This is a genomic window from Pseudomonas putida, from assembly GCA_041879295.1.
GTDB lineage: Bacteria > Pseudomonadota > Gammaproteobacteria > Pseudomonadales > Pseudomonadaceae > Aquipseudomonas > Aquipseudomonas putida_Y.
The window spans coordinates 5,279,732-5,395,074 of record CP047152.1; the positions used below are offsets into that span (position 1 = coordinate 5,279,732).

Sequence of the window (115,343 nt, forward strand, 5' to 3'; positions counted from 1 at the left end):
GGTGAGTTTTACCGAGCAGGTAAGTGGCTCACTTAGCCCGGCATTTTCCGATGAAGGTGCGCCGCGCCTGGATGTGCCGCTGATCCAGCAAGGCGAAGCCCGGCAGCGGTTGATCAGTGCGCGCAGTGCGGCCGAGTTCGAACTGCAGGCCAATGGCGCCGACGGCTATGAGTCGCCCTGTGCGCTCAGCCTGGCGCCGGGCAATCTGGCCAGTGCGCAGATCCTTGAGCGGCTGGGCACCGGCCTGTACATCAGCAACCTGTGGTACCTGAACTACTCGGACCTGCCAGCGGCGCGCATGACCGGGCTGACCCGCTTCGCCACCTTCTGGGTAGAAGACGGGCAGATCCAGGGGCCGGTGAGTACCATGCGCTTCGATGACAGCCTGTACAGCTTGCTGGGCAGCCAGCTTGAGGACCTGACCCAGGAGCGCGAGATGATCCTGTCCACAAGTACTTATGGGCAGCGCAGTACTGGGTCGAGTCATTTGCCCGGGGCGCTGGTCAAAGGCCTGACCCTGACATTGTAATAGGCATTGATGGCCCTATCGCGGGCAAGCCCGCTCCTACAGGGGGCGCCAAACCCTTGCAGAAGCGGGTACCCGCGAAGAGGCTGGCACTGACAAACGAGGAAGTCATGCCCGAACGCACCCCGCTGGACCCCGTCACCGCCCGCTGGATCCCTTGGGTGGTGGCCATCGCTTTTTTCATGCAGTCCCTGGACGGCACCATCCTCAACACTGCGCTGCCAGCCATGGCCCGCTCGTTGGCCGAAGACCCATTGCGCATGCAGGGTGTGATCATTGCCTACATGCTCACCGTGGCCCTGCTGATCCCTGCCTCCGGCTGGATCGCCGACCGTTTCGGCACCAAGCGCATCTTCTTCAGTGCCATCTTGCTTTTCAGCTTTGGTTCGCTGCTGTGCGCCGTAGCCAACAGCCTTGGTTTCCTGATCTTCGCCCGCGTAGTGCAGGGCCTGGGCGGTGCACTGATGCTGCCGGTCGGGCGGCTGGTGGTGCTGCGCGCCTACCCCCGCAGCGAGCTGGTGCGGATCATGAGCTTCATCACCATCCCCGGCCTGCTCGGGCCATTGCTGGGTCCAACGGTCGGTGGCTGGCTGGTGGAAATCCTCAGCTGGCACTGGATCTTTCTGCTCAACCTGCCAGTCGGCCTGCTTGGCTGCATTGCCGTGTGGAAGTTCATCCCGGACTTGCGCGGCGCCGAGCGCACCACCTTCGACGGCCCTGGTTTCCTGCTGTTTGGCGCAGCGATGGTACTGATCACCATTGCAATGGAAGGCCTGGGCGAGCTGCACCTGCCGCACTTGCGGGTAATGTTGCTGCTGTTCGCCGGCATGGCCTGCCTGGCCGCGTACTGGCTGCGAGCCGGGCGCGACCCGGAGCCGCTGTTCTCGCCCAGCCTGTTCCGCGTGCGCACCTTCGCCATCGGCATCCTCGGCAACCTGTTCGCCCGCTTGGGCAGCGGCGCTCTGCCCTTCCTGGTGCCGTTGCTGCTGCAGGTCGCGCTGGGCTACTCGCCCGCCCAGGCAGGCATGAGCATGATCCCGCTGGCGGTGGCGGCCATGCTGGCCAAGTCCATTGCCCGACCGCTGATCGAACGGTTCGGATATCGCATCATTCTGACCGGTAATACCTTGCTGCTGGGCATCCTGCTGGCAAGCCTGGGCCTGGTGGACGAGCAGACGCCCTATTGGCTGCTGTTGGTGCAACTTGGCCTTCTGGGTGCCGTGAACTCCATGCAGTTCACGGCGATGAACACAGTGACGCTCATCGATCTCGACGATGCCAGCGCCAGCAGCGGTAACAGCCTGCTGTCGGTGGTCGCGCAACTGTCGCTGAGCCTGGGCGTGGCTTGCGCCGGCGCACTGTTGGGCGGTTTTACTGCGGCAGGCAGCGCCGAGGGCGTGGAAACCACCCTGGGCGCGTTCCAGCTGACCTTCGTCACCATCGGTGTAATGGCCATGCTGGCGGCGGCGATTTTCCTGCAACTGGCGCCGACGGACGGAAGGCGTGCCCGTCGTCCGGAACAACACATGGAGTCGTAGGGCGAATGGCCACGAGGCTGGTAGACTGTGCGGCATTTTTCGCTTCGCAACGCAGGCCCGCCTCGTGACCACCGAATCCACCGCCTTTGCTACCTTGCCGCTGTCCACTGCCATGCTGGCCAACCTGGACGCCCTCGGCTATGCCTCGATGACGCCTATCCAGGCCCAGAGCCTGCCTGTCATCCTCAAAGGCCAGGACCTGATCGCCCAGGCCAAGACCGGTAGCGGCAAGACCGCCGCCTTCGGCATCGGCCTGCTCAACCCGATCAACCCGCGCTACTTCGGCTGCCAGGCGTTGGTGCTCTGCCCTACCCGCGAGCTCGCCGACCAGGTGGCCAAGGAGCTGCGCCGCCTGGCCCGCGCCGAGGACAACATCAAGATCCTGACCCTGTGCGGCGGTGTTTCGCTTGGCCCACAGATCGCGTCGCTGGAGCACGGCGCACACATCATCGTCGGCACTCCAGGGCGCATCCAGCAGCACCTGGACAAAGGCACCCTTGTACTGGACGGGTTGAACACCCTGGTACTGGACGAAGCCGACCGCATGCTCGACATGGGCTTCTTCGACGCCATCGCCAGCATCATCGGCAAGACCCCGTCGCGCCGTCAGACCCTGCTGTTCTCTGCCACCTACCCGGCCGGCATCAAGCAACTGGCCGCCGACTTCATGCGCAACCCGCAGCAGGTCAAGGTCGAGAGCCTGCACGCCGACAACCAGATCGAGCAGCGTTTCATCGAGATTGACCCGCAACAACGTCTGGAAGCAGTCACCCGCGTGCTCGGCCACTACCGCCCGCAGTCGTGCGTAGCGTTCTGCTTCACCAAGCAGCAATGCGAGGACGTGGTTGCCCACCTGACCGCCAAGGGCATCGTCGCACAGGCCCTGCACGGCGACCTGGAGCAGCGCGACCGTGACCAGGTGCTGACCATGTTCGCCAACCGCAGCAGCTCGGTGCTGGTGGCTACCGACGTGGCCGCCCGCGGTCTGGACATCGATGGCCTGGACATGGTCATCAACGTGGAACTGGCACGTGATGCGGAAATCCACGTGCACCGCGTGGGCCGCACCGGCCGCGCCGGCGAGAAAGGCATTGCGGTCAGCCTGGTGGCACCGGCCGAAGGCCACCGCGCCCAGGCCATCGAAGCGCTGCAGAAGAGCCCGCTGCGCTGGGACCAGCTGGACAGCCTGAAAAACAAGGGCGGCGAGCCCCTGCTGCCAGTGATGACCACGCTGTGCATTGCCGCTGGCCGCAAGGACAAGCTGCGCCCTGGCGACATCCTGGGTGCCTTGACCGGTGATGCCGGCATCCCGGGCAAGCAGGTGGGCAAGATTGCCATCTTCGACTTTCAGGCGTTTGTGGCCGTGGAGCGGGCGCTGGCCAAGCAGGCCATGCAGCGGCTGAACAGCGGCAAGATCAAGGGCCGCGCCCTGAAAGTCCGCATTATCTAAATGCCAGGCAAATCCCCTGTAGAAGCGGTTTTACCCACGAATGCGGCAGTGAATGCACCATCGCATTCGCGGGTGAACCCGCTCCCACAGGGTTCAGCATTTCAACTCTGAAGGTTCATACAGTGCACTCCACCGACGTGATCATCCTTGGCGCCGGCGCCGCCGGCCTGATGTGCGCCCAGCACAGTGCCCGTCGCGGCCGCCGGGTGCTGCTGCTCGACCACGCCAACAAGCCAGGCAAGAAGATCCTCATGTCCGGCGGCGGGCGCTGCAACTTCACCAACATGTACACCGAGCCGGCCAACTTCCTTTCGCACAACGCACACTTCTGCAAGTCGGCGCTGGCTCGCTACACCCAATGGGACTTCATCGAACTGGTCTGCAAGCACGGCGTGGCCTACCACGAGAAGAAACTCGGGCAACTGTTCTGCGACAACAAGGCCAGCGACATCCTCGACATGCTGCTGGCCGAGTGTGACGAGGCCGGCGCCGAGATCCGCATGCACACCAGCATCGAACAGATCGAGAAGACCGAAAGCGGCTATCTGTTGCAGACCAGCAGCGGCCAGTTCGCCTGCCAGTCGCTGGTCATCGCCACCGGCGGCCTGTCGATCCCGACCCTGGGCGCCACCGGTTTCGGCTACCAGGTGGCCCGCCAGTTCGGCCACACCCTGCTGCCAACCCGCGCCGGGCTGGTGCCATTCACCATCACCGAGCCCCAACTCAAGGCGATGTGCACCGAATTGTCTGGCACCTCGCTGGACTGCACCGCCAGTTGCAACGGCACCAGTTTCCGCGAAAACCTGCTGTTCACGCACCGCGGCCTGAGCGGTCCGGCGATCTTGCAGATCTCGTCATTCTGGGAAGCCGGTGACACGGTCGAGATCAACCTGTTGCCCGACCGCGATGCGCTGACCTGGCTGCAACAGATGCAGGCCGAGCGCGCCAACGCCGAACTGAAGACCGTGCTGGGCGAGGTCTTCACTCGCAAGCTGGCCAACCTGCTGGCCGAGCAGTGGTTCGAGTCCAGACCGATGAAGCAGTACACCCCGGCAGAACTGGCACAAATCGCCGAAAAGCTGGCGAACTGGCAAGTTGTGCCGGCCGGCACCGAAGGCTACCGCACCGCCGAAGTGACCCTGGGCGGCGTGGATACCCGCGAGGTGTCGTCCAAGACCATGGAATCGCTGAAAAGCCCCGGTTTGTACTTCATCGGTGAAGTGCTGGATGTCACCGGCCACCTGGGCGGTTTCAACTTCCAGTGGGCCTGGGCATCAGCGAACGCCGCAGCGCAGTTCGTGTAGGGTAGAATCCTTTCAGCAGCACGGAACGCTTCTTGCTGGCCCGTGTTTGGAGCCGTTATTGGGGCCGCTTCGCGCCCCTTCGCGGGCACGCCCGCTCCCACAGGGTTCTTTGTAGAACGTGTGGGAGCGGGCGTGCCCGCGAAGGGGCGCGAAGCGGCCCCAATAACCGGCCCTGAAAGGTATTCTTCTGATCACCGCCTGGCAGGCCATCATGTCATCGAGCTCGTTCCGTCAGTCACTGCGTCGCCTGTGGGGCCAAGACAAGTTCAGCTACAGCATCCGGGTCACCATTGCCCTCACCGGCAGTCTGGCCCTGTGCTGGTACCAGAACGAGATGGCCCTGCTGATTCCACTGTTCCTCGGCATCATCGCCAGCGCCCTGGCCGAAACCGACGACAGCTGGCAGGGCCGCCTCAGCGCCCTGGCCGTTACCCTGGTTTGTTTCGCCATCGCTGCACTGGCGGTCGAGTTGCTGTTCCCTTACCCCTGGATCTTCGTCATTGCCCTGGCCCTGGCCGCCTTTGGCCTGACCATGCTCGGAGCGCTGGGCGAGCGCTACGGCGCCATCGCTTCGGCCACCTTGATCACTGCGGTCTACACCATGATCGGCGTGGACCAGCGCGGCGGCCAGGTCACCGACTTCTGGCACGAACCGCTGCTGCTGGTGGCAGGTGCGGCCTGGTACGGGCTGTTGTCGGTGCTGTGGCAGGCGCTGTTTTCCAACCAGCCGGTACAACAGAGCCTGGCCAAACTGTTCTTCGAGCTGGGCAGCTACCTCAAGCTCAAGGCCAGCCTGTTCGAACCGGTCCGCACGCTCGACGTCGAGGCCCGGCGCCTGGAACTGGCCCAGCAGAACGGCAAGGTGGTGGCAGCGCTGAACGCCGCCAAGGAAATCATCCTGCACCGGGTGGGCAACAGCCAACCAAACTCGAAGGTAAGCCGCTACCTCAAGCTGTACTTCCTGGCCCAGGACATCCACGAGCGTGTCAGTGCCTCGCACTACCCCTACAACGCTCTGACCGAGGCGTTTTTCCACAGTGACGTCATGTTCCGCTGCCAGCGCCTGCTGCGTAAGCAAGGCTCATCGTGCCAGGAGCTGGCCCGCTCGATCCGCCTGCGCCAACCGTTCGTGCTGGCCAGCGGTTATCCTGAAGCCCTCGAGGACCTCAACGCTTCGCTCGAACACCTGCGCATTCAGAGCAACCCGGCCTGGCGCAGCCTGCTGCGCTCGCTGCGGGCGCTGGCTGCCAACCTGGCAACGCTGGACCGCCTGCTCAGTGCCGCCAGCAACCCGGACAGCCTGGCCGATGCCAGCGACAGCAGCCTGCTCGACCGCTCGCCACGCTCGCTGAAGGACGTATGGACGCGCCTGCGGACCCAGCTCACACCGACCTCGCTGTTGTTCCGGCATGCCTTGCGCCTGCCGCTGGCGCTGTCGATCGGCTATGGCATGGTGCACCTGATTCACCCGACCCAGGGCTACTGGATCATCCTCACCACGCTGTTCGTGTGCCAGCCCAACTACGGGGCCACCCGGCGCAAGCTGGTGCAGCGAATCTTCGGCACTGCCGTTGGCCTGACAGTGGGCTGGGCCTTGTTCGATCTGTTCCCTAACCCGGTCATCCAGTCGTTGTTCGCCGTGGTTGCCGGGGTGGTGTTCTTCGTCAACCGCACGACCCGCTACACCCTGGCCACTGCCGCGATCACCCTGATGGTGCTGTTCTGCTTCAACCAGATCGGCGATGGCTACGGCCTGTTCCTGCCACGCCTGTTCGATACTCTGGTGGGCAGCCTGATTGCCATCCTCGCGGTATTCCTGTTCCTGCCTGACTGGCAGGGCCGACGGCTGAACAAGGCGCTGGCCAATACCCTGGCCTGCGCCAGCGTCTACCTGCGCCAGATCATGCAGCAGTATGCCCACGGCAAGCGCGACGACCTGGCCTATCGCCTGGCCCGGCGCAATGCCCACAACGCTGACGCGGCGCTGTCCACCACCTTGGCCAACATGCTGATGGAGCCGGGGCATTTCCGTAAGGAAGCCGACGTTGGCTTTCGCTTCCTGGTGCTGTCGCACACCCTGCTCAGCTACCTCTCGGGGTTAGGCGCGCACCGCGACACGGCGTTGCCGGCGGAGGTACAGGAGCAGTTGATCGAAGGCGCCGGGCAAAGCCTGGCCAACAGCCTGGACGAGATTGCCAACGGCTTGGCTGCACGGCTGCCGGTGGCGATTCACAGTGATACCGAAGAGGCGCTGGCCAATGCCCTGGAGCAGATGCCGGAAGATCTGGATGAGCATCAGCGGTTGGTGCAGACGCAGTTGGCATTGATATGCCGCCAGCTAGGGCCATTGCGGACCCTGGCGGCACACCTGATCAAAGAAGGTGCCCCGGCCTGATAGTTTTATTGCCTGTGCTGGCCGCTGCGCTCAAAAACCATACTGACGCAGCAGCCGGGCATAGCTGCCATCCGCCTTCATCGCCGCAATCGCCTGCTCAAAGCGCTGTACGATCCGCCTATGCTCCGGGTGCTTCAGGCTGACCAGAATATGCAGGGTGTTCTCCCCTAGCGGCGGCTCCACCAGCATCACTCCATCACGTACTTCCTGCGGCTCACGTTGCAGGTTGTAGCGGGCCACGTACTCGTCTTCCACCGCCAGGCTTACCCGCCCCGCCGCCAACATGCGTACCGCAGAAGAAAAGTTGCGCACCGGCACCTTGTGCAGACGGGGATCCCCGTCGAATTCCGGTGAATAGGCGTAATCGCGCACTACAGCAATGCTGTAGGGATAAAGGTCAGACTGCTGCTTGTAGCTAAACGTCTCGCCCTTGCGTTGCAGCAGCCGAATTCGATTACTGAGGTAGGCGTTGGAGAACTGCCCGATATTGGCGCGCGCATCGTTGTACCAGGCATTGATCAGCACGTCGTAGCGCCCTTCACCTACCCCCAGCAACGCACGCGCCCACGGCACCTCTTCATAGCCGCTGGCGTAGCCGGCACGGGCTAGCGCCGTAGTAACGATGGAGGTCGCAAGGCCGCCGCCCGGCATCTTGGCATCGGTGAACGGTGGCCAGTTGTCAGCCACCAGCCGTAGCTTGTCGCGACCCAGGGCGGGTGTTGCCAGCATCGTTGCCAGCAATCCCAGAACACAAAGCAGTGGCCGCATGCTCACGTCCTTTCGCATATGGAGGGCAACACTGGCAGTGAGATTACACAAAGCTGTTACCGAGGGCAGCGGCCAATAGTGTCATTTAGCCTCTATTTTGGCCGAAGCACATGCAGCATGCGATGATCCAGCCCCATCCAAGGAGTTCGTGCCAATGTCAATCGACTGGCTCTGCAAGCACCACACCGCCCTCGGCAAGGAGCAGCTCTATGCCATTTTGCAATTACGCACTGAGGTATTCGTGGTGGAGCAGCGCCACGCCTATCAGGAAGTCGATGGTCAGGACCTGACCGGCGATACCTTGCACCTTATGGCCTGGCAGGAAGACAAGCTGGTGGCCTACCTGCGCCTACTGGATCCGCAATCACAAGGAGGGGATGTGGTGATCGGACGCGTGGTGACATCACCGCAAGCGCGAGGTTTGAAGCTCGAGGAAAGCTTGCTGCTCAAAGGGCTGGAGGCGGCGGAGCACTGTTGGCCGGGAGTGCCGGTGTATCTGTCGGCTCAGGCGCATTTGCAGGATTTTTATGCCCGCCATGGGTTTGCGGTGGTGAGCGGGGAGTCTCTGGTGGACGGCATCGCGACTATCGGAATGCGAAAGGGTTGAGGCCGCCCCCACGGACCGCGCCAGCTTTTCAAATCAGGGGTAGCCCAGCACTTCGCGGATCTGCCGCAAGTGTTGGATGATCCACTGCTTGTCGATCGCCCCCCAGTCATGAATGCGGTAATGCCCGGCGTGGTTGCGTGCGCCTTCCTGCTGTTCGAACTCGCAGACGATGTCCAGGTCGGCCAGCGCGGCGATAGTGTCCTGGGCTGTGCGACGGGGCATGCCGGTGGCCTCCATCAGGGCGGGCACGCTGGTCGCGGTCTGGCTGTCGATCAGCCAGGCCACGTACAGGCGGCGGTAGAAGCTGCTCTTGGTCTTGCTTACTTCCATGCTGCATGTTCCTTAGAGGTTGCCCGGCAGCTCCCGGTAGGTCAGGTAGACGCGCAGGTCGAATTCCAGTTGGTGATAGTCCGGCTCCATGTGCTGGCAGAGCTGGTAGAACGCCTTGTTGTGATCTCGCTCGCGCAGATGCGCCAACTCGTGCACCACGATCATGCGCAAGAACTGTGGCGCGGCCTCCTTGAACAGCGAGGCAATGCGGATTTCCTTCTTCGCCTTGAGCTTGCCGCCCTGCACCCGCGATACCGCCGTGTTCAAGCCCAGGGCCCGATGCGTCAGGTCGAGGCGGCTGTCGAACAGCACCTTGTCCAGGTTTGGCGCACTTCGCAGGTACTGTTGGCGTAGATCCTGGGCATAGCCATACAGCGCCTTGTCGCTTTGCACGTCATGGCGGTCAGGGTAACGGCGCTGCAGGTATTCACCCAGGCGGTCGCTGTCGATCATCTGCCGCACCTGCGCCTGCAGGTGCGGGGGATAGGCTTGCAAGTAACGTAATACGGTCATGGCGCTGTATTCGGCGTAACGAATGCCGATTCTAGCCAATCACGGCCCTGGCCAGGAGAAAATTGCCGGGAAGCCGCTAGCGTCAGCTGCAGTCATCGGATAAGCCACCAGGAAGCCCTGAACGTATTCGCAGCCATTGGCCTTGAGCCAGGCTGCCTGTGCCGGGGTCTCCACGCCCTCGGCGATCACCGTGATACGGTAGTCGGCACACAGGCCGATCACGCTGCGAACCAAAGCAGCATCTACCGCCGAATCGGGCAGCCGTGCCACCAGATGACGGTCGAGTTTGAGGGTATCGATAGGCAGATCGCGCAGCATGCGCAACGAACAGTCCCCCGCACCGAAGTCATCCAGAGCCACCCTCACGCCCAGGTCACGCAAGCGGTGTATCTGCTTGACGGCCGCATCGATGTTATACATAAGCGAGGTTTCCGCCACTTCCACTTCCAACTGCGTCGGGACAAGCTGGTAAAGCTGGATGACCCGTTGCAGCTCTTCGACCAACCCAGGCATGACGAACTGCGCGCGGCTCAGGCTGATGCCGAGCACAAGGTCCGCCGGAAACCGGTCATACCAGGCCTGCCGCTGTGCGGCCCCCTGGCGGTAGATCCAGCTGGCCAGGCGGTTGATCAGGCGCGCTTCTTCCAGCAATGGGATGAACAGCCCCGGCGGTACATCGCCAACGCTGGGGTGCTGCCAGCGCAGCAAGGCCTCGAAACCACGCAGGCGACCATCGTGGAAAGCTACCTGTGGCTGGTACACCAAGGTAAAGTCCTGCTGCTCGATGGCCATACGCACGCTGTCCTCGAGCATCAGCCGCGAGCGCGCCCGTCCATTGAGTTCCTGGTCGTAGAAGCGGTATTGCTGACGCCCAGCCTGCTTGGCTGCGTACATCGCTGTATCGGCCGAACGCAGCAGGCCTTCGACATTGGCGCCGCAGTCAGGGTAGGTGGCAATACCGATGCTGACCCCAAGGCACACATCGAGCCCGTCTACCTCATGGCTGATGGAAACACGCTCGAGCAACCGTTCGGCATAACGCCCGGCCTGCTCCGGGTAGGGCAAGCTGTCGAACAGTGCAGTGAACTCGTCGCCGCCCATGCGCGCCAGCAAGGCCTCGCTGCCCAGGCAGTCCTTGAGCTGCTCGGCCACCCAGCGTAACACCCGGTCGCCAGCGTCGTGGCCGAGCGAGTCGTTGATGCGCTTGAAGCCATCCAGGTCCATGTACATCAGCGCCTGCGCCTTGCCCGAGCGCTCGTTGCGCAACAGAGCACCTTCAGCAGCCTGGTAGAAACCACGGCGGTTGAGCAGGCCGGTGAGCGGGTCAGTAATGGCCTGATATTCCAGTTGCTGGTGCAAGTCATGCACCACCGACATATCCAGCACGGTCACCACCATGGCCTGCTGGTCGGCCGGCAACGGCGCACAGGACAGCGCCACTGGCACAGCTTCCCCCCCATGGATACGCAGTTGGGCATCGTGTACGCGGAAGATCCGTCGCCCTTGGTAGGCCTTGTAGAAGTCCGAATCGCGCCACAGGCTGGCACTGCCCAACTGCACAACGTCGAGCAACTGGGTGCCCTGCAGTTGTTGCACCGGTGCCGCCAGCAAACGGGAAATGGCCGGATTGGCAAAACTGATGATGCCATGGGCATCAACCACCAGAATGCCTTCGGCGGCATTTTCCAGGATGGACGCATTGAATGCCCTGGCCGCCTCCAGCTCGCGACTCAGTTGCTGCAGCATGCGCCGGTTGCGCTGCTGGTCGAGCAAAGCCTGGACCTTGGGCTTGAGAATTTGCGGGTCGAACGGTTTGAACATGTAGTCCACGGCGCCGCTGGCATAGCCTTTGAGCACGGCCGCTTCGGACTGTTCGTTGGCGGTGAGGAAAATGATCGGAGTCAGTCGGGTACGCTGATTGCCGCGCATCAGCCGGGCGACTTCAAAGCCGTCCATTTCCGGCATCTGTACATCCATCAACACCAGGTCGACTTCGTACTCAAGCAACGCGCTCAAGGCTTCAATCCCAGAGCTAGCCGTCAATACTTGCCAATCCTGCCGGGCCAACAAGGCCCGCATGCTGATGAGGTTCTCGGGGTAGTCGTCTACTACCAGAAGAACTGAGCTGCCATCCAGTGGCTGTTGTTGAAGGTAAGCGCCATCCATGCTGCTTCTCTGTTATGTGACCGACTTCAAAATACGGTTGGATCCATTAGTACTCTAGACCTGAGGCTGCAACACGCAATGCAATCAGAACGCTATCAGTGGCTAAACTGTACGTTAGCCGACTAACGGTCGATCCGCCGACATTACGTGCAGGCTTTCATCGCCCATAAAAAACCCGCATCGCTGCGGGTTTTTCAGTGTTACCTGTCGATCAGTTGACCTTGGCGGCCAGCTCACCTTTCAGATAGCGCTGGTACATACCTTCCAGAGAGACCGGCTTGATCTTCGAGGCATTGCCAGCGGTGCCGAAAGCTTCGTAACGGGCGATGCACACGTCGCGCATGGCCTTGATGGTTTCACCGAAGAACTTGCGCGGGTCGAACTCGCTCGGGTTCTGCGCCATCAGACGGCGCATGGCACCGGTAGACGCCAGACGCAGGTCGGTATCGATGTTGACCTTGCGCACACCATGCTTGATGCCTTCAACGATTTCTTCGACCGGTACACCGTAGGTTTCTTTGATGTCGCCGCCGTACTGGTTGATGATCGCCAGCCACTCTTGCGGTACCGAGGACGAACCGTGCATCACCAGGTGGGTGTTGGGAATGCGCTTGTGGATTTCCTTGATGCGATCGATGGCCAGCACGTCACCGGTTGGTGGCTTGGTGAACTTGTAGGCACCGTGGCTGGTACCGATGGCGATCGCCAGGGCGTCGACCTGGGTCTTCTTGACGAAGTCGGCGGCTTCTTCCGGGTCGGTCAGCATCTGGCTGTGATCCAGCACGCCTTCGGCGCCGATCCCGTCCTCTTCACCGGCCATGCCGGTTTCCAGCGAACCCAGGCAGCCCAGCTCGCCTTCAACCGAAACGCCGCAGGCGTGAGCCATGGCAACGGTCTGCTGGGTAACGCGGACGTTGTATTCGTAGTCGGTCGGGGTCTTGCCGTCTTCACCCAGCGAGCCGTCCATCATCACCGAGCTGAAGCCCAGCTGGATCGAGCGCTGGCAGACGTCAGGGCTGGTACCGTGGTCCTGGTGCATGCACACCGGAATGTGCGGGAACTCTTCGATGGCAGCCAGGATCAGGTGGCGCAGAAACGGGGCACCGGCGTATTTGCGGGCACCGGCCGAGGCCTGGACGATCACCGGAGAGTCGGTCTTGTCGGCCGCTTCCATGATGGCGCGCATCTGCTCGAGGTTGTTGACGTTGAAAGCTGGAACGCCGTAGCCGAACTCGGCGGCGTGGTCCAGCATCTGGCGCATGCTAATGAGTGCCATTGTGTATCTCTCTCCCGACAAGCGTCGTTTGTTTCGTGCAAGCCTGCCGCAGGGGCGGTTGCTGTTCAAGTAGTGTGGGCCACCCTCGCGGCCCGGCCAGTCACGGTGCCTTGCAACCCCGCCCAATCAGATCGTTGGTTGCCACCCAGTACACCAGGCCTTCTTCGCCCTTGGTGTGGAAGGCCAGCATGCCATCGCTGTAAAGCGCACCCGAAGCACCCGGTTCAGCCTTGAGCCGATAGACCTGATCACCGCCGCCAAGGCGTACATCAACCTGGTCGCGTTGGGCATCGGCAAAGCGCCAAAGCACCTCAACCTGAGTGTCGCAGACCCAACGGGTCCAGTTGTCTGCCGGGGCGGGTTGCGCCGGCTGCAGCAGTGAGCATCCTGCCAGTGTCGCCAAGGCCGACACGGCCAAAAGCGCTTTCATTCAGTTTCCTCGATTTGAGGCTGCTGTGCAGCCCTTCTTCAAGACCACAAATCAACCTTCAGGTTGCCTATTACCCGATCAAGGGCAACCCGGCGCCTTGCGCTGGTGGTCTTCGTCGTACTTTTCCAGGCCTTCCGGGCCCACGCGCTTGCTGATGACCGGCACAGTCTCGGCCTGCCATTCGGACTGGTAGCAACCGCCCTTGTGCGATCGCGCCGGGTCGGCATCCGAGGCCGGGCTGCCAGCACAAGCGCTCAGCAGACCGGCCAGCATCATCACAGGCAATTGCTTGACCACCAGGCCACTCCCTTTGCCAAGCGCCGACGTCATCAGGCTTTGGCCCGCTCTTCCAGGATTGCGACAGCTGGCAGGACCTTGCCCTCGACGAACTCGAGGAAGGCGCCACCACCGGTAGAAATGTAGGAGATTTCCTTGCTGACGCCATATTTGTCGATGGCTGCCAGGGTGTCACCGCCACCGGCGATGGAGAACGCGGCGCTTTCAGCGATGGCCTTGGCCAGTACCTTGGTGCCGTTGCCGAACTGATCGAATTCGAATACGCCCACCGGACCGTTCCACAGAATGGTTTTCGACGACTTCAGCAGCTCGGCGAAGTTGGCCGCGGTTTGCGGGCCGATATCCAGGATCATGTCGTCGGCAGCTACGTCGGCAATGGCTTTGACGGTAGCTTCGGCGCTCTCGGCGAACTCTTTGGCAACCACCACGTCGACTGGCAGCGGTACGCTGACCTTGGCGGCAATGGCCTTGGCGGTGTCGACCAGGTCAGGCTCGTACAGCGACTTGCCGACCGGGTGGCCAGCAGCGGCCAGGAAGGTGTTGGCAATACCGCCGCCAACGATCAACTGGTCGCAAACACTGCTCAGGCTGTTCAGCACGTCCAGCTTGGTGGATACCTTGGAGCCGGCAACGATTGCCGCCATTGGCTTGGCCGGGGCCTTCAGGGCCTTGCCCAGGGCATCCAGTTCGGCTGCCAGCAGCGGGCCGGCAGCGGCAACCTTGGCGAACTTGGCGACGCCATGGGTCGAACCTTCGGCGCGGTGTGCGGTGCCGAAAGCGTCCATGACGAATACGTCGCACAGCGCAGCGTATTTCTGCGCCAGCTCGTCGGCGTTCTTTTTCTCGCCCTTGTTGAAGCGCACGTTCTCGAACAGCACCAGATCACCGGCCTGTACCGCGACACCGTCCAGGTAGTCGGCAACCAGCGGCACGTCACGACCCAGGGCCTTGCTCAGGTAATCGGCGACCGGCTTGAGGCTGTTCTCGGCAGAAAATTCGCCTTCGGTCGGGCGGCCCAGGTGTGAGCAGACCATTACCGCTGCGCCCTTCTCCAGGGCCAGCTTGATGGTCGGCAGCGCTGCCAGGATACGTGCGTCGCTGGCTACCACACCGTCCTTCACAGGCACGTTGAGGTCTTCGCGGATCAGTACGCGCTTACCTTGCAGATCGAGGTCGGTCATCTTCAACACGGTCATGAATGCAGTCCTTCAGGGCTGTTTGTTGCGGGTTGGGTGAACGACGTGCAAAAAGTGTTCGGCAACGTCGAGCATACGGTTGGCAAAACCCCATTCGTTGTCGAACCAGGCCAGCAGGTTTACCAGGCGGGGGCCGGAAACACGAGTCTGGCTGGCATCGACGATCGCAGAATGCGGGTCGTGGTTGAAATCACAGCTGGCGTGCGGCAACTCGGTGTAGGCCAGCAAGCCTTTAAGCGGGCCGTCCAGCGCGGCCTCGCGCAGCACTCGGTTGACTTCGGCCGCAGTGGTGTCGCGGGCGGTCTGCAGAGTGATGTCCAGGCACGAGACGTTGACGGTCGGTACACGTACCGCTTTGGCCTGGATTCGCCCGGCAAGTTCCGGAAGCAGGCGCTCGATGCCACGCGCCAGGCCAGTGGACACGGGAATCACCGACTGGAAGGCCGAACGCGTGCGGCGCAGGTCTTCGTGGTGATAGGCATCGATCACCGGCTGGTCGTTCATCGCCGAGTGGATGGTGGTGATCTGCACATATTCGATGCCGAACGCCTGGTCCAGCACACGCAGCAGCGGCACACCGCAATTGGTGGTGCACGAAGCGTTGGACACCAGGCGCTCGCTGCCGGTAAGGCAGGCCTGGTTGATGCCGTAGACCACCGTGGCGTCAACGTCGGCCTCACTGGCCATGGGCTGCGAGAACAGCACCCTTGGCGCACCGGCGTCGAGAAAACGCTGGCCATCGGCACGGGTGTTATAGGCACCGGAACACTCCAGCACCAGGTCGATGCCCAACGCAGCCCAGTCAATGCCTTCGGGGGTGGCACTGCGCATAACCTTCACGCAGTCGCCATTGATATGCAGACAGTCGCCGTCGACCTTGACCTCGCCGGGAAAACGCCCGTGGGTGGAGTCGAAGCGTGTCAGGTATTCCAGGCTGGCCTGATCGGCCAGATCGTTCAGCGCGACGATCTCGAAACCGGCCTTTGCCCCCCGCTCGAACAGCGCGCGCAGGACACAGCGGCCGATACGGCCATAACCGTTGAGTGCAACTTTGTAGGGACGCAGGTGGGGCATTCGGGGCTCACGAGACAGTTCGTTTGTCGTCAGCCTGCGGAATTTGCGGTGTGGCATTCGCGGGCAAGCCCGCTCCCACAGGGTTTCATGCAACCTCTGTGGGAGCGGGCTTGCCCGCGAATGAAGGCGACACCGCCCGCAGATCTTTAAATCAGTCTTCCAGCAGCTCTTCGGCTGTACCGAGGATGTTCTCCAGGGTGAAACCGAACTCTTCGAACAGTGCCGAAGCCGGCGCCGACTCACCGTAAGTGGTCATGCCGATGATACGACCTTCCAGGCCAACGTACTTGTACCAGAAGTCGGCGTGGGCAGCTTCGATGGCGATGCGCGCACCGACTTCCAGCGGCAGCACGGACTGCTTGTAGGCAGCGTCCTGGGCATCGAACACGCTGGTGCACGGCATGGAAACCACACGCACCTTGCGGCCTTGCTCGGTCAGCTTGTCGAAGGCCTGAACAGCCAGGCCCACTTCGGAACCGGTGGCGATCAGGATCAGCTCCGGCTCGCCGGTGCAGTCCTTGAGCACATAGCCACCACGGCTGATGTCGGCGATCTGCTGGGCATCACGCGCCTGGTGCTGCAGGTTCTGACGCGAGAAGATAAGCGCCGAAGGGCCATCCTTGCGCTCCAGGGCGTTTTTCCAGGACACGGCGGATTCCACTGCGTCGGCCGGGCGCCAGGTGTCCAGGTTCGGCGTGCTGCGCAGGCTGGTCAGCTGCTCGATTGGCTGGTGAGTCGGGCCGTCTTCGCCCAGACCGATGGAGTCGTGGGTGTACACGTGAATCACGCGCTGCTTCATCAGGGCCGACATGCGCACGGCGTTGCGGGCGTATTCCATGAACATCAGGAAGGTCGCGCCGTAAGGCACCAGGCCACCGTGCAGGGCAACGCCGTTCATGATGGCGGTCATGCCGAACTCGCGCACGCCGTAGAACACGTAGTTGCCGCTGGCATCATTGGCTTCGACGCCCTTGCAACCTTTCCACAGGGTCAGGTTGGAGCCGGCCAGGTCCGCCGAACCACCGAGGAACTCCGGCAGCAGCGGGCCAAAGGCGTTCAGGGCGTTCTGGCTGGCCTTGCGGCTGGCGATGGTTTCGCCTTTGGCAGCCACTTCGTTGATGTAGGCCTGGGCCTTCTCGCTGAAGTCGGCCGGCAGCTCGCCGCTGTCACGGCGCTTGAACTCGGCAGCCAGCTCCGGGTAGGCCTTGGCGTAGGCGTCGAAACGCTGGTTCCACTCGGCTTCGGCCTTGGCGCCAGCGGCCTTGGCATCCCACTCGGCATAAATGTCGGCAGGGATTTCGAACGGGCCGTAGTTCCAGTTCAGTTCTTTACGGGCCAAGGCGATTTCGTCGTTGCCCAGCGGTGCACCGTGGCAATCTTCCTTGCCCTGCTTGTTCGGCGAGCCGAAACCAATGATGGTCTTGCAGCAGATCAGGGTCGGGCGATCGCTCTTGCGGGCGGTCTCGATGGCCATCTTGATTTCTTCGGCATCGTGGCCGTCGACGTTGCGGATCACCTGCCAGTTGTAGGCTTCGAAGCGCGCCGGGGTGTTGTCGGTGAACCAGCCGTGCACTTCGCCGTCGATGGAGATGCCATTGTCATCGTAGAAGGCGATCAGCTTGTTCAGGCCCAGAGTGCCTGCCAGCGAGGCGACTTCATGGGAGATGCCTTCCATCATGCAGCCATCGCCGAGGAACACATAGGTGTTGTGGTCGACGATGGTGTGGCCGTCACGGTTGAACTGGGCAGCCAGCACTTTTTCGGCCAGGGCGAAGCCCACGGCGTTGGCGATCCCTTGGCCGAGCGGGCCGGTGGTGGTTTCCACGCCTGGGGTGTAGCCGTATTCCGGGTGGCCCGGGGTGCGGCTGTGCAGTTGGCGGAAGCCTTTGATGTCATCGATGGTGACGTCGTAACCGGTCAGGTGCAGCAGCGAGTAGATCAGCATCGAACCGTGGCCGTTGGACAGCACGAAGCGGTCACGGTCGGCGAAGCTCGGGTTGCTCGGGTTGTGCTTCAGGTAGTCGCGCCAAAGCACTTCGGCGATATCCGCCATGCCCATGGGGGCACCTGGGTGGCCGCTGTTGGCCTTTTGCACGGCATCCATGCTGAGGGCACGAATGGCGTTGGCACGTTCACGACGGCTGGGCATCGCTGATCTCCTAGGGGGCTTGAAGAGGTGGTGTCACGAAAAAGGCGGCCATTTTCGCCCACTGGAGGCGCTTGGGGCAAACATTTAAGCGCCAAGCGCAAGCTTTAAGCTGCAAGTGAAGAAGCAGAGCACGGTTCGGACCGCTCCAAAGCCTGTTGCTTGAAGCTTTCGGCCTGCAGCTCATCGCCAATATCAAAACTTTTTGATATTGGCCTTGCTCGGGCATCAATGCCTGTCTAGACTGCCGCCCCATGAATCTCCGTGCGCAATCGATCCCCGAGCAACGCGAAACATTGGCCGCCCTGTGCAAAGCCAGTGGCGATGCGTTGCGCCTGAACGTATTGCGCGCCCTGGCCAACGACTCGTTCGGCGTGCTGGAACTGGCGCAGATCTTCGACATCGGCCAGTCGGGCATGAGCCACCACCTTAAGGTGCTGGCGCAGGCCGACCTCGTGGCAACCCGCCGCGAAGGCAACGCCATCTTCTACCGCCGTGCCCTGCCCGATGGCCTGCGCCTGGGTGGCCGGCTGCATGCTGCGCTGCTCGAAGAAGTCGACGACCTGGCCCTGCCGTCCGATGTGCAGGCGCGCATCGCCCAGGTGCAACTGCGCCGGGCAGCCACCAGCCAGGACTTCTTCCTGCGTGTGGAAGAGAAGTTCCGTGCCCAGCAAGACCTGATCGCCGGCCTTCCGCAGTACCGCGAAAGCCTGCTGGCGCTGCTCGACAAACTGCATTTCGACCCGGCTGCCAGTGCGCTGGAAGTCGGGCCTGGCGACGGTGGTTTCCTGCCCGACCTGGCCCGGCGCTTCGCCCAGGTCACCGCCCTGGACAACAGCCCTACCATGCTCGAGCTTGCGCGGCAGGTGTGCCAACGCGAAGGGCTCGACAACGTGAACCTGCAGTTGGCCGATGCACTGGGTGCAACGGATGTGGCCGCCGACTGCGTTGTGCTGAACATGGTGCTGCACCATTTCAGCGACCCGGCCCTGGCTTTGCGCCAGCTGGCCAAACGGGTAAAGGCAGGCGGCAGCCTGCTGGTCACCGAACTGTGCAGCCATGACCAGGGGTGGGCGCGCGAAGCCTGCGGCGACCTCTGGCTGGGCTTCGAACAGGACGACCTGGCGCGCTGGGCCAACGATGCCGGGCTGGCCCATGCGGACAGCCTGTACGTGGGCCTGCGTAACGGTTTCCAGATCCAGGTCCGCCATTTCCAGCGGACGGCTGGCGACATACACCATCGGTAAATTTCAGGAACCTTCGAGATGAGCGAATACTCCCTTTTCACCTCCGAGTCCGTGTCCGAAGGGCATCCGGACAAGATCGCCGACCAGATTTCGGACGCTGTCCTTGATGCCATCATCGCCCAGGACAAATACGCCCGCGTAGCCTGCGAAACCCTGGTCAAGACCGGTGTCGCCATCATCGCCGGCGAAGTCACTACGTCGGCCTGGGTCGACCTGGAAGACCTGGTGCGCAAAGTCATCATCGACATCGGCTACAACAGTTCCGACGTTGGCTTCGACGGCGCCACCTGCGCCGTGATGAACATCATCGGCAAACAGTCGGTAGACATCGCCCAGGGCGTGGACCGCTCCAAGCCGGAAGACCAGGGCGCCGGTGACCAGGGCCTGATGTTCGGCTATGCCAGCAACGAAACCGAAGTCCTGATGCCTGCACCGATCTGCTTCTCGCACCGTCTGGTAGAACGCCAGGCCGAGGCGCGCAAGTCCGGCCTGCTGCCATGGCTGCGCCCGGATGCCAAGTCGCAGGTCACCTGCCGCTATGAGAACGGCAAAGTGGTCGGTATCGACGCCGTGGTGCTGTCGACCCAGCACAACCCGGAGGTTTCGCAGAAAGACCTGCAAGAAGCCGTGATGGAGCTGATCGTCAAGCACACCCTGCCAGCCGAACTGCTGCACAAAGGCACCCAGTACCACATCAACCCGACCGGCAACTTCATCATCGGTGGCCCGGTGGGTGACTGCGGCCTGACCGGCCGCAAGATCATCGTCGACTCCTACGGCGGCATGGCCCGCCACGGTGGTGGCGCGTTCTCCGGCAAGGACCCGTCCAAGGTCGACCGTTCCGCCGCCTACGCCGGCCGCTACGTGGCCAAGAACATCGTCGCCGCCGGCCTGGCCGAGCGTTGCGAGATCCAGGTGTCGTACGCCATTGGTGTGGCCCAGCCAACGTCCATCTCGATCAACACCTTCGGCACCGGCAAGGTCTCCGACGACAAGATCATCCAGCTGGTGCGCGAGTGCTTCGACCTGCGTCCGTACGCCATCACCACCATGCTCGACCTGCTGCACCCGATGTATCAGGAAACCGCTGCCTACGGCCACTTCGGCCGCACCCCGCAGCAGAAGACTGTCGGCGACGACACCTTCACCACCTTCACCTGGGAGCGCACCGACCGCGCCCAGTCGCTGCGTGACGCTGCCGGCCTGTAAGCTTCCTGCAGCGCCAGACAAAAGCCCCTGCCGAGTGACCGGCAGGGGCTTTTTTGTGCCTGTCACGGCATTTTCATCGCCTGTGAGATCGACCGCCGCCCACGCGGCGCTGGTTTCTTGCCCCAGCCCGGGATTGAAGACGAGCACCTGCGAAATATCACCTGACAACTGCACACACCAACCGCCCCGCTACCCGCCTACGCTAAGCGCTTCCACGCCATGCAAGGATGCCAGGCCATGCAGTATCTGCTGTTATTCGCACTGCTATTTGCGCTGAACGCCCCACCGACCAGGGCTGCCTCATGCCCACACTGGTCCCCGCAACAGGCCAAGGCCGAAGTTGCGCAACTGCGCGCCACGCTTGCCCGATGGGACGAGCACTACCATCGCCAAGGCATAGCCCTGGTGGCCGACGAACTGTACGACCAGAGCCGCGAGCGCCTGAATCACCTGCAGCAGTGCTTCGCAGTTGGCACCAGCCCCTCCCCCCTGGCCAGTGCTCGCGGCCCCGTCCCCCACCCCGTGCCGCATACCGGCGTTGACAAGCTGGCAGACCGCCAGGCCGTGGCGCGATGGATGGCCGGCAAGACCGGCGTGTGGGTACAGCCCAAGGTCGACGGTGTTGCGGTTTCCCTCACTTACCAGCAGGGCCGATTGGTACAGCTGACCAGCCGGGGGGACGGTGTACATGGCCATGACTGGAGCCGACACATTGCACAACTCGGTGCTGTCACTCGGCAGTTGCCTGAAGCGGTCGACCTGCACTTGCAAGGTGAGCTGTATCTGCGCCTGGACGAACATGTGCAAGCCAAGGCAGGCAGCGCCAACGCCCGGGGTACCGTGGCAGGGCTGCTCGCACGCAAGCAACTGACCGGTACGCAAGGCAACGCTATCGGCCTGTTCGTGTGGGGCTGGCCGCACGGCCCCGAGCAACAGGCCGATCGCCTCACCCAGCTGGCACAACTGGGGTTCCCGGACAGCCAGCGCTACAGCATCGCCATCGACACGCTGGAGGACGCAGCACACTGGCGTGAACACTGGTACCGCTCTGCTCTGCCCTTCGCCACCGACGGTGTGATCCTGCGCCAGGGCCACCGGCCGCCGGCCGAGCGCTGGCAGGCCAAGGCACCTTACTGGATCGCGGCCTGGAAGTACCCTTATGCACAAGCCTTGGCTGAAGTACGCGACGTGCGCTTTCGGGTCGGCCGCACTGGCAGGGTCACGCCCGTTCTGCAAGTGCAACCCGTTACCCTCGATGACCGGCGCATTACCCAAGTCAGCCTTGGGTCACTGGCGCGCTGGCAAAGCTTGGATATTCGGCCCGGCGATCAGGTCGCCATCAGCCTCGCCGGGCTGACCATTCCGCGGCTCGATCACGTCGTGCACCGCACTGTAGAGCGCCAACCGATAACCGCGCCAGCACCCGACCAGCATCACGCCCACAGCTGCTGGCAGGCCAGCGAGGGCTGTGATGAGCAGTTCATTGCCCGCCTCACCTGGCTTGGCGGCAAACAGGGCTTGGCCTTGCCGCGCACCGGGCCCGGCACATGGCGTCGGCTGGTCGAAGCGGGCCTGGTAACGTCCATGACCGATTGGCTGCAGCTCGATGCCGAGCGCCTGCAGCAGGCCCCCGGAATCAGCAGACTCACTGCAACACAGTTGCTGGGCAGTTTCGACCAAGCCCGCTCACGCCCGTTCGATCAGTGGTTGCGCGCCCTTGGCGTGCCCATTGGCAAGCATTTGCCACTGACTGGCAACTGGCAAGAGCTGGCTTCACGCAGTGCCGGGCAATGGCAAACCGTGCCCGGCATCGGCGCAAAACGCTCGCGCCAACTTGTGGAGTTCTTCACCGCCGCTGAGGTGCAAGCCATTGCCGCACAGCTGGCAGAAACCGGCATAGAAGGGTTCCTGCCCCCACCCCAGCGCATTGAGCAATGATTTTTTACCAAATAATGCGTAGGAAAAACCTGAGACTCAGGCAGAAAACTTCACCAAGGGTTTCTAAATGGGCAAAACCAAGGCAGGATTTCCACCAACTTTTGCTGCCCCGCCCCGTTCAAGAGGCTTTTCATGAAACGTATTTCGACTCTTTTCCTGCTCGCAACACTGGGTCTGGCTGCGGGCAGCGTGCAAGCTGCCCAGCCGGACCCGGGCCTGACCGGTTGCGCTGCCAAGCGTAGCGCTATCGAGAACCAGCTGAAAATTGCCCGTGACCACGGCAACAGCGACCAGGTTGCAGGGCTGGAAGAAGCCCTGCGCGGTGTGGACAACTGCACCGACGCCAGCCTGCGCAAAGAGCGTGAGCAGAAGGTGCTCGATGCGCGTCATGAAGTGGCGCAGCGGGAAAAGGACTTGAAGAAGGCCGAGAAAAAAGGCGACGCCGAGAAGATCAACAAGCGCAAGGACAAGCTGGCCGAGTCGCGTAAAGAGCTGCAGGAAGCAGTCGACGACCTCGACCGCTAAACAGACGCGGTGATTGTAGGAGCGGGCTTGCCCGCGAAGAGTGCGACGCGGGGCATGCACCGGCTTCGCCAATGTTCGCGGGCAAGCCCGCTCCTACAAGGGCCAATGTGGCCTGCACAGTCATTCAATGATTACGAAATTCGCTATGACAGGCCTTGCACGCAGCCTCGACCTTGTCCATCGGTGCCTTCAGTTGCGCAGCATCCAGTGGCTGATTGCGGGTGACATCAACCAGTTCGCCGGTGACGCCTTCAAGCTGCCGGGCCAGGTCATGGAACCGCGCCTGGCGCTCCCACACTTCGGCGCGGGCGGCACTGTCACCACCATCGCGCACCTGTGGAAAATGCTGCCACGGCTGATGCGACAGGCTGTCCAACTTCAGCGCACCGTCAGCAAACTTCACCCCGTCAAACGGCAACCGGCCACGCAGCATGCCGCCCAGATCTTCGCTGGTCTTGAGCATGTCCTTGAAGATCACCTTGCGTTTGCCCAGCGGCGAGTTCGGGTCAACCCGGTCACAACCAGTCAAAGCCCCTCCCAGGGCAAGTGCTGCCAGCAGAACAACGGTCAATCGCTTCAACATCACGCTCACTTCGGCCTACGCAAATGGGCGGCCAGTATCGCTGCCCCTGGGCCAAACACCAATAGCCACATAAAAGACAGGGGCGAACCTTCATGTTCGCTCATGACAGGAATGCACACATGAAATCTGCCCTGCGCCACCTGGCCTGGACACTGCCGGTGCTGGCTTTACTGGCCGGCTGCAACGGCGGCGAGAGCGCCAAGCCCGAGCCCCACGCTGTCGCCACCTATGCCCCGGCCACTTGGAAAGACTTGCCGGCCGTCAGCGATGAAGACCTGCTGGCCGGCTTTTATGCCTGGCGCAACGGCTGCGAAAAGCTCAAGCGCGACCCGGTGTGGGCAGCCACCTGCGAAGCGGCCGGCAGCGCCACAGCCAGCGCCGCCCAAGTGCGTACCTTCCTTGAGCAGAACCTGCAGGTGTACGGCCTGCGCTCTGCAGAGAACAATGCCAACGGCCTGATTACCGGCTACTACGAGCCGGTCTACCCGGGCAGCCTGAGCCCCTCGGCAACCAACCATGTGGCGGTTTACGGCATCCCTGATGACATGATCGTGGTCGACCTGGCCAGTGTGTACCCCGAACTGAAGGGCAAACGCCTGCGCGGCCGTCTTGACGGTCGAGTGCTCAAGCCCTACGACACGGCCGAAGTCATCAACCGTAACGGCGTCAAGGCACCGGTGCTGGCCTGGCTGACCGATCCGATGGACCTGCAATTCCTGCAGATCCAGGGTTCTGGCCGGGTGCAACTGGAAGACGGCCGTCAACTGCGCCTGGGCTACGCCGACCAGAACGGCCACCCCTACCGGCCGATCGGCCGCTGGCTGGTGGAACAGGGCCAACTGAAAAAAGAAGACGTGAGCATGGGCGCCATTCATGCCTGGGCCCAGGCCAACCCGCAGCGCGTACCAGAACTGCTGGCGAGCAACCCCAGCTACGTATTCTTCAGCACCCGCCCGGACAGCAACGAAGGCCCGCGCGGCTCGCTGAACGTGCCACTTACCGCCGGCTACAGCGTGGCCATCGACCGCAAGGTGATTCCATTGGGCAGCTTGTTGTGGCTGTCTACCACACGCCCGGACGGCTCCCCGGTGGTACGACCGGTTGGCGCGCAGGACACTGGCGGGGCGATTACCGGCGAAGTGCGTGCCGACCTGTTCTGGGGCACCGGGCCGGAAGCCGGCGAGCTGGCGGGGAACATGAAGCAGCAGGGGCAGATCTGGATGCTCTGGCCTAAAGGCCAGCCGCTACCTGAGGTACCTAAGGTACCTTGATCGGCGGTGGATTCTTCGCGGGCTTGCCCGCTCCCACAGGTACACCACAGCCCTTGAATACTGTGGTGTACCTGTGGGAGCGGGCAAGCCCGCGAAGAAGGCCACTCGGTTCAGATGGAAACTACGAAGAACGACACGATCAACGCCAAGCCGGCAAGCCACATCAGCGATCGCAAGGCAGCCCAGTCGGCCAGGTAGCAGATGATGTAAAGCAAGCGGCTGGTGATATACATCACCCCCAGTACGTCCTGGGTCACCTGCTCTGCATTGCCGACGATATCCGCCACAAGCACCGCCGCAGCAAATGCCGGAAACGCTTCGTAGCCATTCTGCTGCGCAGCATGGGCACGCCGTGGCAGGCCCGACAAGGTATCGAGGAAGGCTCGCGGATCGTGATTGTCCTTGAGGCCGAAGCGGCCACTGCTCGCCTTGGCGACCAAGGCACAAAGCGGGTTCAACAGCAACGCAATCAGGATGCACCACAGGGCAACAGTCATGGACAGGACTCCTTGTTCAGTCTTCAGGTCAAAGCTTCATTACCAACATGCCGGCCAACACCAGCCCGCAAGCTAGGAGTCTCGGCCCGCCAAAAGGTTCTTTGAGGTAGCGCATACCCAGCAGCACCACCAGGATCACGCTCAACTCCCGCAGTGCCGCCGCCTCGGCCACTGACCCCAGGTGCATGGCCCACAGCACCAGGGCATAGCTGAACAATACGCAGAACCCTACTGCCAACCCAAGGCGCCACTGGGTTCGCCAGAACAGAACGAATGGCGCCCGCCGCGCTACGCCCGCCAACAACGGAAATTGCCAGGCGCTGAGCAGGGTCAGCCACACCAGGTAATCCCACGGCTTGCCCCACAGGCGCACGGCCTGGCCGTCGAACCAGGTGTAGCAACCAATGCACAGGCCAATCAAGGCAACCACCGGCAACATCGACCAAGGCAGCCGGTCACCACCCCCGCCCTGCCACAACAGGCAGGCCATGCCACAGGGGATCAACAGGATACCGATGATCTGCTGCTGGCTCAGCGATTCCCCGGCAAAGGCCAGGGTCAGCCCCAGCACCACCAGCGGTGACAGCCCGCGCATCAGAGGATAGACCAGCCCCAGGTCGCCCACGCGGTAGGCCTGGATCAGCAGATAGCGGTACAACTGCTCAGCCAGTGCCGAGGCTACCAGCCAGGGCCAGACTTCAGCAGGCGGAACATCCACGAAGGGCACCGCCAGCACCGCGAAGGCCAGCGCTACCGTGTCCATGCTGGCAATTACCAGCAAGCGCTCGCCGCTGAATTTGATCAAGGTATTCCAGGTTGCATGCAGCAGGGCGGCAACCAGCACCAGAGATGTTGCCAACACGCCTTCTTGTCCTTATGGCTTTTCATGGCTGTGAATATATAGCGTTCAGGGGGGCTTTGTGGGAGCGGGCATGCCCGCGAAGAATGCAACTCGGTGTATGGCACCGGCTTTGCCGGTGTTCGCGGGCTCGCCCGCTCCCACAGGGTAACCAGTGCAGACTGTCACAGGAACGATTTGGACTAATTCGGTCAAACCCCGTGTCCCGAACCCCGTGCCAGGTCATCAAAGAACTGCCCGAGCCGTTCGGGTTGAGACTTGGAAGCCACTGTTACAGGATTCGGGATGCTTGAATTAGTTGCCGCGTTTATCTGCCTCACCACACTTCTGACCTATGTGAACTACCGTTTCATCGGCTTGCCCCCCGCTATCGGCGTGATGGTCACGGCGCTGCTGTTTTCCTTGTTGCTGCAGGGGCTGAGCCTTGTCGGCTTCCCTGGCCTGGAAGAACGCGTCGAAGGGCTGATGAACCAGATCGATTTCAACGACCTGCTCATGCACTGGATGCTGGCGTTCCTGCTGTTTGCCGGCGCCCTGCACGTCAACCTCAGTGATCTGCGCAGCTATCGCTGGCCCATTGGCCTGCTGGCTACCTTGGGCGTGCTGATCGCCACCGTGGTCATCGGCTACCTGTCGCATTGGGTGTTTGCCCTGTTCGGCTGGCAGGTGCCACTGATCTACTGCCTGTTGTTCGGTGCATTGATCTCACCGACCGACCCGATTGCCGTGCTCGGTGCGCTGCGTACTGCCAATGCGCCAAAACCGCTTAAAACCACCATCGTTGGCGAGTCACTGTTCAATGACGGCACGGCCGTCGTGGTATTCACCGTGTTGCTGGGCATCATCCGGCTGGGTGAAACACCGAGCATGACCGACACGGCAATCCTGTTCGCCCGCGAGGCCATTGGCGGTGTGGTGTTCGGTGGCCTGATCGGCTATGCCACCTACCGCATGATCAAGAGCGTCGAGCAGTACCAGGTGGAAGTCATGCTGACCCTGGCACTGGTAATCGGTGGCTCGGCGATGTGCTACGAGCTGCATGTGTCGGCGCCGATCGCCATGGTGGTGGCCGGCCTGATCATCGGCAACCTGGGGCGCAACCTGGCGATGAATGACATGACACGCCGTTACATGGACGGTTTTTGGGAGCTGATCGATGACATGCTCAATGCCCTGCTGTTCGCATTGATCGGTCTGGAGCTGTTGCTGCTGCCGTTCAACTGGATGCACCTGGCGGCTGGCGGCGTACTGGCACTGGCAGTGCTGCTGTCGCGCCTGCTGACCGTGGCCCCGGCGATCGTGCTGCTGCGGCGCTGGCGCCCGGTGCCCAAAGGCACGGTGCGGGTGCTGACCTGGGGAGGCCTGCGTGGCGGGGTGTCGGTGGCACTTGCGCTGTCGCTACCGCTGGGCGAGGAACGGGACCTGCTGCTGTCGATCACCTACATCGTGGTGTTGTCGTCGATTCTGGTGCAGGGGTTGAGCATTGGCCGGGTGGTGCGCAAGGTCAGCGCCCAGCCTTGAGAATGCCGGGGCCGCTTTGCGGCCCATTCGCGGGTAAACCCGCTCCTACAGGATCGCGTACCCCTGTAGGAGCGGGTTTACCCGCGAAGGGCCGGCAATGGCAACCAGGGTCTATTCGACTGCCGAATCCGGGAACTGGTCCTGCACATACTTGATCTCGGTGCGCCCATGGGCCGCCGGCTGGCCGTCTTCACCCAGGTTGACGAACACCATCTTGTCGACAGTCAGAATGCTCTTGCGGGTGATCTTGTTACGCACTTCGCACTTGAGGGTGATCGAGGTGCGGCCGAACGCGGTAGCGGTGATGCCCAGCTCGATGATATCGCCCTGACGCGAAGCACTGACGAAGTTGATTTCCGACATGTACTTGGTCACCACACGCTGGTTGCCCAGCTGGACGATGGCGTAGATCGCCGCCTCTTCATCGATCCAGCGCAGCAGGCTGCCACCGAACAGGGTGCCATTGGGGTTGAGGTCTTCGGGTTTAACCCACTTGCGGGTGTGAAAGTTCATCTGTACTCCTGACCTGCTTGGCTAACGTGTAGCAATGATGGCAGAGCGGCTGCCTTCGCTCCATTGAACATCGACTATCGTCGCGATTAATCGACGGAAAACCTTGGGCAAGCCGGCGGGGGCAGCTATAATCTGCGCCGTTTTACATGGTTGCCCACAGCGGTGCCATGCCCGCCACCTGTCCGAGGGGCGCTGCAGCAGGCTAGGCCTGTCAGGCTCGGATGGGGCGTTGCTCGCTCCCGCGAGCGCTTAACGCACAACGGCGCCCATTCGCACATTACGAATGGAGGCTCTCATGAGCGCTGCAAACATGCCTGCTGGTTTTACCGATTACAAAGTCGCCGACATCTCCCTGGCCGCCTGGGGCCGTCGCGAAACCATCATTGCCGAATCGGAAATGCCTGCGCTGATGGGCCTGCGTCGCAAGTACCTGGCCGAGCAACCGCTCAAGGGTGCGAAGATCCTGGGCTGCATCCACATGACCATCCAGACCGCCGTGCTGATCGAAACCCTGGTTGCCCTGGGTGCCGAAGTGCGCTGGTCGTCCTGCAACATCTTCTCGACTCAAGACCAGGCCGCTGCCTCGATCGCCGCCGCCGGTATCCCGGTGTTCGCCTGGAAAGGCGAAACCGAAGAAGAGTACGAGTGGTGCCTGGAGCAGACCATCCTGAAAGATGGCCAGCCATGGGACGCCAACATGATCCTCGACGACGGTGGTGACCTGACCGAACTGCTGCACAAGAAGTACCCGCAGGTACTGGACCGTGTGCACGGCGTAACCGAAGAGACCACCACCGGCGTCCACCGCCTGCTGGACATGCTGGCCAAGGGCGAGCTGAAAGTCCCGGCGATCAACGTCAACGACTCGGTCACCAAGAGCAAGAACGACAACAAGTACGGCTGCCGTCACAGCCTGAACGACGCCATCAAGCGTGGTACCGACCACCTGCTGTCGGGCAAGCAGGCCCTGGTGATCGGCTACGGTGACGTGGGCAAGGGCTCGGCCCAGTCCCTGCGTCAGGAAGGCATGATCGTCAAGGTCTCCGAAATTGACCCGATCTGCGCCATGCAGGCCTGCATGGACGGCTTCGAGCTGGTCTCGCCGTTCATCGACGGTATCAACGACGGCACCGAAGCCAGCATCGACAAGGCTCTGCTGGGCAAGATCGACCTGATCGTGACCACCACCGGTAACGTCAACGTCTGCGACGCCAACATGCTCAAGGCCCTGAAAAAGCGTGCCGTGGTCTGCAACATCGGCCACTTCGACAACGAGATCGACACCGCCTTCATGCGTAAGAACTGGGCCTGGGAAGAGGTCAAGCCGCAGGTTCACAAGATCCACCGTACCGGCGCTGGCAGCTTCGACCCGCAGAACGACGACTACCTGATCCTGCTGGCCGAAGGCCGCCTGGTCAACCTGGGCAACGCCACTGGCCACCCAAGCCGCATCATGGACGGTTCGTTCGCCAACCAGGTTCTGGCACAGATCTTCCTGTTCGAGCAGAAGTTCGCTGACCTGCCGGCAGAAAAGAAAGCCGAGCGCCTGACCGTTGAAGTGCTGCCGAAGAAACTCGACGAAGAAGTGGCCCTGGAAATGGTCCGCGGCTTCGGCGGCGTGGTCACCCAGCTGACCAAGCAGCAAGCCGACTACATCGGCGTGACCGTCGAAGGCCCGTTCAAGCCGCACGCCTACCGCTACTAAGCGGCAAGCCTTGAGCTGCACGCTGCAAGATGAGGCAGACAGTGCCATTGCCGCTTGCAGCTCAAGCACCAACGATGTTGAACGATGCCAAGCCAGGTCGGCCATCACCGATCTGGCTTTTACTTGCAGTTTGCCGCTTGAAGCTTGCTGCTTGAGGAACGCCTGATGTCACAAGAACGCCGTTACAGTTTCGAGTTCTTCCCGACCAAGACCGACGCCGGTCACGAAAAGCTGATGGGCGTCGCCCGCCAGCTGGCCACCTATAACCCAGACTTCTTCTCCTGCACCTACGGTGCCGGTGGTTCGACCCGCGACCGCACGCTCAATACCGTGCTGCAGCTGGAAAGCGAAGTGAAAATCCCTGCCGCGCCGCACCTGTCGTGCGTGGGCGACACCAAGGCAGAATTGCGCGCCCTGCTGGCCGAGTACAAGGCCGCCGGTATCAAACGCATCGTCGCTCTGCGTGGCGACCTGCCGTCGGGCATGGGCATGGCCAGTGGTGAACTGCGCTATGCCAGTGACCTGGTCGAGTTCATCCGCCAGGAAACCGCTGATCACTTCTATCTGGAAGTGGCTGCCTACCCGGAAATGCACCCGCAGGCGCGCAACTTCGAGGCCGATCTGGCCAACTTTGTGCACAAGGTCAAGGCCGGTGCCGACAGCGCCATTACCCAGTACTTCTTCAACGCCGACAGCTACTTCTACTTCGTCGAGCGGGCACAGAAGCTGGGTGTGGACATTCCGGTGGTGCCGGGCATCATGCCAATCACCAACTACAGCAAGCTGGCCCGCTTCTCCGATGCCTGTGGCGCCGAGATCCCGCGCTGGATCCGCAAGCAACTGGAAGCCTATGCCGACGACACCGCCAGCATCCAGGCCTTCGGCGAAGAAGTGATTACCCGCATGTGCGAACAGCTGTTGCAAGGCGGCGCGCCGGGCCTGCACTTCTATACCTTGAACCAGGCTGAACCGAGCCTGGCGATCTGGAACAACCTTAAGCTGCCGCGCTGAAATCTTTTGGCAAAGTCTGTTTAAGAAATGAATAAGGCTTTGGTCATAGACTAAAGCCTTATTCATTTTCGGGTTAAACAGGTCTCGCCTGCCATGCAGCACCACCAACCTTCGCGCCCACAGCTTGTATACCTGGCTTTTGGCCCGGCAACCTACCATCAGGAAGCCTGCTTCAGCATCGTCAGCGCCCTCGCCCAGTTGGGCAGCGCAGCCGGCGAGGCGATGGACATCCAGGTCTACACGGACACTGCAAAGCCCTACGCCAAGCTGCCCGTTACCGTACACCTGCTGGACGAGGCCACGCGCCAGGCATGGAACGCCCCGCACGGTTATCACTTTCGCAGCAAGCATGTGCTGTTGCGCCAGGTACTGCAGGAACACCCACTGGCAGTGCTGATCGATACAGACACCTTTTTCCGCACTTCGCCGCTGAATCTGTTCGCCCGTGTGGCGCCCAATCGCCTGCTGTGCAACGCCATCGGTGCGCGCTACGGCGCTGACCAGAAGTGCCTCTTGTACAAGAACCTGCTGGCCATTCTCGAGTCCAGGGGGCTGGCAGACTGTCAGATGCCGCTCGTCAATTCCGGCGTTATAGGCCTCACTGCCGAGGACTGCGGCACCCTCGACCGCTCCATCGCCATGATGGATGAGTTCTACCCCTTGGCTCGCGAGGCCTATACCCTTGAGGAGTTCTGCCTGGCCGTGGCGGCCTACCGCAACCTGGAGCTGGCCGAGTGTACCGATGTCATCCATCACTACTGGAGCCGCAAGGCGCAGTTCCGCGCCAAGATCCAGGCCTGGCTGCGCAAGCACGATCATGACCCACTCAGCCCCTCGGCCTTGGCCGATGTTGCGCAGGTCAACGACCAACTGCCGCGGCCACCAACCCTGCACCGCCTGGGTTACAAGGCGCTGAGCCTGACCCTGCCCAGCCACGAGCGCCAGTTCGCCCGCGAGTTGTTGTATGGCTGCTATCCCTACCCCAATGAGTTCGACCGCGCCTGCGCGTCCGCCTGGTGGGACAAGGCCCTGGAAAACCTCAACGACCGCCATGGCCACATGGAGCCCGAGCGGCTGCGTCAGTGCCTGCGCCATCCGGGGTTGCGGTTATCGCTGGGCGAGCGGCGCAAGGATATCGAGGCGCATCTGCTGCGAACCACTCAAGCCTGATGTGCCCGCAAAATTCATTGTCTTGCGCGGTTTTGTGGGAGCGGGCGTGCCCGCGAAGGGAGCGACCCGATAGTTGGCACCGGCTTTGCCGGTGTTCACGGGCACGCCCGCTCCCACATCGATCGTACATGCCTTTACCGTACACCGGCCGAGCGCGTAATCTCCGGCCATGCCACATATCGCCCGTCTGTTCTGGATCCTGCTGCTCGCCAGCCTGAGCCCGTTGGCTCTGGGCGAGCGACTGCGCCTGGTGACTGATGACTGGGCGCCCTACGTGTATCAGCATGAAGGCCAGCCACGCGGTATCGACTACGAGGTCACCACTCAGGTGTTCAAGCGCCTGGGGGTCGAGGTCGAGTTGCAGTTCCTGCCGTGGAAACGCTGTCTGGCAATGATCAAGCAAGGCTTGGCCGACGGCATCCTCGACATCTTCCAGATCGAGTCGCGCCAGCCTTACCTGGTCTATGCGCCCGAGCCCTTGTCGGAGGTCGAATTCGTCCTGTTCCAGGCTCAAGCACGCCGCCATGCCGTCACCCAGCTGAAAGACCTTTCCGGCCTTACCGTCGGCACATCGCCAGGCTATACCTATGGCGCCGCGTTCAGCGAGGCCTCTTACTTCAAGCGCGAAGCCGCACCTACCCTCGAAGCCAACTTTGGCAAGCTGATGCTGGGCCGTATCGACCTGGCGATCACCGACCGCAGGGTTGGGCACCACCTGCTTAACCAACTTGGCCTGCAGCGGCAAGTCGAGGAGTTGCCGCTGGTAATAAGCCATCAAACACAGTACCTGGGGTTAGTGCGCAAACCTGGCCGGGAAGCACTGGCACTGGCCTTTGCCGAAGAGCTGCAGCGGTTCAAGCAGGAGCCGGCCTATGCAGCGATCAGCAGCCGCTACACAAGCGACACCGGAAACATTCTCAACGCCGTTGAGCAGCAGGAAAGCAGCACAGCGCGATAGCTCTGTTATACTCGGGCCTTCCCGCCCGGCTCACGCCCGGACGCTCGGCCTCGCAACAGGCATCCCGATCGGCACCGACGCCTCTTCGCGTCCAGCCTCCGTTTCCCGGATGTGCAGTGAAAGCCCAGCTGGACCGGACGCGATCGCATCTCACCGATGCCCGTCGCGCCAGGCAGAACATCCCAACGGGCCCAGCCCACACGAGAACAGGATCGCCCATGTCCTTTGCTTCCCTCGGTCTCTCCGAGGCTCTTGTCCGCGCTATCGAGGCTGCGGGCTACACCCAGCCGACCCCCGTGCAACAGCGGGCAATTCCCGCCGTGTTGCAAGGCCGCGACCTGATGGTTGCCGCACAGACAGGGACGGGTAAAACCGGCGGCTTCGCCCTGCCGATTCTCGAGCGCCTGTTCCCGGCCGGCCATCCCGACAAATCGCAACGCCACGGCCCGCGCCAGCCTCGCGTTCTGGTCCTGACACCGACCCGCGAACTGGCAGCCCAGGTGCATGACAGTTTCAAGGTCTATGCCCGTGACCTGCCACTGGTCAGCGCCTGCATCTTTGGCGGCGTTGGCATGAACCCGCAGATTCAGGCCATTGCCAAAGGCGTTGATGTGCTGGTCGCCTGCCCAGGCCGCCTGCTCGACCTCGCCGGCCAAGGCAAGGTCGACCTGGCCCACGTGGAAATCCTGGTACTGGATGAAGCCGATCGCATGCTCGACATGGGCTTCATCCACGACGTCAAGAAGGTCCTCGCCCGCCTGCCGGCCAAGCGCCAGAACCTGCTCTTCTCGGCCACCTTCTCCAAGGACATCACCGACCTCGCCGACAAGCTCCTGCACAACCCGGAGCGCATTGAGGTCACCCCGCCGAACACCACCGTCGAGCGTATCGAGCAGCGGGTGTATCGCCTGCCAGCCAGCCACAAGCGTGCCCTGCTGGCGCACTTGATCACCCTGGGCGCCTGGGAACAGGTGCTGGTGTTCACCCGAACCAAGCATGGCGCCAACCGCCTGGCCGAGTACCTGGAAAAGCAAGGCCTGACCGCCGCCGCGATCCACGGCAACAAAAGCCAGAACGCCCGCACCAAGGCTTTGGCCGACTTCAAGGCCAACAGCGTGCGCGTACTGGTCGCCACCGACATTGCTGCCCGTGGCCTGGACATCGACCAGTTACCCCACGTTGTCAACTTCGAGCTGCCGAATGTCGAGGAAGACTACGTCCACCGCATTGGCCGTACCGGCCGTGCCGGTCGTTCGGGCGAAGCAATTTCCCTGGTCGCGCCAGATGAAGAGAAGCTGCTCAAGAGCATCGAACGGGTGACCAAGCAGCGCATCGCGGATGGCGACCTGATGGGCTTCGACGCCAGCCAGGTAGAAGCCGAGAAGCCCGAAGCACGCGAGCGCCCGCAGAACAACGGTCGCGGTGGCCGCAACCAGCAAGCCCGTGGCGAAGGTGGTAAAGACACCAACGGCGGCCGCAAGGACAAAGGCAAGGATAAAGGCAAAGCCAGGCAGCAAGCTGCGGCCAAGCCGGAAGACAAGGAAAGGAGCGGCGACAAGCAGCAGCAACCGCGCAAGCCGCGTGACAAGAAGCCACGCCAGCAGCAGGCCAGCAATAGCAGCGTGCCGAAGCCGCCGGCAGACCGCGACCCGGAAGAATTCCTGGACGACGAACTCGACAACTTCGGTAACCGCGCCGACTATGTCAGCCCGTACCAGGGCAAGAACCAGAGCCGCAACCGTCGCCCAGGTGGTGCTGGCCAAGGTCAGGGGCAAGGGAATGGCCAACGCAGCAACGCTGGCGGCCAGGGCCAAGCCCGCAATGGCGGCCAGCCACGCAGTGGTGGCGGTGCCGGCGGAGAAAAACGCCCGCCCCGCGCCAACAACGGTGGCGGTAGCCGTCGTGATGGCGGCGGTGGCCGTGGTCGCCCTGCGCGTGACGATGCTGCCCGGCAAGAGCCGGCCGTGCGCAACCCGCGTCAGCCGGAAAAACAGCCTGTGATCATTCGCAAGGAGTCCAAGCTGGACCGCTTCCCGACGCCTGAACAACTGGATGACCTGCCAAGCCGCCCACGCGGCGAGCGCCCGGCGCTGCTGACCCGCAAGGGCTGATAGAAATACCGAGGGGGCTGCTTCGCAGCCCTATCACGACATAAGGCCGCTCCTGTAGAGGATTTCTTGATCTCTGCAGGAGCGGCCTTATGTCGTGATAGGGCCGCAAAGCGGCCCCCTCGGTCTTCAGCTGGCAGAAATTACTTCTGCTTCACACCTTCAACACTGATATCCAGGTCCAGGGTCTGCGACGTAGCACCCGGGCCTTTGATGCCAAAATCGTTCAGGTTCAGCGTGGTGGTGGCATTGAAGCCAGCGCGCTCACCACCCCATGGGTCCTTGCCTTCACCGTTGAAGGTAGCCTTGAATGTCACCGGTTTGGTGACACCGTGCATGGTCAGGTCGCCAGTCACGTCAGCAGTCTTGTCGCCAGTCGACTTGACGCTGGTGGAGACGAACTTGGCGTCCGGGTACTTCTTCACATCGAGGAAGTCGGCGCTGGCGATGTGCTTGTCACGCTCGGCGTGGTTCGACCACAGGCTGGCGGTTTTCAAGTCGACACTAATCTTGCTGGCTTCAGGCTTGGCGCTGTCCCAGCTGAAGTTGCCGTCGAAATCCTTGAAGGTACCGTGGATGAAGCTGTAGCCCAGGTGGCTGATTTTCCAGTCAACGAACGCGTGCTGGCCTTCCTTGTCGATCTTGTACTCGGCAGCCATGGCCTGGCCAGCAGAGAGCAGAGCGGTACCGAGCGCCAGAGCGGCAAAAGTCTTTTTCAACATCCTGTTCCTTCCTGTGTAATTGAGGTTGAGAGTCAAGCTTTGCGGCCCAGCATGCGAGTCAGGGTCGCGTCACGGTCGATGAAATGGTGCTTGAGCGCGGCAAGGGCATGCAGCACGGCAAAAATCACCAGCCCCCAAGCCAGCCACAAATGAACCACACCCGCCACATCTGCCTGGTCGGGCAGGTCGCTGATCAATGCCGGCACTTCGAACAGGCCAAACACCGGAATGCCGACGCCGTCGGCAGTGGAAATCAGGTAACCGGCAACCATCACTGCAAACAGCCCAAAGTACAGGACAAGATGGCCCATCTTGGCCGCCAGGCGCGTGAGCGCACCATGATTGACCGGAGCCGGTGGTGGCGGGCTGATGAAACGCCATAGCATCCGCAGCAGCATCACCGCCAGCAGCACCAGGCCGATGCTCTTGTGCAGGTCCGGGCCGGCCTTGCGCCAAGGGCTGTAGTAATCGAGGCCGACCATCCACAGGCCCAGGCCGAACAGGCCGAAGACTGCCAGTGCCACGCCCCAGTGCAGGATGATGCTGACCACGCCGTAGCGAGAAGGTGAATTGCGCAGTTGCATGTTGCGTGTTTCCCCGTGAAAGCTGTGCACAGACTAACGCGAAACTTATCGAAGAAAAGCGGAAAAAATTGCTTCGGATTATCGAGTAATCCGATATTTATTCTGTTGGCTCACCATTAAGAAAACATTAACGATAGTCGGAGAGTGAGAGTTACAGTGCCGGCCCTCAGGCTGCCAACAGGCCGGCACTGTCGATCAATCAGCCAGCCTTGGCCTGGGTATTGGATGCAGCCTTCACCTCGGGCGTGTCCGCTCCACCAAACAAGCGCTTGAAGAAGCCAGGCTTGTCCTGCTTGGCTTCCTCGGACGGCTTCGGCTCAGCTTTGACCGGCGCCTTGTCAGCCTTGTCGCCCTTGTCGGACGAACCGCCGAACATATTGGAGAAGAACCCTCCTTTGCTCTCCTTGGCGGCCGCCGCACCTGCCGTCGCAGCAACCGGCGCAACCTTGGCCGGGTCGAACGACTTGCCGGCCAACAGGTCCTGAACCTGGCCGGCCGCACGCTGGCCACTGCGCAAGGCGCCTTCCAAGGTGCCGGGGTACAGGGCATCAGTGTGCTCACCGGCAAAGGTAATGCGTTGCACCGGGCGTTCCCAAAGGCGCCAGTATTTGCTGATCTGCCCCGGGCCGTAGGCCAGGTAGGCACCACCAGTGCCCACATCAGCACTGTATCGCTTGACCTCGTAACCGGTGAAAGCACCACGGGCCTGTGGGTAGAACGCATGCAGACGGATCAGCACCTGGTCGACCATCTGCTTGTCACCAAAGGCCTGCAGCAGGCGAGCGTTGTCGCCGGACAGGTTGATCACCACGTTGGCACCACCCTTGAGCGCCGGCTCGACCCACAGCATGCCGAGGCCGGCGTTACTGAAGATTTCGCCCGACATGCGTGCACGGCTTTCCCATACGGGTTTCTTGAACTTGAGCATGATCTGGTCGCGCCAACCGTAGTTGGTGCCCTTGAGCGCCGCCAGATGTTGGCTGTCCAGGCCAGGGGTCATCTGGATCCTGGCCAGCGCGCGCAAAGGCACGGCCATGACCAGATAATCTGCCTTGTAACCGACGCTGCCGACTTTTACCGTGACCCCATCCTTGTCCTGGACAATGGCGGTAACCGGCGATCTGGTCTTGATGGTTTTCAGCTGCTTGACGAAAGCCTGGGCCAGCACCGGGCTGCCACCGGGCAGCCGCGCGGCGCGCAGGTCGCGGTCGCTGACGCCGCGGTACACGCGGTTCTGCTGGGCGAAGTACAGCAGCGACAGGCGCGACGGCTCATCGTAACGGGTGCGGATCTGCTGATTGATCAACTGACGTGCGGTGGCCGGCAGTTGCAGCTTGTTCAGCCAGGTAGAGACGTTGATCTGGTCCAGGGCGAACAGCGTGCTGGTTGCCTGCGGGTTCAGCGGGTCATCAATCGAGCGGGCCAGGTCATCGAGGGTTTTCTCGTAACGCTTGAGCGCCTCGGCAGTGGCCGGTTGCTTGGTGGCCAGGTCGCTGGCACTGAAGTACTCACCGTCGATCAGGTAACCGGGGGTACGCACAAACTCCGGCGCCGGCAGTGTTTCAAGCTTGAAACGGTTGAGGTACTGGTTAAGCACCGGCTGTGCCTTGGCGTTGCCGATCCACTCGCTGGTGGCCAGGCCCGAACGCCCACCCATGCCCGCCTTGGCCTCCAGCAGGGTCACCTGCCAACCTTTGTTCTGCAGCTCGTAGGCTGCAGTCAGGCCTGCCAGGCCCCCCCCCACGACAATTGCCGTGGGCGTCTTGTCTTTTGCCAGCGCAGCGCCGCTGGACACACCAATCAATACCAACGCGCACAGACGCACCCAAGCAGCAGCCATGTCGGCGGACTCCGAGTCAGGGGTTACAGAAACGGGGAGAGGCAGGAATGCCCCAAGAAGATGCGTTAAGAATACGTCAGGTCCGACCACCCTGCCAGCGCAGTGACATCAAGTCCTTTTGGCAACTGACATTTTTGCCAGTAGCCATGTCACAGGGTGGTAGGCGAAGCTGGCGAAGATGGCCAAACGCCCGCCAGGGGGGGTGCGCATGATCTTCGAGGAGCGTTTCAACCAAGTGGAGCGGCAGCTTCTGTTACACAGGCAGACACTTCGCACAGCCTCAGGCCTGAGCTTCCACTCCAGCAGCACGTCCTGGATCGGCTTTCACGAAGCCTTCAAGGGCGAGGACGGTACCGAGCTGGTGATTGGTGAACACAGCGAAATTTCGATTGCGTTCGCTCAAGAGGTCGACTCCCTGCGGCTGGAATACTACGTAGTCAGCGACTTTCTAGGCGAAGACCTGCACATGTTGTTCGATGCCGAGAACATCGACTATGACCTGGTTGCGCCATCCCCTCGCATTTTCTACTGGCTCACCCTCGAAGGTAGCGGCTTCCGGGACTCTCGCCCGGGCCCGATAGCTACGCACCCCTACTACCAGGTGATTGACGGCCCCTTTCGGCGCCTGACCATCTCCACCTCGCACGCGGGCACCGTGCATATCCGCAAGCTGGAATGGACCGGCACCCACCGCCATTGAACGGCAGCGGTTGTCCTGCCCTGCGGCATTGCTTAGGCTTACGCGGTCGAATCACGCCGCAAAGCCAGGAGAAGTGCCCATGGGCCTCAATGATCAGTGGATGCAACGCGACCTCAAGGTCCTGTGGCACCCCTGTACCCAGATGAAAGACCACGAGCAGCTGCCGCTGATTCCGATCAAGCGCGGCGAAGGCGTGTGGCTGGAAGACTTCGAGGGCAAACGCTACCTGGATGCGGTGAGCAGCTGGTGGGTCAACGTGTTCGGCCATGCCAACCCGCGCATCAACCAACGCATCAAGGACCAGGTCGACCAGCTCGAACACGTGATCCTGGCCGGCTTCAGTCATCAGCCCGTGATCGAGCTGTCCGAGCGCCTGGTCGCCATGACCCCGGCCGGTCTCGACCGGGTGTTCTATGCCGACAATGGCTCGTCATGCATCGAAGTGGCGCTGAAGATGAGCTTCCACTACTGGCAGAACATCGGCAAACCGGACAAGAAGCGCTTCGTCACCCTGACCAACAGCTACCACGGCGAAACCATTGCCGCCATGTCGGTGGGTGATGTGCCGCTGTTCACCGAAACCTACAAGGCGTTGCTGCTCGACACTCTCAAGGTGCCCAGCCCTGACTGCTACCTGCGCCCCGAGGGCATGAGCTGGGAGGAGCACTCGCGCAACATGTTCCAGGCCATGGAGCAGACCCTGGCCGAACACCACACCTCGATCAGCGCCGTGATCGTCGAGCCGCTGATACAGGGTGCCGGTGGCATGCGCATGTACCACCCGGTGTACCTCAAGCTGTTGCGCGAGGCCTGCGACCGCTACGACGTGCACCTGATCCACGACGAGATCGCCGTGGGTTTTGGCCGCACCGGCACGATGTTCGCCTGCGAGCAAGCCGGCATCCGCCCGGATTTCCTGTGCCTGTCCAAGGCCCTGACCGGTGGCTACCTGCCGCTGGCCGCCTGCCTGACCACCGACAAGGTGTACCAGGCGTTCTACGACGATTACCCGACACTGCGCGCATTCCTGCACTCGCACAGCTACACCGGCAACCCGCTGGCTTGCGCTGCGGCGCTGGCGACCCTGGATATCTTCGAACAGGACAATGTGATCGAGGCCAACAAGGCCCTGGCCACGCGCATGGCCACAGCCACTGCACATTTGGCCGACCATGCTCATGTTGCCGAAATTCGCCAGACCGGCATGGCCCTGGCCATCGAAATGGTTCAGGACAAGGCAGGCAAGGTTGCCTATCCCTGGCAGCAGCGGCGTGGCCTGAAGGTGTTCGAGCACGCCCTGACCCGCGGCGCCCTGCTGCGACCGCTGGGCAGCGTGGTGTACTTCCTGCCGCCGTATGTGATCACCCCCGAGCAGATCGACTTCCTCGCTGAGGTGGCCAGCGAAGGCATCGACATCGCCACCCGCGACAGCATCAGTGTCGCAGTGCCGGCCAACTTCCACCCCGACTTCCGCGACCCGGGCTAGGCCTGGCAATTCGCCACATCACTTTTCCTGTGGGAGCGGGCGAGCCCGCGAACAAAGGCGAAGCCCTTGCCAGGCACCGCGGCGCCTGATTCGCGGGCACGCCCGCTCCCACAGGGATCTGTGTCTCTCTATTTACCGAGCAAACCCATGAGACTGTCCCGCTTCTTCATCGACGCCCCCCTGAGCCTTGGCGAGCACGACCTGCCCGAGGCCCAGGCCCACTACATTGGCCGCGTGCTGCGCATGGCTCCCGGCGACGCCGTGCAGCTGTTCGATGGCAGCGGCCAGGAATTCCGTGGTCAGTTGCTTGAGGTGGGCAAGAAAACTGTCCGCGTCAGCCTTGACCAGGCCTTTGCCGGCCAGGCCGATTCACCGCTGCATGTGCACCTGGGCCAGGGCCTTTCCCGTGGCGAGCGCATGGACTGGGCGATCCAGAAGGCCACCGAGCTTGGCGCCAATGAAATCACGCCGATCGTCAGCGAACGCTGCGAAGTGCGCCTGAAAGACGAACGCGCCGACAAGCGCCTGGCCCACTGGCGCCAAGTGGCGATCAGCGCCTGTGAACAATGCGGGCGTTCTACCTTGCCCGTCATCCACCCACCCGTGCCCCTGGCCGAATGGTTGAGCAGCACCAAGGCTGACCTGAAGCTGGTCCTGCACCCGGTGGCCGAGCCGCTCACCAGCCATGAAAAGCCCGCAACCCTGGCCTTCGTGATCGGCCCCGAAGGCGGCCTTAGCGAGGCCGAAGTGGAGCAGGCCAAAGCCGCCGGCTTCCACGCAGCCCGCCTTGGCCCACGCGTGCTGCGCACCGAGACCGCGCCAGTGGTGGCGCTGTCGGTGGCACAGCAGTTGTGGGGCGATTTTTAATTAGCGTACGTAGAGCGACACCGCCACGAAGTGCATCAGGCTGCCAGCGATCACGAACAGGTGCCAGATGCCATGCCAGTGGCGGAAGCGGCTGTCGAAGGCGAAGAAGATGATGCCGACGGTGTAGAACACGCCGCCGGCAGCCAGCCAGGCGAAGCCGGCAGTGCCCAGCGAATTCAGCAGTGGTTTGACGGCCACCAGCACGATCCAGCCCATTACCGCATAGATGATGATCGACAGGATCCGTGCCTCGGAGCGCGGCTTGATCTCTTGCAACATGCCGATGATCGCCAGCCCCCAGACCACGCCGAACAGGCTCCATCCCCAAGGGCCGCGCAGGCTGACCAGGCAAAACGGCGTGTAGCTGCCGGCAATCAGCAGATAGATCGACAGATGGTCGAGCTTGCGCATGATCACTTTCGCCCGCCCACGGGTGCTGTGGTACAGGGTGGAAATGCTGTACAGCAACAGCAGCGTGCCGCCGTAGATGGAGAAACTGACGATCTTCCACGGGTCGCCTTGCATGCCCGCGACCACGATCAGCCAGATGGCACCAATAGCAGCGAGGACGGCACCGACCAAGTGGGTCCAGGCGTTGAAGCGTTCACCGTAATACATGCAAACACAGACCTCCTGAGGTGGGCTGGGTTCCTGAAGTGATGCTGATGATCCCTTCGCGGGTAAACCCGCTCCTACAACGGAGCGCAGCCATTGTAGGAGCGGGTTTACCCGCGAAGAGGCCCTGTGCCTCACATCCTACTCAAGATCAGGTTGCAGATCCGCGTCACGCACCAGCCTTTCCAATGCGACCAGGTCCGGCACCCGCGCCACCTGCTCACCCACCTGCACCGCCGCCAGCTCCAGCCTGCCCAGCGCCACATCCACATAGTTCAGCTGGCTGTCGAGCTTGCACGAGCGCGGAATGCCCTGCAGCAACAGCGCCAGGTACCGCAAACCGGTATCGCCCAAGGCATTGAGCACCACCACGCGAGCCCGCTCCCCGCACGGCGTCTCACCACCGCACGCGGCCTCGAAACCGATCAGCGGCAGGCGTTGCTGACGCCAATCGATCCACCCCAGGTGCCAGGCGGGGTCGCCATGCTGGCACACCAGGTTACGTTGCCCGCTCAGCTCGGCCACCGCCACGTTGGGCAACACCAGCGTGCGGTCCCCCAACGGCAGCAACAGCCCGGTCAGGCTGCTGCGCTGGCCGGAAATCAGTTCAAGCATGGGCCTGGCTCCAATGTGCGATGCTCTGCAACAGCAGCGATTCCTGGTACGGCTTGCCCAGGTATTCGTTGACGCCGATGGCCATGGCGCGGTCCCGGTGCTTCTGCCCGGTGCGCGAGGTGATCATGATGATCGGCAAGTCTTTGAGCCGCGCGTCACGGCGGATACGTGTGGCCACCTCAAAGCCGTCCATGCGCGGCATCTCGATATCCAGCAACAACACGTCGGGTCGGTGCTCTTCCAGCAGGGCCATGGCATCGACGCCATCCTTGGCCGTGAGCACGCTCATGCCGTGGCGCTCCAGCAGGCGGCTGGTGACTTTGCGTACGGTTACCGAATCGTCCACCACCATCACCAGCAAGGGACGGCGCGGTGCCGGGCCAAGCAACTGGCGTTGGCTGCCGCCACCGGGCAGGCGGGCCAGCCGTCGCTGCTGGCCGCGCAGTTGGCCCAGCAGGTCAAGAATCAGTACCACCCGGCCATCGCCTAGCAATGTCGCCCCCGATAGCCCGGCAACCGCAGCAAACTGCGGCCCCAGGCTTTTCACCACGATCTCGCGGCTGGGCGACAGGCTGTCGGCCTGAATGGCGAACGACTGCTCCTTGGAATGCACCAGCAGCACCGGCAACGGTACGCTCTGCCCCAGCAGCGCCGGGCGCGGCAGGCCTTGCAGCAACTCGCCCAGGTAGCGCAGCTCGTATTCGTGACCGGCATACACATAGCGGGGCGAGTCCAGCTGGTAGCACGCCGCAAGCTCGGCAGGTGGCACGCGGACGATGCCCTCAATGGTATTGAGCGGAATGGCGTATTGCTCTTCGCCCAGGTGCACCATCAGCGCACGGTTGATCGACACGGTGAACGGCAGGCGGATCAGGAAGCGCGCCCCCTTGCCCTGCGCCGACTCGATACTCATCGAGCCACCCAGTTGCTTGACCTCCTCGTGCACCACATCCATGCCCAGCCCGCGCCCGGAAATCTGGGTGATCTTTTCGGCGGTGGAAAAGCCTGGCCGCAGGATGAACTGCAGGATCTCGTGGTCACTCAACTGTGCCTGCGGGTCCAGCAGGCCGCGCTTGATGGCCTTGTGCCGCACCGCTTCCAGTGGCACGCCGGCACCATCATCCGTCATTTCGATGACGATATCGGCGCCCTCATGCAGCAAATTCAGGTGAATGGTGCCCTGCTCCGGCTTGCCGGCGGCCAGGCGCATTGCGCGGCTTTCCAGCCCGTGGTCAACGGCGTTGCGCAGCATATGCTCCAGCGGCGCCACCATACGTTCCAGTACGCTGCGGTCCAGTTCACCCTCGGCATTGCCAACCACCAACTCCACCTGCTTGCCCAGCTCGCTGGCCACCTGACGCACCACGCGCTGCAAGCGCGGCACCAGGCGTTCGAACGGCACCATCAGGGTGGCGGTCAGGCCCTCCTGCAACTGGCTGTTCACCCGCGCCTGCTGTTGCAGCAGGCTGTACGCCTCCTGAGCACGCTGAGCCAGGGTTTCCTTCAGATCGAGCAGGTCCGAGGCAGACTCGAAGAGGGCCCGTGACAGCTGCTGCAGCTGGGAGTGGCGGTCCATTTCCAGAGGGTCGAAGTCGTCATAGGCATCGCCTTCGAACTGCTGCCGGCTGGAGATTCGCCCCTGGGTCTCCACATCCAGACGCAGCAACTGATCACGCATGCGCTCAAGTGTGGTTTCCATCTCGTTGAGGGCGAACTGCGCGTCGTTGACCTGCTGCTCGATGCGCCCACGAATGATCGAGTGCTCGCCGGCCAGGTTACCCAGGTCGTCGAGCAGCTCGGCGTCGACCTTGACCATGTCACCTGGTGCCCGCTCTGGCGCTGCTGCCGGTGCTTCGGCGGTTGCAGCTTCTGGCGGCCCCTGGCCCGCGGCACTGTCGGTCAGTGCCGCACTGCTGAAGTTGCGAATGTAGTCGATCAGCGCTGTAGCGGCATGCAGCGGCTGCCCCAGGCGCACAGCGTCAAGCATATGCGCCAGACGGTCGTGGCAGTTCTGCAGCAGGGCGAACAGTGGCGCGCTTGGCGGCAATCTGCCGGCAGCCAACAGCTCGTAGAGAAACTCCAGTTCGTGGGCCAGGTCACCGATCGGGGTAATTTCGACCATACGCGCCACACCCTTGAGGGTATGCAGGTCGCGCATCAGGTTGTCCACCTCTACGCTGCTGCGCGGGTCGGCCTGCCAGCGTGCCAAGGCCGCCGCGGCGCTTTCGACGATGTCCGAGCTTTCTTCCAGAAACACTTCCAGCAGCTCTTCGCCGGGGCTTTCCGGTTTCTCGGCAAGCGGCTCGGCCACCTCCGGTTGCAACGGCGGGTGCGGCAACCCCAAGGTGTCGGACAGGTCCATGTCCGGGTGCAGTGGTGTGACCGTATCGATGCCCACCAGGCCGGTGGCATCCGGCGCCAGGGCCTGGTCCAGCAAGTTGCGCAGGCTGTCGACCAGCTCCGGGCGCGGCGGAATATCCTGCCCGGCGGCCACTTCGTCGAGCATGTCCAGCAGGGTCTCCTGGGCCCGCTGCGCCTGGCTGAAGAAGCGGGCATCGGCAGGCAGGCTGCCCTCCTCCACAGCGCCATACAGGTCCAGCAACGCCTCGCACACTTCATCCATCTGCCACAGGTCGGCCAGATGCGCGGCGTGCCCCAGGGTGGTCATCTGGTCGAGCAGATTATCCAGTGCGTCACGCTGGGCAGGCTGTTGCTGCCAACGCGACAACAACGTCTCTGCATCGAGCAGAATGTCCATGGCCTGCGCCAGGAAGCTGGCGACCAACTGCGGATCATGCTTGCGCCGGCCGGCATGGTGCGGGTCTTCATGCAGGCTGGCCAGGCGGCCGTCCACTGCCTGGCCGACCTGTTCGATCAGTTCCGCAGCGCCGGGGATGGCGGCCAGCGGTGTGCTATCGAGTTGCGCCAAACCCAGATGGAACAACGAGCGCGCAGCTTCCAGCCACTCCATCTCGGCCATTTGCAGTGGCAGTTGATGCCCCTTGTACTCACGGGCCAGGCGGTCGAAGGCAGTGGCCAGTTCTGCGACCGGCATCACCCCGGCCATGGCGGCACTGCCTTTGAGCGTGTGCAAGGCACGCTGCAAGTCATCGCTGACCGGCGTGTCGTGGCCGCCGGCGCTTTGCAGATAAACCTCAAGATTGGCCAGATGACCCTGCGCCTCGGTGCGAAAAATGCCCAGCAACTGCGGATCGAGGCCATCGACACCGGCAGCCGCCGGGGCATCGTTTTCGGCCAAGCTGTGCAAGTGCCCGGCCAATTGCTCGATTTCAGTCAGTTGCGGCAGCTGGCCGGCAGCAAAGTCGGCCATCAGGTCAGGCAAGTGAACGAACACCTGCTGCAGCGCTACAACCCCTTCCGGGCTGAGTACGCTGCGGCCCTCCAGCACCCGGTTCAGCAGGTGCTCGGCGCCCCAGGCCAGTTCAGCCACCGCCTCTGCATGCACCATGCGGCCACTGCCTTTGAGCGTGTGCAGCGCGCGACGCACTTCGCCCAGCGCTTCGCGCTGCTGGTTGTCGGCACGCCAGCGCAGCCAATGGCGCTCGATTTCCGGCAGCAGCTCGCCCGCTTCTTCAAGGAACACTTCGCGAAGCTCGTCATCGATACCATCGCCACTGCCGTCCTGGTCTGGGCTGGCACCGACCACCGCGCACTGCACACCCAGCGCCGCCAGGCTGGCCCGCGCCATCTCGATAAAGGGCTGGCCATCGGCCAGCGGGTCGGCCGCCCGCCATTGCAGGTAGCATTCGGCAGCGCTCAGTGCCTCGGCCAAGTGCGTCAGCTCATCAATCGGCGGCTCTTCGTCCAGGTGCTGCAGCCAACGCTGCACATAGCTTGCGCAGCCGACAAACAGCTCGGCCACGGCCGGCAGCATCAACATGGCCAGTGCCCCGCGGATCTGCTGCAACAGCCCCGGCAAGGGCTGCAGGCGTTGCCGGGGCCAGTCGGACTCCAGGTAATCGCCGATCAGATCCTTGGCCTGCTGCAGCACGTTCAGCGATTCATTCAGCACCAGCTGGCGTATCTCGGCCAGGTCCGAGCCCGGCAGGCTGCCTTGGCCGTTTTCCTCCAAAGGGCCGACCATGCCGTTCAGGGAGGCCTCCACGTACAGCAAAGCCCCCGCCACATCCATCAACACCGCGTCGTCCACCGCCCGCTCGCCCTGAGCCAATGCCTGCAATGCCAGCACCTGATCGATGATCACCCGCCGCGGTTGCTGAAAGCCCAATACCGCCAAGGTGTCAGCCACGTGGCGCAACGGTGCCAGTAGTGCATCGAGCTGCTCGCGGTGCTGACGGTCCCCGCGCCCGTACTGGTCCAGGCGCTCCTTGATGCGCATCAAGTCATCGCACAGTGCAGTCACCACCGAACGCAGCGCATCGCGCCCCGACCCGGCCTGCAACTGATCACGCCAGTTGCCCAGCGACAGGTCGAGGTTGGCAAGGTCATCGTCACCTGCAAAGCGTTGGGCGGCACCGGTCATCAGGCTGGCCTGGGCCAGCGGTTCCTCGCCACGGCAGGCACGCAGCTGGTTGAGCAACGGCAGCATCACCAGCGGCAGGTCGTGGCGGGCACCGCGTAATCGCTCAAGATACGAGGGCAACTGCTCCAGGCCGCGGAACAACGCCCCCAGGCAATCACCCCGGGGGCTGACCTGGCCGTCGGCCAACGCCTTGGCGAACAGCTCCAGCTCCTCGGCCAGGCGCGTGGCGCCGCGCAGTTCGAGCATGCGCAGGCAGCCGTGCACCTGATGCAGGTTGTCGACCACGAAAGCCATCATCGAAAGGTCGTCCGTCTCGCCAGCAAAGCGCTCCAGCGCCTGCCGTGCCTGACCCAGGCAATCGAGAATGGCGGCCTTGGTCCAGGCCAGCGCCACTGTTTCGTGACGCTCGGGGCTTACTGCAGACGCCATGGTCACTATTCCTCAACGCGGCTCGGTAGGTGGCGGCAGGGTGAATCCGGACACCGAACGGCGCATCTCGCTCGCCATGCGGGCCAAGTGGCGGATGCTGTCGGCGGTGGCGCCGGAGCCGGCGGAGGTTTGCGCGGTGATCTGCTGAATCACTGCCATGGTGTGGGAGATCTGCCCGGCGGACGAGGTCTGCAACTGGGCAGCGTCGGAGATGCTGTGGATAAGGTCGGCGAGGTTCTGCGACACCCCTTCGATCTCGGCCAGCGCCACCCCGGCATCCTGGGCCAGGCGTGCGCCACGCACCACTTCGGCGGTGGTTTGCTCCATGGAGATCACCGCTTCGTTGGTATCGGCCTGAATGGTACGCACCAGCGCCTCGATCTGGCGGGTGGCAGACGATGAGCGCTCAGCCAGGCGCTGCACCTCGTCGGCAACCACGGCAAACCCACGGCCGGCTTCCCCGGCCAACGAAGCCTGGATGGCAGCGTTCAGGGCAAGAATGTTGGTCTGATCGGCAATGTCGTCGATCAGGCTGACGATGTCGCCGATTTCCTGAGAGGATTCGCCAAGGCGCTTGATCCGTTTGGCGGTGTCCTGGATCTGCTCGCGAATGTTGTCCATGCCGTTGATGGTGTTGTGCACCACCTCATTGCCTTTGTTGGCGATGGCCACCGAACGCTCGGCCACTTTGGCCGATTCGTAAGCATGCGCCGAAACCCGGTCAATCGACTCAACCATGTCACCCACCGCCTCGGACGCCTCGCTGATCTGTGCGGCCTGGTGCTCGGAGGCCTTGGCCAGTTGCCGCGCGGTGTTCTGCGTGTCCTGCACGGCGGCCGCGACCTGCACTGCACTGTGGTTGATGGTGGCGACCAGATCGCGCAACTGGTCCACGGAATAGTTGATCGAGTCGGCAATGGCGCCGGTGAAGTCTTCAGTCACCGATACTGTCACCGTCAGGTCGCCATCTGCCAGCTCTTCGATTTCGTCGAGCAGGCGCATGATGGCCTGCTGGTTACGTTCGTTCTTTTCTGCGGTCTCGCGCAGTTGGCGGTTGGTGGTACGCACCATGACCAGGCCGATAAGGATGATCGAGGCCAGCGCCAGCAGGCCCAAGACATAGCCGCCAACGGTGTCGAGGGTGCGACCGCCGGCCAGGTTCTCGAAACCGTTCGCCAGGTGTGAAGCTTCGTCGAGCAAGGTTTGCGACAGGCTGAAGATGTTGCCCGCAGCCTCACGCACACGGAACAGTTCGGGCGAGGTTTCGAGGATTTCGTCCACCGAACCGGCAACGAACTGGAACAACTCGGCGATTTCGGCCAGCCGTGCGCGGGCGTCGGCGTCTTCTACACGGGTTACCTGGATCGTCGCATTGCCATTGAGCATGCCCTCCAGCACCTGGCCAAAGCGCCCGGCGTCACGGCCGAAGGCATCGGCCGCCTGGGCGGCGCTGTCGTCACCGGCCAGGACGGTGTTGACCGAGCCAAGAATACGTTCGGCCAGCAACAGTTGGCGCTGAGCCACTGCAACCTGACTGGCCGGGGCACCGCTCTGCAGCAGGATCTCGACCACTTTTTCATATTCCACCTGTAACTGCGGCACGGTCTCGGCCAGGGTCGCTGCCACCTGATGCAGCGACAGCACGGTCTGCTCGCTGGCCAGGATGATGTCGGTGTTCTTGCGCAGGTTTTCCCAGTCGCGGCGTACCGATTCCATCTCGTCACGCACCGAAGGCGGCGCAGGCGGCAGGCCAGTGGACTTGTCCCCTTGGCGCAGGTAGCCCCAGCGCTGCTCGAAATCATTGCGCGCATCCGACAGCAGCTTGAAGGCCAAGGCCTTGCCGGTGGCCGCCTCGGTGGCGTTCTTGGCGATACGCTGCGACAGCACGCGCAGCTCGCCGGCATGGCCGATGTACTGCTTGTCGTAGTTGGATTGGGTATTGAGGTAAGCAAAGTTTGCGAATAGCAAGATGATCGAGAGGATCAGTATCAGGAACAGCACGGTGATCTGCGCGATGCTGCGGGTACGTGGGCTCACGGTGGTGGCAGTGACGGGGGTGGCAGGCTTGTTCACGTTCGCAGGTCCTATAACGCCACATCGAGAAAGCCCGGCGCCTGGGCCAGGGCAAAGGGGCTGAAGATCGCCCAGTTACGTTCACGCGGAAAATACCCCTGCACAAAGCGTGCAGCGGCAGCGATCAGAGGCTGCGGCGGCGACAGCTGCAGGCTGTCGAGGGCAAAGTGCTGAAGGCCCAGCACCTCGTCGACCAGCAAGCCGACGAACAGGTCGTCGTGATCCAGCACCAGCACTCGCCGCTGCTTGCCCGGTGCGGCGTGGCCCAGGCCGAAGAAGCAGCTCAAGTCCATTACCGGCAACAGCCGGCCACGCAGGTTGGCTACCCCACATACCCATGGCTGCACGCCGGGTACGCGGCTACTACGTGGTTCGCGCAGCACCTCGGCCACTTCGCCCATGGGCGCGACGAACCACTGCCCGGCAATGCTAAAGCCAATGCCGCTCCACTGCTGCACGCGGTTGTCCTGCAGCGGCTGATCGGCGACCAGCAGGCGGCAGCGCCGGTCGATGTCCAGCAACAACTCAAAGGCGGTCAGCGACGCGCCTTGCGGGCGGGTGGTCAAGCCCCCAGCACTTCTTTGAGCTTGGCGATCAGCGCTTCCTCTTCCACCGGTTTGGTCAGGAAGTCACGGGCACCCTGGCGCGTGGCCCAGATACGGTCGGTTTCCTGGTCCTTGGTGGTTACCACGATCACTGGAATAGCGCTGGTTTCCGGGTCCTTGCTGAGCTGGCGGGTGGCCTGGAAGCCGTTCATGCCAGGCATGACGATGTCCATCAGCACCGCGTCGGGCTTGTCCTGCCGGGCCAGAGCCACGCCGTCGGCACCGTTGCTGGCCTTGAGCACCTGGTAGCCGTGCTTTTCCAGCCATTCGGTCAATCTGTACATCTCTGTCGGCGAGTCGTCGACAATCAGAACTCGGGCCATGCTGTTTCCCCATCAGGAAAGTAGGACCGCGCCATGGCGGGGCTCGGTCAGGGTACGTGTTGTTGAGGTGCGGCAAACCCGGGCACATGGGCGCGGATCGCGTCGAGCAGTTCTTCCTTGCTGAACGGCTTGGTCAGGAACTGATCGGAACCGACCACCCGGCCGCGGGCCTTGTCGAACAGGCCATCGCGCGACGACAGCAGGATAACCGGGGTATCCTTGAAGGCACTGTTGTGCTTGATTACCGCGCAGGTCTGGTAGCCGTCCAGGCGTGGCATCAGCACATCGACGAAAATGATGCTGGGCTGATGGTCGACGATCTTGGCCAGGGCATCGAAGCCATCGCTGGCAGTGATCACCTCGCAACCCGCTTCACCGAGCAGCATCTGCGCGGTGCGGCGGATCGTGCGGGAATCGTCGATCACCATCACCTTCAGGGGTTGTTCCATAGATGCCTACCAGTAGGATTGAAGCCGCAAGTTGCAAGCGGCAAGCTGCAAGAAAGCAGCTCGGCGCATGGATGCTCTTTTCTTGAGGCTTGTAGCTCAAGGCTTGCAGCTGCATTTTTAGCATACTCCGGGTGGCCATTCCATCTGCCGCGCCCCTTGACCGGCGGCGTTCGCGGCGCCACCCTGAGCCACTTTTCTTTCGATCCACCGCGGCCACCTGCCGCCAAGAGGACCCCCCATGAGCGTTCGCCTCGGCATTGTCATGGACCCCATCGCGTCCATCTCCTACAAGAAGGACAGCTCGCTGGCCATGCTGCTGGCCGCCCAGGCACGCGGCTGGAGCCTGTTCTACATGGAACAGCAAGACCTGTATCAGGGCGAAGGCAAGGCCCGCGCCCGCATGCGCCCGCTGAACGTGTTTGCCGACCCGGCACGCTGGTTCGAACTGGGCGAGGAGCAGGACAGCCCGCTGGCCGAGCTGGACGTGATCCTGATGCGCAAGGACCCGCCCTTCGACATGGAGTTTGTCTATAGCACTTACCTGCTGGAGCAAGCCGAGGCCGAAGGCGTACTGGTGGTAAACCGCCCGCAAAGCCTGCGCGACTGCAACGAAAAAATGTTCGCCACGCTGTTCCCGCAATGCACCACCCCAACCTTGGTCAGCCGCCGCCCGGACATCATTCGCGAATTCGCTGCCACGCATCCAGACGTGATCCTCAAGCCACTGGATGGCATGGGCGGTACGTCGATCTTCCGTCACCGGGCGGGCGACCCCAACCTGTCGGTGATCCTGGAAACCCTGACCGCGCTGGGCACCCAGCAAATCATGGCCCAGGCCTACCTGCCGGCAATCAAGGACGGCGACAAGCGCATCCTGATGATCGACGGCGAGCCAGTGGACTATTGCCTGGCACGTATTCCGGCCAGCGGCGAAACCCGTGGCAACCTGGCCGCTGGCGGGCGTGGCGAAGCCCGCCCACTGACCGAGCGCGACCGCTGGATCGCCGCCCAGGTCGGCCCGACGCTGCGCGAGAAGGGCCTGCTGTTCGTTGGCCTGGACGTGATCGGCGACTACCTCACCGAAATCAACGTCACCAGCCCCACCTGTATTCGCGAAATCGATGCCGCCTACAACACCGATATCGGTGGCAAGCTGATGGATGCCATTGATCGCAAGCTCAAGGCACGCTGACAGCCAACGCGAAGTAAAGCCGTAGAGTGGGGTATGATGCCGGTCCTATTCGACTGAGCTGCTGCCCCGCCCTGCGGTTGCTGGATACCTGATGACGCTGCCCGCTGACGTCCCTGCCGACCTGCTGCCTCCCCGTGTTCGCCCTGCGGACCGGCTCGGCTTCACCCTGTTCCTGGCTGCGCTGGTGCACCTGGCGCTGATACTCGGCGTGGGTTTCACCGTGGTCAAGCCTGCCGAAATCCGCCACACCATGGACATCACCCTGGCCACCTTCAAGAGCGAGAAGCCGCCCGAGAAGGCTGACTTCCAGGCCCAGGACAACCAGCAAGGCAGCGGCACCCTGGACAAGAAAGCGGTGCCCAAGACCACCGAACTGGCGCCTTTCCAGGACAGCAAGATCAACAAGATCACCCCACCGCCTGCGGCCAGGCCCGAGGTGGTTCCACCCCCTACCCCGAAAAAGTCGGCGGTGGTGACTACGGCGCCCAAGCCGCACAAGGTCGAACCCAAACCCAAGGAAAGCAAAGCACAGCCCAAGCCAGCCGCACCGGCACCGGACTTCGACAGCTCGCAGCTGTCCAGCCAGATCGCCAGCCTGGAGGCGGAGCTGTCCAACGAGCAGCAGATGTACGCCAAGCGCCCGCGCATCCATCGCCTGAACGCCGCGTCGACCATGCGCGACAAGGGCGCCTGGTACAAGGAAGAGTGGCGCAAGAAGGTCGAGCGCGTGGGCAACCTGAACTATCCCGACGAAGCGCGCCGGCAGCAGATCTACGGCAACTTGCGCATGATGGTGTCGATCAACCGCGATGGCTCGCTGTACGAGGTGCTGGTGCTGGAATCATCCGGGCAGCCAGTGCTGGACCAGGCTGCGCAGCGCATCGTGCGGCTGGCGGCGCCATTTGCACCGTTTACCGGGGATCTGGCCGAGTTTGACCGGCTGGAGATCATCCGCACCTGGCGCTTCGCCCGTGGGGACCGTTTGTCCAGTAACTGAGGCATCGCGAGCTATGCTCGCTCCTACGTTTGTTTCGGGCCAATTATTTCTGGGGGGGATTTGCGCGCGGGCGCCTTGGCGCTTGGCGCGATATTGCGTCGTACAAACAAGGCGGTCGCGCGCGCCTGTCGCAGGCGTTACTGGCCAGAAACAAACGTAGGAGCGAGCGCAGCTCGCGATGCGCCGCGCGGGCGGCGCTCGATTTCTGCCACCCCCTAAAACCCACGGCAAACACACCCGGCCATTGCGCAACGTCATGCCAGGCGGTGTGGCCTTGAGGGTATGGCGGTAGAGATGCGTCGCCTGGAAGATCGAGCGCCGCCTGTATGGCGGTAGAGGTGCGTCGCCTGGAAGATCGAGCGCCGCCCGCGCGGCGCATCGCGAGCTACGCTCGCTCCTACGTTTGTTTCGGGCCAATTATTTCTGGGGGATTTGCGCGCGTACGCCTTGGCGCATGACGCGATATCGCGTCGTACAAACAAGGCGGTCGCGCGCGCCTGTCACAGGCGTTACTGGCCAGAAACAAACGTAGGAGCGAGCGCAGCTCGCGATGCGCCGCGCGGGCGGCGCTCGATTTCTGCCACCCCATAAAACCCACGGCAAACACACCCAGCCATTGCGCAACGTCATGCCAGGCGGTGTGGCCTTGAGGGTATGGCGGTAGAGATGCGTCGCCTGGGAGATCGAGCGCCGCCTGTATGGCGGTAGAGGTGCGTCGCCTGGGAGACCGAGCGCCGCCCGCGCGGCGCATCGCGAGCTGCGCTCGCTCCTACGTTTGTTTCGGGCCAGTCATTCCTGTGGGATTTGCGCGCGTACGCCTTGGCGCATGACGCGATATCGTGTGGTACGGACCAGGTGGTCGCGCGCGCCTGTCACTGGCGTTACTGGCCAGAAACAAACGTAGGAGCGAGCGCAGCTCGCGATGCGCCGCGCGGGCGGCGCTCGATCTCGAAGACACCAAAACCCTCACGACAACCGCCAACCAGACGACACAAATCCGCACCTTGTCAGTCTCGCCACCTGGCGCCACACTATCCCCATGAAAACCCTCGCACCCAGCTACCTCAAGCACCAGTTCCTGATCGCCATGCCACACATGGCCGATCCGAACTTCGCCCAGACCCTCACGTACATCGTCGAGCACAATGAGCATGGCGCCATGGGCCTGGTGGTCAACCGACCACAGGAACTGAGCCTGGCCGACATCCTCGAGCAACTGCGCCCGGACGAAACGCCGCCGGCCAGCACCTTGCAGGTGCCGATCTACCAGGGTGGCCCGGTACAAACCGACCGCGGCTTCGTGTTGCACAGCAGCGAGTGCAGTTTCCAGGCCAGCGTGGCGCTGGAGGGGCTGTCGCTGACCACGTCACAGGACATATTGCTGGCTATCGCCGCCGGGGTGGGCCCGAAGCAGAGCCTGATCACCTTGGGCTATGCCGGTTGGGAAGCGGGCCAACTGGAAGCGGAGCTGGCAGACAACGCCTGGCTGAACTGCCCGTTCGACCCGGATATTGTCTTCGGCATGGCCAGCGACCTGCGCCTGGAGGCTGCGGCCGCCAGCCTGGGGATCAACCTGCACCTGCTGACCAGCCAGGCGGGCCACGCCTGATGGCTGAGCTACGCCTGCTGCTGGGCTTCGACTATGGCAGCAAACAGATCGGCGTGGCCGTCGGCCAGGTGATTACCGGCCAGGCCCGCGAACTGTGCACCCTGAAGGCGCAGAACGGCGTACCGGACTGGGCCCAGGTGGAAAAGCTGATTGCCGAATGGAAGCCAGATGCCATTGTCGTCGGCCTACCGCTGAACATGGACGGCACTCCCAGCGAAATGAGCGCCCGTGCCGAAAAGTTCGCCCGCCGCCTGAACGGCCGCTTCAACCTGCCCGTGCACACGCACGACGAGCGCCTGACCACCTTCGAGGCCAAAGGCGAGCGCATGGCCCGTGGCGGCCAGCGTGGCAGCTACCGCGACAACCCGGTCGATGCCATTGCCGCTGCCTTGTTGCTGCAAGGCTGGCTGGAGGCCAATACCTGATCATCTTTGCCGCCGGGCCCACCCGGCGCACCCTTCCGAGGAGCCCGCAATGAGCCTACCCAATCCCGCCGAGCTGATCCGGCAGATGGCTGTCGACCTTCGTGCCCACCTGGCGCGCCGGGCAATCACCGAGCCCCGTTACATCGGTATCCGCACCGGCGGAGTCTGGGTTGCCCAGGCCCTGCAGGAAGCGATGGGCGACACCAGCCCCATGGGCACCCTGGACGTGTCGTTCTACCGCGACGACTTCAGCCAGAACGGCCTGCACCCGCAAGTGCGCCCGTCCGAGTTGCCGTTCGAGGTCGAAGGCCAGCACCTGGTGCTGGTGGATGACGTGCTGATGAGCGGTCGTACCATCCGCGCGGCGCTCAACGAACTGTTCGATTACGGCCGCCCGGCCAGCGTTACCCTGGTCTGCCTGCTGGACCTGGATGCCGGCGAACTGCCGATTCGCCCGAACGTGCTCGGCGCCACCCTGTCGCTGGGCGCCCATGAACGGGTAAAATTGACCGGACCCGCACCGCTCGCCCTCGAGCGCCAGGACCTCGCCTCCGCTTCCGCCCTTTAAGAGTCCCCCGCGATGACGCCAATCGACGCCAAGCGCCCGCTGCAGCTCAATGATCAGGGCCAGCTGCGCCACTTCCTCTCGCTTGACGGTTTGCCCCGCGAACTGCTCACCGAGATCCTCGACACCGCCGACTCCTTCCTGGAAGTCGGCGCCCGAGCTGTGAAAAAAGTCCCGTTGCTGCGCGGCAAGACTGTGTGCAACGTGTTCTTCGAGAACTCGACCCGTACCCGTACCACCTTCGAACTGGCAGCCCAGCGCCTGTCGGCCGACGTGATCAGCCTGAATGTGTCGACCTCCTCGACCAGCAAGGGCGAGACCCTGTTCGATACCCTGCGCAACCTCGAAGCCATGGCCGCCGACATGTTCGTCGTACGCCACTCCGACTCCGGCGCCGCGCACTTCATCGCCGAGCACGTGTGCCCGGAGGTTGCCGTGATCAACGGCGGCGACGGCCGTCACGCGCACCCGACCCAGGGCATGCTCGACATGCTCACCATCCGCCGCCACAAAGGCAGCTTCGAAAACCTGTCCGTGGCTATCGTCGGCGACATCCTGCACTCGCGTGTGGCCCGTTCCGACATGCTCGCGCTGAAAGCGCTGGGTTGCCCGGACATCCGCGTGATCGGGCCGAAAACCCTGATCCCCATCGGTATCGAGCAGTACGGCGTGAAGGTCTACACCGACCTCGCCGAAGGCCTGAAAGACGTCGACGTAGTGATCATGCTGCGCCTGCAGCGTGAGCGCATGGCCGGTGGCCTGCTGCCCAGCGAAGGCGAGTTCTACCGCCTGTTCGGCCTGACGACTGCACGCCTGGCCGCAGCCAAGCCCGATGCAATCGTCATGCACCCGGGCCCAATCAACCGTGGCGTGGAAATCGAGTCGGCGGTTGCCGACGGCAAGCATTCGGTGATCCTCAACCAGGTCACCTACGGCATCGCCGTGCGCATGGCCGTGCTGTCCATGGCCATGAGCGGGCAGAACGCGCAACGTCAATTCGACCAGGAGAACGCCCAGTGACCATCAGTATTCTCGGCGCCCGGGTCATCGACCCCAACAGCGGCCTGGACCAGGTCACCGACCTGCACCTGGACGGCGGCCGCATTGCCGCCATCGGTGCCGCACCGGCCGGTTTCAGCGCCAGCCGCACGATCCAGGCTGATGGCCTGGTCGCAGCACCCGGCCTGGTCGACCTGGGCGTGTCCCTGCGCGAGCCGGGTTATAGCCGCAAAGGCAACATCGCCAGTGAAACCCGCGCTGCCGTGGCTGGGGGCGTCACCAGCCTGTGCTGCCCGCCGCAGACCAAGCCGGTGCTGGACACCTCGGCGGTAGCCGAACTTATCCTTGACCGTGCCCGCGAAGCCGCCAACAGCAAGGTCTACCCGGTCGGCGCCCTGACCAAGGGCCTGGAAGGCGAGCAACTGGCCGAACTGGTGGCCCTGCGTGACACCGGTTGCGTAGCATTTGGCAACGGCCTGAAGGAAATCCCCAACAACCGTACCCTGGCCCGCGCCCTGGAGTATGCCGCCACCTTCGACCTGACGGTGGTGTTCCACTCCCAGGACCGCGATCTGGCCCAGGGCGGCCTGGCCCACGAGGGTGCCATGGCCAGCTTCCTCGGCCTGCCGGGCATCCCGGAAAGCGCCGAAACCGTGGCCCTGGCGCGCAACCTGCTGCTGGTGGAACAGAGCGGCGTGCGTGCGCACTTCAGCCAGATCACCAGCGCCCGTGGCGCGCGGCTGATTGCCCAGGCCCAGGCCTTGGGCCTGCCTGTGACCGCCGATGTAGCGCTGTACCAGCTGATCCTCACGGACGAGTCGCTGCGCGATTTCTCCAGCCTGTACCACGTGCAGCCGCCGCTGCGCACCGCTGCCGACCGTGACGGGTTGCGCGAGGCGGTGAAGTCGGGGGTGATCCAGGCCATCTCCAGCCACCACCAGCCGCACGAGCGCGACGCCAAGCTGGCCCCGTTCGGCGCCACCGAGCCAGGTATCAGCAGCGTCGAGTTGCTGCTGCCACTGGCCATGACCCTGGTGCAAGACGGCCTGCTCGACCTGCCGACCTTGCTGGCCCGTCTGAGCAGCGGCCCGGCTGCCGCCCTGCGCCTGCCGGCCGGGGAGCTGAAAGTAGGCGGCCCGGCCGACCTGGTGCTGTTCGACCCGCAAGCCTCCACCGTTGCCGGCGAACAATGGTTCTCCCGTGGCGAGAACTGCCCGTTCATCGGCCACTGCCTGCCGGGGGCGGTGCGTTATACCTTGGTCGACGGGCACGTCTGCCACGAGGCCTGAGTAACATGCTTCGCGGGCACGCCCGCTCCCACAGGATCACCACAATTCCAAGGCATGTGGTAACCCTGTGGGAGCGGGCATGCCCGCGAATGCCTTCACATAGTCCCCCCGCCAAGCGCGACCATTCATCCCCCCCGGTTGAAATCCTTCCCCCCACCCCCATATGAGTCTGCATCAGGCACTTTCGCCCCGCTGCGTGGAGACTCTCCCCTTGACCACAATCGTTTCTGTCCGCCGTAACGGCAAAGTCGTCATGGGCGGCGACGGCCAGGTATCCCTTGGCAACACCGTGATGAAAGGCAACGCCAAGAAGGTGCGCCGCCTGTACCACGGCCAGGTCATCGCGGGCTTCGCCGGCGCTACCGCCGACGCTTTCACCCTGTTCGAGCGCTTTGAAGGTCAGCTGGAAAAACACCAGGGCCACCTGGTACGCGCCGCCGTCGAGCTGGCCAAGGAATGGCGTACCGACCGCTCCCTGAGCCGCCTGGAAGCCATGCTCGCCGTGGCCAACAAGGATGCATCCCTGATCATCACCGGTAACGGTGACGTGGTCGAACCCGAAGACGGCCTGATCGCCATGGGTTCCGGCGGCGCCTATGCCCAGGCCGCAGCCCGTGCCCTGCTGAACAAGACCGACCTCTCGGCCCGCGAAATCGCCGAGACCGCCCTGAACATCGCCGGCGACATCTGCGTGTTCACCAACCACAACCTGACCATCGAGGAGCAGGACCTGGCCGACTGATTCAGCTGTTCTGGCGCCCCTTCCCGGCGAAGGGGCTTTTCCACGCTGACTCACCTGCCCAAGGACCGTATTGATCATGTCCATGACCCCCCGCGAGATCGTCCACGAACTCAATCGCCACATCATCGGCCAGGACGACGCCAAGCGCGCCGTGGCCATTGCCCTGCGCAACCGCTGGCGGCGCATGCAGCTCCCTGCCGAGCTACGTGCCGAAGTCACCCCCAAGAACATCCTGATGATCGGCCCTACCGGCGTCGGCAAGACCGAAATCGCCCGCCGTCTGGCCAAGCTGGCCAACGCGCCGTTCCTCAAGGTCGAAGCCACCAAGTTCACCGAAGTGGGCTACGTGGGCCGCGACGTCGAGTCGATCATCCGTGACCTGGCCGATGCCGCGCTGAAGATGCTGCGCGAGCAGGAAATCATCCGCGTGCGCCACCGCGCCGAAGACGCCGCCGAAGACCGCATCCTCGACGCCCTGCTGCCCCAGGCGCGCGTCACCAGCTTCAGCGAAGAAGCCGCACAGACCAGCAGCGACTCCAACACTCGCCAGCTGTTCCGCAAACGCCTGCGCGAAGGCCAACTGGACGACAAGGAAATCGAGATCGAAGTGGCCGATGCCGTCGGTGTCGAAATTGCTGCGCCGCCCGGCATGGAAGAAATGACCAACCAGCTGCAGAGCCTGTTTGCCAATATGGGCAAGGGCAAGCGCAAAGCGCGCAAGCTGAAGGTAAAAGAAGCGCTGAAGATGGTTCGCGATGAAGAAGCGAGCCGCCTGGTCAACGAGGAAGAGCTCAAGGCCAAGGCCCTGGAAGCGGTCGAACAGCACGGCATCGTGTTTATCGACGAGATCGACAAGGTTGCCAAGCGTGGCAACGTTGGCGGTGCCGACGTATCCCGCGAAGGCGTACAGCGCGACCTGCTGCCGCTGATCGAAGGCTGCACCGTCAACACCAAGCTGGGCATGGTCAAGACCGACCACATTCTGTTCATTGCCTCGGGTGCATTCCACCTGAGCAAGCCGAGCGACCTGGTGCCCGAGCTGCAAGGCCGCCTGCCGATCCGTGTTGAACTGAAGGCACTGACCCCGGAAGACTTCGAGCGCATCCTGCAAGAGCCGCACGCGTCGCTGACCGAGCAGTACCAGGCATTGCTGAAGACCGAAGGCCTGAACATCGAGTTCCTCGCCGACGGCATCAAGCGCCTGGCCGAGATTGCCTACCAGGTCAACGAGAAAACCGAAAACATCGGTGCCCGCCGCCTGCACACCCTGCTCGAGCGCTTGCTCGAAGAGGTGTCGTTCAGTGCGGGCGACCTGGCCAGCACCCATGACGAAGCGCCGATCCAGATCGATGCGGCGTATGTGAACAGCCACCTCGGTGAGCTGGCGCAGAACGAAGACCTGTCGCGTTACATCCTGTAAGACCAGTTTCGACAGCTTCGCGGGCAAGCCCGCTCCTGCACATGTCACCACATCCCTTGGGCCTGTGGTGATCCGTGCAGGAGCGGGCTTGCCTGCGAAGAGGCCCTTGAATCCCTTTCCCATAAGCTGGAAGCTGTGCTTCATCAGCTCCCGAGAGATTCTGCCCATGGCCCGCCTGCCTACCGCCATCAACCTGCACAAAGCCTCCAAAACCCTCAGCCTCACCTACGCGCCCGGCGAGGTCTACCACCTGCCCGCCGAATTCCTGCGCGTGCACTCTCCCTCCGCCGAGGTCCAGGGCCACGGCAACCCCATCCTGCAGTTCGGCAAGATCAATGTCGGCCTCAGTGGCCTGGAACCTGCCGGCCAATATGCACTGAAACTGACCTTCGACGACGGTCATGACAGCGGCTTGTTCACCTGGGAATACCTTGAGCAACTGTGCCTGCGCCAGGAACAACTGTGGGCGGAATACCTCGACGAGTTGCACAAGGCCGGCAAATCCCGCGACCCAGCCGAATCTGTGGTCAAGCTCATGCTCTAGCGCAAGGCCTGCGGGGTTTAGAGCGCATTTTCTAAATTCATCTGTTTGAATGGGTTGCAGACAGCCCAGTGAAGGGCTGTCTTGCGCATTACACGAAAGTCGGGTAACCAATGGGTGTGGCAAGTTCCCTGCATCACTTTGCAGGTCGTCAGCACCCACGCAGCACCGCTGTTCCTTATCACTGGTCACCCGAGTAGCAGTACCGGGCTCAGGGCTGTGCACCCACCACAGCAACCGGTACTCGTCTCAGGACAACGGAGCGTCGTAGATGAGTAACAAGAACAACGATGAGCTGCAGCGGCAGGCCTCGGAAAACACCCTGGGGCTGAACCCGGTCATCGGCATCCGCCGCAAGGACCTGTTGAGCTCGGCACGCACCGTGCTGCGCCAGGCCGTGCGCCAACCGCTGCACAGCGCCAAACATGTGGCTCACTTTGGCCTGGAGCTGAAGAACGTGCTGCTGGGCAAATCCAGCCTGGCCCCGGAAAGCGACGACCGTCGCTTCAATGACCCGGCCTGGAGCAACAACCCGCTGTACCGCCGCTACCTGCAAACCTATCTGGCCTGGCGCAAGGAGCTGCAGGACTGGGTCAGCAGCAGCGACCTGTCCCCCCAGGACATCAGCCGCGGCCAGTTCGTCATCAACCTGATGACCGAGGCCATGGCGCCGACCAATACCCTGTCCAACCCGGCTGCGGTCAAACGCTTCTTCGAAACCGGCGGCAAGAGCCTGCTCGATGGCCTGTCCAACCTGGCCAAGGACATGGTCAATAACGGCGGCATGCCTAGCCAGGTGAACATGGATGCCTTCGAAGTGGGCAAGAACCTGGGCACCAGCGAAGGCGCGGTGGTGTACCGCAACGATGTGCTGGAGCTGATCCAGTACAGCCCCATCACCGAGCAGGTGCACGCCCGCCCGCTGCTGGTGGTGCCACCGCAGATCAACAAGTTCTATGTGTTCGACCTCAGCCCGGAAAAGAGCCTGGCGCGCTTCTGCCTGCGCTCGCAGCAGCAGACCTTCATCATCAGCTGGCGCAACCCGACCAAGGCCCAGCGCGAGTGGGGCCTGTCCACCTACATCGATGCGCTGAAAGAAGCCGTCGACGCGGTGCTGGCGATTACCGGCAGCAAAGACTTGAACATGCTTGGCGCCTGCTCCGGCGGCATCACCTGTACCGCACTGGTGGGCCACTATGCCGCCATTGGTGAGAACAAGGTCAACGCCCTGACCCTGCTGGTCAGCGTGCTGGACACCACCATGGACAACCAGGTCGCATTGTTTGTCGACGAGCAGACCTTGGAGGCAGCCAAGCGCCACTCCTATCAGGCGGGCGTGCTGGAAGGCAGCGAAATGGCCAAGGTGTTCGCCTGGATGCGCCCCAACGACCTGATCTGGAATTACTGGGTAAACAACTACCTGCTCGGCAATGAGCCCCCCGTATTCGACATCCTGTTCTGGAACAACGACACCACGCGCCTGCCGGCCGCCTTCCACGGCGACCTGATCGAAATGTTCAAGACCAACCCGCTGACCCGCCCCGACGCCCTGGAAGTGTGCGGCACCGCGATCGACCTGAAACAGGTCAAATGTGACATCTACAGCCTCGCCGGCACCAACGACCACATCACCCCATGGCCGTCATGCTACCGCTCGGCACATCTGTTCGGCGGCAAGATCGAATTCGTACTGTCCAACAGCGGGCATATCCAGAGCATCCTCAACCCGCCGGGTAACCCGAAGGCACGCTTCATGACCGGTGCCGACCGCCCGGGCGACCCGGTGGCCTGGCAGGAAAACGCCATCAAGCATGCAGACTCCTGGTGGTTGCACTGGCAGAGTTGGCTGGGCGAGCGTGCCGGCGCGCTGAAAAAGGCACCGACCCGCCTGGGCAACCGTGCGTATGCCGCCGGTGAAGCCTCCCCAGGCACCTACGTTCACGAGCGTTGAGTTACAGCGCCGTGGCGGCCTGCAAGGCGCCACGGTGTTTACTTCACCCAAGAGTCACGTGCATGCCGCAACCCTATATTTTCAGGACCGTCGAGCTGGACAACCAGTCCATCCGTACCGCTGTTCGCCCCGGCAAGCCGCACCTGACACCGTTGCTGATCTTCAACGGCATCGGCGCCAACCTCGAGCTGGTGTTTCCGTTCATCGAAGCACTTGATCCGGACCTGGAAGTCATCGCCTTCGATGTGCCCGGGGTCGGCGGCTCGTCCACACCGCGCCACCCGTATCGCTTCCCTGGGCTGGCCAAGCTGACCGCGCGGATGCTCGACTACCTCGACTACGGCCAGGTCAACGTAATCGGCGTGTCCTGGGGCGGCGCCCTGGCCCAGCAGTTCGCTCACGATTACCCCGAGCGCTGCAAGAAGCTGGTGCTGGCCGCAACCGCTGCCGGCGCGGTCATGGTGCCAGGCAAGCCCAAGGTGCTGTGGATGATGGCCAGCCCCCGGCGTTACGTGCAGCCGTCGCATGTCATCCGCATTGCACCGATGATCTATGGCGGCGGCTTCCGACGTGACCCAGACCTGGCCATGCACCATGCCGCCAAAGTGCGCTCCGGCGGCAAACTGGGCTACTACTGGCAGCTGTTCGCCGGGCTCGGCTGGACCAGCATCCACTGCCTGCACAAGATCCAGCAGCCCACCCTGGTACTGGCCGGCGACGACGACCCGCTGATCCCGCTGATCAACATGCGCCTGCTAGCCTGGCGGATTCCCAATGCCCAGCTACACATTATCGACGACGGCCATCTGTTCCTGATCACCCGGGCAGAAGCCGTCGCCCCGATCATCATGAAGTTCCTGCAGGAAGAACGTCAGCGTGCGGTCATGCATCCCCGTCCGGCCTCGGGGGGGTGAAACAGCTGCGGCCTGACAGGGAAATGGATTAGACGAGGGAGTGTTGCCATGAAAGACAAACCGGCCAAAGGATCGACAACGCTCCCCGCCACCCGCATGAACGTGCAGAACGCCATCCTCGGCCTGCGCGGCCGCGACCTGCTTTCCACGCTACGCAACGTCGGCCGCCACGGCCTGCGCCACCCGCTGCATGCCGCACACCATCTGCTGGCGCTTGGCGGGCAGTTGGGGCGGGTAATGCTGGGGGACACGCCCTACCAGCCGAACCCGCGTGACGCACGCTTCAGTGACCCGACCTGGAGCCAGAACCCGTTCTACCGCCGCGGCCTGCAGGCCTATCTGGCCTGGCAGAAGCAGACACGCCAGTGGATCGATGAAAGCCACTTGAACGACGATGATCGAGCCCGCGCCCATTTTCTGTTCAACCTGATCAACGATGCGCTGGCGCCCAGCAACTCACTGCTCAATCCGCTGGCGGTCAAGGAGCTGTTCAACACTGGCGGCCAGAGCCTGGTGCGCGGCGTGGCCCACCTGCTCGACGACCTGCGTCACAACGATGGGCTGCCGCGTCAGGTGGACGAGCGCGCCTTTGAAGTGGGCGTTAACCTGGCCGCAACCCCTGGCGCAGTGGTATTTCGCAACGAACTGCTGGAGCTGATCCAGTACTCGCCGATGAGCGAAAAGCAGCACGCACGCCCACTGCTGGTCGTGCCGCCTCAGATCAACAAGTTCTACATCTTCGACCTCAGCGCTACCAACAGCTTTGTCCAGTACATGCTCAAAAGCGGCTTGCAGGTGTTCATGGTCAGTTGGCGCAACCCCGACCCACGCCACCGTGAATGGGGCCTTTCCAGCTACGTGCAAGCCTTGGAGGAAGCGCTCAATGCCTGCCGCAGTATCAGCGGCAACCGCGACCCCAACCTGATGGGCGCCTGTGCCGGCGGCCTGACCATGGCCGCACTGCAAGGCCACCTGCAAGCCAAGAAGCAATTGCGCCGGGTGCGCAGTGCCACCTATCTGGTCAGCTTGCTGGACAGCAAGTTCGAAAGCCCGGCCAGCCTGTTCGCCGATGAACAAACCATCGAAGCGGCCAAGCGGCGCTCCTATCAGCGTGGCGTGCTGGACGGTGGCGAAGTGGCACGGATCTTTGCCTGGATGCGGCCCAACGACCTGATCTGGAACTACTGGGTCAACAACTACCTGCTCGGCAAGACACCGCCGGCTTTCGACATCCTGTACTGGAATGCCGACAGCACGCGCCTGCCCGCCGCGCTGCATGGCGACCTGCTGGAGTTTTTCAAGCTCAACCCCTTGACCTACGCGTCCGGGCTGGAGGTGTGCGGTACGCCGATCGACCTGCAGCAGGTCAATATCGACAGCTTTACCGTGGCCGGCAGCAACGACCACATCACGCCATGGGACGCGGTGTACCGCTCGGCCTTGCTGCTGGGTGGCGAGCGGCGCTTCGTGCTGGCCAACAGCGGGCATATCCAGAGCATCATCAACCCGCCAGGCAACCCCAAAGCCTACTACCTGGCCAACCCCAAGCTGAGCAACGACCCGCGCGCCTGGTTCCACGATGCCAAGCGCAGCGAAGGCAGCTGGTGGCCGTTGTGGCTGGAGTGGATCACCGCCCGCTCCGGCCTGCTCAAGGCGCCGCGCACTGAACTGGGCAACGCCACTTACCCACCGCTAGGCCCCGCGCCAGGTACCTACGTGCTGACCCGATGAGCTGCTGACTGGATGAAAACCCGCGATCGTATCCTTGAATGCGCCCTGCAGTTGTTCAATCAGCAGGGCGAACCCAACGTATCCACCCTGGAAATTGCCAACGAACTCGGCATCAGCCCAGGCAACCTGTACTACCACTTCCATGGCAAGGAGCCGGTGGTACTGGGCTTGTTCGAGCGCTTTGAAGAAGCGTTGATGCCGTTGCTGGACCCGCCGCTGGAGGTGCGTCTGGACGCAGAGGATTACTGGCTGTTTCTGCACTTGATCGTCGAGCGCATGGCTCAGTACCGCTTCCTGTTCCAGGACTTGTCCAACCTGACCGGGCGCCTGCCCAAGCTCGCCCGAGGCATGCGCAGCCTGATCAATGCGATCAAACGCACGCTGGCGGCGCTGTTGGCCAGCCTCAAGAGCCAGGGGCTGGTAGAGAGTGATACCCAGGCGCTGGGTCAACTGGTGGAGCAGATCACCCTGACGCTGATGTTCTCGCTGGATTATCAGCGTGTGCTGGGGCGCGAGGGGGATGTGGGGATCGTGGTGTATCAGGTGATGATGCTGGTGGCGCCGCATCTGCAGGCCCAGGCACGGGCGGCGGCGGAGCAACTGGCAGTGAAGTACCTGGAGGGGTAGGCCGAGCAGATCCGTGGTGGGGCCTTCGCGGGCATGCCCGCTCCCACAGGGTCTGCGCTGATGTTCGGATCTGCGCTGTACCTGTGGGAGCGGGCGAGCCCGCGAAGAAAGCGACGCGGTATCAGATCAGGGTACCGGTGCCAGTCGGTGCCGACGGCGTGCTGCTGGCCGGGGTAGCGGCAGGTGCCGGTGCTGTGGTCGCAGCAGGCGCAGCGCTGGCAGCTGGTGCTGCTGGTTTGGCCGCTGCCGGTTTGGCTGGAGCTTTCTTCACCGCAGGTTTCTTGGCTGCCGCAGGTTTGGCCGCTGCAGGCTTGGCTGCTGGCTTGGCTGCAGGTTTTGCCGCTGCGGTTTTGGCTGCGGGTTTTGCCGCTGCGGTTTTAGCAGCAGGTTTGGCCGCCGCCGTTTTCGCCGCAGGCTTGGCTGCTGCTTTGGCCAGTGGCTTGGCCGCAGCCTTGCTCGCAGCCGGCTTGGTTGCTGCAGTGCGCGACGAAATCGGCGTAACCGAAGCACCGGTCAGCTTCTCGATCTGCTTGGTCAGGCTGTCCACCTGCTGGTGCAGTGCCTTGATCTCGTTGCGGCTCGGCACACCAAGGCGCGAGATGGCGCTGTTAAGGCGCTTGTCGAAGGCTTCTTCAAGTTCGCTCCACTTGCCCAGCGCACGGTCCTTCACGCCCGACACCCGCGAAGTGGTCGAAGACTTGGCAGTCTCGGCAACATCTTCAGCCGTCTTTTTCGCCTGTTTCTCGGCCTTCTCGCCATCCTTTACCAGCGAGTCGAACAGCTTCGGGCCGTCCTGGTCGATCTTCGAATAGATACCCAGCCCAGCCAGCCAGATCTTGCGGGAGTATTTCTCGATCCCGCCGACCCAGGAGCTGCCTTCTTTTTCGGTGTTCTTCTTGCCAGCCATCCTGCTCTCCTTATGGTTTGTGCGCGACACGCTCAAGCAGCTCATGCAACTGTTCAAGCTTGATCGACAACGCCTCAACGTCATGTTTAGACGGAATACCCAGGCGATTCAAGGCGCGACCGACCCGTGCGTCGAAAGCTTTTTCGATCTTGTCGAGTTGAATTTCTACCTTGCCGCGTACGCGGCTCACTTCTTCACCGACTTCGTCAAGCTGGTGGTTGGCGGCATCGAGTTCTTTGTCGATGCGCTTCTTGCCGCGAGTCTCGACACCTTCACCCGCCCTGACCAGCTCCTTGAAGTAGTCAGAGCCTTCCTGACCAACGCGGGCGTAGGCGCCGATACCGGCCAGCCAGATCTTGCGCGCATAGCCGCGCACCTCGCCAAGCGTACCCAGGGCTTCGTCTTTTTTCTTCACAATCACTTTGGCCATGCTGTGTACCTCATGCTCATGAGTGGTGGAAAACCGCCCACGGAGGTTGGGCTTGAACATAAGGTAGGGAAGAAAATTAGAAACCTCACCCTAAGGTCTTCGTTGTCGCATCTATATACCGCAAGCCCCTTCGCCCATAGCGCTAGCGTCGCAAGCTTCACCTCACGGACATCGACGCCATGACTGTTGTAGCAAACCCACCCAGGCTGACGTTCAAGCAAAGCGTGGCAGCCTGTTTCTCCAAACGACCCAGCCTGCGGGACGTTTTATCAAAGGACGCATTCCAGACTTTCAGCGACCGGTATCCATGGTTGCACCGCAACCATCCTCATATCACATCGCTCGACCCTTTCGTCATCCTGCATGCACCGGCCAGCACAGATGATCTGCCACGTCAGAGCGGGCTGCTGGACGAGCTTCTCCGGCATTTCCTGACCAAGGAACGTGTGCAACTGGGCGCCTCAGACAAGCTGAGCATCAGCCCTCCCCATGTGTTTAAAATTCAGGAGCAAGGCCAGGACAACATTCGCCAACCCGAAATCATGCCGGACCTGACGAAGCTCAGCGATGACTTCGATACCGTGCTTGGTGCGTTGATACCGGCCTTCCAGCAAGCCCAGATCGGCTTCTGGAACGGGCTCGACGAAGACAGCCAAGTCTCGCGCATGCTCTGGCTTGAGCACACCATCAAGGCTGCATTGCTCGAGAACCTCCCTCGCCAAGGCCTTGAAGATGATGAAAAAGCAGCAATGTACGCCCTGCTCGACGGGGTATACGACAGCCTGGCTGTCGAGGCGATACAAGTCACGCTCGGAACGGATGGCGGGGCACACACCGTTACCCTACCGGATCTGTTGCTCATCACCACAAGCGGCACCCGCAGCCTGGTTCTGCAATGCAAGCCCTGCGGTTCGGTTCATCGCCATGTCGACCTGCCCAGCTTTGCCACCGCGCTGCAACGGCAGCTAGCGCAACGTTATCGCTTCGAAACGTTGTCCTGGGCACACACGCCAGTAATCGGACGCCCTTTCGCCTTCCAGGTCAGGCAACTGCTGAACGATATCCTGGACGACATCGGCCGCCTGCGTATTGGCGGCCTGACAACCGTCGACGAACTGGAGCGACAACTGCGCCAGGTGAGCGACCCGTCAGCTTACTTCCTCAACCTGCCATCGCAGGAGCAAGCTGCACCCTCCGTCAGCCCGCCGCGATGGCTGCTCAATGCCAGCGCTGAGGACCGCTACGCCTACCACACTGCACTGCTCGATCTGGCGGCGAGCCAAGGTCGGTCGAAGGGCTGCACATCCCTGGGCGATGTCGAGGATATCCGTGATTACGCCGCTCGCCGCTTGCGTGAGACCCTGCAGACCAGCTACCCAGACAAGGCGGTACACGACCCGAACAAGGTGCACATCCGCATTTCCCAGGCCGTCATCGGCGCCGCTACACAAGGGCAGTCACTGTTCTTGTACTCGGTGCCCCTGACCGACTTGGCAGTTTCACGCCTGCGGCTGGAGGCTGGCGAGGTGATGAGCGGGATGAACTTCGAGGACGGCTCGCCTGTGACCGACTGGCTGAGCATCGACCAGATCAGGGGCCTGATTCATCAGGTCGACATCGGCGGTCACTACCCCTCCTACCTGAAGGACCAAGTCAACACCCAGCCGCGCAGGGCCGAGCGAATCCGCCAGCATGCCAGGGAATGGCGTTACGCCCTTCGGTTCAGCACGCTGAAGGCCAAGATCGAGCGACAGCTTGGCGAAGCGGCAAGCCAGGCAATGCTCAGGTTCTGCCAGGGCATGGACAATGGCGTGGACCTTCTGCGCATCGCCCCCCTGGCGTTCCTTTGCGCGCCTGGCGCTTCGGCAAGCGATGTGGCGCACGGGATGTTCATCATCGAAATACCGGCAAGCGGCAGCTGGGTCTTGTACCGCCCATTCTATGCCGACAGGGCGTTGCAGGAATTTCCGAACCTCGAATTGCTGATGGACGCAATCCGCAGCAGGGGCGAACTGCAAGAGAGCGTACTGGCCTGGCTTGAGGATGACACGCGTCCGACTTACCAGAACGACGGGTTCAAGCACCCGCACCTGCACCCGAACATGACCAAGCTGACGCACCTGCTCAATGTGCCGGTCGAGCTGCTGGACCACCTTTTGCAACGCCTCAGACGCCCGGTCCAGGCCTCGTTCCAGGCCTGGACGGAAGATCTGGACACTCATCTGTTCAACGCCCGTATCGAGACCATGTTATTGGCCTCAGCCAGCAACAGCGTCTCCAATGCCCAGGAAGTGCGGGCTTTGGTGAAGGAGGCTGCGTGGGCGATCTTCAATACCGTCACCCAACTTTGGCATGGCCCGATGACCACCCTGGTGTGGCTGGTGGTGGCGCTGTCGGCAGTCAAGGAAGACGTCGAGGCGCTGATCAAGCGCAGCGGTGACGACAAGATCGTCGCAGCCATAGACCTGGTCACCAACCTGGCCTTGCTCCTTGCCCACCGCCCTGCAACGCCACCTGCCAACAGCGAAGAGCCCGCCAGGCTACGTTTTTCAGGCCCTGCGCCGAAGGAAGAGACCCCGCCCCCAGCGCTCGAGCAGCCACAGGAGAAACCGTGGCAGCCCCCCGTCGAGGCGCCACGGCCCACGCTCGTGCGTGTAGATGGCTGGCATGACGGGCAGCGCCTGAGCAACCTGTCGGTACAGGAGCGCCAGTCACTGGCCCAACTGCAAGCCTCGCAGCCACTCGAAGGGCACGCGCCACTGACAAGGGGCCGTTTGCGTGGGTTGTACAATATTGCCGGCCGTTACTACGCCAAGTTGGGCGATGGCGCCTATGAGGTCATCGAGACGTGGAACGGCATGCAGATCATCGGCCCCGAGCCGAGCAGCAGCGAGTGGGTGTCCCAATGGAATGGCGCCCCGGACGGCTACCATATCGTTGGCCGTGAACGCCAAAAAGGCCCCTGGCTGACGCGCTGGAATGGCCAATGGACCGTGAATCTGAACCTCTCTGGCGGCATGCCAAGGAACAGGCAATCCATCAACGCTGAAAACCGCCAGCGGTTCGACACCTTGAGTACAACCGCCACGGCGAACCAACAAGCGCTGAACCAGATGGCGCCACTTATGGAACGCAGCCAAGTGCAACTGCAGGCTTATGACGACCTCGCGCTGGAGTACAGCCTGGCTGTCGATGCTCTGCCTGCACAGGAGCGCGCTTCACCGCCGCCAGCATTGCAACTTCAGAGGCAGGCACTCAAAGCCCAGCGCCTGCGCCACTTGCCAGAGATCAGGGCATCCGCGCTCTACCTGGAACGGCAGAGCACGCTGTTGCATGGGAACATCGAAGTGTTCAAGGAGATGGCCGAACCACGGTTCAGCAAATTCGACACCCGAGCCCCGAGCCGACGCCGATACGGCAATTGGTACGGCGCAGCCATCGAAAACGACATGCTGCTGTGCCGACGCTTGCTGGAGCAGGTCGACCACCAGGCACTGAGCGCACAGGCCACCGGGCTGCCCCGCGTTCCAGAGACTGCCGAGCAGATACAGCAATACCTCGACTATCGCGAGCGGGTACGCGATTCCTGCCAAGCCAGCCGCCGCCTGCTTGTCGTCAGCCAGCGGCTGGACCGGATCCTGGCGGAAACACTGCAGGACCCCAAGATCGATTTTGCCAATAAAGCCACGAAACCCGCTCAGACCATCCGACGCAGAACGTATTCGACATTGGTCATTCGGGCCCAGCTGCTCAGTGACCTGGCCTACCTCGCCGTGGACAAGAGCCGCCTCTCTGCGGACACGGCCGAGGATTTGCTTGCGATGCGCGCGCCGCTCAGCGGCATCGAATTCAGCAGCACGGTATGGAGCCACGACGGGCTGGCAGCCACCGAAGAGACGGCCCAGGTCAAAGCCGAACTGCTTGAGGATATCCTTCAGAAATACCGTACCGTGCTGGACCGCGCCCAATACATGAAAACGCTGGACTCGCCTGCGCTGGTCGCTGACGTACTGGACGAATACATACGCGAACTGTCCACGATTGCCCAGATCACAGAGCAGCAACTGAGCGCGACCTTGACCAACCTCGACAGCGGCATCAGCCCCCCCTCGCCAACGCCATATCATCGGCCCGCGACGATCAAACGCCGGGTCATCCGTGTTGACCGAGGTCGACCGCTACTGGTGGAAATAGACCAAATGGGCAACCGTGCTATCCAGCGCAGTGCATTCAACCAGGAGCCTGCGGGCAGCTTCACGCAACGCGACGGGGTGTGGCATGCCGTGCCTGAGCAAGCGCGGCCGGCCCAGCATGACCGCGCACAGCTGCGCCAGCGAGCAAACCGCCTGCTGGCAGAGGTGGATGGAAAAATCGCCTTCGCCGCTCACTATGCCGATGAGCCCAACAGCCTGAGCGACTTTCTGGAATGGCCGGCAGGTGACATGCGCGAAGTGCAGCAGCAACTGACCGAGCTTAACAATCCACTGGATTACGGCTTGGTCGAACTCCTTCGGGCAGCGGTAGACCGCGTCCATCACGAAAAACTTCGGCTACTCACCGACGCGTATCTGAACACCCGACATCCCGACGGCAAGGCCCTTCGCTTCCTGGCTGAGCAGAACCGGATTCGGATCAGGCAAACCGTGATTCGCCGACAGTTACGTCACGTCAATGATTACCTCGACGTCTACGAGGTTCGCGATGTACAAGCGCCACAGCGGTTACTGTGGGAGGCGCATTTTCATTATCCCAGTCTCGAAGCGAGGGGGCATGACTTCGTCAAGGGCCACCTCAAATTCTGGGATGCAGGCGTAAGGGGCCGAAAGGCCATGCTCGAGCAGGCCGCAGACGCACGCGAGCGCATCGCGATCTACCGCGGCGATCTGCGCCTGGAGCAGGTGATTGGCATCATTCCTTTCCCGGCGGACGCGCCACAGTAGCCAGACAGCGGCGCCGGCTCAGGCCAGGGCCTTGTCCAGCGCCCGCTCGATCTCGCCTTTGATGGTGCCGCTCATCATCGACAGCATCATGCCCAGCTTCAATTCGACGCGGATGCTGTCGTCGCCAATGTGCACACTGCCATTGGCGCCACTGCGCGCAACGTCCACACGGTCACCGTTCCAGGTGGCCTTGAGGTCGTACTCGCGGCTGAGCTTGTCGACCAGCGCTTCGGCCTTGGCGCGGGCGGCATCACGGCCGAGGGAGTGTTTGCGTTCGACGCTGATCTGGGTCATGCGGACGTTCCTGAAGATGTAGACATAATGCGCATTATGCCCGCCCCTGCCCGCTGGCACACCCCGCCAAGACAAATCCGCCCGTTCGCCCTAGAATGGCGGTAATTTTTTCCGGTGAAGCGATATGAACGACCAGCGCAAAGGCGACCACGCCGAACCCACCACCCATTTCGGCTATCAGGACGTGCCTGAAAGCCAGAAGGCGAAGAAAGTCGCCGAAGTGTTCCACTCGGTGGCAGCCAAGTACGACCTGATGAACGACGTGCTTTCCGGCGGCATGCACCGCCTGTGGAAGCGCTTTACCATCGAGCTGTCAGGCGTGCGCAGCGGCAACCGCGTGCTGGACATCGCCGGCGGTACCGGTGACCTGGCGGCCAAGTTCTCGCGTCTTGTCGGGCCGACCGGGCAGGTGGTGCTGGCCGACATCAACGATTCGATGCTCAAGGTAGGCCGTGACCGCCTGCTTGACCGCGGCGTGGCCGGCAATATCGAGTTCGTCCAGGCCGATGCTGAAAAGCTGCCGTTCCCGGACAACCACTTCGACTGCGTGACCATTGCTTTCGGCCTGCGCAACGTCACCCACAAGGACGCCGCCATCCGTTCGATGCTGCGCGTGCTCAAGCCCGGTGGCCGTCTGTTGATCCTGGAGTTCTCCAAGCCGACCAACAAGCTGATGTCCAAGGCCTACGACGCCTACTCGTTCGCTTTCATGCCGCTGGCTGGCAAGCTGATCACCAATGACTCCGAGAGCTACCGTTACCTCGCCGAGTCGATCCGCATGCACCCTGACCAGGAAACCCTGAAGAGCATGATGGTCGAGGCCGGTTTCGACCGCGTCACCTATCACAACATGACCAGCGGCATCGTTGCCGTGCACCGGGGAATCAAACCCTGATGTTGCTGGCCGGGCTGCTCGCCAGCGTCGAACATGGCCTGAACCGCGTCCTGCGCATGGACAGCACGGCCCTGCCGCGGCTGGCCGCGCTGGAAGGCAAAGTCATCGAAATCGACTGCCGCCAACCGGCCCTGCAGCTGTTCATCTTGCCCGACGAAGAAGGCCTGATGCTCGCCGCTCACTGGCAGGGTGAGGTCGACTGCAGCCTGCGCGCCCCCGCCGGTAGCCTGGCGCAACTGGCCCTGGCCAAGGACAAGACCGCCGTGCTGCACAGCCCGCAAGTCGAGCTGCACGGCGACAGCGCCGTACTGCTTGACCTGTTCGGCGTGCTGCAGGACCTGGAACTGGACTGGGAGCACGAGTTGCAACGCTGGCTTGGCCCGGTCGCCACAGCAATGCTGGCCGGCCATATCCGCCTGCGCGCTCGCTGGACTCGCCAAGGTCTGGCACGTTTCAGCCAGAACCTGTCCGAATACCTGGCCGAGGAATCCCGCACCCTGGTCGGCAAGCGCGAGGCCGAAGCCGCCTTCAGCGAACTCGATGCCTTGAAACTTGATACAGAACGCCTCGAAGCGCGCCTCAGGCGCCTGTCCCGATCCCTTGATACCAGCGATAACGCATGAAGCTGCTCGCCGTCCGACGTCTTTTTCGCATCCAGCGTGTGGTGATCCGCTACCGCCTCGATGACCTGCTGTTCGACCAACCCTTGCTGCCCTGGTGGCTGGCCAGTCTGCGCCTGTTGATGCCGTGGCGCTGGCTGCCACGCAAGCCCACCGAGCTTAGCCGTGGCGCGCGCCTGCGCCTGGCGCTGCAGGACCTGGGGCCGATCTTCATCAAGTTCGGCCAGTTGCTGTCCACCCGCCGCGACCTGCTGCCCCCGGACATCGCCGACGAACTGATGCGGTTGCAGGACCGTGTGCCCCCCTTCGACCCGAAAAAAGCCGTGGCCTTGATCGAGGAACAGCTCGGTGCGAAGGTCGGCGAGGTGTTCAGCCGCTTCGACGTCGAGCCACTGGCCTCGGCCTCGGTGGCCCAGGTGCACGCCGCACGCCTGAAAACCGGCGAAGAGGTGGTGGTCAAGGTGGTGCGTCCGGGCCTGAAACCGGTCATCGCCCAAGACCTGGCCTGGCTGTTCCTGATCGCCAAGGCCGCCGAACGCGCCTCGGCGGATGCCCGTCGCCTGCACCCGGTGGAAATCGTCGGCGACTACGAAAAAACCATCTACGACGAGCTCGACCTGCTGCGCGAGGCTGCCAACGCCAGCCAGCTGCGGCGCAACTTCGAAGGCTCCGAGCTGATGTACGTGCCCCAGGTGTACTGGGACCTGTGCCGCCCCAAGGTGTTGGTGATGGAACGCATCTACGGCGTACCGGTGACCGACATGACCACCCTGGCCGACCAGCGCACCGACATGAAGCTGCTGGCCGAGCGCGGCGTGGAAGTGTTCTTCACCCAGGTGTTCCGCGACAGCTTCTTCCATGCCGACATGCACCCCGGCAACATCTTCGTCAGCACGGTCAAGCCGTGGAGCCCGCAGTACATTGCCATCGACTGCGGCATCGTCGGCAGCCTCACCGCCGAGGACCAGGACTACCTGGCGCGCAACCTGTTTGCCTTCTTCAAGCGTGACTACCGCCGCGTCGCCCAGTTGCACATCGACTCGGGCTGGGTGCCGGCAAACACCAAGGTGAACGAGTTCGAAGCCGCGATTCGCACGGTGTGCGAGCCGATCTTCGAAAAACCGTTAAAAGATATTTCCTTCGGCCAGGTGCTGATGCGCCTGTTCCAGACCGCACGGCGCTTCAACATGGAAGTGCAGCCACAGCTGGTATTGCTGCAGAAAACCCTGCTCAACATCGAAGGCCTGGGCCGTCAGCTGTACCCCGACCTGGACCTGTGGAGCACCGCCAAGCCGTACCTCGAACGCTGGATGCGCGACCGCTATAGCCCCAAGGCCGTATTCGGCAACCTGCACAGCCAGGTAGAGCAATTGCCGCACCTGGCCGGCATGACCCGCGACCTGCTCGAACGCCTGTCGCAGCCTCACCTGCACGATCCACAATTGCCGGAGCGGCGCCGCCAGGGCGACCGCTGGGCGCTGCGCCTGCTGGGCGCCGGCCTGCTTGGCGGTGGCGCAGTCTTGGCCGCAGGCGCTGCCGAAACCGCCAGCCTGGCCGCCCCGGCCGCCTGGCCCGCCTGGCTGATGCTGGCTGCGGGCCTTTACCTGATCGTGCGCCAATAGCCAGCCGCGCCTGTGGCTGGCACACTAGCGCAAAGGGCCCGGCACAGGAGCGGGCCCGCTTTGGAGTCGACGATGAAAGACTGGCTGGACGAGATCAAGTGGAACAGCGATGGCCTGGTACCGGCAATCGCTCAGGACCACAAGACCGGACGTGTGCTGATGATGGCCTGGATGAACCGTGAATCGCTGGCCCTGACCGCCGCCGAGCAGCGTGCCATCTACTGGTCGCGTTCGCGTGGCAAGCTGTGGCGTAAAGGCGAGGAGTCCGGGCACGTGCAAAAACTGCATGAGCTGCGCCTGGACTGCGACGCCGACGTGATCATCCTGATGGTCGAGCAACTGGGCCATATCGCCTGCCATACCGGTCGTGAAAGCTGCTTCTACCGCGTCTATGAAGACGGCCAGTGGAAAATCGTCGACCCGGTCCTGAAGGACCCGGATGCCATCTACAACGCAGGACACTGACATGAGCGACACCCTCAACCGCCTGGCCGAAGTGCTTGAAGAACGCAAGCAAGCGGCGCCTGACAGCTCCTACGTGGCCAGCCTGTACCACAAGGGCCTGAACAAGATCCTTGAAAAGCTCGGCGAGGAGTCGGTCGAAACGATCATTGCTGCCAAGGATGCCCAAATCAGCAAGGATTACAGCGATGTCATCTACGAAACCGCCGACCTGTGGTTTCATAGCCTGGTGATGCTCAGTGCGCTGGGCCAGCATCCACAAGCCGTGCTGGATGAACTGGAACGCCGCTTCGGCTTGTCCGGGCATGATGAGAAGGCCGCACGCCAGCCATCTGCCTGACGTTTTATTGGGGGCGCCCGCTCCCACAGGCACCGGGTTGCCGGATCGATATGCTGTACACACAATTTTCAGGAGTACGAAATGGGTATCTTTGACTGGAAACACTGGATCGTCCTGCTGGTGGTCGTGGTTCTGGTGTTCGGCACCAAGAAACTGAAGAACTTCGGCAGCGACCTGGGCGAATCGATCAAGGGCTTCCGCAAGGCCATGAACGAAGAAGAGACCAAACCGGCCGAGCAGACTCCGCCGCCTGCCCAACCGGTGCCACCGGTGCAAAACACCGCGCAGCCGCAACAAGGCCACACCATCGAGGGCCAGGCCCAACCGGTCCAAGAGCCGCAGCGGAAAGACTGATCCATGTTCGGCATGAGTTTCAGCGAGCTGCTGCTCGTCGGCCTGGTCGCCCTGCTGGTGCTCGGCCCCGAGCGCCTGCCGGGTGCCGCGCGCACGGCAGGCCTGTGGATCGGGCGGCTCAAGCGCAGCTTCAACAGCATCAAGATGGAAGTGGAGCGCGAAATTGGCGCCGACGATATCCGCCGCCAGCTGCATAACGAGCACATCCTGCAGATGGAAGAGGAAGCCAAGCGCATCCTCAACCCCATGACGCCACCCGCGCAGCCGCCGGTCACCACGGCCAGCGTGCAGCCACCTGCCGGGCTCGAAGCCAGGCCGGTCGAAGCACCTAAAGCCCCGGCCGCACCGTCTGAACCGCCTCAACCGCCGCGAGCCCCATGAGCGAGAATCCGGAACACGACCAGCCGATGCCGCTGGTTTCACACCTGACCGAACTGCGCACCCGCCTGCTGCGCTGCGTTGCCGTCATTTTCCTGATCTTTGCCGGGCTGTTCTCCTTCGCCCAGCAGATCTACACACTGGTTTCCGCGCCACTGCGCGAGCACTTGCCGGCCAATGCAACGATGATCGCCACCGATGTGGCCTCGCCGTTCCTCACGCCGTTCAAGCTGACCATGATCGTCTCGCTGTTCCTGGCCATCCCGTTCATCCTCCAGCAGATCTGGGGCTTTATCGCCCCCGGGCTGTACCGTCACGAGAAGCGCATTGCCATTCCGCTGCTCGTATCGAGCATCCTGCTGTTCTACGCCGGCATGGCCTTTGCCTATTTCCTTGTGTTCCCGCTGATGTTCAAGTTCTTCGCCGCTGCCACCCCGGCAGGCGTAGCGATGATGACCGACATCGCAAGCTACCTCGACTTCGTGATGACGCTGTTCTTCGCCTTTGGCGTGGCCTTCGAAATCCCGGTGGCAGTGGTGCTGCTGGTGTGGATCGGCGTGGTCGACGTGAAGTACCTGAAAAAGGCCCGCCCCTATGTGATCATCGGCTGCTTCGTGGTCGGCATGGTCCTCACCCCACCGGACATCTTCTCCCAGACCCTGCTGGCCGTGCCCATGTGGCTGCTGTTCGAGATCGGTGTGCTGTGCGGCAGCCTGATCCGCAAGCGCAGCGCCCACGACGAAACCGCCGACGACCATAACGACCAGCCACCTGCGACCCAACCGTGAACCTGTTGCTTCTTGAAGAGGCCGACTTCGTTTCGGCCAACCGCGTCGTTCTTGCTGATCGGCGCTTCACCCATATGCAGGAAATCCACCGCGTGGCGGTGGGCGACAACCTGCGCGTGGGCCGTATCAATGGCCTGATGGGCAAGGCCACGGTGCTGCGCCTGGAAAAACACGAAGCCGAGCTGGCAGTGGCCTTCGACCAGCAGCCACCGGCCAAGCTGCCACTGACCCTGGTGCTGGCGGTGCCTCGGCCCAAGATGCTGCGACGGCTGTTCCAGACCGTGGCCACACTGGGTGTACCGCGGCTGATCCTGCTGAACAGCTACAAGGTCGAGAAAAGCTTCTGGCAAACGCCCTTCCTGCAGCCCGACACCATTCGCGAGAACCTGATCCTGGGCCTGGAACAAGCGCGCGACACAGTGCTGCCCGAGGTCATCATCGAAAAGCGCTTCAAGCCTTTTGTCGAAGACCGCCTGCCCACCATCGCCGCCGGCACCCTGGGCCTGGTTGGCCACCCCGGCCCTTACCCAGCCTGTCCGCGCGCCGTAGAACAAGCCGTTACCCTGGCCATCGGCCCCGAGGGCGGCTGGATCCCCTACGAAATCGACCTGCTGGGCAAGGCAGGCCTGGCGCCGGTGCAGCTGGGTGATCGCATCTTGCGGGTGGAGACTGCCGTCACTGCGCTACTTTCGCGCATTTTCTGACACAAACACCCCTTTTTTGCCCATCAAGTTTCCCTCTCCCGGGCCGATGGCCTTGGCAACAAAACAATTATTTGTGCTGCCAAGCCGCCGGGGAGTCGAACATGTATCAATGGTTAGCCCAATCGCTGGGCAATGTGAGCGTCAATCGCAAACTGGGGCTGGGTTTCGGCCTGGTGCTACTGTTGACCTTGGCTATTACCCTGGTCGGCTGGCACGGCATGGACAGCATCATCGACCGTGGCGACAAACTGGGAAACATTTCTGTCGTCCAGCAATACACCCAGGAGCTGCGCATCGCCCGCCAGCTCTACGATCGCCGCCGCGACGACGCTTCGCTGGCAGAGCTGGAAAAAGCCCTGGGCAACCTCGACCGCCAAGTGCAACTGATGCTTGGCCAGATCGAACAGCCTGCCGACCGCCAGCGCCTTGAACAGCAGCGCGAGGCAGTGCGCATCTACCAGCAGGCATTCAACGAGCTGAAGCAGGCCGAACAACGCCGCGAAGCAAGCCGTGATGTACTGGGTAGCAGCGCCGATAAAGTCGTTGAATTGATTGGCCGAGTACAACGTAGCCTGCTGCAAGGTGCAGACATCAATCAGTACCAGCACGCGGTGGACGTCAGCGCATTGCTGCAACAAGCGCGTTTCCAGGTGCGTGGCTACACCTACAGCGGCAATGCCGATTTCCAGCAAACGGCACTGAAGGCCATCGACCAGGCCTTGGCCGAGCTGCGCGCACTGCCGGCCAAAGTGCCAGCCGAACATGCTGCCAACCTGGATGATGCCGCCACGGCCATGGGCGGCTACCGCGATGCCGTGACCCAGTTCGGTGATGCCCTGCGTGCCAGTGAACAAGCGCTGCAAAGCATGGCTGAACAAGGCACGGTACTGCTGCAGGCCAGCCAGACGATGACCACCTCGCAAACCGAGGTGCGCAATGCTGCTGCCGCGCAGGCCAAAACACTGCTCACAGTCGCCACCGTGCTGGCACTGGCCCTTGGCCTGCTGGCCGCCTGGACCATTACCCGGCAGATCATCATCCCTCTGCGCCAGACCCTGCACGCCGCAGAACGCGTGGCCAGCGGAGACCTGACCCAAAGCCTGCAGGTGCAACGCCGCGACGAACTGGGCCAATTGCAAGCCAGCATGCATCGCATGACCCAAGGCTTGCGTGAACTGATCGGCGGCATTGGCGACGGCGTCACGCAGATTGCCAGCGCTGCCGAGGAGCTGTCGGCGGTGACAGAACAGACCAGCGCCGGGGTCAACAACCAGAAGGTCGAAACCGACCAGGTGGCGACGGCCATGAACCAGATGACAGCCACCGTGCACGATGTGGCACGCAATGCCGAACAGGCTTCGGAAGCCGCCCTGATGGCCGACCAGCAGGCCCGCGAGGGCGATCGCGTGGTGGGCGAGGCGGTGGCACAGATCGAGCGCCTGGCAAGCGAAGTGGTCAACTCCAGCGAAGCGATGAACCTGCTCAAGACCGAAAGCGACAAGATCGGCAGCGTACTCGACGTGATCAAATCGGTGGCCCAGCAAACCAACCTGTTGGCCCTCAACGCGGCAATCGAAGCGGCCCGCGCCGGTGAGGCCGGGCGTGGCTTTGCCGTGGTTGCCGACGAAGTGCGTAGCTTGGCCCAACGCACACAGCAGTCGACCGAAGAGATCGAAGAGTTGATTGCCGGCCTGCAAAGCGGCACCCAACGGGTGGCCAGCGTGATGGACAACAGCCGCCAACTGACCGACAGCAGCGTCGAGCTGACCCGCCGCGCCGGCAGCTCGTTGGAAACCATCACCCGCACGGTGTCGTCGATTCAGGCGATGAACCAGCAGATTGCCACGGCGGCCGAGGAGCAGACGGCGGTGGCCGAGGAGATCAACCGCAGCGTGATGAATGTGCGTGATATTTCCGACCAGACCTCGGCGGCGAGTGAGGAGACCGCCAGCTCCAGCGTGGAACTGGCGCGGTTGGGTACCCACTTGCAAGGGTTGGTTGGGCGGTTCAGGCTCTGATCTGAACTAGCGGTCGCCCGGTCGGGCCTCTTCGCGGTTTTACCCGCGAGGAGGCGGCACCGGACGAACTGTTTCCTACTTCTAGCGGCGAAATTTCCTACCTGATTATCAGGTCAAGTCCTACAACTCCGCTGCCGATGGGCAGAGATGTGATGCCAGCCATGCGCCTGCATCCTTTCTCTCACTCGCTCGGAGATTCCCCATGCTTGGCTCCCTCAACCGCAAGCTCGGCAACATCAGTGTCGCCGCCAAGCTGGCCCTCGGCTTCGCCGTGGTCCTGCTGCTCACCCTGGCCACCACCATCAGCGGCTGGCGTGCCCTGGATGGTGCCATCGTGCGCTCACAGCAACTCAGTGAAATAGGCCTGATCAACGACCTGACAAAAGACCTGCGCGCGGAACGCATCACCTACCGCGTGCTCAACGACGATGCCAGCAGAGCGCGCATCAGCAACATCCTCGACCAGCTCAATAGCATGCTGACCACCCTGCAGCAACGCAGCAACGTCGATGAGTCACGGCAGTTGCTGACAGAAAAAATGGCATTGTTACAGAGCCTGCGCGACAACTTCAGCGAACTGCAGCGCAGCGTCGCCAGCCGTGTAGCCCTGCGCGAAGCCCTGCAGTCGCAGGAGCAAGCACTCAGCGTGGCGATTGACGAACTGCAGACCCAGGCCTTGCTGAAAATGCCTGACGACAGTCAGCAAAGTGGTGTGCTGGGCCTGATGGACACCCTCAGCCGGCATGTCGAAGGTGCCAACCAGCAAAGCCTGGTTCCAGCCTACACCTTCGTCCCGGTCGAGGATTTTGCCAAAGTCGGTGATAACGCCCTGGACGCCGCCGACAGTAGCCTTGCGCAACTGCTTGAAGGCCTTGCACCGTTGGGCTTGCCACGTGCCATCAGTGAGCAACCCGGTGTCGAGCTGAGCAAGTACCGCACCAGCCTGGATCAGTACCGCCGCGCCGCCGTACGTGTCGAGCAGTTGCAGAACAACATGGAAAACATGGGCAACGAGCTGCGAACGGTTAGCCTCGAACTGGGCAAACGCAAGGTCGAACAACGCGACAGTGAGGCCCTGGCCGCTCGGTCGCTGCTGACCAGTGTGGCACTGCTGGCAATGGTGGTAGGGGCGCTGGCCGCCTGGCTGATCACCTTGCAGATCACCCAGCCACTGCGCCAGACGTTGGCCGTGGCCGCCCGCATCGCCAAGGGTGACCTGAGCCAGGTCGACACCGTGCAACGTCGCGACGAAATGGGCCAGTTGCAAACCAGCATGCGCGAGATGACCTTGAGCCTGCGCGAGCTGATCGGTGGCATTGATCAGGGTGTCGGCCAGCTTTCACAGGCCGCCACGCAGTTGGCGGCCAGTAGCGAAGACACCAAGTTGCGCATCAATCAGCAGCGCGAGGAAACCGACCAGGTGGCCACTGCCATGAACCAGATGAGCGCCACCGTGCAGGAAGTGGCACAGAACGCCGAGCAAGCCTCACTGGCCGCGACCAACGCTGACCAGCAGGCACAGGTGGGTGATCAGGTAGTCGCCGAAGCCATCGGCCGTATCGAACAACTGGCCGGGCAGATGGACCATTGCCTGGCGGCCATGCAGCACTTGGCAGGCGAGAGCCAGCGGATTGGCAGCATCCTGGATGTGATCAAGTCGGTCTCCGAACAGACCAACCTGCTGGCGCTGAACGCGGCGATCGAAGCGGCACGGGCCGGTGAAGCCGGGCGTGGCTTTGCCGTGGTGGCCGATGAGGTACGCGGCCTGGCCCAGCGCACGTCGACGGCGACCGAGGAGATCGGCCAACTGATCGACAGCCTGCACAACGGTACCGACGAAGTGACCCGTTTGCTGGACAGCAGCAAGAGCCTGACCGAACAGAGCGTGGAACTGAGCCGCAGGGCCGGGCACGCGCTGAGCCAGATCACCGACACGGTGTCGAGCATTCAGGGCATGAACCAGCAGATCGCCACCGCCAGTGAAGAGCAGAGCGTGGTGGCCGAGCAGATCAACCGAAGCGTAATCAATGTGCGGGATGTTTCGGATCAGACCAGTGCCGCCAGTGAGCAGACGGCAGCCTCGAGTGGAGAGCTGGAGCATCTGGGGCAGCAATTGCGGGGGATGGTGGGGAGGTTCAGCATCTGACATCACGTCGCCCTCTTCGCGGGCAAGCCCGCGCCCACAGGTACAGCACCCCCTTCAAGGCAGTGGTGGACATGCAGGGCCGAGCTTGCCCGCGAAGAACCCGGCGCGGTTACAGCACCTGGCGCAGGAATGCCTGCGCACGCGGGTCTTTCGGCGCAGCGAAGAACGCCGCTGGGGCCGAATCTTCCAGCAGTTTGCCGTGATCGAAGAACAGCACGCGGTCGGCCACTTCACGGGCAAAGCCCATTTCGTGGGTGACGCAAACCATGGTCATGCCTTCCTGGGCCAGGGTCTTCATCACGTCCAGCACCTCACCGACCATTTCCGGGTCGAGCGCTGAGGTCGGCTCGTCGAACAGCATCACTTTCGGGTCCATGGCCAGGGCCCGGGCAATCGCTACCCGCTGCTGCTGACCGCCGGAAAGCCGGGACGGGAATTCGTTGGCCTTCTGCGCAATACCGACCTTTTCCAGCAACGCCCGGGCCTTGGCCTCGCGGTCAGCCTTGTTGCGCTTGCGCACCACCTTCTGCGCCAGGCACAGGTTTTCCAGCACGGTCATGTGCGGAAACAGGTTGAAATGCTGAAACACCATGCCGACTTCGCGGCGATAGGCATTGATGTCGGTCTTAGGGTCGGCCAGTTGCAGGCCATCGATGGCCACATGGCCTTGGTCGAAATGCTCCAGGCCGTTGAGGCAGCGCAGGAACGTCGACTTGCCCGACCCCGATGGCCCGAGCACCACCACCACTTCGCCCTTGGCGACCTGAGTGGTGACGTTATCCACAGCCCTTACCACCTGACCACGGGTGTCGAAGACTTTCAGCAGGTCACGGACTTCAATCACTTTGCGCAAGCCTCCGCTCGAGCCGGCTGGCAATGTGCGACAGCGGCAGGTTGATCAGCAGGTACAGGCCTGCCACGCAGAACCAGATCTCGAAGGTTGAGAACGAGGTGGTGATGGCCTCACGGCCACTCTTGGTCAGTTCGGTGATGGCGATCACCGACACCAGCGAGGTGTCCTTGACCAGGCTGATGAACTGGCCGGCCAAGGGCGGCAGCACGCGCTTGAACGCTTGCGGCAGAATCACATGGCGCATCGACTGGCCAGCGTTCAGGCCCAGCGACCGGGCAGCCTCGTTCTGGCCCTTGGCGATCGACTGCACGCCAGCACGGACGATTTCAGCCACGTAAGCACCGGTGAACAATGCCAGTGCCGCCACCCCGGCAAACTCGCGGGACAGGTTGAGCACGGTGCCGATGAAGAAGTAGAAGATGAAGATCTGTACCAGCAGCGGCGTACCGCGCACCAGTTCGACATAGACGGTCGACAGGTCGCGCAGGGTCGGGTTGTTGGACAACCGGCACAATCCGGCGAACAGCCCGATCACCAGGCCCAAGGCCCCGGACACCACCGAGATCCACAAAGTGGTCCACAGGCCCCACGCCAGCGGGCCAGCGGCCCAGTGACGGGTTACGCCAATCTGGTCGCCTTCGGCAACATCGTCGCCGCGGCTCAGTTGTAGGCTGTCCTTGGCCACATCGAGCACTTGCTCGGCACCACTTTCGTCCTTCAGCGTGACGCGGGCGTTGTCACCGGAGATGACGATTTCCTGCACAGTGCCGTAGCCGGCAGCGCGTTGTACGTCCTCGGCCTTGTAGGCGAAGTACTGCGGTACGCGGTTCCAGCGCCACTCGTAGGAAATCATCGAGGTGGCCATGTAAAGGCTGAGCGCCAGGCCCACCAGGACCAGGGCGGTCAACCCATGCCATGGCCACTGGGCTTTCTTGTGTTTGATCACGTGGGGTACTTCCGTAAATGCGAACGCGCAGGGTTTGCCTGCGCGTCGGGGTCATAAAGCCGGGCTTGTGGCCTGGGCCTTATTCCATTTCCTTCAGCCAGTCCTTGTTCTTGAACCACTTGTCGTGAATACGATCGTAGGTCCCGTCGTGCTTGATCTGGTGCAGGAAGTTGTTGATGAAGTTGATGCTGTCGTAGTCGCCTTTCTTCAGGCCGAAGGCCAGCGGCTCGTAGGTGAAGGGCTCGTCGAGGAACAGCAGCTTGCCGGCGCCGGCTTTATCTACCGCCACCACGTTGTACGGCGCGTCATAGACAAAGGCGTCAGCCTTGCCGTTGACCACGTCCATGACCGCTTCCTGTTCGTTGTCGTAGCCGTGGTACTTGGCTTTGCTGATCAGCTTCCTGGCGACCATTTCACCCGTGGTGCCCAACTTGGAAGTGAGGCGGTACTTCTCGTTGTTCAGGTCTTTGTACGACTTGATCTCGCCAGCCAGTTCCTTGCGGATCAGCAGGGTCTGACCAACCACGATGAAGGGTTCGCTGAAGTTCAGACGCAGGTTGCGCTCCTGGGTCAGGGTCATGCCGCTGCCGATCATGTCGAACTTGTCGGTCAGCAGGGCCGGGATGATGCCGTCATAGGCGGTGGACACAGCCTCGAACTTGACGCCCATGGACTTGGCCATGGCCTTGAGGATATCGACTTCGAAGCCGATGATTTCGCCACGTTTGTTGGTCATCTGGAACGGCATGTAAGTCGGGTCCATGCCCACCCGCAGGGTGCCGCGCTTGACCGCGTCATCGATGGCGCCCGCCTGGGCCGCAGTCACGGCGACCAGGGCGGTCACACCGACCAGCAGTCGCGAAAGGTATTTCTTGATCATCACCAAGTCCCCTAGCAATAAAAGTAGCGAATCTTATTGTGTTGGCACGGCCGTGCTGGCCGAAGCGTCGTATCGGAGAGGGATGCTAACGCATGGCGGCCCGAGGACCTAGAGCCGCGGGGGGACTTTGTTGGCCAAAATGGGGGGCTAGGGCAAAAAGCTTCGCGGGTGAACCCGCTCCTACAAGGGAATGTGTATCCCTGGTAGGAGCGGGTTCACCCGCGAAGAGGACCTGTCAGTTACCCTGTAGGATCGGGTCCATCGGGGCGCCGAACCGCCGCGAACAGGCCCGATCAGGCGCCGACGAGTGTCGGTTGGCCTGCGTTTTCCGGGTGCAACGGCAACAGCGGCGAATGCGGGTCATTGTTGATCGACGCACGCCACACATCGATCCATGCCGCGTTGTGCTCGGCCCACACCTGCTCGTGCAGGCGGCTCAGTGCCACCGGATCGCTGAGCAGGGCCAGGCGCGTATTGAGGTCCAGGCCTTTCGGCCCGACTTCAATCGCCTTGGCAACGCGCTCTGCACGCAACGCTTCAATCGGTGCCGCCTGGCCATGGCGGGCAGTGGCCATGGCGCAGGCCAGGGCATTCTGCCGCGGGTCGACCACGGCCCGCACGAAGCCATCATGCAAGGCATGCCAGCGGTTTTCGTGAGTGTACTGGTCGGTCGCCAGCAGCTCTTGTGGGGTGGCGTATTCCTCGGGGATGAGGAACAGCTTCTCGTCCTTGGCCGCCAGGCCCAGGCGGGTGCGGCTGGAAATGACCGATACCGGGATCGACAGCACCAGCGAACCGACGATAGGCGCCAGCCACCACAGGAAGCTCGGGTTCAACCACGCCACCAGTGCGGCCCAGGCAATGCCCAGCAGCGTCTGCGGGCCATGCCGGCGCACGGCTTCGCCCCACGGCGTGGAGTCGTCGTCGCGCTGCGGCGAGTTCCAGGTCGCAGCCCAGCCGAGGAACGCGGCCAGCACGAAGCGGGTGTGGAAGATCATGCGTACCGGTGCCAGCAACATGGAGAACAGCATCTCCATCAGCATCGACAAAGTAACCTTGACTCGCCCACCAAACTCGACGGCGCCCTTGGCCCAGATCAGGATGACGCTAAGCAGCTTGGGCAGGAACAACAGCACGATGGTGGTGGAGAACAGCGCTACGGCCTTCTCCGGGTGCCATTGCGGCCACAGCGGGTAAAGCTGGTATGGCTCGATGAAATACTGCGGCTCCATCAGCGTGTTGGTCGCCAGCAACGCGGTCGACAGCACCAGGAACAGGAACCACAGCGGCGCCGACAGGTAAGACATCACCCCGGTGAGGAACACCGCACGGTGAACCGGGTGCATGCCTTTGACCAGGAACAGGCGGAAGTTCATCAGGTTGCCGTGACACCAGCGGCGGTCGCGCTTGAGCTCGTCGAGCAGGTTTGGCGGCAGTTCTTCGTAGCTGCCCGGCAAGTCGTAGGCAATCCACACGCCCCAGCCGGCACGGCGCATCAGCGCAGCTTCGACGAAGTCGTGGGAAAGGATGGCACCGGCGAATGCGCCCTTGCCCGGCAACGGCGCCAGGGCGCAGTGCTCGATGAACGGCTTCATGCGGATGATCGCGTTGTGGCCCCAGTAGTGCGACTCACCCAACTGCCAGAAGTGCAGACCGGCAGTGAACAGTGGGCCGTACACGCGGGTAGCGAACTGCTGCATGCGTGCGTACAGGGTGTCCATGCCCGAGGCTCTCGGCCCGGTCTGGATGATGCCGGCGTCCGGGTTGGCTTCCATCAGGCGCACCAGGCTGCTCAGGCACTCGCCGCTCATGACACTGTCGGCGTCGAGTACAACCATGTACTTGTACTCGCCACCCCAGCGACGGCAGAAGTCGTCGAGGTTGCCGCTCTTGCGCTTCACCCGGCGGCGACGGCGGCGGTAGAAGATGCGGCCAAAGCCTTTGGTTTCGCGGCACACATCCAGCCAGGCCTGTTGCTCGGCCACGGCAATGTCGGTGTCGTTGGTGTCGCTGAGCACAAAGAAGTCGAAACGGTCGAGGTTGCCGCTGGCGGCCACCGACTCGAACGTTGCGCGCAGGCCGGCGAACACCCGCGGCACGTCTTCGTTGCAGATCGGCATCACCAGCGCGGTGCGCGCCTCGGGCGCGATTGGCTCGTTGCCTGCGCTGCTGCCCGAAATCTTGTATTTGTCGCGCCCGGTGAGCAGCTCGAGGAAGCCCATCAGCGCGGTCCAGAAGCCCGCCGACACCCAGCAGAACAGGATGCCGAAGAGGATCAGGATAGAAGTCTGCAGGGCATACGGCCACACCTGCACCACCGTGTCCCACAGCGACTGGCTGAGGATTTCGTCGAGGTCGACGAACGACCAGCCCTGGTACGGCAGGATGCCCTTCATGTACCAGCCAGCAACGATGGTCTGGCCAATCATCAGGGTCAGCAGGATATAGCGGCGGATCGAACCGACCGTGCGCCAGCGTGCCGGTGGCAGTTCGCGCTTGGGCGGCTGCGGGGCATTGGTACGGCCGGTCATGCGCCGCCACATGCGGATCAGCACGTTGGTGCGCCACGGTTCGGGCACAACCTTGGTGCGCTTGATCGGCGGGGCGATCTTCAGGCACAGGCGGCCGCTGCCATCGACGCCGAGCATTTCGGCGTCTTCCAGCTCGGCGGCGCTGCCCACGGTCAGGCGCGGGCCCACCGAGGCCTGCACGGCCTCGGCAGAGCTGGCGGCCGGGTTGGCCGCCAAGCGTTGGTGCAGCTCACTGAACGAGGTGCAGCTGGCAAGTTCAGCCCGCTGCTGGTCGCTCAGTGGTAGGTGGGCCAGGTACTCGCCAAGCGATTCCGGCCTTGCGCTTGAGTTACTCATCGGCAGGCAACTGATAGCTCCAGGTCTCGGTCAGCACCTTCTCGGTGGTGGCCGGGGCCCCGTTGGTGGGCGCCGCATCGGCGGCAGGTTGTTCGGCCTTGGCAGATGGCTCAGCCTTGACGGCTTTCTCGGCCTTGGCAGGCTTGGCTGCGGCCTTGTCCTGCTTGGCGTCCTGGGCAGGCTTGGCGGCTTCGACCGGCACGTCACGCACCAGTGCGGCGCGCATTTCGGTCGATTTGTTGGCTTCCTTGACCTTCAGGCGCAGGGTCAGGCGCCAGCCCTTGGTCTCAGGGTTATAGCGCAGATTGTTCTCGACCACCTCGGCGTTGTCGCCCACGCTGATCTGGCTGCGCACGGCGGTGTCTTCCGGCAGGGCGGCCAGGGCCGGGCCGGCGAAGTCGACCAGGAACGCCACACTGCCGTCTGGCTGGCGGATCAGGTTGGACTGCTTGACGTCACCGGTGGAACGCAGGGTCTGCTTGACCCAGCCTAGATCAGGGGCCTGGAACTTCGGCTCGTCAATGGTCCAGTGCAGGCGGTAGGCGTACTCGATCGGCTTGCCGGGCTCCGGCAGCTTCTCCGGGCTCCAGAAGGCCACGATGTTGTCGTTGGTCTCGTCGGCGGTCGGGATTTCGACCAGGTCGACGCTACCCTTGCCCCAGTCACCCTTCGGCTCGATCCAGGCGCTTGGGCGCTTCTGGTAGTTGTCGTCGAGGTCTTCGTAGTCACTGAAGGCGCGCTGGCGCTGCATCAGGCCGAAACCACGCGGGTTCTCGACGCTGAAGTTACTCACGGCCAGGTGCTTCGGGTTGTTCAGCGGGCGCCACAGCCACTCGCCATTGCCGGCGTGAATCGACAGGCCTTCGGAGTCATGCAGGGCCGGGCGGTAGTTGAGCACCTTGGACGGCTGATTGGGGCCGAACAGGTACATGCTGGTCAGCGGAGCAATGCCCAAGCGGCTGACATGCTCACGCAGGAACACGCGGGACTGCACGTCGACCACGGTGTCGTTGCCCGGACGCAGGATCAGCTTGTAGGCGCCGGTGGAGCGCGGCGAATCCAGCAGCGCATAGATCACCAGGTGCTTGTCGGCTGGCTTGGGTTTTTCAACCCAGAACTCCGTGAAGCGCGGGAACTCTTCGCCCGAGGGCAGTGCGGTGTCGATGGCCAGGCCACGGGCAGACAGGCCGTACACATGGCCCTTGCCGACTACGCGGAAATAGCTGGCGCCAAGCAGGGTCATGATCTCGTCCTGCTTGTCAGCCTTGTTGATCGGGTACAGCACGCGGAAACCGGCGTAACCGAGGTTTTTGGTGGTTTCCGGGTCGTGCGGCACGTCACCGAACTCGAAGCGGTCCGGGTCGTACTTGATTTCCTGGACCTTGGTGGCAGTGACCTCGTTGATTTTCACCGGGGTGTCGAAGTGCATGCCCTGATGATAGAACGACAGTTTGAACGGGGTCTTGTCCTTGGCCCACTCGGCCTTTTCCTGCAGGAAACGGATTTTCTGGTAGTCCGCAAACTTCATGTCGCGGAACACGGCCGGCAGGTTGCTTTTGGGTGCGTCGTACTTCTGGCCGGCCAGATCCTTTGCCTTGGCTGCAACATCGTCAAGATTGAATGCCCACAGCTGGCCCGCGCTCATCAGGCCAACCAGAGCCACACTGGCCATCAGCGCCTTGTGTAGCCGAACGCCGGGGATTCTTGATGCTTTTTGGGGACTAACAATCACGAGCAACCCTCGCCGAAAACAGATCATGAAACCAACGGCCAGCGACAAATGCCGGGTTGGCGAGCACTGTTCGGACCCCGTGAGGGCGTAATGATTCCCCAAACGGATCCAGACAATGCTCGAGTCAGAGTGAAACGGACCTGCGAACGCAGGTCCATGCAGCGCGCGATTATCCAGCAGGTTGCGTGACAACGCATCAGGCTGGAGCAACTATTTATCGTATAAAACCCCTTGTTTTCCTGTGAACAAAGGGGTTTTTGACCTCATATTTGTAACATAAATGTTACGGGGCCATCATTGACCAGGTGCACCTGCATATCCGCCCCGAAGCGGCCGCTGGCCACGTCGGCGTGCTGAGCCTTTGCCTGCTGCAAAAGATAGTCGAACAACTCGGCGCCGAGGGCCGGTGGCGCCGCTGTCGAGAAGCTCGGACGCATGCCGTTGCGAGTATCGGCGGCCAAGGTGAACTGTGACACCAGCAACAGGCCACCCCCGACATCCTTGAGCGACAGGTTCATCTTGCCCTGATCGTCGCTGAACACACGGTAGTTCAGCAGCTTGTGCAACAGCTTATCGGCCTGTTCGCGGGAATCGTCAGGCTCGACCGCCACCAGCACCAGCAACCCCTGGTCGATGGCACCGACCACCTCCCCCGCCACTTCAACCCGCGCACCGCGCACGCGCTGCAACAGGCCCTTCATGCTTCTTCCAGGGGCAGGTCGAGCAGGCGTCGGGCCATCTGGTCGGCGGCACGCACCAGGGCATCGGTGATGCCAGGCTCGGAAGCCGCGTGACCGGCGTCACGGATCACTTTCAGCTCACTGTTCGGCCAGGCCTGGTGCAACGCCCAGGCGTTGTCCAGTGGGCAGATCACATCGTAGCGCCCATGCACGATCACCGCCGGCAGGTGGGCGATCTTGGGCAGATCACGGATCAGCTGGTCCGGTTCGAGGAAGGCGTTGTTCATGAAGTAGTGGCATTCGATGCGAGCGATCGACAGCGCCCGCTGCGGTTCGGAAAAGCGGTCGACCACCAGCGGATTGGGGCGCAGGGTGGCGGTACGGCCTTCCCAGGTGGACCACGCCTTGGCGGCGTGCATCTGGGCGATCTGGTCATTACCGGTCAGGCGCTTGTGGAAGGCCTTGACCAGATCGCCGCGTTCCTCCGGTGGTATCGGTGCGATGTAGTCCTGCCAGTAGTCGGGGAACAGGCGGCTGGCGCCTTCCTGGTAGAACCACTCGATTTCCTGCGGCCGGCACAGGAAGATGCCGCGCAGGATCAGGCCGTGCACGCGTTCTGGGTGAGCCTGAGCGTAGGCCAGGGCCAGGGTCGAGCCCCAAGAGCCACCAAACAGCACCCACTTGTCTATGCCAAGGTGTTCGCGAATGCGCTCCAGGTCTTCGACCAGGTGCCACGTGGTGTTGTTCTCCAGGCTCGCATGGGGCGTGGAGCGGCCACAGCCGCGCTGGTCGAAGGTGATGATGCGGTACAGGTTGGGGTCAAAGTAGCAGCGGCTCTGGGCGTCGCAGCCAGCGCCAGGGCCTCCGTGGATAAACACCACGGGCAGACCTTCCGGCGAGCCGCTTTCGTCGACATAAAGCACATGCGGCGCTTCCACGGCCAGATCGTGCCTGGCGTAGGGTTTGATCTGCGGGTAGAGGGTCTGCATTGCGCACTCCGTGTGAGGATTATTCGGCCGTGGGCCATCATAAACCTGAATTGCGCTTTCAGCACCGTCCTTGCTGACGCGTTCGAACGGCGCGAATGGCCATTGCGCAGATTTCCGACAATGGCCTCCCACGGCGCCTGGCGACGCCGATAGCGTCGCCGCCTCCACTCAACGCTTGTAACGCTCGTCGCCCCACGCCAGCAGCGCTTGCAGCAGCTGCCTCAATACCGCTTGTGTCGGTTGCGCCAGATCATCCCGGTAGGCAAACGGCTCGATTTCCTCCATATAGGTGCTTTGCGCCAGCTCCAGTTGCACAGCATGGATATGGTTGGCCGGGTCGCCATAATGCCGGGTGATGTACCCGCCTTTGAACCGACCGTTGAGCACATGGCTGTAACCTTGCATCCCGGCGCACACACCCTGCAGCCGCTCAGCCAGTGCCGGATCGCAACTGGCGCCGTTGAAAGTACCCAGGTTGAAGTCCGGTAACCTGCCGTCGAACAGGTGCGGGATCAGCGAACGGATCGAATGGGCATCCCACAGCAGCGCATAACCGAACTGCTCTCGCAAGCGGTCCAGCTCGCGACGAATGGTAGCGTGATAGGGGCGCCAGATCTGCTCCAGATAGCGTTTACGTTCTTCGCCAGACGGTGCCAGCCCATCCTTGAACAGGGGTTCGCCACCGAACAGCGTCGCCGGGTACAAGCCCGTGGTGGCGCCGGCGTACAGTGGCTTGTCGTCGTCCGGCCGGTTCAGGTCGATGACGAAGCGTGAATACTCTGCAGCCACCACGCTGGCGCCCATGTCACGGGCAAAGTCGTACAACTGCGGGATGTGCCAGTCGGTGTCCGGCAAGCTTTGCGCCTGGTCGACCAGGCCGTCGCGCACGGCGTCGCTCAGGCGCAGGCCAGCGTGCGGCATGCTGATCAGCAGCGGCAGGCGACCTTGGTGAAAACTCAGTACCTTGTCCATCGGGCCTCGCTCAGTTGGAGATTTCATGGCCCATGCGCACTACGCGCTTGGGCAGGTCGCCACCCAGCCAGTAGGCCAGGTCGGCGGGGCGTTCGATCTGCCAGGCGACGAAGTCGGCCACCTTGCCCACTTGCAGCGAGCCGTGGCTGTCACCCAGGCCCAGCGCCGTGGCAGCGTGGACCGTAACGCCGGCCAGGGCTTCTTCCGGCGTCATGCGGAAGCAGGTGCAGCCCATGTTCAGCATCAACCGTAGCGACAACCCTGGCGAGGTGCCGGGGTTGAGGTCGCTGGCCAGGGCAATCTTCACCCCGTGCCGGCGCAATGCATCCATTGGCGGCAGCTGGGTTTCACGCAGGAAGTAGAAGGCACCCGGCAGCAGCACGGCGACTGTGCCGGCGTTTGCCATGGCCATGGCGTCTTCCTCTGTCATGAACTCCAGGTGGTCAGCCGACAGAGCCTGGTAACGCGCGGCCAGGCTTGAGCCGTGCAACGATGACAGCTGTTCGGCATGCAGCTTGACCGGAAGGCCCAGTTCGCGTGCCTTGATGAACAGTCGTTCGACCTGGGCCGGCGAGAACGCGAGGTGTTCGCAGAAGGCGTCCACCGCATCTACCAGGCCTTCGGCCGCCAGGGCCGGCAACATTTCATCGCAGATATGCGCGATGTAGTCATCGGCCCGGCCTGCGTACTCTGGGGGCAAAGCGTGCGCTGCCAGGCACGTGGCACGCACCGTCAGCGGCAGCTCGTCAGCCAGGCGCCGGGCCACTCGCAGCATCTTGCGCTCGTTGGCCAGGTCCAGGCCGTAGCCGGACTTGACCTCGATGGTGGTCACGCCATCGCGCATCAGTGCCCGGACGCGCTGGCGAGCACTGGCGAACAACTCGTCTTCGCTGGCCGCACGGGTAGCCCGCACAGTGCTGGCGATACCGCCACCCTGTGCGGCGATTTCGGCATAGCTCACGCCCTGCAGGCGCTGCTCGAACTCGCCGCTGCGGTTGCCGCCGAACACCGCATGGGTGTGGCAGTCGATCAGCCCGGGGGTGACCCAGGCGCCACCCAGGTCAACCGTGCGGTCAGCTTCGACGGGCGCCAGCTCGGCGCGCGGGCCTATCCACTCGATCAGCCCGGCGCTGGTGACGATCGCCGCATCCTCGATGGCCGAGTAGCGGCCGTCGGCCATGGTTGCAACATGGCAATGCTGCCAGAGGGTTCTCATGCACAATCTCCTATGCTAGCGGTGCAGCTCGGCCGGCTCCGCGACCGGCTGGCCCTGCCCTGCGCGCGGCTTGCACCACAGCAGGTAGGACGCCACCAGGAACACCACCCAGATCACGCCGACGATCAATGCCGCCTGGGTGTCCGGGAAGTAGCCGAGCACGCCAAAGATGAACACCATGAACGCAATGGCCATGGCCGGGCCGTATGGCCAGAACGGAACCGGAAACTTGAGCTGGGCCATTTGCTCGCGGCTCATGCTGCGGCGCATGGCTACCTGGGTGAGCAGGATCATCAGCCACACCCACACCGTGGCGAAGGTGGCGATCGAGGCAATCAGCAGGAACACATTTTCCGGGATCAGGTAGTTGAGCAATACGCCGATCAGCAGCGCAGCCCCCATCACCACGACAGTCATCCACGGTACGCCATGTTTCGACAACTTGCTGAAACCGCGTGGGGCGTGGCCTTGCTGGGCCAGGCCATACATCATGCGGCCAGCGCCAAAGATGTCGCTGTTGATGGCAGAGATGGCAGCGGAAATCACCACGACGTTCAGCACGGCAGCGGCAGAGCCAATGCCCAGGTTGCTGAAGATCTGCACGAACGGGCTGCCCTGGCTGCCGATCTGCGGCCATGGGTACAGGCACATCAGCACGAACAGGGTGAGCACGTAGAACAGCAGGATGCGCAGCGGCACCGCGTTGATCGCTTTGGGGATGACGCGCTGCGGGTCTTTTGCCTCACCGGCGGTGACGCCGATGATCTCGATACCGCCGAAGGCGAACATCACCACGGCAAACGACGCAATCAAGCCACCCACGCCGTTAGGCATGAAGCCGCCATGGTCGAACAGGTTGCTCATGCCCACGGCATGCCCGGTACCCACCTGGCTGAAACCGAAAGCCATGATGCCGAGACCGGCCAGGATCATCGCCACGATGGCGCCGACCTTGAGCAGCGACAGCCAGAATTCCATTTCGCCGAATACCTTGACGTTGCACAGGTTGAGGCCGCCGATCAGGAAGACGATGCCCAGCACCCAGATCCAGCGGGCTACCTCCGGGAACCAGAAGCCCATGTAGATACCGAACGCGGTGACGTCGGCGATGGCGACGATGACCATCTCGAAAGCGTAGGTCCAGCCGAGGATGAAGCCGGCCATTGGGCCAAGGTAGGTCGTGGCGTAGTGGCCGAAGGAGCCGGCCACCGGATTGTGCACGGCCATTTCGCCAAGGGCGCGCATGACCATGAATACGGCAGCGCCGCCGATCAGGTAGGCCAGCAGCACGGCCGGGCCTGCCATCTGGATGGCCGAGGCAGAGCCGTAGAACAGGCCGGTGCCGATGGCGGAGCCGAGGGCCATGAAACGGATGTGGCGGGCACTTAGCCCGCGCTTGAGACCTTGAGCTTGTTGCATGTCACGTCCTTGAATTGTTTTTGTGGTCGTGAGATTCAGGGGGCTGCTGCGCAGCCCCTTCGCGGGCACGCCCGCTCCCACAGGGGATGGTGTTTTGCACCTACTTCTGTGGGAGCGGGCGCGCCCGCGAAGGGCCGCCCAGCGGCCCCAGGGGCGTTACAGGCTTGGCAGTACACCCGCCGGCAGCAAGCCGGTCAGACTACCCTTGGCCAACAGGTCCACGGCCTTTTCGATATCCGGCGCGAAGAAACGGTCACGGTCGTAGTGCGGCACCTCGCTGCGCAGCGCCTGGCGCGCCTGCTCCAGCTTGGCCGAAGTCTTAAGGCCTTTGCGCAGGTCCAGGCCCTGGCAAGCGCCCAGCCATTCGATGGCCAGCACGCCACGGGTGTTTTCGGCCATTTCCCACAGGCGCTTGCCGGCCGCCGGGGCCATCGACACGTGGTCTTCCTGGTTGGCCGAAGTTGGCAGGCTGTCGACGCTGTGCGGGTGCGACAGGGCTTTGTTTTCGCTGGCAAGGGCGGCAGCGGTGACCTGGGCGATCATGAAGCCGGAGTTGACCCCGCCGTTTTCCACCAGGAACGGCGGCAGCTGGGACATGTGTTTGTCCATCATCAGCGAGATGCGGCGCTCGCTGAGCGAGCCGATTTCAGCGATGGCCAGGGCCAGGTTGTCGGCGGCCATGGCCACCGGCTCGGCGTGGAAATTGCCGCCGGAGATCACATCACCTTCGGCAGCGAACACCAGCGGGTTGTCCGACACGGCGTTGGCTTCGATGCCCAGTACCTCGGCGGCCTGGCGCAGCTGGGTCAGGCAGGCACCCATGACCTGCGGCTGGCAGCGCAGCGAGTACGGGTCCTGGACCTTGTCGCAGTTCTTGTGCGACAGCGACACTTCGCTGGAGTCGCCCAGCAGGTCGCGGAAGCAGGCCGCGGTGTCGATCTGGCCGCGTTGGCCACGCACTTCGTGGACACGCGCATCGAAGGGCGAGCGCGAGCCCAGCGCAGCTTCGACGCTCAGGCCGCCGCAGGCGATGGCAGCGGCATACAGGTCTTCGGCCTGGAACAGGCCACGCAAGGCATAGGCGGTGGAAGCCTGAGTCCCATTGAGCAGGGCCAGGCCTTCTTTGGCGGCCAGGGTCAGCGGTTCGAGGCCGGCAATCGCCAGGGCTTCGGTGGCCGGCAGCCACTGGCCCTTGTAGCGAGCCTTGCCTTCGCCCAGCAGCACCAGCGACATATGCGCCAGCGGCGCAAGGTCACCGGAGGCACCTACCGAACCTTTCAGCGGGATGTGCGGGTAGACTTCGGCGTTGACCAAGGCAATCAGCGCGTCGATGACTTTGCGGCGGATGCCGGAGAAGCCACGGCTGAGGCTGTTGATCTTCAGCACCATGATCAACCGCACCAGGTCGTCATCCAGCGGCGCGCCGATACCGGCGGCGTGGGACAGCACCAGCGAACGCTGCAGGTTTTCCAGGTCATGGCTGGCGATGCGGGTCGAGGCCAGCAGGCCGAAACCGGTGTTGATGCCATAGGCAGTGCGGTCTTCGGCAATGATCTGTTCGACGCAGGCGACGCTGGCGTCGATGGCCGGCGCGGCGCTGGCATCCAGTTGCAGGCGCACGGGCGCGGCGTGAATCGCACGCAGCTGGGCCAGGGTCAGGGTGCCAGGCTTGAGGGTGAGTTCGGTCACTTTGCTACTCCAATCGCGTAGAGCCGCAGGCCCGTATCCAGGTGCCTGCGCACTCCTTCTTGTTGTTCAGTATCACCCCTTGTGGGGTGCGGTCCAAAGCGAGGCGATCAGCCAGTGATCATCGGCAGGTCCAGGCCCTGCTCCTTGGCGCAGTCGATGGCGATGTCGTAACCGGCATCGGCGTGGCGCATGACGCCTGTCCCTGGGTCATTGGTCAGTACTCGGGCGATGCGCTCGGCGGCCTCATCGGTACCGTCGCAGACGATGACCATGCCCGAGTGCTGCGAGAAGCCCATGCCCACGCCACCGCCATGGTGCAGCGACACCCAGGTGGCGCCGCCTGCGGTGTTCAGCAGGGCGTTGAGCAGCGGCCAGTCGGAAACAGCATCCGAACCATCACGCATGGCCTCGGTTTCGCGGTTCGGGCTGGATACCGAGCCGGAATCGAGGTGGTCACGGCCGATCACCACCGGTGCCGACAGCTCGCCGCTGCGGACCATTTCATTGAAGGCCAGGCCCAGCTTGGCGCGAAGGCCCAGACCCACCCAGCAGATACGTGCCGGCAGGCCCTGGAAGCTGATGCGCTCGCGGGCCATGTCCAGCCAGCGGTGCAGGTGGGCGTCGTCAGGGATCAGTTCCTTGACCTTGGCGTCGGTCTTGTAGATGTCCTCGGCGTCACCGGACAGCGCCGCCCAGCGGAACGGGCCAACCCCGCGGCAGAACAGTGGGCGGATATAGGCCGGGACGAAGCCTGGGAAGTCGAAGGCATTGGCAACGCCCTCTTCCTTGGCCATCTGGCGGATGTTGTTGCCGTAGTCGAAGGTCGGGATACCCTGCTTCTGGAAGTCCAGCATGGCCTGCACGTGCACGGCCATCGACTGTTTGGCGGCCTTGACCACTGCTGCCGGTTCGGTCTGCGCACGGTCGCGGTACTGCTCCCAGGTCCAGCCGGCAGGCAGGTAGCCGTTGAGTGGGTCGTGGGCGCTGGTCTGGTCGGTGACCATGTCCGGGCGCACGCCACGTTTGACCAGTTCTGGGAGGATTTCGGCGGCGTTGCCGTGCAGGGCGATGGAGATGGCCTTGCCTTCGGCGGTGTACCTGGCGATGCGTGCCAGGGCGTCGTCGAGGTCAGTGGCCTGCTCGTCGACGTAGCGGGTTTCCAGGCGGAAGTCGATGCGGCTCTGCTGGCATTCGATGTTCAGCGAGCAAGCCCCGGCCAGGGTCGCGGCCAGTGGCTGCGCGCCGCCCATGCCGCCCAAGCCAGCGGTGAGCACCCACTTGCCTTTCAGGCTGCCGCCGTAGTGCTGGCGCCCGGCTTCGACGAAGGTTTCATAGGTGCCCTGGACGATGCCCTGGCTGCCGATGTAGATCCAGCTGCCGGCGGTCATCTGGCCATACATGGCCAGGCCCTTGGCGTCCAGTTCGTTGAAGTGTTCCCAGTTGGCCCAGTGTGGCACCAGGTTGGAGTTGGCGATCAGCACGCGCGGTGCATTGCTGTGGGTCTTGAACACACCGACCGGCTTGCCCGACTGCACCAGCAGGGTTTCGTCGTCTTCCAGGCGGGTCAGGGTTTCGACGATCTTGTCGTAGCAGGCCCAGTTGCGCGCAGCGCGGCCGATACCGCCATATACCACCAGCTCTTTCGGGTTTTCCGCGACCTGTGGATCGAGGTTGTTCATCAGCATGCGCAGTGGCGCTTCGGTCAGCCAGCTTTTGGCGGTCAGCTTGTTGCCACGTGGGGCACGGATTTCAACGTCACGGTATTTGTTGTTGTCGGTCACGGGAAAGGTCCTCTGCGGTCGTCCGCGGGCGGGTATGTCGTGGTCAATATACAAACACACCTTTACTTGTATGTACAAGCATGGACAACCAAAATAATCGGACCTGTGCGCTCCTGGCTTGATTTTTGTGGCGGTGTCTAGAACGAGCGCCGCCCGCGCGGCGCATCGCGAGCTGCGCTCGCTCCTACGTTTGTTTCTGGCCAATTCGTCCTGTGGGATTTGCGCGCGAACGCTTTAGCGCATGGCTTGATGTCGCGTCTTGCAAACAAGGCGATCGCGCGCGTTGGCACAGGCGTTACTGGCCAGAAACAAACGTAGGAGCGAGCGCAGCTCGCGATGCGCCGCGCGGGCGGCGCTCGATCTCACAGGCGACAAAAACCTACAGGCGAACCCCTCAGCGCCCCACCAGCTCAATCAGGCAGAACCGCCCTTGAACATCCAGCCCCAGCAACTGGTCATTGCCTTCCAGCCGCAAGCAGTCATACAACCCCAACCGCTGTGTCTCGTGTCCGACGATAGTTACTTCGACCAGGCTGCTGGCAGCAAACAACAACACCGTCGACGCCGAGCTGTACACCCGGCTGGTGCCATCCAGCCACTGCAACCGCGCCCGATATCGCTGCGGCGAATAGATCAGGTTGAAATCGCGGATCGGCCCGCCCAGCAACTTGCAGCTGACCTGGTTCTCGCCGCTGAAGGCAAACGCATCGAACGCCAACAATGGCCGGCTGGCCTGGCCGTCGACCAGCAGCCGCATGCCGTCGCCCTGCAGCACGGTGATGATCCGTTGGTAACCGACGAAGGTTGAAAAGCCGCCCGACTCCTCGATATCGGCAATCGACAGACGCCAGCCAAAACCGTCCAGGCCCTCGCCGCTGTCGCGGGTGATCTCTTCGGTGAAACCGCCACCGTTCTTCCACGGCATGCGCGGGTAATCGTGCGCACGCATCAACAGCAGCTGACTCATTTACTGAAACGTCCTTCCAGGCGATGACGGGAACCGGGGTGGATCAGCCGTGCAGCGGTCACCGGCTGGCGACCGGACCAGGTGCGACGACGAATCAGCAGGCAAGGCTCGCCCGGCTCGATCTGCAACAGGCGGCATTCTTCCGGCTCGGCCAGGATCGCCTCGACCACGTGCTCGCCTTCGGTCAACGGCGCCACCTGGGACAGGTAGGCGTAGGGCGTCTGCCGGGTGAAATCCTGCTTGAGGTAGTCGGGGGCAATGGCCGCGTTAACGTAGCGGTCCTCGATCTGCACCGGTACGCCGTTCTCGAAATGCACGATCAGCGAGTGGAACACCCGCTGGCCTTCGCGCATGTCCAGGGCCAACGCCCGTTCGGAGCCAGCCGCTTCCTCGGCAAGTGTGATCACCTGGCAGCTATGCTGGTGGCCACGGGCGGCGATTTCGTCAGCGATGTTGTTGACCTCGAACAGCGCCGAACGGCCCTTGGGCTCGGCCACGAAGGTGCCGACCCCCTGCATGCGCACCAGCAGGCCTTCGGCGGTGAGTTCACGCAGGGCGCGGTTGATGGTCATGCGGCTGAAGCCCAACTCGTTGACCAGCTCGCTCTCGGAGGGTACCCGATGATGCGGCGGCCAGCTGCCGTTGTCGATCTGCTGGATGATCATCTGTTTGACCCGGGCGTAGAGCGGCGCCGGGCCCTCGCCCATCTGGGCAACCAGCGCGGAGACAGGAGGTGTCGGCACGGCGATGGATCCTTGTGCAAATGAAATGAGCGGTAGCTTGCCGCAGTTTACCCGGCAGGCAAACGCCTGTATATGTATATACAAGTTAACAATAACAGGATTCCACCGATGTCTGCCTACTTCGCCGAACGCGCCCTGCTACCTACGGGCTGGGCCAGCCATGTGCGTATCGAGGTCGCCAGCGATGGCCATGTGGCCAGCATCGAGCCAGGCGCTTCGGCCGAAGGCGCCGAGCGCCTTGCCGGCCCTGTGCTGCCCGGCATGCCCAACCTGCACTCACATGCCTTCCAGCGCGCCATGGCAGGCCTGGCGGAAGTTGCCGGCAACCCCAACGACAGTTTCTGGACCTGGCGCGAGCTGATGTATCGCCTGGTCGGGCAGATCAGCCCCCAGCAGCTTCAGGTCATCGCTCGCCAGTTGTACATCGAGATGCTCAAGGCCGGCTACACCTCTGTGGCCGAATTCCATTACGTACACCACGACCAGGCCGGCAAGCCCTACGCCGACCCGGTCGAACTGTCGCTCCGCATCAGCGCGGCTGCGGCCGATAGCGGCATTGGCCTGACCTTGCTGCCGGTGCTGTACAGCCATGCAGGCTTTGGCGGCCAGGCGCCGAACGACGGGCAGCGGCGCTTCATAAACTCCACTGAACAGTACCTGCAGTTGCAAGCGCAACTCGCCCCGCTGCTGGCCGCGCAACCCGCGCAGCACCTGGGCCTGTGCTTCCACTCGCTAAGGGCGGTAACACCTGGGCAGATCGCCGAAGTGCTGGCGGCCAGCGACAGGCAGTGCCCGGTGCATATCCACATCGCCGAACAACAGAAGGAAGTTGACGACTGCCTGGCCTGGAGCGGCCTGCGCCCGCTGCAGTGGCTGTACAAGTACGTGGACGTGGACCGCCGCTGGTGCCTGGTACACGCTACCCATGCCGAACCGGACGAAGTAACTGCCATGGCCCGCAGCGGCGCGGTGGCCGGGTTGTGCCTGACCACCGAAGCCAACCTGGGCGACGGGATTTTCCCGGCAGTGGATTTCCTGGCACAGGGCGGGCGCATGGGTATTGGCTCGGACAGCCATGTGTCGTTAAGCGTGGTGGAGGAACTGCGTTGGCTGGAATATGGTCAGCGCCTGCGGGATCAACGGCGCAACCGCCTGTATCGCGGCGACCAGCCGATGGTCGGGCGCACGCTGTATGACGCGGCGCTGGGCGGTGGTGCGCAAGCGCTGGGGCAGGCGGTCGGTGAGCTGGCGGTGGGCAAGCGCGCGGACTGGCTGGTGCTCGATGGACAGGACCCGTACATCGCCATGGCGGAGGGTGACGCCATTCTCAACCGCTGGCTGTTTGCCGGTGGCGATCGCCAGGTGCGCGATGTGATGGTGAATGGGCAGTGGGTGGTACGCCAGGGGCGGCATGCGCAAGAAGAAGAAAGCGGGCGGGCGTTTACCGAAGTGTTGCGCGAGCTTTTGGGCTGAGTGTACCGGGGCTGCGTTGCAGCCCTTCGCGGGCAAGCCCGCTCCCACAGGTTGGACTGCCCCCCCAAAAAACGTCTTGTGGGCAGTCCAGGGCTCAGCGCAGAACCTGTGAGAGCGGGCTTGCCCGCGAAGGGTTGCAACGCAACCCCGAAAAACTCAGTGCATTTTTACTATTTGCTGATCGGACGCCCGCCAGATCAAGCGGCTGGTGTCATACCCCTGCTGCCGCGCCCTGGACAGCAGGTTCTCGCGCTCCCAGGCAGGCAGCGTCGGCGTACGCGACAATATCCACAGGTATTTGCGGTCCGGGCTGCCGACGATGGCCGTACGGTAGTGCTCGTCCACATAAAGAATCCAGTACTCACCCCGCGCCACGCCTGGCACCAGCTTGGTGAACCAGTTATCGAACTCGATCCACAGCTTGTCGGTGTGCCCTGGCTCCTGGATATTCGCATGCCCTTCGGCGCGTAGCCATTCATCACCCATGGTGCGGCAGCGGTTGAGCACGCCATAACTGCCATCAGGCTTGAGGTTGTAGTGGGCCTCGGACTGCTCGCAGCCTTCCTGATAGCGCATGGGCAGGCGCGCCAGCTCGTACCATTTGCCCTGGTAGCGCTTGAGGTCGACATGGCCGGCGGTTTTCGGTGCCAGCGGGTCGTGCGAGGAACCTGCACAACCGCCCAGCAGCAACGCCAGGCATACCCCCATCAGCAGGTACGCACGCCTCATTTGAGACCCTGCCCGGAATACATCAGCACCTTGTCAGCTGCGTACTGCACGCTGATGAAGCTCTTCTCGTCCCCCCAGGTGCAGCTGCTCATGCCCAACGCGCCAGAACACTCGGTCGGCGTCCCGAGCAACTGCTCGACCTCGGCCTTGCTCATACCAGCCTTGATCTTGGAATAGTTTTCCTGGTTGATCTTGCTGCAGGCAGTCAGCACGACGCACAGCGACAACAGGGCGAGGGAACGCAACGACATGAAGGGACACTCCTGAAAGATGATACAGGCGAGTGGCCTGCAGTGACCTTCGACGTGAAAATCCCTCCCAGGTTCCCTGCCCCACCCCCTTTGCCCCTACACCATTGGTCGGATGGCCACTACTGTGCGATTAATCACAAAGCATTAGTCATGCGCACAATAAAAAAGGCCGCCCCTGTTGGAGCGGCCTTGCGTCGCGATGGCCTGCACAGCAGGCCCCTTGGGCGTCAGAAGCGAGACCCAGGCTCCAGCAAAAAGTCCATCTCTTCGCTGGTGCTCGGCCGCTCCAGCACCAGGTTGCGGTGCGGGAAACGCCCGAACCGGGCGATTACCCGCTGGTGCTGCTCGGCATAGTCGAGGAAGCCTTCGAACAGCCGGCGGTTGGCCTCGGGCTGTTCATCCAGCAGCATTTGATAGCGTTCCACGCACAGGTTCTGCCAGTCCAGCACCTCGGCATGCTCCAGCACCAGCAGCACAAACACCCGCTGGATCGGCAGCAGCTGGTAGTCCCAGCCCTTCTGCAGGCCCTGCATGGCCACTACCTGGGCACGCCGATCGCCCTCGAAGGCGCGCGGCGTGTCGCGGTAGATCATGCGTGGCAGCTGGTCGAGCAAAATCAGCAGACCCAGCCAGCCCTGCGGGCTTTGCTGCCACTCGTCGAGCCCACCCGCCAGGGCGTGCTCGACCAGGTCGCCAAACAGCGCATGGGCGTCGGCATCGTAATGCTTGCCGAACCACAGCGTGCTCTTCTCGTCAGCCACGGCCTGGGCACTGGTGCCCCAACCGAACCACCACTCCAGCAACGGCTGCCAAGGTGCGAGCATGACTTACTCCTTGTGGTAGGCGGTGACGCGCTCGACCTCTTCCTTCGAGCCGAGGATCACCGACACGCGCTGGTGCAGGCTTTCTGGCTTGATGTCGAGGATGCGATCGTAACCGTTGGTGGAAGCGCCGCCGGCCTGTTCGATGATGAACGACATCGGGTTGGCTTCGTACATCAGGCGCAGCTTGCCCGGCTTGCTTGGTTCGCGGGCGTCACGTGGGTACATGAACAGGCCGCCACGGGTCAGGATGCGGTGCACGTCGGCCACCATCGAGGCGATCCAGCGCATGTTGTAGTTCTTCTTCAGCGGGCCGGTCTCACCTGCCAGCAGTTCGCCCACGTACCGCTGTACCGGTGCTTCCCAGTGGCGCTGGTTGGACATGTTGATGGCGAACTCGGCGGTAGTTTCCGGTACGCGGATGTTTTCGTGAGTCAGCACGAAGCTGCCCAGTTCACGGTCCAGAGTGAAGCCCTTGACGCCGTTGCCCAAGGTCAGGATCAGCATGGTCTGTGGGCCGTAGATGGCATAGCCGGCAGCAACCTGCTCGGTACCTGGCTGCAGGAACGCTTCTTCGTTGAGGCTTTCGTTCTGGCTCAGGTACTGGTTAGGGCAACGCAGAACCGAGAAGATGGTACCGACCGAGACGTTGACGTCGATATTCGACGAACCGTCCAGCGGGTCGAAGACCAGCAGGTAGGCGCCTTTCGGGTACTTGCCCGGGATCTGGTATGCGTTGTCCATTTCTTCGGAAGCCATGCCAGCCAGGTGACCGCCCCACTCGTTGGCTTCCAGCAGGATATCGTTGGAAATCACGTCAAGTTTCTTCTGGACCTCGCCCTGCACGTTTTCAGTGCCCATGCTGCCCAGCACACCACCGAGGGCGCCTTTGGATACGTGATGGCTGATTTCCTTGCACGCACGCGCTACCACTTCGATCAGGAAGCGCAGATCGGCAGGGGTATTGTTGCTGCGGGTCTGCTCAATCAGATAGCGACTCAGGGTAACGCGGGACATGTATGGCTCCGAACGGATTGGGGGATGAAAACCCCCGCAGTTTACAGGGAGAGTGGCGGGCTAGCGAGTGATGAGACTCGCCACGGCTCTCAGACGGCACAATAGGTCGGTAGTTCAGCGCGCGCCAGGCCGGTGGTCTGGTTGTGGGGCCATTCGCGGGCGCGCCCACCCCCACAGGTTGATGAGGCCCCTGCAGGAGCGGGTTTACCCGCGAACAAGCCAGCATGGGCGCTGCATCAATCCAGCGCCTTCCAGATCTCGGTCGCATACTCACGGATAGTCCGATCCGACGAGAACCAGCCCATCCGCGCAGTATTGAGCACCGCCTTGCGCCACCACTCCTGCGGCGTATGCCACAGTTCCTCGACCTGCCGCTGGGCATCCCAGTAGGCATCGAAATCGGCGCACACCAGGAAGCGGTCGTAGGCGATCAGGCCGTCGATCAACCCGGTGTAACGAGAGGGGTCATCTGGCGAGAACACACCACTGCGAATAGCCTGCAACACATCGCTCAAGCGGTTGGAAGCGGCTATGGCAGCGCTGGCACCAAAGTCACCGGCACGCTTGCGCGTTTCAACCTGCTGCGCGGTCAGGCCAAAGATGAACATGTTGTCGGCCCCCACCTGTTCGCACATCTCCACATTGGCGCCATCCAGGGTGCCAATGGTCAGCGCACCATTGAGGCCGAACTTCATGTTGCTGGTACCGGACGCTTCGTAACCCGCGGTGGATATCTGCTCGGAAAGGTCCGCCGCCGGGATGATGCTCTCGGCCAGGCTGACGTTGTAGTTGGGCAGGAACACCACCTTCAGCAGGCCGCGCACCGTCGGGTCGTTGTTCACCACCCGGGCGATGTCGTTGGCCAGCTTGATGATCAGTTTGGCCTGGTGGTAACTGGCCGCAGCCTTGCCAGCGAAGATCTTCACCCGTGGCACCCAGTTGGTGCCAGGGTCATTGCGTATGGCCTGGTACAGTGCAACGGTGTGCAGCAGGTTGAGCAACTGGCGCTTGTATTCGTGAATGCGTTTGACCTGAACGTCGAATAGCGCCTCGGGGTTGACCGTGACGCCGATGCGATCCTGAATGATGCTGGCCAGGGCACGCTTGCTGTGCAGCCGCTGGGCAGCGAACTGCTTGCGAAAACCGGCTTTGTCGGCGAACGGCACCAGGCCCGCCAGCCGCGCCTGCGGGTCGTCCTTGAGTTCCGGCCCAAGCGCCTCGACCAGCATCTCGGTCAGCTGCGGGTTGGACTGGTATAACCAGCGGCGGAAGGTAATGCCATTGGTCTTGTTGTTGATGCGTTGCGGGTAGAGCTTGTGCAGCTCGGAGAATACCGTGCTCTTCATCAATTTGCTGTGCAGCGCCGACACGCCGTTGACGCTGTGCGAGCCAAGAAACGCCAGGTTGCCCATGCGCACCCGTCGGCCGTTGTCTTCCTCGATCAGCGAAACCGCGCGCAGCACGTCGAAGTCGTGCAGGCCTTTGGCGCGCAGGCTGTCAATGTGGTAGGCGTTGATCAGGTAGATGATCTGCATGTGCCGCGGCAACATGCGCTCCATCAGCGCTACCGGCCAGGTTTCCAGGGCTTCTGGCAACAGGGTGTGGTTGGTGTAGGCGAGCGTACCGACGGTCAGCTCCCAGGCCTTTTCCCAAGGCACTTCGTGCTGGTCCACCAGCAACCGCATCAGCTCCGCCACCGCAATCGAAGGGTGGGTGTCGTTTAGCTGGATGGCCGCTGCATCAGGCAGGTTGAGCAGGTCCTTGTGCATGTTCAGGTGACGCCGCAGCAAGTCCTGCAGCGAAGCCGAGACGAAAAAGTACTCCTGGCGAAGGCGCAGTTCCTGACCGGCCTCGGTACTGTCGGCTGGGTAAAGCACACGCGAAATGCTCTCGGCACGCGCCACTTCAGCCACCGCCCCCAAGTGGTCACCGGCGTTGAAGCGCTCCAGGTGCAACTCTTCCAGCGCACGCGCACGCCACAGACGCAGGGTGTTGACGCTGGATCCGCGCCAGCCGACTACCGGCGTGTCGTAGGCCACCGCCCGCACCGTCTCGCCAGGCCACCATACCTGGCGCTGGGCACCGCTTGCATCGTGGACCGTTTCGACGCTGCCGCCAAAGCTGATCGGGTAGATCACCTCGGCGCGCTCGAATTCCCAGGGGTTGCCGAAATCCAGCCAGTTTTCGGTCTGTTCCTGCTGCCAGCCATCGACCACGGCCTGACGGAACAGCCCGTGCTCATAGCGGATGCCGTAACCATGGGCAGCGATACCCAGGGTAGACATGCTCTCCATGAAGCACGCTGCCAGACGGCCAAGGCCGCCATTGCCCAGCGCGGCGTCCGGCTCGAGCAGGCGAATGCGCTCAAGGTCCACATCCAGCCCCTCCAGAGCATCGCGCGCGATGTCCAGCAGGCCCAGGTTGCTCAGGCTGTCGTACAGCAAGCGGCCGATGAGAAACTCCAGGGAAAGGTAGTAGACCCGCTTCTGGCTGCGTCGATAAGCCTGCCGGGTGTGATCCATCCAGTGATCGACCATGTGATCGCGTGCAGCCAGGGCAATCGCTTCGAACCAGTCATGGTCGAAGGCATGCTCGGGGTCCTTGCCGACCGCGTAGGTCAGCTTGTTCAGTACAGCGGCACGAAAATCCGCGACTTCGGCGTCACGTGCTTTGGGTTCCTGGGACATGCGGCATCCTCGGGCAAGTTGACGAAAGCGGAGGGAGAGTGATGAGACTAGACCCTTCGACAGGGAGCGACAGTTACGGTTCGCAGTTTTCATGCCCACTCTGCGATTCCGGCAAAAGGTTGTTCATAAATTGAACAATTCCGGTATCATCGCGCGCCCCAAGACCGTGATCCACCCTATAAAGATGAAAACGACCCTGATCGCCGCCGCCGAAGTCGACCGCCTGGAGACTTGGCAGCGCTACGCCAGCCACATGTGCCACGGCTGCCATTCGACCTGCTGCACCCTGCCGGTAGAGGTGAAGATCAAGGATCTGATCCGTATCGGCGTGGTCGACGAGTTCGAAAAAGACGAACCACCCAAGAACGTGGCCAAACGTCTGCAAAAAGAAGGCATCATCGAGCGCTTCAACCAGAAGTCGGGGATCTTCACCCTGACCCGGATGAGCAACGACGACTGCATGTACCTGGATCGTAAAAGCCGCCTGTGCACCATTTATGACAAGCGTCCGGATACCTGCCGCAACCATCCCAAGGTCGGGCCGCGGCCGGGGTATTGCGCCTACAAGCCCAAGGTGGTTGGGCGCTGACCGTCAGCCGGTTCTGGCCTCTTCGCGGGCTTGCCCGCGAAAGGACCAACACAAATCCTGCAGACAAAAAAACGCCCCCGGCCTTTCGACCGGGGGCGTTTTTATTCAGCCTGAGCTAACTCAGTTCTTGGCTTTCTTGGCTGCGCGGGTACGCTCGCCTTCGTCCAGGATCTTCTTGCGCAGACGGATCGACTTAGGCGTCACTTCGCACAGCTCGTCGTCCTGGATGAATTCCAGGGCCTGCTCGAGGGTGTGGCGAACTGGCGGTACCAGGGCGATGACTTCGTCTTTGCCCGAAGCACGCATGTTGTCGAGCTTCTTGCCTTTGGTCGGGTTCACGCCCAGGTCGTTGTCACGGCTGTTCAGGCCGATGATCTGACCGTTGTAGATCTCCTGGCCGTGTTCAACGAACAGCTTGCCGCGAGCCTGCAGGGTTTCCAGCGAGTAGGTCAGTGCCTTGCCGGTCTCGACCGAAACCAGTACGCCGTTGAGGCGGCCGGACATCTGGCCCGACTTCATGGTGTCGTAGCGATCGAAGATCGAGGTCAGGATGCCTGCACCGTTGGTCAGGGTCAGGAACTGGTTACGGAAACCGATCAGACCACGGGCTGGAATGTTGTACTCCAGACGAACGCGGCCCTTGCCATCCGGAACCATGTTGGTCAGGTCGCCTTTACGCAGACCCATCTCTTCCATGACCTTGCCCTGGGATTCTTCAGGGATGTCGATGGTGACGTTCTCGAACGGCTCCTGCTTCACGCCGTCGACTTCGCGGATGATCACTTCAGGACGGCCCACGGCCATTTCGAAGCCTTCACGACGCATGGTTTCGATCAGCACCGACAGGTGCAGCTCACCACGGCCCGAAACCTTGAACTTGTCAGGGGAATCGGTTTCCTGAACGCGCAGGGCAACGTTGTACAGCAGCTCCTTGTCCAGACGGTCCTTGATGTTACGGCTGGTGACGAACTTGCCTTCTTTACCGCAGAACGGCGAGTCGTTGACCTGGAAGGTCATCGAAACAGTCGGCTCGTCAACAGTCAGCGGCTTCATCGCTTCTACCGCATCCGGGGCGCACAGGGTGTCGGAGATGAACAGCTCATCGAAACCGCTGATGCAGACGATATCGCCAGCCTGGGCTTCTTCGACGTCAACGCGGTGCAGACCGTGGTGACCCATCAGCTTCAGGATACGGCCGTTACGCTTCTTGCCGTTGGTGTCGATGGCGACAACCGGGGTGTTCGGCTTGACGCGACCACGGGCGATGCGGCCAACACCGATAACGCCGAGGAAGCTGTTGTAGTCCAGTGCGGAGATCTGCATCTGGAACGGGCCTTCGCGGTCAACAGACGGTGCTGGTACGTTGTCGATGATCGACTGGTACAGCGCGGTCATGTCTTCGCCCATGGCGGTGTGGTCCAGGCCGGCAATGCCGTTCAGGGCCGAGGCGTAGACCACTTTGAAGTCCAGCTGTTCGTCGGTGGCACCGAGGTTGTCGAACAGATCGAAGATCTGGTCCAGAACCCAGTCAGGACGCGCGCCTGGGCGGTCAACCTTGTTGATCACGACGATTGGCTTCAGGCCGGCTTCGAAGGCCTTCTTGGTCACGAAGCGGGTTTGCGGCATCGGGCCGTCCTGGGCGTCGACCAGCAGCAGCACGGAGTCGACCATCGACATTACACGCTCAACCTCGCCACCGAAGTCGGCGTGGCCGGGGGTGTCAACGATGTTGATGTGGTAGCCGTTCCAGTTGATGGCGGTGTTTTTCGCCAGAATGGTAATACCGCGCTCTTTTTCCTGGTCGTTGGAGTCCATGACGCGCTCGTCGTTGAGCTCGTTACGCTCCAGAGTGCCGGACTGACGCAGGAGTTTGTCGACCAGAGTGGTTTTACCATGGTCAACGTGGGCGATGATGGCGATGTTACGCAGATTTTCGATCACAAGTGTATCTCGATCAGAGGATTCGGTTGCCGCCCAGTGTAGGCGGCCAATATGTACTGTTTAAGGCTCAGCGGGCCCGGCGGTCGGGAGGGCGATGGCGAATACTGCCGCCATACAGCCCCGGCATCTTATGTCGGACGATAAACACGCACATTGGCATGTCCCTCACTGAGCAGGTGGTGTGCGTGCAAACGGCTCATCACACCCTTGTCGCAATACAGCAAGTACTGGCGCGTAGGGTCCAGATGCTTGAACTTGCTGTTGATGGCGTAGAACGGCATGGCCTGGACCTCGATACCTTCCAGCACCAGAGGTTCGTCTTCCTGGGCATCGGGGTGGCGAATGTCGATGACGATCTGGCCAGGCAGCGCCTCGGCCACTTCCTCGATTTCAATGTCCTTGCCCAGCTCATCGATCACATGATCGATGGAAATGAACTTGGCGCGCTCAAGAGCGCGCTCCAGTACGGCCATGTCGAACTGTTTTTCTTCGTGCTCCATGCGGTGACGCTTGGCATGGGTGGTCGGGTTTACCGAGATCACGCCGCAGTATTCCGGCATGTGCTTGGCAAAGTCCGCGGTACCGATTTCGGTGGCCTGGTCGATGATGTCCTGCTTGTGGCTGGCCAGCAGCGGGCGCAGCACCAGCTTGTCGGTGGCCGAGTCGATGATCGACAGGTTCGGCAAGGTCTGGCTGGACACCTGGGAAATCGCTTCGCCTGTCACCAGCGCGTCGATCTGCAGGCGGTCGGCCATATGGGCGGCGCCTCGCAGCATCATGCGCTTGAGTGTCACGCCCATGTAGCTGTTGTCGACCTTGTTGAGGATTTCGCCAACCACTTCTTCGAACGGCACGCTGATGAACAGTACACGCTGGCTGCTGCCGTACTTCTTCCACAGGTAGTGGGCCACTTCCATCACGCCCAGCTCGTGGGCACGGCCGCCGAGGTTGAAGAAGCAGAAGTGGGTCATCAGGCCGCGGCGCATCATCTGGTAGGCCGCAACGGTGGAGTCGAAACCACCGGACATCAGCACCAGGGTCTGCTCCAGGGCGCCCAGCGGATAACCGCCGATGCCGTTGTGCTGGTTGTGGATCACGTACAGGCGCTGGTCGCGGATTTCGATGCGCACCAGCACTTCAGGGTTTTTCAGCTCGATCCCGGCGGCGCCACACTGCTGGCGCAGCTGGCTGCCGACGTAACGGTCGACATCCATCGAGGTGAAGTCATGGTGGCCACCGCGCTTGCAGCGCACGGCGAAGTGCTTGCCGGCCAGCAGGTGGCCGAAGTGGTGCTTGCACTTGGCGACGATGTCGTCGAAGTCACCCAGCGGGTATTCCTCAACCTGCAGGAAGTGAGTGATACCCGGCGTGCAGGTGAGGCGCTCGATCATCTCGCGCTGGACTTTTTCGTCTTCGACGCGGGTAACCACTTCGAGATTGTCCCAGACACCATCTACCGCGAGCTCAGGGTCGAGATCCTTGAGCACGTTGCGGATGTTCTTGCCAAGCTGGCGGATGAAGCGCTTGCGCACCGGCCGGCTTTTGATGGTGATTTCTGGGAAGACTTTGACGATAAGTTTCATTGGTTAACAGCGCGCGCAGGGCCTGCCGAAAATGAGGGGCGCGAATTATATCGGAAATTGCTCAGGATTTGACCAACTTTTGATCAGAAGCTTTGAGATAAATGTCGGAGCCGGATTTTTTGGTGCCCGTGAGACCGAGCGCCGCCCGTGCGGCGCATCGCGAGCTGCGCTCGCTCCTACGTCTGTTTCGGGCCAGTTACGCCTGCGACAGGCGCGCGCGACCGCCTTGTTTGTACGACGCGATATCGCGCCATGCGCCAAGGCGTTCGCGCGCAAATCCCCCAGAAATAATTGGCCCGAAACAAACGTAGGAGCGAGCACAGCTCGCGATGCGCCGCGCGGGCGGCGCTGGGTCTCACGGGCACCACAAAAACCAAGGCGTGCACCCTAATGGTGCGCCACCTCCAAAATTCGCATCTTAAGAGTGCACTTTCTCAGCCTACCCCAACGCCAAATGCCCGCAAACGCCCCCTTTTATCCCAACCTCGCCATTTTCGGGCACTGGCATGCAATTTGCTCCCTTGTGAGGCAGGTAAGCTTGGCCGACTATCCGCGCCCGGCAACACCCTTTTTCCAGGGCAGCGGCCCACCGCGCTCTAGACCATCCGGAGGACAACATGTCGAAGTCGGTTCAACTCATCAAAGATCATGACGTCAAGTGGATTGATCTGCGTTTCACGGACACCAAAGGCACTCAGCACCACGTGACCATGCCGTCGCGTGATGCGCTGGACGAAGACTTCTTCGAAGTCGGCAAGATGTTCGACGGTTCCTCCATCGCTGGCTGGAAAGGCATCGAAGCCTCCGACATGATCCTGATGCCGGTTGACGAAACCGCCGTTCTGGATCCGTTCACCGAAGAGCCAACCCTGATCATTACCTGCGACATCGTCGACCCGTCGAGCATGCAGGGCTACGATCGCGACCCACGTGCAATCGCCAAGCGCGCCGAAGAGTACCTGAAGAGCACCGGCATCGGTGACACCGTATTCGCCGGCCCAGAGCCTGAGTTCTTCATCTTCGACGAAGTGAAGTTCCAGTCGGACATCTCCGGCTCGATGTTCAAGATCTTCTCCGAGCAGGGCTCGTGGATGACCGGCGCTGACGTGGAAGGCGGCAACAAAGGCCACCGTCCAGGCGTGAAAGGCGGCTACTTCCCGGTTCCGCCGTTCGACCACGACCACGAAATCCGTACTGCCATGTGCAACGCTCTGGAAGAAATGGGCCAGACCGTTGAAGTTCACCACCACGAAGTGGCGACTGCCGGCCAGAACGAGATCGGCGTCAAGTTCAACACCCTGGTGAAGAAGGCTGACGAAGTACAGGCGCTGAAATACGTCGTGCACAACGTTGCCGACGCTTACGGCCGTACCGCCACCTTCATGCCGAAGCCACTGTACGGCGACAACGGCTCGGGCATGCACGTGCACATGTCGATCTGGAAAGACGGCAAGAACACCTTCTCGGGTGAAGGCTATGCCGGCCTGTCCGACACCGCCCTGTACTTCATCGGCGGTATCATCAAGCACGGTAAGGCCCTGAACGGCTTCACCAACCCGTCGACCAACTCCTACAAGCGTCTGGTTCCAGGCTTCGAAGCCCCGGTAATGCTGGCCTACTCGGCTCGCAACCGTTCCGCCTCGATCCGTATTCCTTACGTTGGCAGCCCGAAAGCCCGCCGTATCGAAGCACGCTTCCCGGACCCATCGGCCAACCCGTACCTGGCCTTCGCGGCCCTGCTGATGGCTGGCCTGGACGGCATCCAGAACAAGATCCACCCAGGCGACGCGGCCGACAAGAACCTGTACGACCTGCCGCCAGAAGAAGCCAAGAACATCCCGCAAGTGTGCGGCAGCCTGAAAGAAGCTCTGGAAGAGCTGGATAAAGGCCGTGCGTTCCTGACCAAGGGCGGCGTGTTCTCCGACGACTTCATCGATGCCTTCATCGAGCTGAAGAGCGAAGAAGAAATCAAGGTCCGCACCTTCGTACACCCGCTGGAATACGAGCTGTACTACAGCTGCTGATCTGATTGGCGCCTCGCGCCGATGACATGATCACAACGGCCTCCTCCGGGAGGCCGTTTTCGTTTCTGCGCACCAAGCAGAAGCACTGCAACCCCGCCTGTCACGCTATGCTCTATCTTGGTGCACCAATTCATACCATGCCCTCATTTGCTCCCCAATCTGGTTCAACTTAAACGTTTCATCAAGACTTTATGGTCCGAATTTGCGCAGATTCAGGCCTTTATCGGCAAATCCCGCTTCTTTTCGGAGCTTTGGTTTGTTTCTTGCATTTTCTTTTCCAGAGTCTCGCATCAGTGGATCCACCCCGCGTCCGGCCCTGGCCAAAGCAGTGCCAGGCAAGCGCCAAAAGAGGTCAACGACGCCTTATGACCATCAGCGATGCACAGCACCGTCTGCTTCTGGACAACCTGACCACCGCCACGTTGCTGCTCAACGCCGAGCTGCGCCTGGAGTACATGAACCCGGCCGCAGAAATGCTGCTGGCCGTCAGTGGCCAGCGCAGCCATGGGCAATTCATCAGCGAGCTGTTCACCGAATCGACCGAAGCGCTCAGCTCGCTGCGCCAGGCGGTCGAGCAGGCGCACCCGTTCACCAAGCGTGAAGCGCAGCTCACATCGCTGACCGGGCAGACCATCACCGTCGACTACGCGGTAACGCCGATACTGCATCAAGGCCAGACCCTGCTGTTGCTCGAAGTGCACCCGCGGGACCGGCTGCTGCGCATCACCAAGGAAGAGGCCCAACTGAGCAAGCAGGAAACCACCAAGATGCTGGTGCGCGGCCTGGCCCACGAAATCAAGAACCCCCTTGGCGGCATCCGCGGAGCGGCCCAGCTACTGGCCCGCGAACTGCCCGAGGAAGGGCTGCGCGACTACACCAATGTGATCATCGAAGAGGCCGACCGCTTGCGTAACCTGGTCGACCGCATGCTCGGCTCGAACAAGCTGCCGTCGCTGGCCATGACCAATATTCACGAAGTGCTGGAGCGGGTGTGCAGCCTGGTCGATGCCGAAAGCCAGGGGTGCATCACTTTGGTGCGCGATTACGACCCAAGCCTTCCGGACGTGTTGATCGACCGAGAACAGATGATTCAGGCCGTACTCAACATCGTGCGCAACGCCATGCAGGCGATCAGCTCGCAGAATGAACTGCGCCTGGGTCGCATCACCTTGCGCAGCCGCGCCCTGCGCCAGTTCACCATCGGCCACGTTCGTCACCGCCTGGTAGCGCGGGTAGAGATCATCGACAACGGCCCGGGCATCCCGCCAGAACTGCAGGACACCCTCTTCTATCCCATGGTCAGTGGCCGCCCGGACGGTACCGGGCTTGGCCTGGCCATTACCCAGAACATCATCAGCCAGCACCAGGGCCTGATCGAGTGTGAAAGCCACGCAGGCCATACCGCCTTCTCGATTTACCTGCCTCTGGAACAAGGAGCCACCGCCTCATGAGCCGAAGTGAAACCGTATGGATCGTCGACGATGATCGCTCCATCCGCTGGGTCCTGGAAAAAGCCCTGCAACAGGAAGGCATGACCACCCAGAGCTTCGACAGCGCAGACGGTGTCATGGGGCGCCTGGCACGCCAGCAACCCGACGTGATCATTTCCGATATTCGCATGCCTGGCACCAGCGGCCTCGACCTGCTGGCG

The 115,343-nt window shown here is 62.5% G+C and carries 98 protein-coding genes, 1 pseudogene and 1 riboswitch (2 of these 100 running past the window's edge); of the genes and pseudogenes, 51 read left to right on the forward strand and 48 right to left on the reverse strand.

The genetic code is table 11. The features are described from left to right. The 5 genes from GST84_24080 to yccS form a co-directional block, all read left to right on the forward strand. Positions 1-529 carry the end of a TldD/PmbA family protein gene (locus tag GST84_24080; protein XGB15252.1) on the forward strand. It extends 791 nt beyond the left edge of the window, so the window shows 529 of its 1,320 coding nt (coding positions 792-1,320); the start codon falls outside the window, past its left edge; the stop codon is at positions 527-529. 107 nt (positions 530-636) lie between these two features. After that, positions 637-2,064 carry a DHA2 family efflux MFS transporter permease subunit gene (locus GST84_24085; GenBank protein ID XGB15253.1) on the forward strand — a complete coding sequence of 476 codons (1,428 nt, stop codon included), beginning with the start codon at positions 637-639 and terminating at the stop codon, positions 2,062-2,064. 64 nt (positions 2,065-2,128) lie between these two features. Beyond that, positions 2,129-3,514: an ATP-dependent RNA helicase DbpA gene (dbpA, locus tag GST84_24090; protein XGB15254.1), complete on the forward strand. Its 1,386-nt coding sequence runs from the start codon at positions 2,129-2,131 to the stop codon at positions 3,512-3,514. A 122-nt stretch (positions 3,515-3,636) separates the two neighbouring features. Beyond that, complete coding sequence (locus GST84_24095) at positions 3,637-4,818, forward strand: aminoacetone oxidase family FAD-binding enzyme (protein ID XGB15255.1); 1,182 nt, start codon at positions 3,637-3,639, stop codon at positions 4,816-4,818. Positions 4,819-5,029: 211 nt separating this feature from the next. After that, positions 5,030-7,213, forward strand: coding sequence for a TIGR01666 family membrane protein (gene yccS / locus GST84_24100; GenBank protein ID XGB15256.1), 2,184 nt, complete (start codon positions 5,030-5,032; stop codon positions 7,211-7,213). Between the two features lie 30 nt (positions 7,214-7,243). Here yccS and GST84_24105 read toward each other — a convergent pair whose 3' ends face one another. Beyond that, positions 7,244-7,981, reverse strand: coding sequence for a transporter substrate-binding domain-containing protein (locus tag GST84_24105; protein ID XGB15257.1), 738 nt, complete (start codon positions 7,979-7,981; stop codon positions 7,244-7,246). A gap of 154 nt (positions 7,982-8,135) precedes the next feature. On the opposite strand from GST84_24105, the gene GST84_24110 reads away from it, so the two are divergent. After that, positions 8,136-8,588: a GNAT family N-acetyltransferase gene (locus GST84_24110; GenBank protein ID XGB15258.1), complete on the forward strand. Its 453-nt coding sequence runs from the start codon at positions 8,136-8,138 to the stop codon at positions 8,586-8,588. Between the two features lie 33 nt (positions 8,589-8,621). On the opposite strand, the gene GST84_24115 is transcribed toward GST84_24110, so the two are convergent. From GST84_24115 to tkt, 9 genes are all read right to left on the reverse strand, one after another. Further along, positions 8,622-8,918, reverse strand: a complete 297-nt coding sequence (locus GST84_24115; GenBank protein XGB15259.1) for a helix-turn-helix domain-containing protein — start codon at positions 8,916-8,918, stop codon at positions 8,622-8,624. 12 nt (positions 8,919-8,930) lie between these two features. After that, complete coding sequence (locus GST84_24120; protein XGB15260.1) at positions 8,931-9,431, reverse strand: DUF45 domain-containing protein; 501 nt, start codon at positions 9,429-9,431, stop codon at positions 8,931-8,933. Between the two features lie 39 nt (positions 9,432-9,470). Further along, the gene (locus GST84_24125; protein ID XGB15261.1) at positions 9,471-11,597 is read right to left on the reverse strand and encodes an EAL domain-containing protein; all 2,127 of its coding nucleotides are present in this window, start codon (positions 11,595-11,597) and stop codon (positions 9,471-9,473) included. A 211-nt stretch (positions 11,598-11,808) separates the two neighbouring features. Further along, entirely contained in the window at positions 11,809-12,873 is a 1,065-nt protein-coding gene (fba, locus tag GST84_24130; protein XGB15262.1) for a fructose-bisphosphate aldolase class II, read from the reverse strand. A gap of 100 nt (positions 12,874-12,973) precedes the next feature. Beyond that, on the reverse strand, positions 12,974-13,303 hold the full coding sequence (locus GST84_24135) for a hypothetical protein (protein XGB15263.1): 330 nt from the start codon (positions 13,301-13,303) through the stop codon (positions 12,974-12,976). Between the two features lie 78 nt (positions 13,304-13,381). Then, complete coding sequence (locus tag GST84_24140) at positions 13,382-13,633, reverse strand: hypothetical protein (GenBank protein XGB15264.1); 252 nt, start codon at positions 13,631-13,633, stop codon at positions 13,382-13,384. Then, entirely contained in the window at positions 13,633-14,796 is a 1,164-nt protein-coding gene (pgk, locus tag GST84_24145) for a phosphoglycerate kinase (GenBank protein XGB15265.1), read from the reverse strand. The genes GST84_24140 and pgk overlap by 1 nt, the downstream gene beginning before the upstream one ends. Before the next feature lie 12 nt (positions 14,797-14,808). Continuing rightward, positions 14,809-15,870 carry an erythrose-4-phosphate dehydrogenase gene (gene epd / locus GST84_24150; GenBank protein ID XGB15266.1) on the reverse strand — a complete coding sequence of 354 codons (1,062 nt, stop codon included), beginning with the start codon at positions 15,868-15,870 and terminating at the stop codon, positions 14,809-14,811. 151 nt (positions 15,871-16,021) lie between these two features. Next, positions 16,022-18,019 (reverse strand): transketolase, encoded by a 1,998-nt coding sequence (gene tkt, locus GST84_24155; protein ID XGB15267.1) that lies wholly within the window; start codon positions 18,017-18,019, stop codon positions 16,022-16,024. Positions 18,020-18,270: 251 nt separating this feature from the next. On the opposite strand from tkt, the gene GST84_24160 reads away from it, so the two are divergent. The 4 genes from GST84_24160 (at position 18,271) to GST84_24175 (ending at position 22,935) form a co-directional block, all read left to right on the forward strand. Then, on the forward strand, positions 18,271-19,263 hold the full coding sequence (locus GST84_24160; GenBank protein ID XGB15268.1) for a metalloregulator ArsR/SmtB family transcription factor: 993 nt from the start codon (positions 18,271-18,273) through the stop codon (positions 19,261-19,263). Positions 19,264-19,281: 18 nt separating this feature from the next. Further along, the gene (locus GST84_24165; GenBank protein XGB15269.1) at positions 19,282-20,472 is read left to right on the forward strand and encodes a methionine adenosyltransferase; all 1,191 of its coding nucleotides are present in this window, start codon (positions 19,282-19,284) and stop codon (positions 20,470-20,472) included. A gap of 237 nt (positions 20,473-20,709) precedes the next feature. Then, a complete protein-coding gene (gene ligB / locus GST84_24170; GenBank protein XGB15270.1) occupies positions 20,710-22,410 on the forward strand; it encodes an NAD-dependent DNA ligase LigB in 1,701 nt (566 codons plus the stop codon). A gap of 132 nt (positions 22,411-22,542) precedes the next feature. Next, entirely contained in the window at positions 22,543-22,935 is a 393-nt protein-coding gene (locus tag GST84_24175; protein ID XGB15271.1) for a DUF1090 family protein, read from the forward strand. A 124-nt stretch (positions 22,936-23,059) separates the two neighbouring features. Here GST84_24175 and GST84_24180 read toward each other — a convergent pair whose 3' ends face one another. Next, positions 23,060-23,518 carry a cytochrome c gene (locus GST84_24180; protein ID XGB15272.1) on the reverse strand — a complete coding sequence of 153 codons (459 nt, stop codon included), beginning with the start codon at positions 23,516-23,518 and terminating at the stop codon, positions 23,060-23,062. Between the two features lie 119 nt (positions 23,519-23,637). Between GST84_24180 and GST84_24185 the strand changes: the two genes are divergently transcribed. Further along, a complete protein-coding gene (locus tag GST84_24185) occupies positions 23,638-24,789 on the forward strand; it encodes a transglycosylase (GenBank protein ID XGB15273.1) in 1,152 nt (383 codons plus the stop codon). 110 nt (positions 24,790-24,899) lie between these two features. Here GST84_24185 and GST84_24190 read toward each other — a convergent pair whose 3' ends face one another. Both GST84_24190 and GST84_24195 read right to left on the reverse strand, forming a co-directional pair. Then, a complete protein-coding gene (locus GST84_24190) occupies positions 24,900-25,286 on the reverse strand; it encodes a hypothetical protein (protein XGB15274.1) in 387 nt (128 codons plus the stop codon). A gap of 28 nt (positions 25,287-25,314) precedes the next feature. Then, a complete protein-coding gene (locus GST84_24195) occupies positions 25,315-26,148 on the reverse strand; it encodes an EamA family transporter (protein XGB15275.1) in 834 nt (277 codons plus the stop codon). Positions 26,149-26,430: 282 nt separating this feature from the next. On the opposite strand from GST84_24195, the gene GST84_24200 reads away from it, so the two are divergent. Continuing rightward, positions 26,431-27,666, forward strand: coding sequence for a sodium:proton antiporter (locus GST84_24200; GenBank protein ID XGB15276.1), 1,236 nt, complete (start codon positions 26,431-26,433; stop codon positions 27,664-27,666). Between the two features lie 111 nt (positions 27,667-27,777). Here the strand turns inward: GST84_24200 and GST84_24205 are convergent, their stop codons facing one another. Then, positions 27,778-28,179: an acyl-CoA thioesterase gene (locus GST84_24205; GenBank protein ID XGB15277.1), complete on the reverse strand. Its 402-nt coding sequence runs from the start codon at positions 28,177-28,179 to the stop codon at positions 27,778-27,780. Between the two features lie 178 nt (positions 28,180-28,357). Then, positions 28,358-28,454: riboswitch (S-adenosyl-L-homocysteine riboswitch) on the forward strand. Between the two features lie 20 nt (positions 28,455-28,474). On the opposite strand from GST84_24205, the gene GST84_24210 reads away from it, so the two are divergent. The 5 genes from GST84_24210 (at position 28,475) to GST84_24230 (ending at position 35,134) form a co-directional block, all read left to right on the forward strand. Beyond that, positions 28,475-29,884 (forward strand): adenosylhomocysteinase, encoded by a 1,410-nt coding sequence (locus GST84_24210; protein ID XGB15278.1) that lies wholly within the window; start codon positions 28,475-28,477, stop codon positions 29,882-29,884. A gap of 165 nt (positions 29,885-30,049) precedes the next feature. After that, positions 30,050-30,895, forward strand: coding sequence for a methylenetetrahydrofolate reductase [NAD(P)H] (metF, locus tag GST84_24215; GenBank protein XGB15279.1), 846 nt, complete (start codon positions 30,050-30,052; stop codon positions 30,893-30,895). A 93-nt stretch (positions 30,896-30,988) separates the two neighbouring features. Continuing rightward, positions 30,989-32,065 carry a hypothetical protein gene (locus GST84_24220; protein XGB15280.1) on the forward strand — a complete coding sequence of 359 codons (1,077 nt, stop codon included), beginning with the start codon at positions 30,989-30,991 and terminating at the stop codon, positions 32,063-32,065. Between the two features lie 169 nt (positions 32,066-32,234). Continuing rightward, positions 32,235-33,023 (forward strand): transporter substrate-binding domain-containing protein, encoded by a 789-nt coding sequence (locus GST84_24225; protein ID XGB15281.1) that lies wholly within the window; start codon positions 32,235-32,237, stop codon positions 33,021-33,023. Between the two features lie 218 nt (positions 33,024-33,241). Continuing rightward, positions 33,242-35,134 carry a DEAD/DEAH box helicase gene (locus GST84_24230; GenBank protein ID XGB15282.1) on the forward strand — a complete coding sequence of 631 codons (1,893 nt, stop codon included), beginning with the start codon at positions 33,242-33,244 and terminating at the stop codon, positions 35,132-35,134. A gap of 140 nt (positions 35,135-35,274) precedes the next feature. On the opposite strand, the gene GST84_24235 is transcribed toward GST84_24230, so the two are convergent. The 3 genes and pseudogenes from GST84_24235 to GST84_24245 all read right to left on the reverse strand — a co-directional run bounded on the left by GST84_24235 (position 35,275) and on the right by GST84_24245 (position 38,277). Further along, complete coding sequence (locus GST84_24235; GenBank protein ID XGB15283.1) at positions 35,275-35,853, reverse strand: YceI family protein; 579 nt, start codon at positions 35,851-35,853, stop codon at positions 35,275-35,277. A gap of 32 nt (positions 35,854-35,885) precedes the next feature. Beyond that, positions 35,886-36,437, reverse strand: coding sequence for a cytochrome b (locus tag GST84_24240; protein XGB15284.1), 552 nt, complete (start codon positions 36,435-36,437; stop codon positions 35,886-35,888). A gap of 229 nt (positions 36,438-36,666) precedes the next feature. Beyond that, a pseudogene (locus GST84_24245) lies at positions 36,667-38,277 on the reverse strand (FAD-dependent oxidoreductase). Positions 38,278-38,485: 208 nt separating this feature from the next. On the opposite strand from GST84_24245, the gene GST84_24250 reads away from it, so the two are divergent. The 3 genes from GST84_24250 to GST84_24260 all read left to right on the forward strand — a co-directional run bounded on the left by GST84_24250 (position 38,486) and on the right by GST84_24260 (position 41,330). Beyond that, entirely contained in the window at positions 38,486-38,977 is a 492-nt protein-coding gene (locus GST84_24250) for a hypothetical protein (GenBank protein ID XGB15831.1), read from the forward strand. 79 nt (positions 38,978-39,056) lie between these two features. Continuing rightward, entirely contained in the window at positions 39,057-40,463 is a 1,407-nt protein-coding gene (locus GST84_24255) for an adenosylmethionine--8-amino-7-oxononanoate transaminase (GenBank protein XGB15285.1), read from the forward strand. Positions 40,464-40,610: 147 nt separating this feature from the next. Further along, the gene (locus GST84_24260) at positions 40,611-41,330 is read left to right on the forward strand and encodes a 16S rRNA (uracil(1498)-N(3))-methyltransferase (GenBank protein XGB15286.1); all 720 of its coding nucleotides are present in this window, start codon (positions 40,611-40,613) and stop codon (positions 41,328-41,330) included. Here the strand turns inward: GST84_24260 and GST84_24265 are convergent, their stop codons facing one another. The 7 genes from GST84_24265 to GST84_24295 all read right to left on the reverse strand — a co-directional run bounded on the left by GST84_24265 (position 41,331) and on the right by GST84_24295 (position 50,943). Then, a complete protein-coding gene (locus GST84_24265) occupies positions 41,331-41,948 on the reverse strand; it encodes a hemolysin III family protein (protein ID XGB15287.1) in 618 nt (205 codons plus the stop codon). Positions 41,949-42,086: 138 nt separating this feature from the next. Beyond that, entirely contained in the window at positions 42,087-42,560 is a 474-nt protein-coding gene (locus GST84_24270) for a chemotaxis protein CheW (protein ID XGB15288.1), read from the reverse strand. Beyond that, a complete protein-coding gene (locus GST84_24275; GenBank protein XGB15289.1) occupies positions 42,553-47,493 on the reverse strand; it encodes a response regulator in 4,941 nt (1,646 codons plus the stop codon). Before GST84_24275 ends, GST84_24270 begins: the two co-directional genes overlap by 8 nt. 12 nt (positions 47,494-47,505) lie before the next feature. Next, the gene (locus GST84_24280) at positions 47,506-49,566 is read right to left on the reverse strand and encodes a chemotaxis protein (GenBank protein ID XGB15290.1); all 2,061 of its coding nucleotides are present in this window, start codon (positions 49,564-49,566) and stop codon (positions 47,506-47,508) included. Between the two features lie 11 nt (positions 49,567-49,577). Then, on the reverse strand, positions 49,578-50,132 hold the full coding sequence (locus GST84_24285; protein XGB15291.1) for a chemotaxis protein CheW: 555 nt from the start codon (positions 50,130-50,132) through the stop codon (positions 49,578-49,580). Next, the gene (locus GST84_24290) at positions 50,129-50,494 is read right to left on the reverse strand and encodes a response regulator (GenBank protein ID XGB15292.1); all 366 of its coding nucleotides are present in this window, start codon (positions 50,492-50,494) and stop codon (positions 50,129-50,131) included. Before GST84_24290 ends, GST84_24285 begins: the two co-directional genes overlap by 4 nt. A gap of 47 nt (positions 50,495-50,541) precedes the next feature. Then, the gene (locus tag GST84_24295; protein ID XGB15293.1) at positions 50,542-50,943 is read right to left on the reverse strand and encodes a response regulator; all 402 of its coding nucleotides are present in this window, start codon (positions 50,941-50,943) and stop codon (positions 50,542-50,544) included. A gap of 238 nt (positions 50,944-51,181) precedes the next feature. On the opposite strand from GST84_24295, the gene gshB reads away from it, so the two are divergent. From gshB to GST84_24365, 14 genes are all read left to right on the forward strand, one after another. Further along, a complete protein-coding gene (gene gshB, locus GST84_24300) occupies positions 51,182-52,135 on the forward strand; it encodes a glutathione synthase (protein ID XGB15294.1) in 954 nt (317 codons plus the stop codon). A gap of 91 nt (positions 52,136-52,226) precedes the next feature. Further along, positions 52,227-53,132 carry a TonB family protein gene (locus tag GST84_24305; GenBank protein ID XGB15295.1) on the forward strand — a complete coding sequence of 302 codons (906 nt, stop codon included), beginning with the start codon at positions 52,227-52,229 and terminating at the stop codon, positions 53,130-53,132. Positions 53,133-54,171: 1,039 nt separating this feature from the next. Next, positions 54,172-54,741: a YqgE/AlgH family protein gene (locus tag GST84_24310; GenBank protein ID XGB15296.1), complete on the forward strand. Its 570-nt coding sequence runs from the start codon at positions 54,172-54,174 to the stop codon at positions 54,739-54,741. Continuing rightward, entirely contained in the window at positions 54,741-55,166 is a 426-nt protein-coding gene (gene ruvX, locus GST84_24315; protein XGB15297.1) for a Holliday junction resolvase RuvX, read from the forward strand. The genes GST84_24310 and ruvX overlap by 1 nt, the downstream gene beginning before the upstream one ends. 49 nt (positions 55,167-55,215) lie before the next feature. Continuing rightward, a complete protein-coding gene (gene pyrR, locus GST84_24320; protein ID XGB15298.1) occupies positions 55,216-55,734 on the forward strand; it encodes a bifunctional pyr operon transcriptional regulator/uracil phosphoribosyltransferase PyrR in 519 nt (172 codons plus the stop codon). 12 nt (positions 55,735-55,746) lie between these two features. Then, positions 55,747-56,751 (forward strand): aspartate carbamoyltransferase catalytic subunit, encoded by a 1,005-nt coding sequence (locus tag GST84_24325; protein ID XGB15299.1) that lies wholly within the window; start codon positions 55,747-55,749, stop codon positions 56,749-56,751. Next, positions 56,748-58,019, forward strand: coding sequence for a dihydroorotase (locus GST84_24330; GenBank protein ID XGB15300.1), 1,272 nt, complete (start codon positions 56,748-56,750; stop codon positions 58,017-58,019). The genes GST84_24325 and GST84_24330 overlap by 4 nt, the downstream gene beginning before the upstream one ends. Positions 58,020-58,230: 211 nt before the next feature. Then, the gene (gene hslV, locus GST84_24335) at positions 58,231-58,761 is read left to right on the forward strand and encodes an ATP-dependent protease subunit HslV (protein ID XGB15301.1); all 531 of its coding nucleotides are present in this window, start codon (positions 58,231-58,233) and stop codon (positions 58,759-58,761) included. Between the two features lie 76 nt (positions 58,762-58,837). Further along, positions 58,838-60,181, forward strand: a complete 1,344-nt coding sequence (gene hslU / locus GST84_24340; protein ID XGB15302.1) for an ATP-dependent protease ATPase subunit HslU — start codon at positions 58,838-58,840, stop codon at positions 60,179-60,181. 166 nt (positions 60,182-60,347) lie between these two features. Continuing rightward, positions 60,348-60,725, forward strand: a complete 378-nt coding sequence (locus GST84_24345; protein ID XGB15303.1) for a DUF971 domain-containing protein — start codon at positions 60,348-60,350, stop codon at positions 60,723-60,725. Between the two features lie 268 nt (positions 60,726-60,993). Then, the gene (phaC, locus tag GST84_24350; protein XGB15304.1) at positions 60,994-62,673 is read left to right on the forward strand and encodes a class II poly(R)-hydroxyalkanoic acid synthase; all 1,680 of its coding nucleotides are present in this window, start codon (positions 60,994-60,996) and stop codon (positions 62,671-62,673) included. 62 nt (positions 62,674-62,735) lie between these two features. Then, positions 62,736-63,587, forward strand: a complete 852-nt coding sequence (gene phaZ / locus GST84_24355; GenBank protein ID XGB15305.1) for a poly(3-hydroxyalkanoate) depolymerase — start codon at positions 62,736-62,738, stop codon at positions 63,585-63,587. A 48-nt stretch (positions 63,588-63,635) separates the two neighbouring features. Continuing rightward, positions 63,636-65,318, forward strand: a complete 1,683-nt coding sequence (gene phaC, locus GST84_24360; protein XGB15306.1) for a class II poly(R)-hydroxyalkanoic acid synthase — start codon at positions 63,636-63,638, stop codon at positions 65,316-65,318. Between the two features lie 12 nt (positions 65,319-65,330). Then, positions 65,331-65,945, forward strand: coding sequence for a TetR family transcriptional regulator (locus tag GST84_24365; GenBank protein ID XGB15307.1), 615 nt, complete (start codon positions 65,331-65,333; stop codon positions 65,943-65,945). Positions 65,946-66,066: 121 nt separating this feature from the next. On the opposite strand, the gene GST84_24370 is transcribed toward GST84_24365, so the two are convergent. Both GST84_24370 and GST84_24375 read right to left on the reverse strand, forming a co-directional pair. Further along, positions 66,067-66,852: a poly(hydroxyalkanoate) granule-associated protein gene (locus GST84_24370; GenBank protein ID XGB15308.1), complete on the reverse strand. Its 786-nt coding sequence runs from the start codon at positions 66,850-66,852 to the stop codon at positions 66,067-66,069. A 10-nt stretch (positions 66,853-66,862) separates the two neighbouring features. Beyond that, positions 66,863-67,282, reverse strand: coding sequence for a poly(3-hydroxyalkanoate) granule-associated protein PhaI (locus tag GST84_24375; GenBank protein XGB15309.1), 420 nt, complete (start codon positions 67,280-67,282; stop codon positions 66,863-66,865). 311 nt (positions 67,283-67,593) lie between these two features. Between GST84_24375 and GST84_24380 the strand changes: the two genes are divergently transcribed. Next, complete coding sequence (locus GST84_24380; protein XGB15832.1) at positions 67,594-72,222, forward strand: hypothetical protein; 4,629 nt, start codon at positions 67,594-67,596, stop codon at positions 72,220-72,222. 18 nt (positions 72,223-72,240) lie between these two features. Here GST84_24380 and GST84_24385 read toward each other — a convergent pair whose 3' ends face one another. Next, on the reverse strand, positions 72,241-72,516 hold the full coding sequence (locus GST84_24385) for a polyhydroxyalkanoic acid system protein (protein ID XGB15310.1): 276 nt from the start codon (positions 72,514-72,516) through the stop codon (positions 72,241-72,243). Positions 72,517-72,640: 124 nt separating this feature from the next. On the opposite strand from GST84_24385, the gene ubiE reads away from it, so the two are divergent. The 11 genes from ubiE (at position 72,641) to GST84_24440 (ending at position 82,843) form a co-directional block, all read left to right on the forward strand. Then, on the forward strand, positions 72,641-73,411 hold the full coding sequence (ubiE, locus tag GST84_24390) for a bifunctional demethylmenaquinone methyltransferase/2-methoxy-6-polyprenyl-1,4-benzoquinol methylase UbiE (GenBank protein XGB15311.1): 771 nt from the start codon (positions 72,641-72,643) through the stop codon (positions 73,409-73,411). Beyond that, positions 73,411-74,034, forward strand: a complete 624-nt coding sequence (locus GST84_24395; GenBank protein XGB15312.1) for an SCP2 domain-containing protein — start codon at positions 73,411-73,413, stop codon at positions 74,032-74,034. The genes ubiE and GST84_24395 overlap by 1 nt, the downstream gene beginning before the upstream one ends. Continuing rightward, positions 74,031-75,653: a ubiquinone biosynthesis regulatory protein kinase UbiB gene (gene ubiB / locus GST84_24400; protein XGB15313.1), complete on the forward strand. Its 1,623-nt coding sequence runs from the start codon at positions 74,031-74,033 to the stop codon at positions 75,651-75,653. The genes GST84_24395 and ubiB overlap by 4 nt, the downstream gene beginning before the upstream one ends. A gap of 72 nt (positions 75,654-75,725) precedes the next feature. Further along, positions 75,726-76,118, forward strand: a complete 393-nt coding sequence (gene hisI / locus GST84_24405; GenBank protein ID XGB15314.1) for a phosphoribosyl-AMP cyclohydrolase — start codon at positions 75,726-75,728, stop codon at positions 76,116-76,118. A gap of 1 nt (position 76,119) precedes the next feature. Continuing rightward, positions 76,120-76,455, forward strand: a complete 336-nt coding sequence (locus GST84_24410; GenBank protein ID XGB15315.1) for a phosphoribosyl-ATP diphosphatase — start codon at positions 76,120-76,122, stop codon at positions 76,453-76,455. Between the two features lie 81 nt (positions 76,456-76,536). Then, positions 76,537-76,809, forward strand: coding sequence for a twin-arginine translocase TatA/TatE family subunit (locus GST84_24415; protein ID XGB15316.1), 273 nt, complete (start codon positions 76,537-76,539; stop codon positions 76,807-76,809). 3 nt (positions 76,810-76,812) lie between these two features. After that, positions 76,813-77,190 carry a Sec-independent protein translocase subunit TatB gene (gene tatB / locus GST84_24420; protein ID XGB15317.1) on the forward strand — a complete coding sequence of 126 codons (378 nt, stop codon included), beginning with the start codon at positions 76,813-76,815 and terminating at the stop codon, positions 77,188-77,190. Continuing rightward, complete coding sequence (tatC, locus tag GST84_24425) at positions 77,187-77,975, forward strand: twin-arginine translocase subunit TatC (protein XGB15318.1); 789 nt, start codon at positions 77,187-77,189, stop codon at positions 77,973-77,975. Before tatB ends, tatC begins: the two co-directional genes overlap by 4 nt. Next, positions 77,972-78,679, forward strand: coding sequence for a 16S rRNA (uracil(1498)-N(3))-methyltransferase (locus GST84_24430; GenBank protein XGB15319.1), 708 nt, complete (start codon positions 77,972-77,974; stop codon positions 78,677-78,679). Before tatC ends, GST84_24430 begins: the two co-directional genes overlap by 4 nt. A 101-nt stretch (positions 78,680-78,780) precedes the next feature. Further along, positions 78,781-80,697 carry a HAMP domain-containing protein gene (locus GST84_24435; protein XGB15320.1) on the forward strand — a complete coding sequence of 639 codons (1,917 nt, stop codon included), beginning with the start codon at positions 78,781-78,783 and terminating at the stop codon, positions 80,695-80,697. Between the two features lie 202 nt (positions 80,698-80,899). Beyond that, on the forward strand, positions 80,900-82,843 hold the full coding sequence (locus tag GST84_24440; GenBank protein XGB15321.1) for a HAMP domain-containing protein: 1,944 nt from the start codon (positions 80,900-80,902) through the stop codon (positions 82,841-82,843). 109 nt (positions 82,844-82,952) lie between these two features. Here the strand turns inward: GST84_24440 and GST84_24445 are convergent, their stop codons facing one another. The 14 genes from GST84_24445 to hutC all read right to left on the reverse strand — a co-directional run bounded on the left by GST84_24445 (position 82,953) and on the right by hutC (position 100,577). After that, on the reverse strand, positions 82,953-83,687 hold the full coding sequence (locus GST84_24445) for an ATP-binding cassette domain-containing protein (protein XGB15833.1): 735 nt from the start codon (positions 83,685-83,687) through the stop codon (positions 82,953-82,955). Continuing rightward, a complete protein-coding gene (locus GST84_24450) occupies positions 83,680-84,642 on the reverse strand; it encodes an ABC transporter permease subunit (GenBank protein XGB15322.1) in 963 nt (320 codons plus the stop codon). Before GST84_24450 ends, GST84_24445 begins: the two co-directional genes overlap by 8 nt. 79 nt (positions 84,643-84,721) lie before the next feature. Next, positions 84,722-85,519: a transporter substrate-binding domain-containing protein gene (locus GST84_24455; GenBank protein XGB15834.1), complete on the reverse strand. Its 798-nt coding sequence runs from the start codon at positions 85,517-85,519 to the stop codon at positions 84,722-84,724. A 296-nt stretch (positions 85,520-85,815) separates the two neighbouring features. Continuing rightward, positions 85,816-88,389 (reverse strand): glucans biosynthesis glucosyltransferase MdoH, encoded by a 2,574-nt coding sequence (mdoH, locus tag GST84_24460; GenBank protein ID XGB15323.1) that lies wholly within the window; start codon positions 88,387-88,389, stop codon positions 85,816-85,818. Beyond that, positions 88,382-90,061, reverse strand: coding sequence for a glucan biosynthesis protein G (locus GST84_24465; GenBank protein XGB15324.1), 1,680 nt, complete (start codon positions 90,059-90,061; stop codon positions 88,382-88,384). Before GST84_24465 ends, mdoH begins: the two co-directional genes overlap by 8 nt. Before the next feature lie 323 nt (positions 90,062-90,384). Next, complete coding sequence (locus GST84_24470) at positions 90,385-90,822, reverse strand: D-tyrosyl-tRNA(Tyr) deacylase (protein ID XGB15325.1); 438 nt, start codon at positions 90,820-90,822, stop codon at positions 90,385-90,387. Further along, positions 90,819-91,790 (reverse strand): prolyl aminopeptidase, encoded by a 972-nt coding sequence (gene pip, locus GST84_24475; GenBank protein XGB15326.1) that lies wholly within the window; start codon positions 91,788-91,790, stop codon positions 90,819-90,821. Before pip ends, GST84_24470 begins: the two co-directional genes overlap by 4 nt. Before the next feature lie 168 nt (positions 91,791-91,958). Beyond that, positions 91,959-92,762, reverse strand: coding sequence for an N-formylglutamate deformylase (hutG, locus tag GST84_24480; GenBank protein ID XGB15327.1), 804 nt, complete (start codon positions 92,760-92,762; stop codon positions 91,959-91,961). A gap of 10 nt (positions 92,763-92,772) precedes the next feature. Next, the gene (locus tag GST84_24485; protein XGB15328.1) at positions 92,773-93,978 is read right to left on the reverse strand and encodes an imidazolonepropionase; all 1,206 of its coding nucleotides are present in this window, start codon (positions 93,976-93,978) and stop codon (positions 92,773-92,775) included. 15 nt (positions 93,979-93,993) lie between these two features. Continuing rightward, positions 93,994-95,397 carry an amino acid permease gene (locus tag GST84_24490; GenBank protein ID XGB15329.1) on the reverse strand — a complete coding sequence of 468 codons (1,404 nt, stop codon included), beginning with the start codon at positions 95,395-95,397 and terminating at the stop codon, positions 93,994-93,996. A gap of 156 nt (positions 95,398-95,553) precedes the next feature. After that, positions 95,554-97,086 carry a histidine ammonia-lyase gene (hutH, locus tag GST84_24495; GenBank protein ID XGB15330.1) on the reverse strand — a complete coding sequence of 511 codons (1,533 nt, stop codon included), beginning with the start codon at positions 97,084-97,086 and terminating at the stop codon, positions 95,554-95,556. Positions 97,087-97,193: 107 nt separating this feature from the next. Further along, on the reverse strand, positions 97,194-98,867 hold the full coding sequence (gene hutU, locus GST84_24500; GenBank protein XGB15331.1) for a urocanate hydratase: 1,674 nt from the start codon (positions 98,865-98,867) through the stop codon (positions 97,194-97,196). 394 nt (positions 98,868-99,261) lie between these two features. Beyond that, complete coding sequence (locus GST84_24505) at positions 99,262-99,834, reverse strand: HutD family protein (GenBank protein XGB15332.1); 573 nt, start codon at positions 99,832-99,834, stop codon at positions 99,262-99,264. Beyond that, on the reverse strand, positions 99,831-100,577 hold the full coding sequence (hutC, locus tag GST84_24510) for a histidine utilization repressor (GenBank protein XGB15333.1): 747 nt from the start codon (positions 100,575-100,577) through the stop codon (positions 99,831-99,833). Before hutC ends, GST84_24505 begins: the two co-directional genes overlap by 4 nt. 108 nt (positions 100,578-100,685) lie before the next feature. On the opposite strand from hutC, the gene GST84_24515 reads away from it, so the two are divergent. After that, positions 100,686-102,050: a formimidoylglutamate deiminase gene (locus GST84_24515; GenBank protein ID XGB15334.1), complete on the forward strand. Its 1,365-nt coding sequence runs from the start codon at positions 100,686-100,688 to the stop codon at positions 102,048-102,050. Between the two features lie 156 nt (positions 102,051-102,206). Here GST84_24515 and GST84_24520 read toward each other — a convergent pair whose 3' ends face one another. The 5 genes from GST84_24520 to glgP form a co-directional block, all read right to left on the reverse strand. After that, complete coding sequence (locus GST84_24520) at positions 102,207-102,779, reverse strand: lipocalin (GenBank protein XGB15335.1); 573 nt, start codon at positions 102,777-102,779, stop codon at positions 102,207-102,209. Further along, positions 102,776-103,030 carry an outer membrane protein assembly factor BamE gene (gene bamE / locus GST84_24525; GenBank protein ID XGB15336.1) on the reverse strand — a complete coding sequence of 85 codons (255 nt, stop codon included), beginning with the start codon at positions 103,028-103,030 and terminating at the stop codon, positions 102,776-102,778. The genes GST84_24520 and bamE overlap by 4 nt, the downstream gene beginning before the upstream one ends. A gap of 227 nt (positions 103,031-103,257) precedes the next feature. Further along, positions 103,258-103,854, reverse strand: coding sequence for a DUF924 family protein (locus GST84_24530; GenBank protein ID XGB15337.1), 597 nt, complete (start codon positions 103,852-103,854; stop codon positions 103,258-103,260). A gap of 3 nt (positions 103,855-103,857) precedes the next feature. Continuing rightward, the gene (locus tag GST84_24535) at positions 103,858-104,868 is read right to left on the reverse strand and encodes a class 1 fructose-bisphosphatase (GenBank protein ID XGB15338.1); all 1,011 of its coding nucleotides are present in this window, start codon (positions 104,866-104,868) and stop codon (positions 103,858-103,860) included. Positions 104,869-105,104: 236 nt separating this feature from the next. Then, positions 105,105-107,555: a glycogen/starch/alpha-glucan family phosphorylase gene (gene glgP / locus GST84_24540; GenBank protein ID XGB15339.1), complete on the reverse strand. Its 2,451-nt coding sequence runs from the start codon at positions 107,553-107,555 to the stop codon at positions 105,105-105,107. A 184-nt stretch (positions 107,556-107,739) separates the two neighbouring features. Here glgP and GST84_24545 point away from each other — a divergent pair, with 184 nt between their 5' ends. Continuing rightward, positions 107,740-108,144, forward strand: a complete 405-nt coding sequence (locus GST84_24545; GenBank protein ID XGB15835.1) for a YkgJ family cysteine cluster protein — start codon at positions 107,740-107,742, stop codon at positions 108,142-108,144. Between the two features lie 120 nt (positions 108,145-108,264). On the opposite strand, the gene typA is transcribed toward GST84_24545, so the two are convergent. Next, entirely contained in the window at positions 108,265-110,085 is a 1,821-nt protein-coding gene (gene typA, locus GST84_24550) for a translational GTPase TypA (GenBank protein XGB15340.1), read from the reverse strand. 128 nt (positions 110,086-110,213) lie between these two features. Beyond that, positions 110,214-111,668, reverse strand: a complete 1,455-nt coding sequence (gene thiI / locus GST84_24555; protein XGB15341.1) for a tRNA 4-thiouridine(8) synthase ThiI — start codon at positions 111,666-111,668, stop codon at positions 110,214-110,216. A gap of 617 nt (positions 111,669-112,285) precedes the next feature. On the opposite strand from thiI, the gene glnA reads away from it, so the two are divergent. The 3 genes from glnA to ntrC all read left to right on the forward strand — a co-directional run. Continuing rightward, positions 112,286-113,692 (forward strand): type I glutamate--ammonia ligase, encoded by a 1,407-nt coding sequence (glnA, locus tag GST84_24560; protein XGB15342.1) that lies wholly within the window; start codon positions 112,286-112,288, stop codon positions 113,690-113,692. A gap of 365 nt (positions 113,693-114,057) precedes the next feature. Next, a complete protein-coding gene (locus GST84_24565) occupies positions 114,058-115,143 on the forward strand; it encodes a nitrogen regulation protein NR(II) (protein XGB15343.1) in 1,086 nt (361 codons plus the stop codon). Then, positions 115,140-115,343 carry the 5' end (the start) of a nitrogen regulation protein NR(I) gene (gene ntrC / locus GST84_24570; protein XGB15344.1) on the forward strand. It continues 1,233 nt past the right edge of the window, so 204 of the gene's 1,437 nt are visible here — the first part of the coding sequence; the start codon lies at positions 115,140-115,142; the stop codon falls past the right edge of the window. The genes GST84_24565 and ntrC overlap by 4 nt, the downstream gene beginning before the upstream one ends.

Bases quoted from the DNA above. Each gene is read 5' to 3' on its own strand.
- GST84_24085 (XGB15253.1), top strand. From the start codon at position 637: ATGCCCGAACGCACCCCGCTGGACCCCGTCACCGCCCGCTGGATCCCT.
- yccS (XGB15256.1), top strand. From the start codon at position 5,030: ATGTCATCGAGCTCGTTCCGTCAGTCACTGCGTCGCCTGTGGGGCCAA.
- GST84_24105 (XGB15257.1), bottom strand. From the start codon at position 7,981: ATGCGGCCACTGCTTTGTGTTCTGGGATTGCTGGCAACGATGCTGGCA.
- GST84_24110 (XGB15258.1), top strand. From the start codon at position 8,136: ATGTCAATCGACTGGCTCTGCAAGCACCACACCGCCCTCGGCAAGGAG.
- GST84_24115 (XGB15259.1), bottom strand. From the start codon at position 8,918: ATGGAAGTAAGCAAGACCAAGAGCAGCTTCTACCGCCGCCTGTACGTG.
- GST84_24120 (XGB15260.1), bottom strand. From the start codon at position 9,431: ATGACCGTATTACGTTACTTGCAAGCCTATCCCCCGCACCTGCAGGCG.
- GST84_24125 (XGB15261.1), bottom strand. From the start codon at position 11,597: ATGGATGGCGCTTACCTTCAACAACAGCCACTGGATGGCAGCTCAGTT.
- fba (XGB15262.1), bottom strand. From the start codon at position 12,873: ATGGCACTCATTAGCATGCGCCAGATGCTGGACCACGCCGCCGAGTTC.
- GST84_24135 (XGB15263.1), bottom strand. From the start codon at position 13,303: ATGAAAGCGCTTTTGGCCGTGTCGGCCTTGGCGACACTGGCAGGATGC.
- GST84_24140 (XGB15264.1), bottom strand. From the start codon at position 13,633: ATGACGTCGGCGCTTGGCAAAGGGAGTGGCCTGGTGGTCAAGCAATTG.
- pgk (XGB15265.1), bottom strand. From the start codon at position 14,796: ATGACCGTGTTGAAGATGACCGACCTCGATCTGCAAGGTAAGCGCGTA.
- epd (XGB15266.1), bottom strand. From the start codon at position 15,870: ATGCCCCACCTGCGTCCCTACAAAGTTGCACTCAACGGTTATGGCCGT.
- tkt (XGB15267.1), bottom strand. From the start codon at position 18,019: ATGCCCAGCCGTCGTGAACGTGCCAACGCCATTCGTGCCCTCAGCATG.
- GST84_24160 (XGB15268.1), top strand. From the start codon at position 18,271: ATGAATCTCCGTGCGCAATCGATCCCCGAGCAACGCGAAACATTGGCC.
- GST84_24165 (XGB15269.1), top strand. From the start codon at position 19,282: ATGAGCGAATACTCCCTTTTCACCTCCGAGTCCGTGTCCGAAGGGCAT.
- ligB (XGB15270.1), top strand. From the start codon at position 20,710: ATGCAGTATCTGCTGTTATTCGCACTGCTATTTGCGCTGAACGCCCCA.
- GST84_24175 (XGB15271.1), top strand. From the start codon at position 22,543: ATGAAACGTATTTCGACTCTTTTCCTGCTCGCAACACTGGGTCTGGCT.
- GST84_24180 (XGB15272.1), bottom strand. From the start codon at position 23,518: ATGTTGAAGCGATTGACCGTTGTTCTGCTGGCAGCACTTGCCCTGGGA.
- GST84_24185 (XGB15273.1), top strand. From the start codon at position 23,638: ATGAAATCTGCCCTGCGCCACCTGGCCTGGACACTGCCGGTGCTGGCT.
- GST84_24190 (XGB15274.1), bottom strand. From the start codon at position 25,286: ATGACTGTTGCCCTGTGGTGCATCCTGATTGCGTTGCTGTTGAACCCG.
- GST84_24200 (XGB15276.1), top strand. From the start codon at position 26,431: ATGCTTGAATTAGTTGCCGCGTTTATCTGCCTCACCACACTTCTGACC.
- GST84_24205 (XGB15277.1), bottom strand. From the start codon at position 28,179: ATGAACTTTCACACCCGCAAGTGGGTTAAACCCGAAGACCTCAACCCC.
- GST84_24210 (XGB15278.1), top strand. From the start codon at position 28,475: ATGAGCGCTGCAAACATGCCTGCTGGTTTTACCGATTACAAAGTCGCC.
- metF (XGB15279.1), top strand. From the start codon at position 30,050: ATGTCACAAGAACGCCGTTACAGTTTCGAGTTCTTCCCGACCAAGACC.
- GST84_24220 (XGB15280.1), top strand. From the start codon at position 30,989: ATGCAGCACCACCAACCTTCGCGCCCACAGCTTGTATACCTGGCTTTT.
- GST84_24225 (XGB15281.1), top strand. From the start codon at position 32,235: ATGCCACATATCGCCCGTCTGTTCTGGATCCTGCTGCTCGCCAGCCTG.
- GST84_24230 (XGB15282.1), top strand. From the start codon at position 33,242: ATGTCCTTTGCTTCCCTCGGTCTCTCCGAGGCTCTTGTCCGCGCTATC.
- GST84_24235 (XGB15283.1), bottom strand. From the start codon at position 35,853: ATGTTGAAAAAGACTTTTGCCGCTCTGGCGCTCGGTACCGCTCTGCTC.
- GST84_24240 (XGB15284.1), bottom strand. From the start codon at position 36,437: ATGCAACTGCGCAATTCACCTTCTCGCTACGGCGTGGTCAGCATCATC.
- GST84_24250 (XGB15831.1), top strand. From the start codon at position 38,486: ATGATCTTCGAGGAGCGTTTCAACCAAGTGGAGCGGCAGCTTCTGTTA.
- GST84_24255 (XGB15285.1), top strand. From the start codon at position 39,057: ATGGGCCTCAATGATCAGTGGATGCAACGCGACCTCAAGGTCCTGTGG.
- GST84_24260 (XGB15286.1), top strand. From the start codon at position 40,611: ATGAGACTGTCCCGCTTCTTCATCGACGCCCCCCTGAGCCTTGGCGAG.
- GST84_24265 (XGB15287.1), bottom strand. From the start codon at position 41,948: ATGTATTACGGTGAACGCTTCAACGCCTGGACCCACTTGGTCGGTGCC.
- GST84_24270 (XGB15288.1), bottom strand. From the start codon at position 42,560: ATGCTTGAACTGATTTCCGGCCAGCGCAGCAGCCTGACCGGGCTGTTG.
- GST84_24275 (XGB15289.1), bottom strand. From the start codon at position 47,493: ATGGCGTCTGCAGTAAGCCCCGAGCGTCACGAAACAGTGGCGCTGGCC.
- GST84_24290 (XGB15292.1), bottom strand. From the start codon at position 50,494: ATGGCCCGAGTTCTGATTGTCGACGACTCGCCGACAGAGATGTACAGA.
- GST84_24295 (XGB15293.1), bottom strand. From the start codon at position 50,943: ATGGAACAACCCCTGAAGGTGATGGTGATCGACGATTCCCGCACGATC.
- gshB (XGB15294.1), top strand. From the start codon at position 51,182: ATGAGCGTTCGCCTCGGCATTGTCATGGACCCCATCGCGTCCATCTCC.
- GST84_24305 (XGB15295.1), top strand. From the start codon at position 52,227: ATGACGCTGCCCGCTGACGTCCCTGCCGACCTGCTGCCTCCCCGTGTT.
- GST84_24310 (XGB15296.1), top strand. From the start codon at position 54,172: ATGAAAACCCTCGCACCCAGCTACCTCAAGCACCAGTTCCTGATCGCC.
- ruvX (XGB15297.1), top strand. From the start codon at position 54,741: ATGGCTGAGCTACGCCTGCTGCTGGGCTTCGACTATGGCAGCAAACAG.
- pyrR (XGB15298.1), top strand. From the start codon at position 55,216: ATGAGCCTACCCAATCCCGCCGAGCTGATCCGGCAGATGGCTGTCGAC.
- GST84_24325 (XGB15299.1), top strand. From the start codon at position 55,747: ATGACGCCAATCGACGCCAAGCGCCCGCTGCAGCTCAATGATCAGGGC.
- hslU (XGB15302.1), top strand. From the start codon at position 58,838: ATGTCCATGACCCCCCGCGAGATCGTCCACGAACTCAATCGCCACATC.
- GST84_24345 (XGB15303.1), top strand. From the start codon at position 60,348: ATGGCCCGCCTGCCTACCGCCATCAACCTGCACAAAGCCTCCAAAACC.
- phaC (XGB15304.1), top strand. From the start codon at position 60,994: ATGAGTAACAAGAACAACGATGAGCTGCAGCGGCAGGCCTCGGAAAAC.
- phaZ (XGB15305.1), top strand. From the start codon at position 62,736: ATGCCGCAACCCTATATTTTCAGGACCGTCGAGCTGGACAACCAGTCC.
- phaC (XGB15306.1), top strand. From the start codon at position 63,636: ATGAAAGACAAACCGGCCAAAGGATCGACAACGCTCCCCGCCACCCGC.
- GST84_24365 (XGB15307.1), top strand. From the start codon at position 65,331: ATGAAAACCCGCGATCGTATCCTTGAATGCGCCCTGCAGTTGTTCAAT.
- GST84_24370 (XGB15308.1), bottom strand. From the start codon at position 66,852: ATGGCTGGCAAGAAGAACACCGAAAAAGAAGGCAGCTCCTGGGTCGGC.
- GST84_24375 (XGB15309.1), bottom strand. From the start codon at position 67,282: ATGGCCAAAGTGATTGTGAAGAAAAAAGACGAAGCCCTGGGTACGCTT.
- GST84_24385 (XGB15310.1), bottom strand. From the start codon at position 72,516: ATGACCCAGATCAGCGTCGAACGCAAACACTCCCTCGGCCGTGATGCC.
- ubiE (XGB15311.1), top strand. From the start codon at position 72,641: ATGAACGACCAGCGCAAAGGCGACCACGCCGAACCCACCACCCATTTC.
- GST84_24395 (XGB15312.1), top strand. From the start codon at position 73,411: ATGTTGCTGGCCGGGCTGCTCGCCAGCGTCGAACATGGCCTGAACCGC.
- ubiB (XGB15313.1), top strand. From the start codon at position 74,031: ATGAAGCTGCTCGCCGTCCGACGTCTTTTTCGCATCCAGCGTGTGGTG.
- hisI (XGB15314.1), top strand. From the start codon at position 75,726: ATGAAAGACTGGCTGGACGAGATCAAGTGGAACAGCGATGGCCTGGTA.
- GST84_24410 (XGB15315.1), top strand. From the start codon at position 76,120: ATGAGCGACACCCTCAACCGCCTGGCCGAAGTGCTTGAAGAACGCAAG.
- GST84_24415 (XGB15316.1), top strand. From the start codon at position 76,537: ATGGGTATCTTTGACTGGAAACACTGGATCGTCCTGCTGGTGGTCGTG.
- tatB (XGB15317.1), top strand. From the start codon at position 76,813: ATGTTCGGCATGAGTTTCAGCGAGCTGCTGCTCGTCGGCCTGGTCGCC.
- tatC (XGB15318.1), top strand. From the start codon at position 77,187: ATGAGCGAGAATCCGGAACACGACCAGCCGATGCCGCTGGTTTCACAC.
- GST84_24435 (XGB15320.1), top strand. From the start codon at position 78,781: ATGTATCAATGGTTAGCCCAATCGCTGGGCAATGTGAGCGTCAATCGC.
- GST84_24440 (XGB15321.1), top strand. From the start codon at position 80,900: ATGCTTGGCTCCCTCAACCGCAAGCTCGGCAACATCAGTGTCGCCGCC.
- mdoH (XGB15323.1), bottom strand. From the start codon at position 88,389: ATGAGTAACTCAAGCGCAAGGCCGGAATCGCTTGGCGAGTACCTGGCC.
- GST84_24465 (XGB15324.1), bottom strand. From the start codon at position 90,061: ATGGCCAGTGTGGCTCTGGTTGGCCTGATGAGCGCGGGCCAGCTGTGG.
- GST84_24470 (XGB15325.1), bottom strand. From the start codon at position 90,822: ATGAAGGGCCTGTTGCAGCGCGTGCGCGGTGCGCGGGTTGAAGTGGCG.
- pip (XGB15326.1), bottom strand. From the start codon at position 91,790: ATGCAGACCCTCTACCCGCAGATCAAACCCTACGCCAGGCACGATCTG.
- hutG (XGB15327.1), bottom strand. From the start codon at position 92,762: ATGGACAAGGTACTGAGTTTTCACCAAGGTCGCCTGCCGCTGCTGATC.
- GST84_24485 (XGB15328.1), bottom strand. From the start codon at position 93,978: ATGAGAACCCTCTGGCAGCATTGCCATGTTGCAACCATGGCCGACGGC.
- GST84_24490 (XGB15329.1), bottom strand. From the start codon at position 95,397: ATGCAACAAGCTCAAGGTCTCAAGCGCGGGCTAAGTGCCCGCCACATC.
- GST84_24505 (XGB15332.1), bottom strand. From the start codon at position 99,834: ATGAGTCAGCTGCTGTTGATGCGTGCGCACGATTACCCGCGCATGCCG.
- GST84_24515 (XGB15334.1), top strand. From the start codon at position 100,686: ATGTCTGCCTACTTCGCCGAACGCGCCCTGCTACCTACGGGCTGGGCC.
- GST84_24520 (XGB15335.1), bottom strand. From the start codon at position 102,779: ATGAGGCGTGCGTACCTGCTGATGGGGGTATGCCTGGCGTTGCTGCTG.
- bamE (XGB15336.1), bottom strand. From the start codon at position 103,030: ATGTCGTTGCGTTCCCTCGCCCTGTTGTCGCTGTGCGTCGTGCTGACT.
- GST84_24530 (XGB15337.1), bottom strand. From the start codon at position 103,854: ATGCTCGCACCTTGGCAGCCGTTGCTGGAGTGGTGGTTCGGTTGGGGC.
- GST84_24535 (XGB15338.1), bottom strand. From the start codon at position 104,868: ATGTCCCGCGTTACCCTGAGTCGCTATCTGATTGAGCAGACCCGCAGC.
- glgP (XGB15339.1), bottom strand. From the start codon at position 107,555: ATGTCCCAGGAACCCAAAGCACGTGACGCCGAAGTCGCGGATTTTCGT.
- GST84_24545 (XGB15835.1), top strand. From the start codon at position 107,740: ATGAAAACGACCCTGATCGCCGCCGCCGAAGTCGACCGCCTGGAGACT.
- thiI (XGB15341.1), bottom strand. From the start codon at position 111,668: ATGAAACTTATCGTCAAAGTCTTCCCAGAAATCACCATCAAAAGCCGG.
- glnA (XGB15342.1), top strand. From the start codon at position 112,286: ATGTCGAAGTCGGTTCAACTCATCAAAGATCATGACGTCAAGTGGATT.
- GST84_24565 (XGB15343.1), top strand. From the start codon at position 114,058: ATGACCATCAGCGATGCACAGCACCGTCTGCTTCTGGACAACCTGACC.